Source organism: Microbispora sp. CA-135349, assembly GCF_050947365.1.
Taxonomy (GTDB): Bacteria; Actinomycetota; Actinomycetes; order Streptosporangiales; family Streptosporangiaceae; genus Microbispora.
This window is the reverse complement of sequence record NZ_CP192001.1, coordinates 1,065,615-1,175,854: the sequence shown is the minus strand read 5'-3', so window position 1 is coordinate 1,175,854 and position 110,240 is coordinate 1,065,615. Positions and strand designations below refer to the sequence as shown.

Sequence of the window (110,240 nt, the reverse complement as noted above, 5' to 3'; positions counted from 1 at the left end):
GAGGATCACGAGGTGACGGAGCCGAGGACCCGAATTGTGCGAAAAAGTCCTCCTACCTGCACAATGGGTGCCCCATGAGTGAAACCAGGATCCTCGTCGTCGAGGACGAGCCGAACATCCGGGACGTCGTGGAAGTCGCCCTCCGATTCCACGGCTTCCGGGTGACGGCCGTGGGCACGGGCGCCGCGGCGCTCGGCGAGGTCCTGAGAAACCAGCCCGATCTGGTCGTTCTCGATGTCATGCTGCCCGACATCGATGGCTTCGAGGTGTGCCGACGGATTCGCGCCGAAGGCGGGCATCCGCCCGTCATCTTCCTCACCGCCCGCGACGCGGTCGCCGACACCGTACGCGGGCTGACCCTCGGCGGGGACGACTACGTCACCAAACCCTTCTCGGTCGAGGCGCTGGTCGCGCGGATCCGCGCCGTGCTGCGCCGTACGACCGTGCCTGAGGCGGCCGAACGGGCGCACGGGCCGATCCTCCGGGTCGCCGACCTGGAGCTCGACGAGGCGCGCTGGGAAGTGCGGCGTGGCGGTGTCCCGGTAGAGCTGTCGCCGACCGAGTTCCGCCTGCTGGCCTTCCTGATGGCCAACGCCGGCCTGGTGCTCACCAAACGGCGGCTGCTCGAGGAGGTCTGGGGCTACGGCGGAAGTTCGCAGGTGCTGGAGACCTACATCTCCTACCTGCGCCGCAAGCTCGACCCGCTCGGACCGCCGCTGATCCACACGCAACGCGGCATCGGATACGCGCTGCGGCCGCCCCAGGACATGTGACGGCTTCCTGATGTCGCTCAGGACGCGTCTGCTCGCCGGGCTGCTCGGGGTGAGCGCGGTCCTGCTCGTCGTGTTCTCCCTCGTCAGCGTCGTCGTCCTGCGCGGTCACCTGCGTACGCGTCTGGAGGGGCAGGTGGTGGCGGCGACCGTCACGGCGGCACGGCGGGTGGTCGTGGGCGACCCGCTCGAGCAGGCGCTGACCGGCTCCACCTACGCGCTCGCGGTCTACAACCTCAGTGAGCAGCACGCGCATCTGGTCAGCGGCGACGCCGACGACGCCCCGGCCGTCCCCGGACTGGCCGAGGCGCTGGGCAAGGACAGGCTGCTGGCGTACGCCGCGCAGGGCCGCACCTTCGCCCTCGACCCGAGCGGCGGCCACGAACTGATCGCGGCAGCGGCGATGTCGCCGAGCGGTCTGCGGCTGATGGTCATCGCGGTGCCCCTGGACGCGGTCGACGACCCGGTGCGTCACCTGCTGATCTACGAGCTGGCGACCGGCGCGGTGCTGATGCTGGTGCTGGCCGCGGGCGGCCGGCTGCTGATCGCCGGCGGTCTGGCGCCTCTCGGCAAGATGGCGCGGACCGCGCACCTCGTGGCCGAGGGAGGCGACCTGTCGGCCCGGATGCCGGAGGGGCCGTCGGAGGTCGGCAGGCTGGGCGCAGCGGTCAACCTCATGCTCGAACGGATCGCCGACGCCTTCCGGGACCGCCAGGCGTCGGAGGACCGCGTGCGCCGGTTCGCCGCCGACGCCTCCCACGAGCTGCGCACCCCGCTGTCGACCATCTCCGGGTACGCGGAGCTGTACCGGGCCGGTGCGATCCCTCCCGAGGACCTGCCGAAGATCATGGGGAGGATCGAGGCCGAGGCCAACCGCATGGGCCGCCTGGTGGGCGAGATGCTGGAACTCGCCCGGCTCGACCGTGGCGCCGCTCTCGCGCTGAGCGAGACCGATCTGGCCGAGATGGCGCGCGAGGTGGCCGCCGACTCGGCCGCCGTCGACTCCGCGTATCCCGTGACGGTGGAGGCCCCGCCCTCCCTGGTGGCGACAGTGGACGAGGCACGTGTCCGCCAGGTGCTCGTCAACCTGCTCGGCAACGTGCGGGCGCACACTCCCGAAGGCACCAAGGCCACCGTGCGACTCCTGCCCGCTCCGGAATCGGTGACGATCGAGGTGCGCGACACCGGGCCGGGGATGAGCCCCGAGCAGGCGGAACGCGCCTTCGACCGGTTCCAGCGGGGAGAGGAGCACCTGTCCGGCGGTGCGGGGCTCGGCCTGTCGATCGTGAAGGCCATCGTGGAGGCGCACGGCGGGCGGTGCCGGATCGACTCCTCGCCCGGCGGTGGCACCGCCGTACACATCGCGCTTCCGGCGGTGCAAAAGGCTACTGGCGGGTAGTTAAGGGGCACAGCTCGTTTCACCGCCGAGGAGGTCGATGATGACGACCGATTACGCCAAGGCCAGGGAGGTGGCCGAGCAGGCACGCGAGACGGAGTGGACCCGCCCGAGCTTCGGCAGGCAGCTCTTCCTCGGGGACTTCCGGCTCGACCTCGTGCACCCCGCCCCCCGCCTGAGCGAAGAGGAGATCAAGAAGGGAGACGACTTCCTGCGTGCCCTGCGGGCGTTCCTGCAGGAGAAGGTCGATCCCGCGCTCATCGAGCGTACCGCCGTCATCCCGGACGACGTGGTCAAGGGCCTGGCGGCGATCGGCGCGTTCGGCATGACCATCGAAGAGGAGTACGGCGGGCTCGGACTGAGCCACCTGTACTACTGCCGCGCGCTGGAACTCGTGACGTCGTGTTCCCCCGCGCTCAGCGCGCTGCTGTCGGCCCATCAGTCCATCGGGGTTCCACAGCCTCTGCGGTTGTTCGGCACTCCCGAGCAGAAGCGCCGTTTCCTGCCTCGCTGCGCCCGTGGCGAGATCTCCGCGTTCCTGCTGACCGAGCCGGACGTCGGCTCCGACCCCGCACGGCTGTCGACGACCGCCGTCCGCGACGGCGACGCGTACGTGATCAATGGCGTGAAGCTGTGGACGACCAACGGAGTGGTCGCGGGCCTGCTGGTCGTGATGGCCAGGACCGGCACCAAGATCTCGGCCTTCGTGGTCGAGGCGGACTCCCCCGGCATCACGGTCGAGCACCGCAACCAGTTCATGGGCCTGCGCGGCATCGAGAACGGCGTCACCCGCTTCCACCAGGTGCGCGTGCCGGTGGAGAACCTCATCGGACGTGAGGGCCAGGGCCTGAAGATCGCGCTGACCACGCTCAACACCGGACGCCTCTCGCTGCCGGCCACCTGCGTCGGCGCGGCCAAGTGGGCGACGAAGATCGCCCGCGAGTGGGGGCGCGAGCGGGTTCAGTGGGGGCGTCCCGTCGGCCAGCACGAGGCGGTGGCCCGCAAGGTCGCATACATCGCCGCCACCACGTATGCGCTGGAGTCCGTGGTGGACCTCGCCAGCCGGATGGCCGACGACGAACGCAACGACATCCGCATCGAGGCCGCGCTGGCCAAGCTGTACGGCTCGGAGATGGCCTGGCGGGTGATGGACGAACTCGTGCAGATGAGAGGCGGGCGCGGCTACGAGACCGCCGAGTCGCTGCACGCCCGCGGCGAGCGCGGAGTGCCCGTCGAGCAGATGCTGCGCGACATGCGGATCAACCGCATCTTCGAGGGCTCGACCGAGATCATGCACCTGCTCATCGCCCGCGAAGCGGTGGACGCCCACCTGTCGGTCGCGGGCGAGCTCGTCGATCCGAAGGCCGGCCTGCGGGCCAGGGGGCGCGCGGCCACCCGGGCCGGCGCCTTCTACGCCAAGTGGCTGCCGAGCCTGGTGACCGGGCCCGGCCAGGTGCCCACGTCGTACGCCGAGTTCGGCCCGCTGGCCCAGCACCTGCGGTATGTCGAGCGGACCAGCCGCAAGCTCGCCAGGTCGACGTTCTACGGCATGTCCCGCTGGCAGGCGCGGCTGGAGCACAAGCAGGGCTTCCTGTCGCGGATCGTGGACATCGGCGCCGAACTGTTCGCCATCACCGCGGTCTGCGTGCGCGCCCAGGAGGACTCGGCCGAGTTCGGGCGCAAGCCGTACGAGCTGGCGGACACCTTCTGTCACCAGGCCCGGCAGCGGGCCGAGGCGCTGTTCGACCGGCTGTGGGACAACACCGACGCCATGGACGTACGGCTGGCCAAGCGGGTGCTCGACGGGCGGTACACGTTCCTGGAGGACGGCGTCGTCGACCCGTCGCTGGAGGGCCCGTGGATCGCCCAGCAGCGCACCGGGCCGTCGATGTTCGAGGACGTCCACCGGCGCATCGGCTGAGCGCCACACGGCCCCGTCCCCGGGCGGGGACGGGGCCGTGCCGTGAGGCCGGTCAGGCTCACACGTCGTAGCACCACATCCAGCCCTGGTCCGAGATCCAGCAGCGGTACCAGCCGTCGCCGGGCTTCTGGGCGTGCGCCGGGGCGGACAGGACGCCGAACGTGGTGACCGCGACGGCGGTGGTGGCGAGCACGGCCGCGGCGCGCTTGAGTGACTTCACTGGTATCTCCTATGCAGGGAACGTCTCTCTGACGCGTTTGAGTACACAGGAACCCACTTGTCGCAGTCTGGTGCGCCGCTTGGAAGCGGCTTGGTCGCCTCTGGCGGAGCGAAAACCCTTTGTCCCGCGATGCGGCGGCTTGTTACTGTCACCCGCATGTGGATTCTGTACGGCGACCGCTGATCAGCCTCTGAGCCGCTGATCCGCTCAGCGTTCCGGACCTGTCCATTCGACGCGGCAGCTGAGTGACGGCACCTCGGTGCCGCGTTCCCGACGTACAAGGAGATCCCATATGCCTACTCGCGCGTCCGGCAAGGGCGGCAAGCGGCAGAACCCGCGCACGCCGCAGCCCCAGCGTTCGTTCCCACCGCCGCCGCGGCAGATCCCGGCCCCGCCCATGCGGCCGGTACGGCAGCCGCGGCGGCTCCCGAGAGCCAAGTAAGCCGGCTTCGCGACAGAAAGGGCACCCCGGCACGTGCCGGGGTGCCCTTTCGGCTTCCATTCCTGCCGTCCTGTCCGTCCGGGGTGACGAGACCTGACGAGATCTCGGCTCAGACCGAAAGGAGCGCCGCCGGATCGATGGCGAGCTCGACCGGAGCGCGCACCTCCAGCAGGTTCCCGGCGAAGACACGATCGACCCGCCGGTAGACCCCGTGACCGGGCGCCAGAGTCCAGACCGTGATGTTCGGCTTGGGCTCCAGGTCCACCACCCAATATTGGGCTATCCCCGCTTTGGCGTGTTCGCTGGGCTTCTCGTACCTGCCGGTGATCGGCGACCGCGTACGGACCGTGGTGATAGGAGTGCTCTCGGTCATCATAGGCGACGCTCATCCCGCCCCCTCCACCCCGGATTTCCACGAGTCACGACTCAAGGTAACCCAGCATGCCCACAAGGGCCGGGTCTCGGGCTCGTACACAGCCGAGCAAGCAGAAGGGCACCCCGAAGCAACCGGGGTGCCCTTCACAGGAGCGTCAGAGGCGCTCGATGATCGTGACGTTGGCCTGGCCGCCGCCCTCGCACATCGTCTGCAGGCCGTACCGCCCGCCGGTGCGCTCCAGCTCGTGCAGCAGCTTGGTCATGAGGATCGCGCCGGTGCCGCCGAGCGGGTGTCCCAGCGCGATGGCGCCGCCGTTGGGGTTGGTCCGGGCCGGATCGGCCCCGATCTCCTTGAGCCAGGCGAGTGGCACCGGGGCGAAGGCCTCGTTGATCTCGACGACGTCGATGTCCTCGATCGAGAGGCCCGCTTTGTCCAGGGCCTTGCGGGTGGCCGGGATCGGCGCCGTCAGCATGTAGACGGGGTCGTCACCGACGAGCGTCAGCGTGACGATCCTGGCGCGCGGGGTCAGCCCGTGATCGCGCACCGCCTGCTCCGAGGCGATGAGCAGCGCGCCGGAGCCGTCGGAGATCTGCGAGGAGGTGGCCGCGGTGATCCGGCCGCCCTCGCGCAGGGTCTTCAGCTCGGCCATCTTCTCCAGTGTGGTGTCCGGCCGGGGACCCTCGTCGTCCTCGACGCCGTTGACCGGGGCGATCTGGTCCTTGAAGTGGCCGTTCGCGATTGCCTTGGCGGCCCGCTGGTGGCTCTCGTAGGCGAAGCGCTCCAGTTCGTCGCGCTCCAGGCCCCACTTCTCGCACATCAGCTCCGCGCCGCGGAACTGGGAGATCTCCTGCTTGCCGTACCGCTCGACCCACTTGTCGCCGAACGGGAACGGCATGCCCTTCTCCAGGGCCGCCGTGATGCTCGCCCCCATCGGGACGATGGACATCGACTCGACGCCGGCCGCCACCACCAGGTCCTGCGTGCCCGACAACACTCCCTGGGCGGCGAAGTGAATGGCCTGCTGCGACGAGCCGCACTGCCGGTCGATCGTGACTCCGGCCACGGTCTCCGGGAGGCCCGCGCTGAGCCAGGCGTTGCGCGCGATGTCCATGGACTGCGGGCCGAACTGCATGACGCAGCCCATGATCACGTCGTCCACCGCGGCGGGGTCGACGCCGGTGCGCTCCACGAGCGCGGAGAGAGTGTGGGCGGCCAGGTCGACCGGATGGACCGCGGAGAGCCCGCCCTTCTTCTTGCCGACCGGTGTGCGGACCGCCCCGACGATGTACGCCTCTGCCACAGTGCCTCCATAGAAAACCGAGCAATGTTCGGTTAGTGAGAGGTTACCTCAGAACGTTCGTCGGGGCAGGCCGCGATATGGGCGCGCTCGGGGACGCGCTTCGGGGACGTGCTTCGGGGACAGGGCTCAGGCGTAACCTCCGGGCAGCACGTCGGCGGGCTCGACGATCTGGAACCCCCGGCTGTCGGCCGCGATCCCGCGGAGCGCGTTGGCCAGCGTCACCGCGATGGCCGCCCGCCCGACGAGCTCCACCCGCGTCGCGTCCTCGGGCACCATGTCCTCGCCCGCGCCTACGCCGCCCGTGTCCCCGCCCGCGCCGACGCCGCCCATGTCCCCGCCCGCGCCGACGCCGTCCGTGACGCCGACGGCCGCGAGAAGGTCCTCCGCCGCGTGCTCGGTGCTTCCGGCGCCCTCGCCGTTCGTCTCCTCCGCATGCTCGATCGGCGAGATCCGGGCGATGGCGATCTCCGTGAGGTACGGCCAGCGGGCCTGGGCGGCGGGCGGCATGCGGTGCCCCTCCTCGACGGTGAGGACCAGCCCTTCGCCCGCGTAGACGTCGGCCACCCTGCCGCGGCGGACGGGAACGTGGACGACACCGTCGACGAGTTCCCCCTCCGGCCATCGTTCCGTGTCCACGGCCTCGACAGGACCCAGTAGTCCGCGCAGGGCCAGCAGGATCTCCTCGGGCTCCGGCACGGCCGGCAGGTAGACCAGCGGGTCTCCGCCGTCGTCCGCCGGATCGAGCGGCTCACCCTGGCAGAGCGACCAGCCGCCGAGGCGGTACGCGATGCCCTCGGCCAGGCTCTTGTCGAAGAAGTCGACCGGCAGCGGGCCCTCGGCGGCGATCCGGCAGGCCCAGAGCCTGTCCTCGCCGGGCACTCCGAGCTTGGCGAGGATGTCTCCGGTCAGTTCGATGGGCGGTTGGATGCGCGATCCGCCCGCGATGATGTCGTCGCCGTCGGTCCTCGCCTCGGGATCGGCGAGTTGTGCGACCGCCAGCAGTGTCTTCTGGTCCGGCCGGGCGGGCAGCAGCGCCGTGGGCCCTGTGCGCAGCCGACCGGGGAGCAGGACTTTCGAGAACCAGCCCACAGGCCCTCCTCATGATCGGTCGAAGAGACCATAGCCTCCACGGTCGCCGACCACGAGCCCTTCCGGCGAGGTCGCCCCGGTTCAGGACTTCGACTTCGCCAGACGCGTGCCGGTCATCGTGGCGTAGACGATGACGTTGTCGAAGTAGTGACCGGTCGAATAGTTGTATTTGCCGCCGCAGGTGATCAGCCGCAGCTCGGCGTTGTCGGCGTGCCCGTACACCCGGTTGGTGGGGAACGTCTGCTTGTCGGCCTGCTCGATCCCGCCCACGGTGAAGATGGCCACGGTCCCGTCGAGGCGGTACACCTCGATCTTGTCGCCGTACTCCAGTTCGTGCAGGCGGGCGAAGACGGCGCTGCGCGAGGTGGTGTCCTTGTGACCGAGCATGACCGCCGGGCCCGCCTCACCCGCCGTCGGGCCGCCGCGATACCAGCCGACCAGGTTCGGATTGCCGATCGGGGGCGTCTGGATCGCGCCGGCGCGGTCGAGACCGACCGACTTGATCGGGGCGTTGATGCCGAGCTTGGGAATGACCAGACGCTTGGGCGTGGACGGCTGCATCGCGGGGGCGGCCGGGATCTTCGGGACCGGCGGCGGCGCGTCGGCGACCGCCTGCGTCAGCGGCTGCCCGGCGCCACCGGGCCCCACGGTGGGGGCGAGCCCGTTCTGTGGAGCCGCGAGCTTCAGCGACTGACGGGTCGGCGCGGCGGCGTACTCGTCGGGGTTGTTCCATATGATCACGACGCCCACGACCATGATGACCAGGCCCACGACGGCGGCCGTGATCAGTAGCCGCCGGATGGCCTGCGCGCCGTCGCCGGGAGGCTTCTCCTCCGGTTCCTGCGGCGGTTGCACGGGCTGCATATGCGGCAGCATCACCGGCTGGAAGACCGGCTGGCCGTAAACCGGCTGCGGGTAGCCCTGCCCGCCGGGCCCGAGAGGCATGCCGTACGGCTGGCCCGGCGGGTACTGCCCAGGTGGCGGGGTGGTCATCGCTAGTCCTACTTACTGTCTCGCCGGGCGGCGGCGGGTCCGCAGCACGAGCCCGCCGGCCGCGGCCGCCAGCATCAGCGCGGTGCCGGTGAGGACGAAGAGGCGGGCGTCGGGGCCCGCGTCACCTCCGCCGCCGGTGGCCGCGCCACCCCCGGGGGTGTTCTCGACCTGAACGGATTTCGTCTTCTTCTTGGACGGCGTGGGCGACGCGAAGACCGTCTCGAACACCGTCCGGGTGTTGCGGGGCGTGGGCGAGACGCTCGGGGAGGCGCTGGGACTGGCACTGGGGCTGGCGCTCGGGGACGCGGACGGGGAGGCCGAGGGACTCGCCACCGGAATCGTCGCCACCGCGGGCGCCGTGTTGGCACCCGTCGTGGCGATCGCACAGGTGTACAGCGTGGTGGGCGTCGTGGTGGTGTTCGTGCCCGTGCCGGCGGGCGCGATCATGTTGATCTTGAAGTCCTTCGCCGTCAACACCACCGAGGTGGCCCCGGACGACGGTGTGACGGTCAGCGTCGCCGTGGGGAGCGGCGGCATCGTCGCTTGGGCCGCGACGGCCGAGGTCAACGCCGCGCCTCTCGGCGAGGGCGTGGAGACTCCCGCGGTCGCGGTGGCCGGCAGCACCGAGGCCGCCACGCTGGGCTGCAACTCGATCGACGCGCCGTTCGCGATCGCCACCGGAGCGGGGAACGCCGACGTGGTGACCGGCGTGAAGCTCAAGGTCGCGGTGTACACGGTGCCGGTCCCGGTCGAGGTGAGCGACACGGTGAAGTCGTGATTGACGGCGGTGCCGCCCGTCGTCGACGGTGTGCAGGTGTATGTCACGGTCTTCGTGTCGGCATGCGCGCCGAGCGCGCCCAGGCCCAGGAGAAGGCCCGCGCTGACCACTCCGGCCGCGGCGGCCCTTCCGGCGACACGGCCCCGCGCCTTTGACTTCAGCACTGACTTCTCTCCACTTCGATACTCGCAGTCAACAGGCGTACCAGCTTGCCAGCATACGGTCACGCTCAGGTAGAGATTTTATGGACAAAAACCCCAAGACCGCCTCCGCTTCTCAAAACTCTCCCACGTTTCCGCAACGTCCGCACCGCCCGGACGCTAGCGCCTGCCGTAGGAGCCGGGGTTCGGGCCGAAACGCCGCAGCAGCAGTCCGCCGGCCGCCGCCGCGGCCATCAGCGCCAGGCCGGTGAGCACGACGAGGCGGGCGTCCGGGCCCGCGTCGCCCCCGGCTCCGGTCTGCGCGCCACCGAGCGGCGTCGTCTTGACCTGCTTGGTCGCCGTACGGGAGACCGTGGTCGTCGCGGTGGTGGACACGGTGGTGGTCGCCGTGGCGGTGGCGGCGGCTGAGGCGGTGACCGTGGCCGTGGTGGTCGTCGTGACCGTGGCGGCCGGAGACGCCGTCGCGTCGGGAGTGGGCGACGGACTCGCGCCTCCGTCGTCGTCCGAGGGAGTCGTGCCCGACGAATCGGATGTGGAAACGGTGAAGGCGAGCGACGCCCGGGGCGCGGAGTCCGGCAGTGTGCACGTATAGAGCGCCTCGCCCGTACCGGTGGTGTCCCCGGCCGGCCGCAGCCTCAGCGTGAAGTTTCCGGCCGCGACCCCCACCGTGCCCTGCACCGTCGGAGTCAGCGTGACGAGCAGTTCCGGGATCGGCGACAGCGTGGCCGACGGCGAGAGGGACGACGGGACCGCCGTGGAGGCGGTTGGGCTCAGCGTGATCGCCGAAGGGGTCTCCTCCTGAGCGCCGGTCGTCGTGTCGTCCGTGGACGAGCCCGTCTCGCCGGTCGAGGGCGTCGGGCTCGGAGACGGTGACGCGCTCGGAGACGGTGACGCGCTGGGAGACGGCGAGGCGCTCGGGGACGGCGAGGGGGAGGTGTCCGCGACCGCCGGAGAATCCGTCTCTCCGGCCGATTCCCCCTCATCGGGGGACGGCGACGCCGAAGGGGAGGGCGTGGGCGAGACGGACGGCGACGCGGAGGGGGACGGCGTGGGCGAGACGGACGGCGACGCCGAGGGGGACGGCGTGGGGGTCGGCGTGGGGGTCGGCGATTCGCTGGGAGTGGCGGACTCGCTCACGACGGGAGCACCGCTCGCCTCCATCAGGCCCTCGGCGACCAGGACGTCGTTCGCCGCGATGCCCGTGGCCGGCACCACCATGGAGCTCTGGTCCGGTGACGGCGAGGCGGGGGCGAGCTGCCAGGTGACGACCGCCGGGCTGTTCACCACCGGGTTGTCCGGCGCGACCAGAGTCACGCTCACGGGGTAGGTCGCGGCGCTTCCGCCCGCCGGAACGCAGGAATACGGCACGGTCGTGGTCTGACTCGCCGCAAGCACCGGCCAGGTCATCAGGGCCAGTGCGACCGTCGCTCCCGCTGCCGACCGGGCCGCGATGCGACGCCGGGCACTTCTGCGCCGGGCGCTGGGGTCGGGCACGACGTCTCTCCTGCCACCACAGTCCGTACACGTGGACCAACAGTCTCCCAGGAGTTGACCACGGGCATAACCAGTGGGGCCTAATGTCAGGAAATTCTCAGGGAACCTTCATCGCCCTCTCACAGTGGGGAGAGCGGAGGCGGAAAAGCGACGACCGCTCGTGGCGCTCGTGGCCATGGCGGTGATGGCGGGCACGTTGCCGGTGCAGCGCGTGGCCCGGACGGCCGTACGGCGCAAGCCGCACGATCCGCCCGAGCGCGAGGCGCAGAAGGGCGAAGAGGTGATCAGCGTGAACTGACCACCTCCCGATCACTTGCCCTTGGTCTCCGTCAGGGTCGCGTAGACGATGATGTTGTCGGTGTAGTGGTGCTGCTTGGCGTTGTAGACCCCGCCGCAGGTGATCAGGCGCAGCGAGGACGTGATCGTGTTGCCGTAGACCCGCTTCGTCGGGAACGTCGACTTGCTGACCTGCTCGATTCCGTCCACCGTGAAGATCGCCATCTTGCCGTCCGCGCGCAGGACGGCGATCTTGTTGCCGCGCTTGAGCTCACGCAGCCGGCTGAAGACGGCGGCGCCCTTGCGGGTGTTCACGTGCCCGAGGATGATCGACGGCCCCTGGTCGCCGGGGGCCGGCCCGAGGCGGTACCAGCCGGTGAGGTTCGGCTTGCTCAGCGGAGGCGTCTGGATCTCGCCGGACTTCGCCACGCCGACCGAGCCCACGACGGCCTTCACGCCGATCGCCGGGATGCTGATCTTGAGGGGCCTGCCGGTGACCTTCTTGGTCGTCGTCTTCTTCGCGGCGGACGACGAGGACGACAGCGGCGTCGAGGACGACGAGGCCGCGCTCGTGAGGGTCAGCGGGGCGATCGGCTGCAGCGCGGGCAGCGGCGGCGGCGCGGTCGGGTCCGCGGCCGTGAGCGGCACGCCAGGTCCGCCCGGGCCCACGGTCGGCGGCAGGAAGGCCACGTTGCCCGCGTCCTGGACGTTCACCTGTGTGCCCGCGGCCAGCCCGGTCTCCTGCGAGTCCGAGGGGCTCAGCACGGCGAGCATCCCGGCCATGACGGCCGCGATGCCGCCGAACGACCCGGCCACGAGCAGGGTCGCGAGAACCGGCTGCGGCAGCGGCTTGCGCGTCTTCTTGGCGTCGTTCTCGACGTCGTTCGCGGTGCCGCCCTGTTCCGGAGCCCCGCCGTTGGGAGTGTCGTTCATCGTCATCCTCCTCAGCCCCGCTCGCCCGAGTGCGCCGCCCTGCGCCGGAGCAGTGCCACCCCACTGAGCATGCCGATCAACAACAGCGCACCACCCGAGCCGATCAGCAGCATGCCCGAAGAGGACATGCGCTCCGGAGCCTCACCGGTCTGCGCGCCGCCTTGCGGAGTGACCGCCACCTGGGCCACGGACGGAGTCGCGGTCAGTGTCACCGTCTTCGTCGCCGTCGGAGACGGGCTGCCCTGCGTGACCACCGCCGTCACGACGTAGTTCTGTGTCGCCGCCGCAGCCGGTGACGGGCTGGCCGAGGGAGACACCGAGGGGGAGGTCGACGGTGAAGGCGACGGCGAGGGCGACTCGTCACCCGGGTTCCCACCGGACGGACTGACCGAAGCACTGGCGGAAGGGCTGGCCGACGGGCTCACCGGAGGCGACGCGTCCGGCGAGCTGTCCGGCGACGGGCTGGTCGGCGGGGGGTTGTCGTCACCGCCGCCGATCTTCACCTGCACGGCGACCGGCGCGCTGACGATCTCGCAGGTCGCGCGGTACTCCTGCGGCGGGTTGGCCAGCTCCCGCGTGATCACACGGAAGGCGTCGAGCTGGCCCCACTTGCCGTCCTCGACATTCTTGATGGTGATCGTGTGTTCGCCGAACTTCAGGCCGCGGAACCTCCACAGGGTCTGCCCACCCTTGTTGGCGTCGTTGACCACCGTGCCGTCGTCGTTCTTCGAAGGGTCGATTCGCGGCGGAGTGCCGGGCTGACCGTCGACGGCGATGTCGATCTCTCCGGCGCGCTGGTCCTTCTGGGCGATGTAGTCGATCCCGGTGCCCGTGAAGGTCAGCGATGCCCAGGCGTCTTTGGCCGTGGTCCTGTGCAGGTCGAGGTGGTAGTCCTTGTTCTGGCTCGGCTGATCGTTGAGATCTTCCCAGCCAGGGCCATAAGTGATCGCCAAGTCGTCGTCGTTGACCATGACCTCGGAGGCGGGAGGACGGAAGTCGATGAACAACCTGCCGGGCTTGACCGTGAGAGTGCCCTCCCGGTCCGTGTAGGCGAAGTCCGCGATGCCGTCAGGCAGCTTGAGCGGAGTGCCCTTGATCATGGCGCCCGGCTGGTCCACGGATCCCTTCGGCTGCAGCTGCCCGATCCAGGCACCGCTGAGGTTGACCCGCCCGGTCACCTCGATGCGGCCGCCGTCGGGCAGCCGCGCGGGCGCTCCCAACCGCGTCGCGTCCTTGTAGTTCAGCTTCCACTCGACGTTGAGGGGATCGCCGACGTTCAACGTGGTGGGGACGGTGAGCTTCGTCCGGAGATTCACAGTCTTCGAGCCGGACTCGGCCACGCCCTGTGTACAGGCGTAATCCACGACGAGATCTGCGGTAGCGGCACTCGCCGTCGACGACGACGTGACGACCGTCGCCGTACCTGCCAGGCCGAGGGCCAGGGCGGCCATGGCCCTAGGAAGACCAGCTCTCCACCGATTCACCGCACACTCCGATCACAGGTCCGCCCCAGCGGGCCTATAGCAAACCGAAGGTAGATCTTAGGGGGTACGGAAGCGGTCAAAGGGGCCGTTATCGCAATGGTTTCGGAGTTGTGACACTCCGTACAGGTTGCAGCCGATCGACCCGAGGAGCACCAGAATCGTATTCTGGTGCCGCCAACAGACCCTGAGCCGGAAGGCGTACCCGATGCGGCGAGACCTCTTCGACGAGGAGCACGACCTCTTCCGCGAGACCGTCCGTGAGTTCATAGCCCGCGAGGTCGTCCCCCACCACGCACAGTGGGAGAAGGACGGCATCGTCCCCCGCGAGGTGTGGAAGAAGGCGGGCGAGCTGGGCATGTTCGGTTTCTCCGTACCCGAGGAGTACGGCGGCTCCGGGATCACCGACTTCCGCTACAACATGGTGATCGTCGAGGAGGTCGTCCGCGCCGGCGCGACCGGCCTGGGGTTCGGCCTGCACAACGACATCATGGCGCCCTACCTGGTCGACCTCACCGACGACGAACAGAAGCAGCGCTGGCTGCCCGGCTTCGCGTCCGGCGAGCTGATCACGGCCATCGGCATGACCGAGCCGGGGGCCGGCAGCGATCTGCAGGGCATCCGCACCATCGCCGTCCGCGAGGGCGACCACTATGTGGTGAACGGGCAGAAGACCTTCATCACCAACGGCATCAACTCCGACCTCGTCGTGGTCGTGACCAAGACCGACCCTTCCGCGGGTGCGCGCGGCACCTCGCTGCTGGTGGTGGAGCGCGGCATGGAGGGCTTCACCCGCGGCCGCAACCTGGAGAAGGTCGGCATGCACGCGCAGGACACCGCCGAGCTGTTCTTCGAGAACGTCCGGGTGCCGGTGGCCAACCTCCTGGGCGGCGAGGAAGGACAGGGCTTCTTCCAGCTCATGAACAACCTGCCGCAGGAACGGCTGTCGATCGCGGTGGCGGCCGTGGCCGCGGCGGAGACGGTGCTGGAGCAGACGATCGAGTACTGCCGCAACCGTACGGCCTTCGGCCGGAGCATCGGCAAGTTCCAGAACACCCGGTTCCTGCTGGCCGAACTGGCCACGGAGGTGGAGATCGCCCGCCACTACGTGGACAAGTGCGCACGGGCGCTCAACGCCAAGGAGCTGACGGCGGTGGACGCGGCCAAGGCCAAGTGGTGGACGACCGAGCTGCAGAACAAAGTCGTCGACCGGTGCGTCCAGCTCCACGGCGGCTACGGCTACATGCTGGAGTATCCGGTGGCCAAGGCCTGGCTCGACAGCCGCGTGCAGACGATCTACGGCGGCACCACGGAGATCATGAAGGAGATCATCGGCCGGTCCTTCGGCTTCTGATGCCTCAGTGGTGCTGCTGTCCCCAGATCAGCAGCATGGCCACCACGAACACGATCACCACGCCCCCGTAGGCCATCGGGCTCAGCCGGAAGAACCGGCGCACCTTGTTCAGCAGCCACGCGAACAGGAACGCCAGGAAGACCAGAAGGATGAGTCCGGTGTCCACACTGATCAGTATGCGTGGGTATCCCCGCCTCCGCGTGCCCGTCGGCGCAATCGGTCCCGCTGCCGGGGACTACGGGGCATCACCGCTGCGTTCGAGAATCACCCGCGCGACCAGCTCCGGGTCGTCGCTCATCGGCACGTGACCACAGCCCCGCAGCAGCAACGTCCGTTGCCCCGCCCACCGCGCCGCCCGTACGGCCTGGCGGCGCGGCAGCAGCCGGTCGCGCTCGCCCCAGGCGATCGTGACCGGCACCTTGGGCGGCGCGGGCGGCGCGACCCACGCCAGCGAGTCCAGCGTCTCCTCGAACCCCACGCAGTCACGCAGCGCCGTGACCGCCACGCGCACGGCCTCGCCGGAAAGCCGCTGCGGACGGGCCACGATCAGGCCCGCCGCCAGGGCCTTCCCCTCGTCCGTACCGGCCGCGAGCGTGGGCAGCCCGTCCGCCCGCACCGCCAGCCGCATCAGCCGCAGCACGGCCCGCGCGTACGCGTATTCCGCCCGCGACCAGAACCCGGCGGGGGACAACGCGACGGCCGTGCGGACGTCGGCGGCGGACGCGAGGTCGAGCGCGATGTATCCGCCCAGCGAGTTGCCCGCGATGTGTGGCCGGCTCAGGCCGAGCCCGGTCCAGAACTCCCGCACCGCCCGCCCCAGCGTCTCCACGTTGTACGGCGTGCCGTACGGCAGCGGCGGGGACTCTCCGAAGCCGGGCAGGTCCACCGCGATGACGTCGTGCCGCTCGGCGAGCAGGTCGAGGACCGGCAGCCAGCCGTGCCGGTGGTGACCGATGCCGTGGAGGAGGACCAGCGGCGGCCCGCTGCCGCGGCGGTCGTGGGCGAGCTCCATGTGTCCGAGTCAAGCACCGGGGACGGCCGGAAAGAAGCGCGCAGCGCGTCGCGTCCGCCCCCGTCCGTTGAGGCGGATTCGGTGCATGCTCGTCCGCGCGGGCTGCAATCATGTTCCGTCGCATTGGTTGAAGACGAAATGAACCGATAAATGACTATCGTCACGCCGGAGGAACACACCGGCCTCGCCGACCCGCCGGAGCCGGACGCGAGAGCCGGCGTCATCGACTTGCTGGAACGTAGCGGATCAGTCGTGGTGCCCATCGGCATCGCCCTCTACGCGCTGCTCTATCTCGGCATCCAGCAGGTGTACGGCATCTTCAACATCAGCCCCGAGCAGGCGGGCATCGACCAGGCCACCATGTTCGGCCGCCTGGTGGGGACGCTGATCCTGCTCATCATCGGCGGCGCGCTGCTCGCGGGCGTCGTCGTGGCGGTCGTCTGGCTGCTCGACAAGGCCACCCTCGGCCACCTGTTCCGTCTGGCCCAGGCCGTACGCGTGCGCCCGTGGGCCGCCGCGACCGCCGGCGCGCTGTGGTGCGGGGCGAGCTACTGGGGCTTCCTCGGCTATCTCGGGCTGGGCGAGGGCGCGTCGCTGGCCGGCATCGTGATCACCGCGGCGGTGATCGGCGCCCTGGCCTTCCTCGTGCCGTTCCGGCTGCTGCGGCGGCGTCCGGCCGGTCGCGCGGGCATGAAGATCGTGGTGGCCGCGTTCACCGGCATCGGGCTGGGCTTCGCACTGATGGGACAGATGGAGAGCGACGCGCTCGCCGTCGCCGAGAAGGGCAGGCCCGCCAGCATGCTCCTGTCGATGGTGGGTTTCCAGGACCAGTGGGTGGTGCTCAACGACCGCGAAAGCGGCAAGGTGCTGCGCGGCGGAGTGGAGGTGCTGCTGCTCGGCGAACGCGAGGGCGCGTACGCGGTGTACGACTGCGCGCACCAGGAGACCTTCCGCATCTCCATCGACGCGACCGTGCTGCGGCAGGTGACGCTCGAGCCCGAACGCCCGGCCGGATACAGCTGCATCAAGCAGAAGAACTGACCGTGACGCGCCCCGCATCCGGGGACGCGTCACGGCCTAACGACCGCCGGTGGGGATCTCGAACCAGACCGCTTTGCCCTCGCGGGTCGGGCGGGAGCCCCAGCGTCGCGCGAGCTGGTCGACGAGGTAGAGGCCACGGCCGCCCTCGTCGTTCTCCCCCGCACTGCGGATGCGGGGCAGGCGCAGATCCTGGTCGAAGACCTCGACCCAGACGGACTCCGCGCCCCTGCGCAGTCGCAGGGTGAACTCCTTGTCGCCCGCGATCTCCTCTTCGAAGCCCGGCACGTCCCACGACTCGTCGAACGGCAGCGGCGGCCCGTCGAGCACCAGCTCGCGACGCGGCACGCTGGCGCTGGCGGCGTGCAGGACCACGTTGGTCACGACCTCGGAGACGAGCAGGCAGGCCAGCTCCGCGCGTTCCTCGGGCACCTGCCATCCGGCGAACGCCTCGGACGCCATCCGCCGCGCCTCGCTCACCATGATCGGCTGAGCCGGGAACGTCCGTTCCTGGGACTGCAGCTCCGCACCGGCCGAGCGGACGACGAGAATGGCCATGTCGTCGTCGATCTCGCCGGGGACGGCCACCGTGGCCAGGTCGGCGATGCGCTCGACGGACTCCCCCGACGCCTTGGCCAGCTTCTCCCGCAGAATGTCCAGCGCCTCGTCGTCGTCCGGGACGCCCGTGGCGGAGTCGCGCGGCGGCCTGCGGTCGATCAGGCCGTCGGTGTAGAGAAGCAGGGTCGCGCCGGGCGGCAGCACCCTCGTCTCCTCCTTGTAGACCAGGTCGGCGTGCATGCCCTTGGCCCGCACCCCCAGCGGCTGGCCGACCTCGGTGATGTCCAGGTCCCTGGCCTCGCCGTCCACGATCATCAGCGGCGGCGCGTGCCCGGCGTTGGCGAACGACAGCTGCCTCGACCACGCGTCGTACACCATGTATTGGCAGGTGACGATCGGCGGGTTGGTGATGTCGGCGCCGAAGTCGTCGTGCTCGGGCGCGGCGACGATCCTGGTCCACTCGTCCAGGCGGGCGAGGATGTCGGCGGGCGGTTTGTCGTCCTGGGCGAAGGCCCGCAACGCGGCTCTGAGCTGCCCCATGACCGCCGCCGCCTTGGCCCCCCGGCCCTCGACGTCGCCGATCACGATGCCGACGCGCCCGGCCGACAGCGGGATCACGTCGTACCAGTCGCCGCCCACCTGGGTCTGGATGCCCTGGCCGTGGGAGGCCAGCGGGGCGGCCGGGTAGTAGCGGACGGCGATCTCCAGGCCGTCGAGCGTGGGCAGCGGCTGCCGCGGGAGCAGGTGCTTCTGGAACGACTCGGCGGTGTGCCGCTCCTCCTCGAACAGCAGCGCGTTGTCGACGGCGAGCGCGACGCGGGTCGCGATGGCGCCGACGAAGTCGCGGTCGAAGGTGTCGTAGTGGGGCGAGCGCCGGTTCGTCAGGTTCGACAGGCCGAGGTACATCAGGCCGAGCGTCTCGCCACGCACGCACAGCGGGGCGACGATGGCCGAGGTCATGCCGATCTCGCCGCACAGCCGGGCCGCGCCCTCGCTCGTCGCCGGGTAGCTGACCTGCGAGAAGTCCTCGATGAGGATCGTCTCCTGGCGGCGCAGGGCGGTCTCGGCGTAGTGCCCGAGGGGGTATCTGATCTCCGCGCCGACCGGCCGCCACGTGTCCGGCGGCGGCGTCCAGCCGTTCACGTGCGTGGAGACCTTGCGCACCAGGCGGTCGCCCTCGTTCAGTTCGATGAAGCAGTGGTCGGCGAACTGCGGTACGAGCATCTCCGCGACCCGGTTGAGCGTCTCCTCGACGTACAGGGAGCCGGCGAGCCGCTCGCCGATCCGCTCGAGCAGGCCGAAGCGGTCCTTCTCACGCTCGTTGCTGCGCATCGCCTCGCGTGCGGTGATCACGATGCCGCTCACGGAGCCGGAAGGGTGCCGCAGCGGCACGGCCTGCGCGCGCACGTAGATCGTCGTGCCGTCGCCGCGGACCACGTCGAACGTGCCCTCCCACACGCCACCGCGCAGCACGTGCTTGGCCAGCTCGGCCGTGAGCGGGTGGTCCTTCTCCGAGATCCCGAGGGTGTGCAGCGACTCCTTGCCCGGAGACGTCCCGACGCGGCCGAACAACTGCTCCGCGAAGGGGTTCCAGTACAGGACGTTGCTGAAGCGATCGGTCACGACCACGGCCATCTCCGCGTGGTCGAGCACGGAACCGGCGGAGAGATGGTCGTCGGCGTCCTGTGACAGATCTCCCCATCGCCTCATGCCACGACCGTCCCTTGACGAGGTGGGTTCGCTATGCCGGGCACGGGCGCTCCTGCGAAGGCTGGGTCGCGAGAAATGAAAGGACTCCCTAGGGGATTCAACCAGGCACAACTCATTCCGTCATCGTCTGGTGACAAAAACGTGTGAGGCGACGTCCCTCGGAAGGTCCGCGGTCGTGGTTCCCACCTCACCATCACCAGTCACCGTTACACCGTTGTCACTCGCCGCGAGCGTCACCTCGCGTCCGGGTTGTATCCCAACTTGCTTGAGTTTAAGCATCACGGCCGGGTCGCTTTGCACTTGTTCGCTGATTCGGCGCACTACAACGGGCACGGGGGCCTGTCCCGCGAGGGTCACCATGGGGGACACCGTCTCATCCCCGGCCGAACCGGACTGCGGCACCCCGAGCTCGTCGAGACCGGGGATCGGGTTGCCGTGCGGGCACACCCGTGGGTTCTTGAGGAGACTCACGAGCCGGCTCTCCACCGACTCCGACATCACGTGCTCCCAGCGGCACGCCTCGATGTGGACCTCCTCCCACGGCATGCCGATCACCTGGGTCAACAGGCACTCCGCGAGACGGTGTTTGCGCATCACGCGGATGGCCAGCGTGCGGCCCAGCTCCGTCATGCTGAGGTGCCTGTCCCCCTCGACCTTCACCAGGCCGTCGCGTTCCATGCGCGCCACTGTCTGACTGACAGTCGGACCGCTCTGCTGCAGGCGCTCGGCGATGCGGGCGCGGAGCGGCACGATGCCTTCTTCTTCGAGCTCGAAGATCGTGCGGAGGTACATCTCCGTCGTATCGATCAGGCCATGTGCGGTCAAGGCTTAGGCTCCTCCACCAGTGTTACAACGATGCTACGACCTCCCCCGCGTTCGCAGCCGACCCTATTGGGGAAGCGACCCAGGATGGGAAACATCGGGGCCCAGCGATTCCTTCCGGCGGATATCAGCCTGCCCGCGCTCAGGGATGCCGCGCGGCACTGCGAGGGCTGCGACCTCTACCGCGCCGCCACGCAGACGGTCTTCGGCGAGGGCGTCCCCGACGCGCGGTTCATGCTGGTCGGCGAGCAGCCGGGCGACCAGGAGGACCGCGAGGGCGCGCCGTTCGTCGGGCCCGCGGGGCGCCTGCTGGACAGGGCGCTCGAGGAGGCCGGCATCGAGCGCGAGGCGGTGTACGTGACCAACGCGGTCAAGCACTTCAAATACGAGCCCCGCGGCAAACGCAGGATCCACCGGAAGCCCTCAGTGGGGGAGATCAACGCCTGCCGCCCCTGGCTCGAGGCCGAGATGCGCCTGGTGGACCCGGAGGTCACCGTGGTGCTGGGGGCCACGGCCGCCCGGGCCCTGCTGGGCCCGGACTTCCGCGTGACCAGGCATCGGGGAGAGCCGGTCCCCCGGCACGAGGGGGCGTACTACGTGGCGACGATCCACCCCTCGGCGATCCTCCGTTCGCCCGACCGGGACGAGGCGTACTCCGGCTTCCTCGCCGACCTCAAGGTCGCTGCCGGGCTGCCCTGACGCCATCGGGGAGCGGGACCTCAGGGGGCGAGGCGCTCCAGCGTCCAGGCGTCGCCGGTGCGCCGGTAGCGGAGCCGGTCGTGCATGCGGTCGGTCTGGCCCTGCCAGAACTCGACCTCCGCGGGCACCACCCGGAAGCCGCCCCAGAAGTCCGGCAGCGGCGGGTCCTGCGGCCAGCGTGCGGCCAGCTCACGGAACCTGGCGTCGAGCTGCTCCCTCGACTCCACCACCGCCGACTGACGGGAGGCCCACGCGCCGACGCGCGAGCCGTACGGGCGAGAGTGGAAGTAGGCGGCGCTGTCCTCGCGCGGGAGCCGTACGACGGAGCCCTCCACGCGGACCTGCCGCCTGATGGGATGCCACGGGAACAGCAGGCAGGCCCTCGGGTTCTCGCCGAGGTCGCGGCCCTTGCGAGACTCGTAGTTGGTGAAGAAGACGAACCCGCGCTCGTCGAACCCCTTGAGGAGGACCGTTCGGGCGGAGGGACGGCCACCGGCGGAGCTGGTGGCGACGACCATGGCGTTCGGTTCGGGCAGGCCCGCGCCGACGGCGTCCGCGAACCACAGTGCGAACTGCGTCACCGGGTCGGTGGCCATGCCGGATTCGAGCAGGGGCTCACCCTCGTAGCTGTGCCGGAGGCCGGGGAGGTGCGAAGCGCTGTCCACGGAAAGGTATTCTCGCGTGTTCGGCGTACGTCTCGCTCGGTGCCCCCCACCAGGGGGAACCCCGTTCGGTAGGGCCGGGGGCGCGACAGTCGGGCGTTGAGGGTTAAATTGACCCGCCGGTATCTCGACATCAAGGCTCTGGACTTCACAAGAGAGGGAGGCGGCCGAGAATGTCCGACTTCAAACCCGGGCTCGAAGGCGTGGTGGCGTTCGAGACCGAGATCGCGGAACCGGACAAAGAAGGGGGCGCCCTGCGATACCGGGGCGTCGACATCGAAGAGCTCGTGGGCAACGTCTCCTATGGACACGTCTGGGGCCTGCTCGTCGACAACTCGTTCCAGCCGGGCCTGCCCCCGGCGGAGCCGTACCCACTTCCCGTCCATTCCGGCGACATCCGAGTAGACGTACAGAGCGCGCTGGCCATGCTGGCGCCGTCCTACGGCTTCCGGCCCCTGCTCGACATCGACGACGACCAGGCCCGCGACGATCTCGCACGCGCCTCGGTGACCGCCCTGTCGTTCGTCGCGCAGTCGGCCCGCGGCCTGGGGCTGCCGATGGTTCCGCAAAAGCGCGTCGACGAGGCCGAGAGCATCGTCGAGCGCTTCATGGTCCGCTGGCGCGGTGAGCCCGATCCCAAGCACGTGAAGGCCATCGACGCGTACTGGACGTCGGCCGCGGAGCACGGCATGAACGCCTCGACGTTCACCGCCCGTGTCATCGCCTCCACCGGCGCCGACGTGGCGGCCGCCCTGTCGGGCGCGGTCGGCGCGATGTCCGGCCCGCTGCACGGCGGCGCGCCGGCGCGGGTGCTGCACATGATCGAGGGCGTCGAGAAGATGGGTGACGCCCGCAAGTACGTCCAGAGCGAGCTGGACAAGGGCCAGCGGCTCATGGGCTTCGGCCACCGGGTCTACCGGGCCGAGGACCCGCGCGCCCGCGTGCTGCGCCGTACGGCCAAGGAACTGGGCGCGCCCCGCTACGAGGTCGCCGCCGCGCTGGAGACCGCCGCGCTGGAGGAGCTGCACGCCCGCAAGCCGGACCGGGTCCTCGCGACCAACGTGGAGTACTGGGCCGCGGTGGTCCTCGACTTCGCCGAGGTGCCGTCGAACATGTTCACCTCGATGTTCACCTGCGCCCGGACCGCCGGCTGGGCCGCCCACATCCTGGAGCAGAAGCGCACGGGCAGGCTGGTCCGCCCCAGCGCCGACTACGTGGGCCCGAAGCAGCGCTCCATCAACGAGGTGCCCGGCGCCGCCGAGGTCGTCGGCAAGGTCTGAGCGTCCGCGCCGGGATCGCGGCCCTGCGGTGTGCCACAGGCTCCGAGAGGCCGCCGGGCCCGCCCGCGCACCATGGACAGCACCGCCGGTGCGCCGTCAGCGCCCTTGACGGCCCGTCCCTTCCGGGGCGGGCCGTTTCCGCGTGAACCGGATGTTCCGCGTCACCGGCCGGGGCCGGCGGCGTCCCGGAGCGAGAGCGTGGACGGGCCCGCGGACGGGATCGCGGCCGGAGCGTTCCGGGCCGCGCGCTCCCTGTCGTCTCCGTCGAGATCCGGGCAGATCTTCTCCTCGCTGTTCTTCTCCTCGCCGCCCTCGGGCTCGGTGGTCGCCAGGCGCCCGCAGCGGTAGGCGACCTCGGACCTGCCCGAGCCGGTCACCTTCATGATCGCGATGGTCTTGTCCTCGGGCTCGTGGGCGGCGGCACCGAAGGAGATCACCCCGCTCGAGCCGTTCCACCTGTCGCGCGGTGAGACGAGGGAGATCTGGTAGAGCAGATCCCCCCTGCTGGGCGGACCGCCCCGGTAGGCCGCGTTGACGCGCTCGTAGAACAGCTTGGCGGCGTCGTAACTGAGGATGAGATTGTCGTCGGACTCCTTCGGGTGCCGGCCGCTCAGCAGGCCCTGCACGAAGCCCGTCGGCGCCACGGCGCCGTCGCGCCACAGCTCGCGGCTCGCAAGCGCCGCGTAGTAGACCTGGACACGCCGGTAGTCGCCGATCTCCGCGCCGCGGTTGGCCACCGCCTTGATGACGTCGTCGCCCGCGAGAACCCTGATCGGCTCCTTGCCGCAGTCCTTGCCCTCGACGTAGCGGAGGAAGTCGAGGAAGTCGGCCGCGCGCCCCGCGTAGAGAAGCAGGTCGGGCCCGTGGGCGCAGGCCCGGCTCACCGCCAGGTCCATGCCCGTCCCCCGGTCCTGGTACGCGACGCGGTCGCCGACCGTGATCCCCACCGCGGCGGCCTCGTCCGCGTAGTCGTCGGCGAGGTTGTTCGTGTAGTTGTCGTCGTCCGTCCGGTCCTGGACGACCACGGCGGACGGCTTGCGCACACCGCCGAGGAGCCGGTGGCGGGCGAACCTGGCGGCCAGCCGCGCCTGCCGCTGGTTCGACGGCCCGAGACGGAACACGTACGGCGAGGGGTAGCCGCCGGACCCGGCCCGGGAGGGGTCGTCCGGCAGGTATCCGAGCCGGTCGGCGGTCGCGGTGGTCACCAGCATCGGGATCTTCGCCGTGTGCAGCGTCCGCATGGCCTCCTCGACGCCGCGGACGCTGCGCTGGAAGCCGATCACCCCGAGCACCCGGGGGTCCTCGGCGGCCATCTCGCTGACCAGCTCCGCCGTACGCCGCCCCTGGCGGAAGTTCGTCCCGGCGTTGGCGACGAGCACCTGGAGGCGGGGGGCGCCGGAGACGCCGCGCTGGTACTCCTCCACGGCCGTGAGCTCCGCCCGGGCCCCGACGAACGCGCTGTCGTTCTGGTCCTGCGCCACGGAGTACTCGCCGAACAGCACCACGCTCACGAATGTCCCGGCCTCCCTGGCCAGGGCGTTGTTACGGTCGATCCGGGCCACGAGCTTCGTTATGTCGCCGGACGAGAAGATCCCGTCCGGGGCGGGCCCGTCGGCGTTGACGACGCCGACGCACTCCCTGCCGTCGCGCTCGACCCAGGACAGGCCGCCGCAGTGCGCGTTGCGGTCCTGCTGGATGCGTCCGAGCAGGACGACAGGACCGATGACCAGCAGCGCCATCAAGCACCAGTACCCCACCGCCCGCATGCGGCTGCCCAGCAGACGCGGCCGGTGGTCGTCGTCCGGAGGGACCGCGGGCGCGCTGACCATCAGCCGCAGCGGCGGCACCCGCCGCCGCGCCGCCGTACGCCACGCCGCGACCAGCGAGGGCAGCTCCGCCAGCCGGCCCCCGGTGACCGGCCGGGGGCCCGGGGCGAACGACTCGGGCACCGCCGCCAGCACCAGCAGCGGCGGCAGCAGCCCGGTCTCCTCGACCGTCTCCTCCAAGGTGCGCAGGAACCGCTCGTTGACGTCGCCGGACCACCGCGCGTCGAGGACCAGCATCGCGTACAGGCCGCGCCCCCAGCTCGGCCAGGGGATGACCCACTTCTGGTACGCCTGGCGCAGGTCCCGGCACAGCGCGTGGACGAGCAGCCTCTCGACCTCCGCCTCGCTCGCGTCGGCGATGCGCAGCGCGTACTTCGCCATGCGCTCGAATGGTTTCCTGGTCAGGTACGGCTGCTTCCTGAACCAGCCGTTGAACAGCGATCCCCGGATCGAGAGCATGGCCTGGATCAGCGTGCCGACGACGGCGACGAGCACACCGAGCGCCCACGGGATCAGGCCGACCAGGTCGGACGCGCCGCCGAGCCCCCAGGCGGCGAGCGTGCCCACCGGCACCCAGGTGGTGGCCGCGCGGCCGATGAAGTCCGCCGCGGTCCTGCGCCCCCGGTCCCCGCCGTACCTGCCCCTGCGCCAGTCCTTGAGCCGCTCCTTGAACGCCTCCTGGCCCGTACGCGACTGGGGGTCGGGCGGCCAGGTCCGGCCCGGCGCGTCGGCGGGCTCCCCGGGGGGCGGCTCCTCGCGCTGGCGCCGCGCCCACAGCACGAACTGGACGAGCGGGAATCGCGGCGGCGGCAGGAACGAGCCGCCGACGGGCTTGCCGAGCTGCCCGCGCTCCCCCGCCAGCGCCTCGACGAGGTCGCGCAGCGTGTCGAACTCCCCCGCCCTGACCGTCGCCTGCGGCAGGGAGTCCTCGAAGGGCGTGGCGAGGCGGCGGGCCGTGTCGAACGCGCCGCCGTCGCGGCCGACGACGAGGACGAGGGGCAGGGGACGGTCGGAGCGCCAGAAGAACGGCCTGCGGACCAGGGCCTCGATGACGGTGTGCGGGTCGGCCACGCGGTTGTCTCCCGGGGGCGGAGTCCATTCTTGACGTGGTGCGTGATCTTAAAACTCGACCATGATGTCTCACGATCCGGACCGTGGTCTAGAGCATCCGCAGCTCTCACTACGCTTGAACCGTGGCTGACATCGTGATTCCCGCTGACATCAAGCCCGCCGACGGCCGCTTCGGCTGCGGGCCCTCGAAGGTACGCTCCGAGCAGCTCGCCGCTCTCGCCGACGCCGGGGCGAAGGTGATGGGCACCTCCCACCGGCAGAAGCCGGTGAAGAACCTCGTCGCCCGCGTTCGCGCCGGGCTCACCGACCTGTTCTCCCTCCCCGAGGGGTACGAGGTCGTGCTGGGCAACGGCGGCACCACGGCCTTCTGGGACATCGCGTCCTTCGGGCTGATCCGGGAGAAGTCGCAGCACCTGAACTTCGGGGAGTTCTCCTCGAAGTTCGCGACGGTCGCGAAGAAGGCTCCCTGGCTCGCCGACCCGTCGGTGATCAAGTCGGAGCCGGGCAGCCACCCGCTGCCGGTCGCCGAGGAGGGCGTGGACGTCTACGCGCTCACTCACAACGAGACCTCGACCGGCGTCGCGATGCCGATCAAGCGCGTCGTGGACGACGAGTCGCTCGTGCTGGTGGACGCCACCAGCGGCGCCGGCGGCCTGCCGGTCTCCGCCGACGAGTTCGACGTCTACTACTTCGCCCCGCAGAAGAGCTTCGCCTCCGACGGCGGCCTGTGGATCGCGCTGTTCTCGCCCAAGGCGCTGGCCCGGGTGACGGAGATCGCCGAGAGCGGCCGGTTCGTCCCCGAGTTCTTCAGCCTGCCGACCGCGATCGACAACTCGGTCAAGGACCAGACGTACAACACCCCGGCGGTCGCCACGCTGTTCCTGCTGGCCGACCAGATCGACTGGATGAACGCCCAGGGCGGCCTCGCGTGGACCACCGCCCGGTCGGCCGACTCCGCCTCGCGCCTGTACACCTGGGCCGAGAAGACGTCGTACACCACGCCGTTCGTGGCCGACCCGGCGCAGCGCTCCAACGTCGTCGGGACGATCGACTTCGACGACGCGGTGGACGCCGCGGCGGTCGCGAAGGTGCTGCGGGCCAACGGCATCGTGGACACCGAGCCCTACCGCAAGCTCGGCCGCAACCAGCTGCGGATCGCGATGTTCCCGGCGATCGACCCCGCCGACGTCGAGGCGCTGACCTCCTGCGTCGACTACGTGGTCGAGCGTCTCTAGCGGTTCTCACGGCGGCCGCCTTCCGGGCGGCCGCCGATCTCGCCGACGGTCTCCGGGCCGTCGGCTTTTTCGTTTTTCCGGTCCTGTAACGGTGTGTGGCGCTCCGTCCAAGCAGAGATGTGTTTGTCACACAACCGAGGGGAGCGCCGGTGCGCCGTGAAAAGACGGGTCCGGCGGGCTTCGCCCGTGATCCCGACGCATTCGAGGCCTTCTACCGGCGGCATGTCGACGCCGTGACGCGGTTCCTGGCCAGGCGGGCGGACGATCCGCACACCGTCGCCGACCTCACGGCCGAGGTGTTCCTCGCCGTGCTGGATTCCGCGCACACCTACCGCCCGGACAGGGGCAGCGAGATCGCCTGGCTGTACGGCGTGGCCCGCAACACCGTGCTGGCGCAGCGCCGCCGTACGGCGAGGGAGTTACGCGCCACCAGCAGGATCGCCGGCCGCCGCCTGCTCGACGCCGACGACATCGCCCGGCTGGAGGAACGCGTCGACGCCGAGTCGCCGGCCCGTCTGGCGCTGGAGGCGATGGCCGATCTGCCGGACGGCGACCGCGCGCTGCTGGAACTCGTGGCCGTCGACGGGCTCAGCCCCGCCGAGGCCGCCGCCGCGCTCGGCATCAGGCAGGGCACCGCGCGGGTCAGGCTGCACCGCGCCCGGCGGCAGGTCCGGCGCTTCCCAGGAGTCATGGAACTGATCGGAGGAACGAAGTGAACGACACTTTCGAGGACAGGCTGCTCGCGGAACTCAGGACGGAGATCGCCGCACGGGAGGTCCGGGCGCACGCACCGAGGCGCCGGAGCGTCCGGACCCGCGTCCTGGCCGGCGCCGCGATCGCCGCCGCCGCGGCGGCCGTCGCCGTACCGCTCGTGATCGGGCAGCAGACCCCGGCGTACGCGCTGACGAAGAACCCGGACGGCTCGATCAATCTCAAGATCAACGAGTTCAGGGACCCGGACCAGGTCGAGCGGGACCTGGCGAAGATGGGCGTGCACGCCGACATCACCTATCTGCCGCTGGGCAAGAGGTGCGCCGACGGGCGCGCTCCTTTCGTCGCGGGTGACCGCACCTCCTTCACGAAGAAGGAGCTGGAGAGCAAGGACCCGGCCGTCCAGGCGCACATTCGGCGGGTGTCGGAGAAGCTCGCCTCAAGCAAGGCCATCCGGCCGAAGAACGGCATCACCATCGATCCCGAGTTCATCAAGCCGGGGCAGATCGTCCTGATTCAGGTCAACGAGAATCCGGTGGAGCCGGATCCCGGCCATCCGGGAGTCGCCTGGCAGTTCTCCGGCCGGCTGACCGAAGGGCCCGTGAAGCCGTGCCGGGTCGTCGACGACCCCACGGCGTTCGAGGTCGGGAACGCCACCCCGCCTCCCGGCTCCTGAGGCGTTAGCGGGTCAGGCCGTCACGGCCTTCTTGCGGCGTAGCAGCCACGCGGCGATCACGCCGCCGATGAGCCCGAACAGGTGGCCCTGCCAGGAGACGCCCGGCTGGGTGGGCAGGGCCCCCCACAGGATCGAGTAGTACAGCACAGCGACCACGACGCCGAGCACGATGTCGAGGGCCCGGCGGTCGAAGAGGCCCCGGGCCACGACATAACCGAAATATCCGAAGACGAGGCCGCTCGCGCCGATCGTCAGTGTGTCCGGCGGGCTGGTGAACCACACACCCAGCCCGCTGACCACGATGATGACCAGGCTGGCCGCGAGGAACCTGCCGATCCCCCGGATGGCGGCCAGGAACCCCAGGATCAGCAGGGGCAGCGAGTTCGCCATCAGATGGCTGAACCCGGCGTGCAGGAACGGCGCGAACAGGATCCCGGGCAGGCCGTCCGGCTCGTGGGCGACGATGCCGTACCTGTCGAGCCGGCCGTTTTCCATGTAGTCGACGATCTCGACGGCCCACATCACCGAGATGAGCACGATCATCAGGATCGCGCTGCCGAGTGCACCGGTGAGCAGCGCGGACGTCCGCTCCCGCATCGACCGGCCCGGCCGGGGCAGCCCGGGCCCGGAATCATTCATGGTTTCACCGTACGTAGTCCCGCTCACGAACGAGCGGACTGCCCTGATCCGCCGGGATCATGCCGTGTCGGGTTTGCCAGAATAGCCCGGACGGCTGTATTAATAAATGAACAGTCATTTATGAATGGGAGAGAGCCGGTGGCAGGACGTCCCCGCGGGGTGGACGATTCGGTGATTCTGCGCGCGGCGGCCGAGGTGATCGGCCGGGTGGGTCCCGCGGGGCTGACCCTCGCCGCCGTCGCCGACGAGGTGGGGCTCGTGCCCGGCACTCTCGTGCAGCGCTTCGGGTCCAAGCGCGGGCTGCTCGTGGCGCTTGCGAGGCAGTCGGCGCACGACGCCGAAGCACACCACGAGCGGCTGCGGCAGGGGTGGGCTTCCCCCCTGGCGGCGCTGGCGGCGCTCGCCGAGGAGTCGATGGCCCTCATGGACACTCCGGAGCGCTTCGCCAACCACCTGGCGTTCCTGTGCATGGACCTCACCGATCCACAGCTGCACGAGCACGCCCTGGTCGTCCACGAGGCGCAGCGAGGGGCGATCCTGGCCCTGCTCGACGAGGCGGTCGCCGAGGGGGAGCTGCGGGCCGGCACCGACACCGCCGCACTGGCCGAGTCCGTCCAGGCGCTGATCGCCGGCACCGGCCTGACGTGGGCCCTCGACCGGCGGGACACGCTGCCGGAGCGGCTCCGGAGGGCAATCACCTTTCTCCTTTCGCCCCACACCCCTTCGAAGGAGATGTCATGAACGACAGCCGGCCGCTCGCCGGGAAGGTCGCCCTGGTCGCGGGAGGCACGCGGGGCGGCGGACGCGGCATCGCCGTCGAGCTCGGGGCCGCGGGCGCCACGGTCTACGTCACCGGGCGCAGCAGCACGGCCGGCCGCTCCGACCTGAACCGCCCCGAGACCATCGAGGAGACCGCGGCGCGCGTCACCGCGGCCGGCGGCACCGGCATCGCCGTGCGCGCCGACCACGGCGATCCCGGGGAGGTGCGCGCCCTGGTCGACCGGATCGCCGCCGAGCAGGACGGGCGGCTCGACGTCCTGGTCAACTCGGTGTGGGGCGGCGACGCGCTGACCGACTGGGAGCATCCCCTGTGGGAGCAGGAACTCGACACCGGTCTGCGGCTGCTGCGCCGGGCCGTGGAGACCCACATCGTCACGAGCCGGTTCGCGCTGCCGCTCATGGTCGCCCGCCGGAGCGGCCTGGTCGTGGAGGTCACCGACGGCAACACCGCCCGCTATCGCGGCTCGTTCTTCTACGACATCGCCAAGTCCACGGTGATCCGCCTCGCCGTGGCCCAGGCGGCGGAGCTCAAGCCGTACGGCGTGGCGGCCGTCGCCGTCACGCCGGGGTTCCTGCGTTCGGAGGCCATGCTGGAGCACTTCGGCGTGACCGAGGCCAACTGGCGGGACGCGGTGGCGAAGGACCCGCACTTCGCCCACTCCGAGACCCCGGCGTATCTGGGACGGGCCGTCGCCGCCCTGGCGGCCGACCCCGGCGTCATGGCCAAGACCGGCCGCGCCCTGGCCACCTGGGGGCTCTACAAGGAGTACGGCTTCACCGAAGCGGACGGCACGCAGCCGGACTTCGCCGCCCACTGGGCCGACGTCCTGGAGGAGGAGTACGGCCCCCTCGGCGACCCGCTCTGACCCGCTGCGACCCGCTCCGGACCGGCCCGCTCCGGACGGCTCGCTCTGAACAGCTCGGGGCGCCCCTGTGAGGAGCGCCCCGAGCGGGCCCGCGGCCGAGGGTTACTCGCCTCTCCAGACGGGGGCGCGCTTCTCGGCGAAGGCCGCGGCGCCCTCCATGGCGTCCTTCGAGGTGAAGACCGGGCTCACGATCTCGCCCTGCCTGCGGAACATCTCCTCGCGCGACCAGTCGGCCGACTCCACCATGACCCGCTTGGTCGCGGCGAGCGCCAGCGGCGCGTTCGCCGCGATCGTGCGGGCCAGTTCGAGCGCGCCGTTGAGCGCCTCTCCCGGATACGTGACCCGGTTGACCAGCCCCAGCTCGTACAGCCGGGTGGCCGGGTAGTGATCGCCGGTGAGGGCGATCTCCATGGCCACGTGGTACGGGATGCGGCGCGGCAGCCGCATGACCCCGCCCGCGCCGGCGACCAGGCCGCGCTTGGGCTCCGGCAGGCCGAACTTCGCCTCCTCGGACGCGACGATGATGTCGCACGACAGCGCCAGTTCGAAGCCGCCGGCCAGCGCGTACCCCTCGACCGCGGCGAGGATCGGCTTCTTCGGCGGCGCCTCGGTGATGCCACCGAAGCCGCGGCCTTCGACCACCGGCATGTCGCCGGTGAGGAAGCCCTTCAGATCCATGCCGGCCGAGAACGTGCCGCCGGCCCCGGTGAGGACGATCGCGGACACGTCGCGGCTGTCGTCCAGCTCGTCCATGGCGGCCGCGATCCCGCGCGCCACCGCGCCGTTCACGGCGTTCCTGGCCCTGGGCCGGTTGATGGTGACGACGGCCACGCCGCCGTCGACGATCTCTACGAGCACCTCGTCCGGCTCAGCGGCCGGCCCGGAGTTGACCTCGGACACCTGACCTCACCCGGCTCACTTGGGCTGGAAGCGAATGCCGCCGTCGAAACGGATGACCTCGCCGTTCATGTAGTCGTTCTCGATCAGCGTGCGGACCAGGTGGGCGAACTCCGAGGCCTTGCCGAGCCGCTTGGGGAACGCCACCGGCCCGATGAGCTTGGCCTTGAACTCCTCGGCGTTCTTGTCGCCGATCTTCCCGTAGATCGGGGTGTCGATGATGCCCGGAGCGATGGTCAGCACGCGGACGCCGATGACCGCGAGGTCGCGGGCGGCGGGAAGGGTCATGCCGATGATGCCGCCCTTCGAGGCGGAGTAGGCCACCTGGCCCGTCTGGCCCTCGAGACCGGCGACCGACGCGGTGTTGACGACGACGCCGCGGGCGCCGTCCTCGTCCACCGGCTCGGTCTTGGCCATGGCCGCCGCGCCGATGCGCATGAGGTTGAAGGTGCCGATCAGGTTGACGTCGATCACCTTGCGGTAGGCCGCCAGGTCGTGCGGGGAGCCGTCCCGTCCGACGGTGCGCTGCGCCCAGCCGATGCCGGCACTGCTGATCACGGCGCGCAACGGCTTGCCGGTGGCGACCGCCGCCTCGACCGCGGCCTGCACCGACGCCTCGTCGGACACGTCGGTGTGGACGAACACGCCGCCGATCTCGTCGGCCAGCGCCTTGCCGCGCTCCGCGTTGAGGTCGGCCACGACCACGGTCGCCCCGACGCGGGCCAGTTCGCGGGCCGTCGCCTCGCCGAGGCCGCTGGCACCGCCCGAGATGATTGCTGCTGCTCCGTTCAGATCCATAGCCGGACCTTAACGCGCGAACCGAATGAAGTTCTACTCGGGGTAGCGCAAAATCGCGGTATCGACGTCGGGGTAGACCTTGATCCGCCGGTCCAGGCCGGTCGTACGCAGAATCCGGGCCACCGGAGGCTGCGGCGAGGCGAGACACACCCCGCCTCCCTCGCTCGTGGCCAGCCGCCAGGCCTCGATGAGCACGCTGAGCCCGCTGGAGTCCATGAACGACAGCTCACCCAGGTCCAGCACGAGCGTGGGGCCGTCGTCGCGAATGGCGTCCCGTATCTCGTCTCGCAGGAACGGCGCCGTGAACAGGTCGAGCTCCCCCTCCACGGCCACCACGACGGCGTTGGAGAGCGATTGGCGCGCGAGCCGCAGCTTCATCGTCGGGACCTCCTCAGCTCCGGCCCACTTTACTTATCCATCACCCCTACTGAGCGGGGACGGCGAAGCCGTACGGGAGTTCGAGCCGGTGGGCGGCGAGCAACCGGCCGTCGGCGAGCAGCGCGTGCGTCGGCCCGTCGGCGGCGATCACTCCCTCGGACATGATGAGCGAACGCTCGCACAGTTCCAGCGCGTACGGCAGGTCATGGGTGACCATCAGCACGGTCACGTCCAGGCTCTTGAGGATTTCGGCCAGCTCGCGACGGGACGCCGGGTCGAGGTTGGACGACGGCTCGTCGAGGACGAGGATCTCCGGCTCCATCGCCAGCACCGTGGCCACGGCCACCCGGCGGCGCTGGCCGAACGACAGGTGGTGCGGCGGCCGGTCGATCGCGTCCAGCATGCCGACCCGCTCCAGCGCGTCGTGCACACGGCGATCGAGATCCGCGCCGCGCAGCCCGAGGTTCGCCGGGCCGAACGCGACGTCCTCCCGCACGGTCGGCATGAAGAGCTGGTCGTCCGGATCCTGGAACACCAGCCCGACGCGGCGGCGGATCTCCCGCAGACTGTCCGCGCGCACGGGAAGCCCGGCCACCTCCACCGTTCCGTGCCCGGCCGTGAGGATGCCGTTGAGGTGCATGACGAGTGTCGTCTTGCCCGCGCCGTTCGGTCCGAGCAGGGCGACCCGCTCCCCCCGCTCGATCGTCAGGTCCACGCCGTACAACGCCTGGGTGCCGTCGGGGTAGGCGTACGCGAGGCTGCTCACTGTGAGAGAGGGGCTGCCGGAGGTCACGTCGTGCTCCACGCCAGTAGGGCCGTCACCGCGGCGAGGCAGGGCAGCACGGCCGCCGTCGCCCAGTCTCGTCCGGTCGCTGTTATATCCCTGATCGTCGGCATCTCGCCCGTGTAACCACGGCTCAGCATGGCGAGGTGGACCCGCTCCCCTCGCTCGTACGAGCGGATGAACAGGGCGCCCGCCGACTTGGCCAGCACGGGGGCCTGCCGGAGGTCGCGGGCGGCGAATCCCCGCGACTCCCTGGCGATCCGCATGCGCCGCATCTGGTCCATGACCACGTCCAAATAGCGCAGCATGAACGTCGCGATCTGCACGAGCAGCCGGGGCAGCCGCAGCCGTTCGGCGCCGAGCAGCATCATCCGGGGCTCGGTCGTGGACGCCAGCAGGATCGAGGCGACCACGCCCAGCGAGGCCTTGGCGAGGATGTTCCAGGCCGCCCACAGGCCGGGCTCGCTCAGCGACAGGCCGAGCACCTGGACCCGCTCGCCCGTGCCGATCACCGGAATCGCCAGCGCGAACAGCACGAACGGCACCTCGATCACCATGCGCCGCGCGATCGCGCCCGCCGGCACCCGGGCCGCGACCGCGACGGCGGCCAGCAGCAGCGCGTCGGCCGCGAACGCCCAGAAGCGCTCGCGCGGCGTGGCGACCACGACCACCGCGAACGCGACGACCGCCGCCAGCTTGCACTGCGGCGGCAGCCGGTGAACGGGCGTGTCGGCGGGCCGGTAGATCGGGTGATGGTGCCCGGCGCTCACTTCACACTCACAGGGCCATCATCGCCGACTCGCCGCGCCCGCATGCGCGCAGGGCGTGCTCACGGGCTCACCGCGCGTTCGCGGGGGTCATCCCGTCGGTCAGGCGCCGGCGCCGGCGGATGACGTAGAACACGCCGCCTCCGGCCGCGACCGTCAGCGCGACGCCCGCCACCCCGGCCAGGCCGCCGGACAGCCGCTGGTTCTCCACGCCCTTGACGGCGTAGTCGGCCAGCGGGCCGTCCTCCGCCGCGTGCGGCTTCTCCTGCGCGCTCAGGCCCTTGTCGGCCGCCACCTTCTCCAGCCCGTCGGGGTCGCCGGAGGCGTAGAACGAGACCACACCGGCCAGCAGCACCGCCACGAGCGCGCCGCCCACCAGGACCGGGCGCAGGCCGATCCCGGCCGGGGGCGTCTCCGGAGCCTCCGGCCCGACCTGGACCTCCCCCTCGGCGGTGCGCAGCGTCAGCGTCCTGGTCATTCCGCGCGCGCCGTACACGAGATCGGGGCGCACGGCCAGCACGCTGCTCACGGTGAGCGCGGTGATGAAGCCCTCGCCGAGCCCGATGAGCAGGTGCACGCCGCCCATCGCGGCGGCCACCGAGCCCAGCTCGATCGGCGCGGTGCCGCCGAGCCAGAACAGGGCCGTGAACACGAGCGCCGCCGCCGGGACGGAGACCAGCGCCGCCACGAACGACGCGGCCACCAGCGTCGCCCGGCCGCGCGGCGCGCCCCTGGCGATCAGCCGGAACACCGCCCAGCCGACGACCGCGGTCACGATCGCCATGAGTGTGATGTTGACGCCCAGCGCCGTCAGCCCGCCGTCGGCGAAGAAGAACCCTTGGACGAGCAGCACGACCGCGACGCACAACACGGCGGTGTACGGCCCGACGAGTATCGCGGCCAGCGCCCCGCCGAGCAGGTGACCGCTGGTGCCCGCCGCGACGGGGAAGTTGAGCATCTGGGCCGCGAAGATGAACGCGGCCACCAGGCCCGCCATGGGGGCGGTCCGGTCGTCGAGCTCCCGCTTGGCGCCCCGCAGGCACACGGCCACCCCCGCGGCCGCGAAGACCCCGGCGCCGACGGACACAGGGACATCAAAGAACCCATCGGGCACGTGCACGGCTATAACCCCTTCGAAACGGGCGAATCTTCCCCCACTTTAGGGCACCGAGTTGTAGTTGCAAATAATTCGCAATTAGCGATGGCGCATGCTCCGGATCATCCGCCTGACCACGGTCAGAGGGGAGGCCACCCGCACCGACACACTGAGCCGCCGGTTGACCGCCGTGGCGTACGGCCGCGCGGTCCACTGCGCCGCTCCCCAGACCCCCGCCGTCCATCCCACGGCGCCCCACTGCTTCGGGCCACACCACCATCGCAGGGGGCGGTCCAGCGCGTCCGCGTCGGCGACCTTGACCGGGAAGCGCACCGGAGGACCGCCGAGGCCGAGTTCGAGGTAGGCGTCCCAGGTGCCGGGCCCCAGGCCGGCCGTCTCGGCCGCGAACTCCCGCGGCCCGGCCGCCACGGCCCTCTCACGGTGTTCCCGGCCCGATGCCCGCTCGCGCCAGATCAGGTGCCGTACGGCCGAGGCGGCGGCCTCGTCCCCGACGCGCACCTGCCCCTCGACGTGCAGCCGCCTTCCTCGCCACCGGGCCCGCGCCAGCCGTACGACGGCGGGGACGCGGGCGACGTGCCCGCCGACATCGAGACCGAGGTGACCCTGCGACCGGGTGAGGAAGGGCACCGCGACGGCCCCGCCCACCAGATGGGAAGCGGGGGCGCGGACGCCGGCGTCGCGGCGGGAGCCGAGCCGGGCCAGCCTGCGCGCGCCCTCGCACTCGACGGCCACGTGGACGTCCCACACCCCGGGCGGCAGCTTCGCCACGTCGACCACCGCGGTGAAGGATCCGGCGGAGCCGGTCCCGCCGCTGGTCACACCGCTGGTCACACTGGGCGCCACACCGCTGGTCACGATGAGCGCGCGCTCCTCACGCGACAGGCGATCGCGCAGCACCACGCCCACGATGCCGCCCAACTCAGCGTCGCCCACCCCGGCGCCGTCCATCCCGGCGCCGTCGTCGCCGTCAGGCGCGGCAGTGCTCGGCGCGGCGGTGCTCGGCGCGGCGGTGCTCGGCGCGGCGCGGTTCGCGTCGGTGAGGGCGGCCCATCCTTCGATCAGCAGGCGGTCGCCCCGCCACTCGACGCCGGTCAGCCGGTGCCGCAGCGACGCGGCCTCCACGCGCGCGAGCCGTACGAGCCGGTCGGGGTCGTCGAGCGCGGCGACGCGGGCGGCGTCCACGCCGTCGAGACCCGCGCGCACGCCCGGCGTCAGCCACTGGCCGCAGATGTCGGCCACCTCGACGGCGATCTTCTCGCGGTGGGCCTCGCAGGCGGCCAGGAACGGCGCCCCGAGCTGGGCGAGCACGTCGCGGCGCAGGTGCCGTAGGAGCAGGCGGTCGCGCAGCGCGCCGGGCGGCACGTGCCGCGCCATGACCTCGATCGGCGTGCGGACCACGCGCAGCCAGCCGAGCGGATCCCGCACGGACGCGCCGCTGCCGCCCTCCGCGTGATAGCAGTCACGGTCCGCGACCACGGAGATCACTCGTGCGTGGCAGTACGCGTGGACGGTGAAGGTCATGTCTTCGCCGCGCCGTTGTGCCTCGTCGAAGCGGATGGCGTGCCGTTCCAGGAAGTCACGGCGGAAAAGCTTGAAGCAGGACAGATCGTCGTAGACGTCGGGTAATGAGGCCCTGTCGGCAACGCCCCGCAGGCCTTGGCGCGCGCCGGCGACCTTGCCCACGACGACGTCGGCGTGGTTGCGGTCCCCCGCGGCGACCAGACGGGCCAGCGCGTCGGGAGCGAGATGGTCGCCCGCGTCGCAGAAGAGGACGTACCTCCCGGTCGCCCGGTCCAGTCCGCGGTTGCGGGCGCCGCCGGGCGTGCCGGGCTGGGCGTCCTCGATCAAGGTGATCAGCCGGGGGTGGTGCGCGGCGTAGAGACCGAGCAACCCCAGGGTTCCGTCCCGCGAGCCGCCGTCGACCACGATGATCTCCTTGGCGACCCGCTGAACGAGCAGCGAGGTGAGGCAACGGTCGAGCGACGCCCGGCGGTTGTACGCCGGGACGACGACGCTGACGTCGATCCCCCGATCGGCGCGCTGGTCACTCCCCGTATCCATCGCCCTTCATTATGTGCCGACGACCCGCCCCGGCCCCGCCTGCGCCGCGCCGGACGTCTCACGCGTTTCCCCGCGTTTCCCCGCGTCACGCCGGGTCTCCCTACGGCTCCCGCGACCCGGCGGCCGCCTCGCCGGCCGTGTCGCCCGTGCTTCGATGCCCTGCTCCGGGACTTCGCCGCGGGCGCGGGCGACGCCCCCGGAGGCCACGACCCGCTCACTCGATGCCGCCGGGCCACGGTCGGCCGTCGTCTGAGTGGCGGGTTCCGCGCGCGACGCGGCAGACTGAGCGCTCACCGAATCACCGGGGGTTCGTGTAGATGCGCACCACGTTGTTCCCAGAGGGTTTCGTCTGGGGAGTGTCCACGTCCGCGTTCCAGATCGAGGGCGCCACCGACCGCGACGGCCGGGGCCCCTCCATCTGGGACGCCTTCGCGGGCGGGGCGTACGGCGACCCGGCCTGCGACCACTATCTGCGCCACGCCGACGACGTCCGGCTGATGCAGGACCTGGGCATCGCGGCCTACCGGTTCTCGGTCAGCTGGCCGCGGGTGCTGCCGGAGGGGCACGGCCGCGTCAACGGCCCCGGGCTCGACTTCTACGACAGGCTCGTGGACGAGTTGCTGGAGGCGGGCATCGCGCCGTACGCCACGCTGTATCACTGGGACCTGCCCCAGGCGCTGCAGGACGGCGGGGGATGGACCTCGCGGGACACCGCCCATCACTTCGCCGTCTACGCCCGAGTGGTGTACGACAGAATCGGCGACCGCGTGGACACGTGGTTCACGTTCAACGAGCCGTGGGTGGCCGCCTTCCTCGGCCACGCCTCGGGGGTGCACGCGCCCGGCCGGCGGTCGGCGTCCGACGCCTTCGTCAGCGCCCACCACATGCTGCTCGCGCACGGGCTGGGCCTGGAGGCACTGCGCGAGCGGGGCGCCGCCAGGGCCGGCGTCGTGCTGAACCTCTCCCCCGTCCTCACTCCCGCGCAGCTCGGGGACATGTCCCTCGACATCCCCGAGGAGGACGCCGAGGCGGTGGCGAGGATCGACACCCTGCACAACCGGCAGTTCCTGGAGCCGGTGCTGCGGGGCCGCTACCCCGCCGAGCTGCTGCCGCTGATCGAGAAGGCCGCCGGGCTCGGCCACATCCGCGACGGAGACCTCGACCTCATCGGCCGGCCCATCGACCTGCTGGGCGTCAACTACTACACCCCCATCGCGGTGCAGGCCCAGCCCAGCGCCCCGGCCGACCCGGCTTTCCCCGGCAGTGAGGGCGTCCTGTTCTGCAGCGTGCCCACGGCCGTCACCGCGATGGGCTGGCCCATCATGCCGAGCGGCCTGTCCCTGGTCCTGCGGCGCCTGTCCGAGGAGTATCCCGAGACCGAGCTGATGATCACCGAGAACGGCGCCGACTTCGAGGATGTCGTGACCGGCGACGGCATCCACGACGTCGACCGGATCAGCTTCGTCGAGGAGCACCTGCGCGCCCTGCGGACCTCGATCGACGAAGGCGCCCGGGTCCGCGGCTACCTGCTGTGGTCGCTGCTCGACTGCGTCGAATGGGCGGACGGTTACCGGCGCAAGTTCGGCATCGTCCACGTCGACTTCACCACCCAGCGGCGGCTGCCCAAGGACAGCGCGCTGTGGTATCGCGACGTCATCAAACGCAACGGGCTCGGGGCGGAGCGGCCCAAGCGGCCCACGCTCGAGACCGTCGCCGCCCGCGCGGGCGTCTCCCGGGCCACGGTCTCGCGGGTCGTGAACGGTGAGGCGCGGGTCAGCCCCGATGTGCGCGCCGCCGTGCTGCGCGCCGTGCAGGAGCTGGGCTACGTGCCCAACGCCGCCGCCAGGAGCCTCGTCACCCGGCGGACCGACTCGGTCGCGCTCGTCCTGTCGGTCCCCCGGCACGGCGGCGAGGCGCTGACCTCCGCCGTCGTCCAGTACGTCACCAGCGTCCTTGAAGGGGCCGGCAAGCGGATCACCCTCATGCTCGCCGACACGGCCGAGAGCCATCGGCGCATCGTGCGGCATGTGGAGGCGCGGCAGGTCGACGGGGTCGTGCTCGTTCCCCCGGACGGCCCGGACACGCTCACCGAACGGCTCACGCGCACCGGGGTGCCGGTCGTGCTGCTCGGCAAGCCGGCCATCGCCTCCCTCGTGCCGCACGTGGACGTGGACAACGCGGGTGGGGCGAGGGCGGCCACCCGGCACCTGCTCGACCGGGGGCGCCGCCGCATCGGCGTGATCTGCGGCCCCACGGACCTCGTCGCCGTTAAGGACCGCCTCGACGGGCACCTGGCCACACTCCACGAGGAGGGCCTGCGACCCATGATCGCGCTCGCCGGCCCGGACGACGGCGAGTCGGGTGCCGCCGCGGCCCGTGAGCTCCTGTCCGGCGGTCAGGCTCCGGACGCCGTGTTCGCCGTCTCCGACGAGCTGGCGATCGGCGCTCTGCGGGCGGCCCGCGAGATGGGACTGCGGGTGCCGGAGGACCTGGCGGTCGTCGGCTTCGGCGACATCCACGCCGCCTCCTGCACGACCCCGCCGCTCACCACCGTGCGGGTGCCCGCCGCGGACCAGGCCCTGGCTCTGGCGCGGCTGCTCCTGTCCCGTCTCGACGGCCGCCACACCAGCCCCGTCGTCCTTCCCACACGCCTGGTGGTCCGCGCCACCACGTGACCGTCCGGTCGATCACCCCGGCGAAGGGGGGTCCTGCCGCAGGCGGCCGGTCTCCGTCCGCGCGTCGGCCTTCCCCGTCACGCCGCGTACGGTGACGTCGCCGTGCTCACTGCGGATCGTGACGTCGATGTCCCTCGGCACCACGAACACGTAGTCGGTGTGGCTTCCGGCCGTGTCCCTGATCGAACCGCAGAACGAACCCACGTCGTCGCACACCAGTCCGACCGTCAGCGAGCCGTCGCCCCACGACTCCACCCGGGGACCCGCCCCCTGCGCGTGACGGGTCACGCTCACCTCGGTCACGTCGGCGCCCACCACCTCGACGTCGCCGTGGTCGGTGTGGACGTCGAGCGTCCGGATGCCGCCGAACGACGAGGGCGAGCCCGGCAGCGTGTCCGTCGTCGACACGACGAGCACCACGAGCAGCGCGACGAGCAGCGGTATCGCCGCCGCCCACGCCAGGGTCCGGCCCGTCCGCGGGCAGCCCGTCCACATGCCGATGTCCATGGCGCAGTCGTACGGCCTGCCGCCTGCACGGCGGTTGCGGCCCGCTTACGTGGAGTACGTCCTCGGAGCGGTCACGCGGAGCATTCAGCGGGAAGGCTCCGGTAGGACCGGGCACGCGAGGAGGGGTGTCATGAGCGAGACCATCGCCGGAGTCGCCGTTCCCGATTCGACGCTGGCCAGGGAGGCGACCGAGCTGGTGCGGGAGGCGGCGCCCCCGTTGCTCTACCACCACTCGCGCCGGGTGTTCCTGTTCGGCTCGTTGCGGGGCAGGCGGCTCGGGCTGCGGGCCGATCCCGAGCTGCTCTACATCGGGGCGATGTTCCACGATCTCGGGCTCACCGAGCGATACCGCCGTACGGACCAGCGGTTCGAGATCGACGGCGCCGACGAGGCCCGCCGGTTCCTCTCCTCCCGCGGGGTGCCTGAGGACGCCGTCCGCAGGGTGTGGGAGGGCATCGCCCTGCACACCACGCCGGAGATCCCCTACCGGCTGGAGCCCGAGGTGGCCCTGGTGACCGCCGGCGTGGAGGCCGACGTGCTCGGCGTCGGGTTCGCCGATCTGGCCCCCGAGGACGTCGAGGCGGTCGTCGCGGCCCACCCTCGTCCCGACTTCAAACGCCGGATCCTGGCGGCGTTCACCGAGGGGTTCAAGGACCGCCCCGACACCACGTTCGGCACCGTCAACGCCGACGTGCTGCAGCACTTCCTGCCCGGGTTCCGGCGCGTCGACTTCGTGGAGGTGATCCAGAGCTCCGCCTGGCCCGAGTGACCGGCCTGCTATCGATCTTTTCCCCGGTACGGCATAGGTTGTCTGTGTCGTCCCCCGGTGCGAAGGCAGGTCGTTGTGACTCAGGAGCTCAGCCACGAGCGGTTCGAGGCCCTCAAGCGCGAATTCGACGCCATCGACGGCGACGGCGACGGCTTCATCACCGAGGCGGAGCTGCTGTCCCACTTCCCCGGCTTGCCGCCGGAGGCGATCGCCGCGCTCGACCGCGACGCCGACGTGGACGCCGACGGCCGGTTCTCCCTGGAGGAGTTCGTGCGCCTGGCCGGCGCCCGCGGCTGACACGCACCGGCACACAAAAGTGCGTCTCACGCAGAATTACGTGTCACGCATTTTTGCGCCACGCGCAAATAGTTGTATGGTGGTCCCGTGAGCAGGGAAGGCGAGCGTCCGGGGCTGCGCGAGCGCAAGAAGCAGGAGACGCGCACCGCGCTGAGCTGGGCGGCGATCCGGCTGACCGTGGAGCGCGGACTGGAGAACGTACGCGTGGAGGACATCGCCGCGGAGGCGCACGTGGCTCCGCGGACCTTCAACAACTACTTCTCCAGCAAGGGCGAGGCGATCGCCGCCAGGCACCTCGACCGCGCCCGGTTGGTCGCACAGGAGCTGCGCCGCCGCCCGGCGTCGGAGTCGCTGTGGGAGGCCATCAAGATCTCCGTGCTGACCCAGCTCGCCTTCGGTGAGGATTACGGCGCCGGCCAGCCGGACCAGCAGTGGCAGACCGGCGTCCGGCTCATGATCAGTGAGCCCTCGCTGCAGGGCGAGATGCTCAAGGCCAACGCCATCGCCGAGGCCGAAATGGCCGCGGCCATCGCCGAACGGACCGGCACCGACGTCGCCCGCGACCTCTATCCGCGCCTCGTGGCGGGCGCGGCCGGGGCCGCGATCAGGGTGGCCATGGACCAGTGGTTGCGGGCCGATCCCCCGGTGCCCATCAGACCGCTCATCGAGGACGTGCTCGGCCGGCTCGCCGCCGGACTGCCCGAGCCCTGACCGTCGTACGTCCCCGCGTACGACACCACCCGCGGCGGCCCGGAGGCCGCCGAGATATCCGGCTCCGGAACCGCACCGCTCTGCCGTATCCCCTGTGACGTGCCGCGTGGGCACGCCGCCCGGTCGTTCACGCCCTGACGCCGGAAGCCCGACACGCCTGACACGCCTGACATCGGACGCAGAACGCCGCCGATCGACCGGCGCCGTCTTGCCCGTCCGCCATGCCCGGGGTTCGCCGTACCACGCATTCGCCACGCCCTGAATGCCGCGTGATTCGTCATGCCGCGAACTCGCCATGCCCGAACTGCCAAGGAGGACCACCATGACCGAAGACGTCGTGATCGCCGGCGCCGGACCGAACGGGCTGATGCTCGCCTGCGAGCTGAGCCTGGCCGGAGTGCGGCCGATCGTGCTGGAGCGCCTGCCCGGGCGCACGCAGGAGAACCGGGCCAACGGACTGGTCGGCCAGGTCGTGCGGGCCCTCGACCGCCGCGGCCTGTACGGACGCCTGAGCGGCAGCGCCGAGCCGCCCCAGCCGAGCCCGGCCTTCGTGTTCGGCGCCATGCCCCTCGACCTCAGCCGGCTCGACGACAACCCGATGTACGGCCTGCCGGTGCCGCAGCTGCGGATCGAGCAGGTGCTGGAGGAGCGCGCGCTCGAACTCGGCGTGGAGATCCGCCGGGGCCAGGAGCTGACGGGGCTCTCCCAGGACGCCGACGGCGTCACCGTGGAGATCGCCGGGCCCGAGGGCGGCTATGGGCTGCGCACCCGCTACCTCGTCGGCGCGGACGGCGGGCACAGCGTCACCCGCAAGCTGTGCGGCATCGGCTTCCCGGGGGTGACCAAGGACGACTCGACCTCGCGCGGCGGGCACGTCACCGTGCCGGCCGAGCTGATCGATCCGGTCACCGGCGGGCTGAACGTGCCCGGCTACGGGCCGATCCCGCCGTTCATGCACCACCGCACCGACCACGGCCTGTTCGTGTACGCGCCGTTCCCCACCGGGACGCTCGTCCACACCACCGAGTGGCACCAGGACGGCGACGACGAGCCGATGAGCCTGGACGAACTCCGCCGGAGCATCCGCCGCGTGCTCGGCGTCGACCTGCCGATCGGCCCGCATGACGGCGAGGGCCCGCACCAGCTGCGCCGCCGCACCGGCGGCAACACTCGCCTGGCCGAACGGTTCCGGGACGGCCGCGTGGTGCTGGTGGGCGACGCCGCGCACGTGCACAGCGCGATCGGCGGACCCGGCCTGAACCTCGGCCTGCAGGACGCGATCAACCTGGGCTGGAAGCTGGCCGCCGAGATCCACGGATGGGCCCCGCCCGGCCTGCTCGACACGTACGAGACCGAGCGGCGCCCGGCCGCCGAGCGCGTGGTCATGCACACCCAGGCGCAGTCCGCGCTGATCGCCCCCGGTCCGGAGGTGACCGCGCTGCGCACCCTCTTCGGCGAGCTGCTGCGCGACGAGCGCACCGTCAAGCACATCGCGGACATGATGTCCGGGGCGGACATCGGATATGACCTCGAAGGGACCCACCCCCTCACCGGGCGCCCGGCCCCCGACCTCGTGCTGGAGACGGAGACCGGCTCCGTACGGCTCGCCGAGCTGACCAGGACCGCACGGCCGCTGCTCATCGACCTGACGCCTGACGCCGCGCTGGCCGGGGCGCTCCGGGGCTGGCACGACCGGGTGGACCTCGTCACCGCGCCGCGCTGTGTCCCTACCGCTTTGCGCTGTGTCCCTACCGCTTTGCTCCTGCGCCCGGACTGCTACGTGGCCTGGGCGTCGGACTCCCCCAGCCCGGACGGGAAGGAGCGCGACACCCTGCGTACGGCCCTGGCCTCGACGTTCGGCGCCGCCCGCTGACAGGTCAGGCGAACGCGGCGAGGATCGCCCCGGTCGTGTCGATCTGAGCGATCCGCGGCAGGATCACCCCGAGAGAGTTCTCGTGCGCCGAGGCGACCAGGTCGGTGACCGCGTCGGAGGCGACCGCGATCTCGTAGCCCCGCTCACGGGCGCCGCGCGCGGTGGACTCCACGCCGATGCTGGTGGAGATCCCCGCCAGCACGATCCCGGTGACGTTCCGCCGCCGCAGTTGCAGGTCGAGCTCGGTGCCGTGGAAGGCGTCCCAGCCACGCTTGGTGATCGCGATGTCGGTCGGCCCGTCCGGGACGCGCTCGTCGTACTCGGCGAAGTCCGGCGCGGGCGCGATCGCGGGCCCGGGCGCGTCCGTCCGGGCCCGCAGCACGTCACCGCCGTCGGGAGAGAACGCCACCCGCACCCGCACGACCGGAAGGCCCCGCTCGCGGGCGGCCCCCGCGAGCCGGGCGGCGTTGGCGACGACCTCGGCCACCGGATGCGCGGTGGGCAGGGCGGTGATCCCCTTCTGCAGGTCGATCAGGACGACGGCCGTGCGGTCGTCGAGCAGGGTGACGGGCATGCGAGCTCCTCCAGATAGACAGCAGAACTGTACAGCTATGCTGAATATATAGCCAGCAAGGCTGTGCATCTCGGCTACGCTGAGCCCATGAGGGATGCGTCCGAGGTCGCCGCCGAGCTGCGACTCGTGGTCGGGGACCTGGTCAGGCGGGTGCGCGAGGACGACCCGATGCCTCCGGGGATCATCGCGGTGATCGGCCTGCTCGGCCGGCAGGGCCCGATGACCACCAGCGAACTGGCCGCCGCCCGGCGGGTGCGCCCCCAGTCGATGGCCCGCACCGTCGGCCAGCTGATCGACCAGGGGCTCGCCGAGCGCGGCACGCATCCCGTGGACGGCCGCAAGGCCCCCGTCTCGCTGACCGCCGCCGGACTCGACGCCCTGGAACGGGTGCGCACCAGGCGGGCCGACTGGCTCGCCCGGGCGATCGAGGACACGCTGTCTCCCGCCGAGCGGGAGACTCTGGCGGGCGCGGTGGACCTGGTCCGCCGCCTGGTCGACTGGGAGCCGCCCCAAGCGGGCCCCAGGACGTGAGTCGTCAGCCCGCGGCGCCCGACAGCTCCGGGTTCTGCTGGCGGATGGGCGTGAAGAACGCGGCGACCGCGATCAGCAGGCAGGCCGCGCCGGCCAGCATGCAGACCACCGCGACCCCGTGGTGCTGCGCGCCCCAGGTCAGCACGGCCGCCCCCGCGGGACCCAGCGAGAAGTGGATGGTCCAGAAGGCCGCGGTGACCCGGCCCAGCAGGTGGTCGGGGGTGACCTGCTGGCGCAGCGACATCGAGCAGATCCCGGCCACGCTGACGCAGGCGAGATAGACGGCGGCCGTCGCCGCGGCGGCCGGGACGACGGCGGACAGGCCGAGTCCCACGATGGCGAGCCCGGCGACCGCGATCGCCCCGATCCAGGACGCGCCGAACCCCAGCCTGCGGCGCACGGGACCGACGAGAAGCGAGCCGGTGACGGTGCCCAGCGCGCCGACCGCGAGCACCAGCCCCACGGCGCCGTCGGCCTGGCCGAGGTCGTGCTTGAGGTGGTAGATCAGCACGTCGGTCAGACCGAGGGTCAGGAAGATGAAGAACGACAGCAGGACGGTCAGGGCACGCAGCACCGGCTGCCGCCACAGGAAGCGGGCACCGGCGAGCAACTCGCGCCAGGACCCGCGCCCCTCTTCCGGCGAGGGCGACTGCTGCCGCCGGAGCCGGATCGACAGGACGCCCAGCGCGGAGACCCCGAAGCTGGCCGCGTTGATCGCGATCGCGGCCGTGGGGCCGAACCAGCCCGCGACCACGCCGGCCAGCAGCGGTCCCCCGACCCCCGCCGCCGCGGCGGTGGCGCCCAGCCGCCCGTTGGCCTCGGTGATCTGGTCCGCGTCGACCAGACCCCGCACCGCCGTGACGTACGCGACCTGGAAGACCATGCCGATCGCCTCGCTGAGCGGCAGGACCACATAGAGCAGCCAGACCTTCGGCCCGAAGGCCCAGGCGACAGGGACGATCCCGTACAGCGCCATCCGCGCCACATCGCACCAGATCAGCAGGCGCCTGCGATCGAGCCGGTCGACCAGGACCCCGGCGAAGACCCCCGCCACCACCGACGCCGCGCTCGCCAGGCCGGTCAGCAGGCCCATCTGCGCGACCGACCCGGTCACGTGCAGCACGAGCAGCGGGACGGCGATGAGGGCGAACGAGTCCCCCGCGACCGACAGCGTCTGGGACGCCCAGAAGACGGTGAAGTTCCGGTCACGCCACAACTGTGATCTTTGGGTCACCTCGCCATGCTGCCGTACGCGTGCGTCGAGGCCTAGACCCGCTCGATCACCACGACCGGGATCGTGCGGGCCGTACGGGCCTGGTAGTCGGCGTATCCGGGCGCCACCCGGACGACCCGCTCGAACAATCGCTCGCGCCGCTCGCCCCCGGCCGGCACGGCGACGGCGTCGAACACCTCCTCGCCCACTTCGACGCGTACGGCCGGGTGCGCGAGCACGTTGTGATACCAGGCAGGGTGGCGAGGAGCGCCGCCCGCGGACGCGACGACGAGCAGCGTGGCGCCGTCGCGGACGTAGCCGAGGGGAACGGTGTGCTCCCGTCCCGACCTCGCGCCGACGGTGGTCAGCAGGAGCAGGTCACCGCCCTCGAACGGGCCTCCGACCTTGCCTCCGTTGGCACGGAACTCCTCGATGACGGACTGATTGAACGACACGTTGAGACTCCAATGAATACGTACGGCACGCACCGCGGCGGCCGCGTGGTCGGGCACACAAGCGCGGAGCGCGACACGGGCGAAAAGCGCGGATCGCGAGACAAGGCGCACAAGCGCGGAGCGCGACGTCAGGTGAGAGGTGCGGAGTGGACACTCACGGCGTCGGTCCCTTCGGGAAGGTGCGGCCCAGCCACCGATCGGCCTGCCGCTGCCTCCTCGGGGCAGCCTCCGTGTGATCGGCGCCACGCGGCACGCCGATCATTAGATCCGGCCCGATCCGCCGCTGTCAACGCCGGTCGCGCCGCGGGCCCGATGCGGTAGACCCCCTGTGCCAGCGCCGAGTTCGCCTGCTGAGGAGAGGCCGCCATGACGGACCACGACACCACGATCCGGCTCGTCCGGATGGACGACGCACCCTCGTCTTGACCATTGCCTGGGACACCAGTTGCGCTTTCCTGGCGCGTCGCGTGCCGAGATACGACTGTCACTCCGACACTTACTCTCCGTAATCGTCTCGGAGAAGGAGTGGTACGTGGTCACAATCGACCGGCGGGGGTTCGCCAAACTGGCCGGATTGGGCGCGGTGGGGTCCGTCGTCAGTCCGGCCCTGGGCGCGGCCCCCGCCTCGGCCGCCCGCGGGCCGTACACGGGGGAGCGCTGGCAGACCTGCCTTCGGGTGGCGCGCGACCACCTGCTCGTCGACACGGACGGCGACGACCTCAAGCACCGCTACCTGCGGGTGCTCATCGACCAGGGCCTGCCCAAGACCCGTACGCCCAAGAAGGTCCTGGTCGTCGGGGCCGGCATCTCCGGCCTGGTGACCGCGACCCTGCTGAAGCGGGCCGGGCACCACGTCACCGTCATCGAGGCCAACGGCAACCGGATCGGCGGCCGGATCAAGACCTTCCAGACGGGGTTCCGCGACCGGCGGCAGTACGCCGAGGCGGGCGCGATGCGCATCCCGGACTTCCATCCGCTGACGCTGGCGCTCATCGACAAGCTGGGGATCACCCGCAGGCCCTTCTACAACGTCGACGTGCCGCCCGGCGCCCAGCCCCGTGGGCCCGTGCCACCGGTCGTCTACACCTCGTACAAGGGGCAGGAGTGGCGCTCCGCACCGCCCAAGGGCACCTTCACGGCGCCCGCGCGCATGAACCACACGTTCATACACGTCAACGGCATCACCCAGCGGCGCGACGAGTACGCCGACGACCCGCGCAGGATCAACGCCTCCTTCGGCCTGAAGGACGGCCGGACCGCGGCCGAGATCCTCGACACGGCCCTGGACCCGGCGAGGGACTACTTCTCGGTGAGCACGGGCGGCAAGCGGGTCGACAAGCCGCTGCCGGAGCTGATCGAGGGCTGGGCCCGGCTGCTGTACGACTTCGACGGCCTTTCCATGTACGGCTACCTGAAGGAGCACGCCAAGCTGAGCGACGAGGCGATCGACGCCATCGGCACGCTGGAGAACCTCACCTCCCGGCTGCCGCTGTCGTTCATGCACACGTTCCTCACCCGCAGCCTCGTCAACCCGGCCGTCACCTACTGGGAGATGACCGGCGGCAGCAGGGAGCTGCCGTACGCGCTGCAGCCCGGCCTGCGTGACGAGATCCGCATGGACCGCAGGGCCGTACGGATCGAGACGTCGGGACGCGGCGTCCGTGTCTCGACGGTCAGCGAGACGGGCAGCACGGAGTCGGAGTTCACGCGGCAGGCGCCGCGGGAGACGTTCGAGGCAGACGTGGCGATCATCACGATCCCGTTCTCCGCGCTGCGCCACGTCGAGATCGCGCCGGCTCTTTCCTACCGCAAGCGTCGCTCGATCATGGAACTGCACTACGACTCCGCTACGAAGGTGCTGCTGGAGTTCCGCAAACGCTGGTGGGAGTTCACCGAGGAGGACTGGAAGCGCGAGCTCGGCGGCCGCTACCGCCCCGGGCCGGTGACGCACGTGACGGGCGGCGGGTCGGTCTGCGACAACGCCAACCGGTTCATCTACTTCCCCTCGCACCCCGTGCCGGGCAGCGACGGCGGCGTCGTGCTGGCCAGCTACTCGTGGGCCGACGACGCGACCCGCTGGGACTCGATGGACGACGAGGAGCGGTACGGCTACGCGCTGCGCGGCCTTCAGGAGGTGCACGGCGACCGGGTCGCGGAGTTCTACACCGGCCACGGCCAGACCCAGAGCTGGATGCGCAACCGCTACGCCTTCGGCGAGGCCGCGGTCTTCACGCCCGGACAGATGACCGAGATCCATCCCGCCATCGCCGTCCCCGAGGGTCCGCTGCACTTCGCCGGGGAGCACACCTCGCTCAAGCACTCCTGGATCGAGGGCGCCCTGGAGTCGGCCGTACGCGTGGCCCTGGAGGTCAACGCCTGAACTCCCGCGGGGCCCCCGTGCCCGGGGGTCCCGCGGGTCCATCCGTCGCTGAGGGGCACCTGACAGGCACCGAATATCAGGACGACGACCAGGCCCGGTGTTATCTTCGCGCGGTAGCCGTTCCGCCACGGTCTGGAGCCGCATGGGAAACAAGCCCCTTTCGTACAACGACGCGGTGAAACTCCTGGGCGGGAGCAACGCGGTGATCACCGCGCTGAGCCGGCTCGCGGGGGGCGCCCTGACGGTGGCCTCCGCCGGTGGGAGCGACGTGGCGCTGAGCCTGTTCGATCTCAAGGGCGAGGTGGACCAGCTCAGCCAGAGCCTGTTCACCACTCTGCGCGACCGGGTCCGCGGGGTGAGCAGGTTCAGGCGCACGGAGCTCGTCGAGGCCGCGCACGCCGTGGTCGTGGTGGCCGCCTTCTTCGACGCGCTGGACGACCTGGACGACGAGATCCTCACCGCGCTGAACACGGCGTCCCTGGAGCTGACCCGTGACGAACAGGTGGCACTCGCCGGCGGGAGACGCCCCGAGACAGGACGCGGGGGCCTGGCGACTCTCGCCCTGAACCTGACGGCCGCGAACGGCCTGATATTCGACGAGATCATCGGGCACGTTCCGTTCCCGATTTTCTACCAGGAGCTGACAGAGCGCCTCCTCCGCTTCGCCTCCGGCACCGCGGCGTGGGACGCGAGAAATGAGACGCAGCGCGCCCGCTGGACCGACACCCTCCGCCGGAACCTGCCTTCGGCCGCACTCGCACGGTACGAGGAGCATCTGCGTACGCTCGCGAGCGAATTTCCCGAGGTGGCGTTCTGGGCCCACCGGCTGGGCGTGCGGTCCATCCTGGACGAGCTGCACAAAGCACACCAGGACAGCAGAGAGCAGGCCGCCACCCTGCACGCTCTCGCGGGCATCATCGGCAGGATCGGGCAGGGACGCGATCCCAGCCGGGTCCGGGACGACCTGGTCAGGCGGTATCGGAAGCAGTTGGACGGGCCGTTGGCGGGGGTGGACGCGGTGCCGGAGGGGGTCACCTTACCGACGCTGCGGGAGATCTACATCAACCCCTCGTATCGCAGCCTGCCCGTGAGAGGCAGGTCCGCCGACCCGGACAAGTGGATCAGCGAGGGTGCGTGGCAGGAGGAGGAGCGCCGCGACGACCTGTGGGCGTTCCTCATGGACCATCTCGTGTCCACGCAGGCCGCCGACGTGCCACTGGTCGTGCTCGGCCAGCCCGGGGCCGGGAAGTCGCTGTTCACGCAGGTGCTGGCCGCGGAACTGGACCCGGCGGACTTCCTGGTCGTGCGGGTGGAGCTCCGGGCGGTCCCCTCCGACGCCGAGATCCAGCCAGATCGAGGTGGCGCTGAACAGCCTGACGGGGACCACCTTGTCCTGGCCGGAGTTCACGGCCGAATCGGGGACAGCGCAGCCGGTGATCCTGCTCGACGGGTTCGACGAGCTCCTCCAGGCGAGTGGAGTGAGCCACTACGACTTCCTGGAGCGGGTGCAGACCTTCCAGCGGCGTGAGGCGGAGCTCGAACGCCCGGTCGCGGTGATCGTCACCAGCCGGACCGCCGTCGCCGACCAGGTGCGCTATCCCGAAGGCACCATCGTCGTCCGGCTGGAGAATTTCAACAACGACCAGGTCGGGCGCTGGCTGGCCATCTGGAACGACGCGAACCCGGCGACCCCCCTCACCCCGAAGGTGGCACTGGCTCAGGGAGAGCTGTCCCGCCAGCCTCTGCTGCTCTTCATGCTCGCGCTGTTCCACTCCGGCGGAGGCGCCCTCACTCCGGGGATCGGCCAGGCGCAACTGTACGAGCGCCTGTTCACCCGGTTCGCCGAACGGGACGTCAACAAGCTCGACGACTCTCTGCCGGACCGCGAACGACGACGAGCGGTCGCGCGTGAACTGGATCAGTTGTCGGCGGTCGCCTTCTCCATGTTCAACCGGGGCCGGCAGACCGTCACGGACAAGGAACTCATCGCGGATTTCGCCGTCCTGCCCATAGGAGGCGGATCGTCGTACGCCTCCGGGCCGATCGGCACGCCATCCGTCGAACGACGAAAGGCCGCGGCGCTGGACGCCGCGCAACGCCTCGCGGGACGCTTCTTCTTTCGCCTGTTCGTCCAGCAGGCCCAAGCGGTCTACGGGCAGCAGAGCACGCAGAAGACCTACGAGTTCCTCCACGCCTCGTTCGGTGAGTTCCTGGTCGCGCGATGGGTCGTCGGCGAGGTCCGCCGCCTCGCGCGCCGGGTCAGGGAGGCCGCCGACGATCCCTGTCCCCCTCCCCCTGACGACGCGCTGCTGAACGCGCTCCTGTCGAAGGCGGTCATCAGTACGCGCGAGCAACGGATCCTGAGTTTCGTCCACGACCTGCTCGGCGGCCTGGACGGCGAGGAACTGGCCGAGTTGCGGGCCGTTGTCCGTGTCCTGTTCCGGCAGTGCCTGCGGACGAGAGGACGGGGCGCCTACGACGAATACCGGCCCGTGGAGCTGAGCTCTCCGGCGGAATACGCGGTCTACAGCGCCAATCTGCTGCTGCTCCTCCTTCTCATCTCGGCGCAGGACGGCGCCGACGGCGCCGGCCTGACGCTGAGCGAGCTGTACGCCTCCGCCTCTCCTCGCTCGGCCCAGGATCGCCGCGCGGCATGGCGATCGACCACTCGTCTGTGGCACTCGCAGCTGACCGGCAACGAATGGGACAGCTTGGTACGGGTGATCCGCATCGACCTGCCGGATGCGGACGCCGGGGAAGTGTTGATCGGACTCTGGGACGACGAGGATGACGACGTCCACATCCACGACAAGCGCGGGTTGCTGCCCCTGACGGCGCAGAGATCCCTTTCGACGGCGGACATCAGACTTCCCAGAGGGAACGCCGTCGCGCAGGCCGCCCTGGAGGCGACCTTGCTCGATTCCCCCCGTTATCAGGACGCCTGCGCGACGCTGCTGCCGTACGCCGCACTCCTTCCCGTCAGCGACGACGACGTACTGCTGGGACGCAGGTCGGCGGCGATGATGGAACTGCTGCTCACTCCGCCCGAGAATTTGCGCGAAGAGGAATACGGCCATCTGTTCGCCGTCGTGGCGCAACAGCTCGATGTGGAACCACACCTCAGCGTCTCCATCGAGCATGCCCGCCTCATTCTCACGCTGCTACGCGTTCACGCCGACCGTATTCCTGCACGGATGCTGGGACATATATGCGGCGAGGTATCGATCTACCGGTGGGCGAACATGACCGCCTTCCTGGATGTGCACGCGAAGCTGCGGACGTTCCACTCAGGGCGCTTCGAGTCCTACGGCATGCCTTCGAGCGTCCTGCTGGAGATGCTCGGCCTCTTCGACCTCCTCGACCTGCGGGCGACCGGCCACGTCCTCGTACCTCCAAGCGGCGCCGAATTCGCCTCGGACCGCGTCAGCAACCTGCTTGACGTACTGAAGCTCGGCGGCGAGTTCGTCCAATGGAGCGGGGATGTTCCGGATGCCGGCGCTCTGTTGAGCCTGGCGATCTGGACCAACTGCGTGGAACGCGATCTACCGGGCGGGGATTTCCAGCCGATCAGCCTCAGCCCACGCCAGTTCGACATGTTGCTGACGGCCGCTCCCGGCTTCGTGACACGCACCCGATCCCTCGCGGACAGGCAGGGACTGCCCGATCCTTTCGTTGTCGACGGGATCTGAGCACGATCTCCCACGGGCGCGATCTTCGCCGTCCTTTCCCGACCGGTCCCGCCTCCGCGAACCGGCTGCCCGACGACCCGTTGCCCTAGAGGTTCTGCCCGGGATCCGGCTCGATCTCGGCTCTCATCGGCTGCCAGGGTGAGGCGTCGAACACCAGCGAGATCGAGACGATCTTGCCGTCGTCCAGGCGGAAGTGCTCGGCCGTGCGCTGCGTGCCGGCCGGCGTCGCTGTGTGCACGTCGTACACGAGCGTCGCCTCGGCCTCGCCGTACAGCTCGCTGATGAGATCCACCCCGGTCACGATCGACACGAATCCCGGCAACGTCGCCAGATGCCCGGCCCGGTCGTCGGAGGTGAAGAACGGGCTCTGGAACCGGAAGGGCTCTCCGACATGCGCGGCGGCCGCGGAGACGTCCCCGCGGAAACGAGCCTCGTGATAACCGCGTACGGCGCGGCGCGTCTGTTCCCGGGTGGTCACTGCTGCGATCCGATCTGACGGAGGTGGGCGGACAGGCGCTGCTGGTTGGCGGCCAGGCGCAGGCACAGGTCGCGCAGGACGACCAGTTCTTCGGGCGCGAATCCCTGGAACAGCGCCTTCATCGCGAGCCTCGACGGCTTGCGGAAGTTCTCGACCCACGCCCTGCCGTCCGGGGTGATCTCGGCGAGGACCGAACGCCGGTCACGCGGGTCGGGGACCCGGCGGGCCAGCCCGTCGCGTTCGAGGGTGTCCACCAGGCCGGTGACGTTGCGGGAGCTCACTCCGGCGGCCCGGGCGAGCTCGCCGATGCTGATCCCCCGCTCACTCCCGGCGAGCCGGATCAGCAGGTCGAGCGCGCCCGCGCTGACGCCTCTGCCCTCGGATCCGTGGGCGCGCAGGCGTTCGACGGCGTGACAGGCGGTGCGGACGGCCGCGCTCGCCTCGAACGCGCGCAGATCGCCGTCTTCACCGTCTTCACCGGCGAACCGTGCCATGGCCGTCCTGGCACCCGGGTCGTAGAGATAGCCGTCCGGATCACGTTCATAGTTATTTACATCGCTCATAATAAGTTTGCAGATTAGTACGTACTTCCAGACGTCGTCAACGACGCGGCGGCGCAGGGCACCTCTGAGACGGCCGGTGGGCACGAAACAGTCCGGTCAGGTGTCATCACCAGCACGCCGACGCCCGGCGGCGCGCTCAGGGTGTAGACAGTGCCGCAGTCGGCGTCCGCGCGCCCCAGGTCCCGGAAGCAGGTCACCTCGAGCCGCAGCGTCTTCCCCGACTCCCACGTCTCGCTCGTCGAGGGGGGCCCGCCGTGCCAGGTCGTCTCCCGCTTTGCGGACAGGCGTCCGGGGACGCCGGGTGCGACCCGCACGTCGACCCTGCCCCGCACATCGACGATGATCTGAGGCGTCGTGACGGCGTAGGTCACGGTCCTCGTCTCGGTCCCCCGCTGATCGAGGACCGACGAGCGGTAGGAGCCGGGGAAGGAGAAGTCGTAGCTGCGGGGAACTCGGATCTGCGACCACGCCCCCAGCGCCATCGCCACCACCACGGACCCGGTCAGCGCCGCGCCGGCGGCGATCCACCTGGTTCGCACCGCTCTTCGCATCATGTCGCCTCTCGAATCTTCAGGAATCGCAGTACGGCCAGCACTCGCCGGTGATCCTTCTCGGCACCGGAGAGCTGGAGCTTGGCGAAGATGTTGTTGATGTGCTTGCCGACCGCGCTTTCCGACACCACGAGGGCCTCGGCGATGCCGGCGTTGGACCGTCCCTCCGCGATCAGCGCGAGCACCTCGTACTCCCTGCGGGTCAGCAGGTCCAGCGGATCGCTGTGGCGGCGCAGCAGCAGCTGGGCGACCACTTCGGGATCCAGGGCCGTGCCACCCGCGGCGACCCGCCGCAGCGAGTCCAGGAAGTCGGCGACGTCGGCCACCCGGTCCTTCAGCAGATATCCGACACCGGTCGTCGCCGTGGACAGCAGCCGAGTCGCGTAGTGCTCCTCGACGTACTGCGATAGCACGAGGATGGGTAGCTTCGGCCGCCGATGCCGCAGCAGCAGCGCCGCGCGCAGTCCCTCGTCGGTGTGCGTCGGCGGCATCCGCACGTCCGTGACGACGAGATCGGGCTCGTGTTCGTCCACCGCCCGCAGCAGCCCTTCGGCGTCGGACACCGCGGCCACGACCTCGATGCCGGCTGATCCCAGGACCCAGACGAGGCCCTCCCTGAGGAGGACGGAATCCTCGGCGAGCACTACGCGCACGGCAGCTCCACCTCGATCGTCGTCGGGCCACCGCTCGGGCTGTCGATGCGCAGGACCCCGTCCACCGATCCCGCCCGCTGCGCGAGGCCGCGCAGGCCCGACCCCTTGGCGGGCTCGGCGCCCCCACAGCCGTCGTCGCGTACGACGATGCGGAGCACGTCTGCGTCGCGGCGCACGGTGACGTCGGCCCCGGAGGCCCGTGCGTGCTTGGCGACGTTGGTCAGCGCTTCGGAGACCACGAAGAACGCGACCGCCTCGATCACGGGAGCGGCCCGTTCCCGCACGTCGACGCTGAGCCGTACGGGGAAGGGGGCACGCGCCGCGATACCGGACAGCGCCGCGTCCAGCCCCTGGTCGTTGAGCACGGCCGGGTGCAGCCCCTGCACGACGTCGCGCAGTTCCTTCAACGCCTGCTTGGCTTCCTCGTGCGACCGCGCGATGGCCTGGCGGGCGGGCTCCGGCAGGTCGGTGAAGGCGGTGCGGGCCATGCCGAGGTTCAGGGCGAGCGACACCAGCCGCTGCTGCGTGCCGTCGTGCAGGTCGCGCTCGATCCGGCGACGTTCCGCGTCGGCGGCCTCGATCACCTCGGCCCGGCTCTCCCGCAGCGTCCTCACCCGCCGGGCCAGTTCGTCTTTCGCGCTGGGACCGAGCAGCGCACGCGCCGCGACCGCGTCGAGCGCGGTGACGCCCCGAAGCAGCCACGGCACCACCACGAACAGCGCCAGCGCGCTCGCCGCGGGCAGGAAGGCGGTCCAGCCGCCTCCGGCCATCAGGAGCTGCACGGCGACGATGGCCGCGACCAGGCACGCCGCCCACGCCACGGCCCCGCTCAGGAACCCCACCATGCCGATCAGGGGCCCGATCGCCAGGTGATAAGCGACCTGCCGCCACAGGCTGCCCGATCGCGCCTGCAGGAGAAGCCGTCCGATCGGTCTCCCCTCCCGGGGAGAACGCGGCACCGGGGGGATGCCGTGGTCGAGGAAGGCGGCGAACCGGGAGCGTTGCACCCAGGTGAGCAGTGGCACCACCCGGGTGAGGATCAGCAGCGCGACCAGGGGGACGACGACCGTCCACGCCAGCACTATCGACAGCACGCCCAATCCCAGAATCGCCGCCATCGACATGAGCGCGATCGGAACGCCCGCCGTCACGTGGATCGTACGGAGCCAGGTCGGCGACGCCCAGTGGCCGCGGATCCGGTTCCAGGGAGTGATCATGCGCCAACCCTAGAGAGCGGCGCGGCTCGACGAAATGACCTGGGTATCCCGGAAAAAGGTGAGGTAAACCCCACCTCTTCCCTGTTCGCGACTCCGGCGGGACTGCCGTGTCATCACTACCGAGGCGAGCAGAGGACGCCCGCGGGAGGCGGGCCCGACCTGAGTCGCCGCAGGCGGTACGGCCAGGCCAAGGATCCCAGGCAGGGCCGGCAGGGCGACCGGCACGGACCTCACTCGATGTGCGGAGCGGATCGGTGCCGGTCCGACCGGCCGGTTCGTTCGGTTTGTCCCTAGCGCCGGTTCTCGCTCCGGTGCTCCCCGATGCTCGCGTTCTCCGCGGCGGTGACGATCGTGGTCGCGTCCTCCGGAAGGAGATATCCGGCGTTCACCGACGCCTGCGCGGCCGCCCGCACCTTGCCGACGTAGTCGGCGTGCGTCGGGTAGAGCCGGGCGAGCACCGGCTCGGCCGTACGCGGCAGGAGCGGGTCGGACGGATCGCCCGCGTTGTGCCGGTCCCAGGGGTCGGCGTCGCCGTTCCACGGGTCGCGCGCCCCGTAGAGGCCGCAGAAGACGCCGCTGCCACTGGTGTCCCGCTCCCCCGTGAGTGTGCGGGTCGGCACCGCCACGTCGGGGAGCCGGATGCCGCCCGCCGCCAGGCCCGTGCCCGGGTCGCGCAGCTCGGGGTGCAGCAGCGGCCCGCTCGGAGGCCGGGGCCCGCCCCTCGCCCAGGCGGCGAGGTGCCGCAGCGCGGCGTTCATGGAGTAGTGGCCGGGGCCGTCGTTGAACGGCGCCGACCCTGCGGCGCAGTCGGCCTGCGGCGCGGCGGAGCCCGCCGACTTCCGCACCGTCGCGTCGCCGAGGTCGTACGCCCACTGGTCGCCGTGGGCCGTACCGGCCAGCTCCCAGTGCACCACGCGGCCGGTGTCCGGCTGCCGGGCCGCGAACGCTGTCGGGACGTCTGTCTCGGTGAGCACGACGAACGTCGGCACCGGCAGGTCCGTACGGATCCTGCTCGGGTTCGGCATCGCCAACAGGTCGAGCAGGCTGCCGCTGATCGGGGCGCCGACCGCGCCGTTGCTGTGGATCATGAAGCCGTCGTACACCTGCGACACGGGCTGGACCGCGTTGACGTACGTCGTCATGAAACCGGCCGACTGCGACTCGCCGTCGGCGAGCAGCGTCGTGACGTGCAGGCCGCCGAGCGGATCGGGCCCGGTCGGCGTGCGCAACGCCTGCCCGGCCTGGGAGAAGATGTCGTACGCGTAGGCGTCGCCGGGGTGGACGAGGCTGCCGTACCGCGCCGGGTCCCAGCCCTTGAGACCGCGGATCTCGCCGAGGCCGCCGTCGACGCCGACCTCCTGCGCCGAGACGCCGACCCACGCGTAGCCCTTGCGCAGCAGTTCGTCGCGTTCGAACCAGTAGTCCGGGGACAGGTCGATCTGACCGCTGACGTTGAGCCACTCGACCACGACCGTGCCGTTGAACCGCGCCGGGTCGGCGGGCCGGCGTACCAGGAGCCGGGTCTTGTACGCGGCGCGGCCGGTCGCCCGGACGTTCCACCGGCCGTCCGAGGTCCAGATGCCGGACTTGGCGTAGGACGTGGCGGTGCCCTCGATGAAGTACTCGCTCTCCGTGAAGCCGAACGAGCCGAGGTCCTCCGCCGCGGCGAGGAACGGGAAGCCGTGGTCGCCGGCGGGCGGGACACTGACGGTGGGACTCGCCGGCGCGGCCTGGGCGGCCGGCGGGGCGCCGTGAAGGGCGGCGGCGAGCGCCGCCCCCAGCGCCAGGGCGGTGATCCGCCGCCGGGGAGACCGGACGGATAGGCGCACGGGTTACCTCCGTGAGACGAATGTCGGGGAGGCACAGTGTCACCCGCCCTGCCCCGCCGGGTAATCGGCGGAATCACCTGCGTTCGCCCTAGGTGGTGCCTGGACCTGAGGCGTCCACCTGGGCCTGCCGCCGGCGGAGCCCGACGGCGGCTGATTCGAAGCGGGACGCGCTCCCTGGCGGGTCGAATGAGAACTATCGTGACCAGCATGGAAAATGCCCCCCAGCGCCGGGACTCCCCCACGTCCCACCTGCGCGCCTCGGACAGCAACAGGGACCAGGTCGCCGCCATGCTCGGTGAAGCCCTGAGCACCGGCCAGCTGAGCCACGAGGAGTACTCCGAGCGCCTCGACAACCTCTACCAGGCCAAGACCGTGGGCGAGCTCGAGGTCCTCACCCACGACCTCCAGGTCGAGCGGCACGGCCCGGCCGCGAGCCCGGCATCGCACGCGCCGAGCGCGATTTCCTACGCGTCGAGCGCGAGCACCGAGCCGGACAACATCATCGCCGTCTTCGGCGGCGCCGACCGTAAGGGCCGCTGGCGGGTGCGACGGCAGACCAAGGCGCTGGCCGTCTTCGGCGGCGTGCGGTTCGACCTGACCGAGGCCGAGTTCGAGGCGAAGGAGGTCGAGATCACGGTCAACGCCGTATTCGGCGGGGCCGAGATCATCCTGCCCGAGGGGGTCGAGGTGCGCTGCCAGGGCGTCGGCATCTTCGGCGGCTTCGACGTGAACAACAGCCCGAACGTCGACCCGTCCGCGCCGGTGATCGTGATCAAGGGCCTGGCGCTGTTCGGCGGAGTGAGCGGCAGGATCCGGCGCCGCCGCGACAGCTGAGCCCGGAGGCGACCTGCCGTGGCCGAACCGGACTTCTTGCTCTCCACCCGAGCGTCGTACGACGCGGTGGCCGCGGCGTTCGCGGGACGCTCCCACGACGAGCTGGCGACCAAGCCCGTCGATCGCGCGATGCTCGCGGCCTTCGCGGAGCTGGTGCCGCGCACCGGGCCGGTCGCCGACATCGGATGTGGCACCGGCCACGTGACGGCGCACCTGCACGGTCTGGGGCTGTCCGTGATCGGGATCGATCTTTCGCCCCGGATGGTCGCGGCGGCGCGGCGGGAACATCCGGGCCTGCGGTTCGACGAGGGGTCCATGACCGCCCTGGATCTGCCGGACCGGGCCCTCGGCGGCATCCTGGCCATGTATTCGATCATCCACATCCCGCAGGAGCGTCTGCCGCAGGTGTTCGCCGAGTTTCACCGGGTGCTGGTCCCGGGTGGCCGTGCGCTGCTCGTGTTCCAGGTGGGCGACGACCGGGAGCATCGCGCGGAGGCGTTCGGCCAGCCGATCTCACTCGACTGCTACTGGCGGCCGCTGGAGCGCGTCGCCGAGTTGCTGGGCGAGGCCGGGTTCGTAGAGGAAGCCCGGTTGCTGCGCGAGCCCGACGAGAACGAGAAGCTCCAGCGGGGCTGTCTCCTCGTCCGCCGGCCGGCGGACGTCGCCGGATAGGTCCTCCGGGAGCACATGTCGCTCACCGTGGCCGGGGTCGTAGCCCGTCGAGGATGAGCTGGGCGATGTGGGCGGAGCGCGCACGACTGGTTTCCGCGCCGGCGTGGCGGATCTCGGCGAAGGCGCCGGCGACCAGTGCCATCACCTCGTCGACGGTGAGGTCGGGGCGCACGGCGTGGGCCGCGTGCGCGCGCTCCAGCAGATTCGCGACGTGGCGCGTGAGATCCGCCGCGACATCGGGAGCGGCGGTGCGCAGGTCGAACTCGGCGGCCACCAGTGCGCTTTTCACCGCCACGTTCTCGGCGCCGCCGGCCATCATCGCGGACAGCAGCGTGAACAGAGCTTCGGGATCACCGGTCGCGGCGAGTGCTTCCGCTTCCGTCACCAGTCGCCTGAGCTGGTCGATCGCGACGGCGAGATACAACGCTTCCTTCGTCGGGAAGTGCCGGTGGACAGTGCCGCTCGGACCCGGACCGCCGGCCACGAGGAGGCCACGCCGATGACCACACGCGAGGACGCGAGCGCCCTGGTGAAGCGGATGCAGGAGTGCTTCAACAGCCGGCGATTCGACGAGGCCGCGGACCTGCACCTCCCCGGCTTCTTCAACCACCCGCTCGGCACCACGGGGTTCGAGGCGGGCAAGGAGGCCTGGCGCACACTCGTTGCCCGGTTTCCGGGCATACGTGTCGTCGCCCAGGACATCCTGGTCGACGGCGACAAGGCCGCCGTCCGCTCGACCGTCGAGGGGATCGAGGTCCCGGACGGCGACGCACAGCCCATGCTGTTCGAGATTTTCCGGATCGACGACGGCCGATTCGCGGAGATGTGGGGGGCCAGCGCGGGCTTCCCGTCCTCAGCCAGCCCCGAGGAATTGATCGGATAAGCCGGCCGGTTCCACAGAAAGTGCTCTCAACCTCGCCCTCTCGGTGATTGCGGCAGATAGGCCCATGCCTCCCCTGATGCCGGACTGGCTGAGATTCTCCTCATCGACATTCTGCCGATGTGACGGGCCGACTCAGCGAAAAGATATGCGGGAGGAAAAAGACGTCGATCACCGTTTGCGACTCCGGCGAACGGAAAGCAAGCCCCCAGACGAATGGTCCACCGAGCGCTCGATCGAGACTCACTCGATTCAGAGAATCGCCGGAATTCTGGACATCGATACATTTAATGGGGAGAAAATGCCCAAGTGTCCTAATGTTGTCGGGCTTCTTGCTATCAGCGCCTCGCTGACCGGTGGTGCCATGCCCTTGGGCGCTCCTGCCATCGCCGCATCCGCGGCGGGCACCGTCGTGGCCGGTCCCGGCGTCGATCATCCGGCCGGTCGCGGCCACGGCCGGGCGCATGAGCGCAATCGCACCAGGCAGCACGACAAGCAACGGCAGTCGGAGCACGAGCGCCAGAACCAGAACCTGCTCCGCGACGTCACGCTCGCCGTGACGCCGGCGCAGAAGAGCGCGGCGGATTCGCGGGCTCTGCCGTACAACTGGCAAAAGACGGACACGAGCGCAAACACCTACACCGATCAGGACAGCCGATCGGAGATCACAAGCCGGCCCAGCCAGAAAGCGGAATCAGCGCTCACCGACGGTGCACCCGAATCCGATTCGCCGGCCACGTCACCGGCACCGGCACCGCACGGCGATTCCGCCAGTGCGGCGATCCTGGCGTACCTGAAAGACCTGGCCGCGAAGAAGGAGTTCACCGGCTCGGCGCTGGTGGTGCGGCGCGGGCAGGTGCTGGCGCGGTTCGCCGCGGGCGAGGCGGACGAGGAGCGGCACATCCCCAACCGGCCCGACACGGTCTATCGGGTCATGTCGATCACCAAGCAGTTCACCTCGATGCTCGTGCTGAAACTGCAGGACCGCGGGCTGCTCAAGCTGGACGACCCGATCTGCCCGTATCTCGTCCCGCGATACATCAAGGCGTGCCCGGCGGCGTGGCGTCCTATCACGATCCGCGAGACGGTCACGCACACCTCGGGCATTCCGAACATCGAGAAGCTGCCCAGCTACCTCGACAACGTCACGCGGCCGACCACGCCCCGGCGACTCATCCGGCAGTTCGTGAACCTGCCGCTGCTGTTCACTCCCGGCACCAACTGGAGTTACACCAACTCCGGCTACGTCCTGGCCGGTGCGATCATCCAGGCGGTGACACACAAGCCGTACGGCGAGGTGCTGCGCAAGCTGATCACCGAGCCTTTGAACCTCCGGCACACCGGTTACAGCACGACATATCCGCCACGCGGGTTCGCGAAGGGCTACTTCAGGCTCGGGTCGCCGGCCCCGCTCCTCAACAACTCCGAGCTGTTCTCCGCGACCGGCCTCTTCACCACCGTCGACGACATCGCACGCTGGGACCGGGCGTTCGGCTCGTTCACGGTCGCGCCGCCCGCCACGGTCAAGCTGGCGTTCACGCCGCAGGCGAAGTGTCCCCCCGGCGGCTGCCTTGACCTGCCGTCGAGCGCGTACGCCTTCGGCTGGCTCGTCGACCGGCTCCAGGGGCACCGGCTCCGGTACCACCCGGGTCTTTTCATGGGCTACACGGCGAGCAACATGTATCTGCCCGATGACGACATCCAGGTGGTCCTGCTCAGCAACGTGCAGGACACCGACACCGCCGGCATCGCCCGCCGCCTCGCCACGATGGCCCTCGATCTGTGAGTGCCGGGCGGCCCGAATCCGCCGTCGGCGATCGCAGCACCGTCACCTGCCTGTGACGGTGCTGCGGCGTTCGACGAGGACGACGTCACGCCAGCGGTCGTGGTGGCGGCCGATGTGGTGCCGGGTGCCGACGACGCGAAAGCCCGCCTTCTCGTGCAGGCGCAGGCTTGCGGTGTTCTCGGGGAAGATGCCTGACTGGATCGTCCAGACGCCCTCGGTCTCGGTGGACTGGATCAGGGCGTTCAGGAGCGCCAGCCCGACTCCGCGGCCACCGTGACCGGGGTGGACGTACACGGAGTGTTCGACCACCCCGGCGTAGACACACCGGTCGGAGACGGCGCTGACCGCGATCCAGCCGATGACCTGCCCGCCGACGGCGTCGACCGCGACGTACCGGTGGCGCGGCAGCTTCGCGGCGTCGAACATCCGCCAAGCGGGGGCCTTGATCTCGAAGCTGGCGTTTCCGCCGTCGAGACCGGCTTGGTAGATGGCGAGGACCTGCGCGGCGTCGGCCTGCCGCATGGGGCGGATCGTGACACCGGGCGGGGCGTCGGGCGTGACCGCCTGCACGATCGCCGACTGGAGCCTGCCTGACGCGGCGTGGGTACGCGAGATCGTGCAGGCGGTGAATCCGGCCGCCGCCAGCAGATCGCGGTACTCGGTCTCGGTGAGCGCGCCGGCCGCGCAGCCGGCGAGGCGTTCGGTCCCGGCGTGCCGGGCGGGATCGGACACGTCGCCGACGATGACGTCGGACACGCCGAGCCTGCCGCCGGGCTTGAGCACGCGGAAGGCCTCGGCGAGCACGCGGGGCTTGTCGGCGGACAGATTGATCACGCAGTTGGAGATGACGACGTCCACGCTGCCGTCGGGCAGCGGAATGTCTTCGATGTGGCCGTGCAGGAACTCGACGTTGGTCGCTCCGGCCTCCGCGGCGTTGGCCCTGGCCAACTCGATCATCTCCGGGGTGGCGTCCAGGCCGTACACCATGCCGGTCGGGCCGACCCTGCGCGCCGACAGCAGGACGTCGAGACCTCCGCCCGATCCCAGGTCGAGAACGGTCTCTCCGGGCTGAAGACCCGCGACCGCGACCGGGTTGCCGCATCCCAGACCGGCCCGCAGGGCTCCGTCGGGCAGGCCGGTGGTGTCGTCGTAGCCGCCCGCGCCGGAGCAGCCCTCAACGAGCCCCTGTGGTTCGCAGTCGATCACCCGCTGTCCTGCCTGGGCCGCTTTGGCCAGCTCGCCGTAGCGGGTGACGACGCCGGCTCTGACTTCTTCCACGTTCTCGGACATGGACCCTCCGTTCAACAGGGCGGCGACGAGCCGGGAAGGGGGCGGCCCATCACGACGTCGGCGGCGGTGGGAAAGCACTCCACGCAGGCATCGTTGATCCGGTACAGGCTGGCCGTCCCGCGGTGCTCGACCAGGACGAACCGGACCTCGGCCAGCACCTTCAGGTGAGCCGAGACGGTCGACGGTGGGGTCAGGTCGGTGACGGCCCGGTTACGCCAACTTCGCCGTCGCCGAGCCTCCGCTGAAGCTCGTTCTCCTCGAGGGCGAGGAGGGCGAGCCGACCCGGATGGACAACCTCGGCGTCGAGGTCGACGACACCGCGCAGGTCACCGCCGCGACCGAACGCCTGAAGGAGGCCGGCCTGGCCACCTTCGAGGAGAACGACACCACCTGCTGTTACGCCCTTCAGGACAAGGTGTGGGTGCACGGCCCCGGCAACGAGCCCTGGGAGGTGTACGTGGTCAAGGCCGACGCCGACGCCCTCGTCAAGCAGGCCGACTCCGCCTGCTGCACCTCCGACGACGCCGACGAGAAGACGGCGAGCGCTGACAGGTCCTCCTGCTGAGCACGGCGAAAGACGCCCGGCGACCATCACCAGAGCGATCGCCGGGCACGGCCTATCGCCTCTGAACCCGGCACCGTTTCAGCAGCGCGCTGATTTTCTCGGGGTCCTTGTCGCCGTTCAACTCGTCAAGGAGATCGTCTGGGCAGAGTTCGTACAGGTCACCCCACCAGCGGCGGGCTTTGTTGTCCCAGATCCTGTATCCGCCGGGTACGCCTCTTGCGACGTAGCGCCTCCTGCTCACGACACAAGAATGAGCCATTTTCATCCCGATGGCGCTGGTCAGGACGGGCGTGGGAGAGCGGGGTCGGGTGTGAGGTGAGGCTCCCGGTAAGACAGCAGTCGACCAGGATCCGATGCCCCAACCGAGAGCCTCGTTGCTGTCTTACCCTGCCGCGATTCCCCTGTCGAACCGCACCCTTGCCCGTCTGGCCGAGCTCATCCGCGCCCACCGCGCCGAACGCCGCAGCCGGTGGCGGCGCCTGAACCCCGGGCAACAGGCGTTACTGGTGCTGGCCCACCTGCGCAACGGGGACACCTACACCCGCCTGGCCGCCGGCTTCTCCATCGGCACCACCACCTGGCGGTACGTGCGTGAGTCGGTCGACCTGCTCGCCGCCCTGGCCGGCGATGTCCACGCCGCCGCGACCGGGGCCTCCCGGCTGGCCTACACCATCCTCGACGGCACGCTCATCCCGATCGACCGCGTCGCCGACCAGAAGCCGTACTACTCCGGCAAGCACAAGCGCCATGGGATGAACGTCCAGGTCCTCGCCGATCCCGCCGGCCGCCTGGTCTGGTTGACCTGCCAGTCGTCATTGAGCGCCTTGCGGGACTCCGCCCGGCCGACCCGCGTGCCGCCCATCACGGCGTCTGCTGGTCGCGGCGGGTCTGCTTCTTCTCGCGGATGACCGCGTGGGCGTCGGCGACGGGGCCTAGGTGAGCGAGCTTGTCGGGATTGACGATCGAGCGGATGGTCTGGATGCGTCCGTCCAGGATGTCGAGCGTCCAGACGTTGATGATGTGGCCGTCTCGGTCGCGGATGATCGCACCCGGCTGGCCGTTCACCTCGTGCGCCTCCAGCACCGCGCCGATCTGGGCGAACGGCGGGATGGCGACGGACAGCACCCGGGCGACCTTCGCGACGCCGAAGAGGGGGATCGTACTCCCGATCTTGCCGGCGCCGTCGTTGACCAGCTGGACGTCGGCGGCCAGCAGTTCCTGCAGCCCTGTGACGTCCCCCTCCCTCATCGCACGGAAGAACCGCCCGGCGAGCTGCTCGCGGGCCCGGCGATCCGCCTCGAAGCGGGGCCGGCCCGCGTCCATGTGACGGCGTGCCTGCACCGCGAGCTGGCGGCAGGCCGCCTCCGACCGCTCCACCGCGGCGGCGATCTCCCGATAGCTGAAGGCGAACACCTCGCGGAGCACGAAGACCGCACGCTCTAGCGGGCTGAGCCGCTCCAGCAGGATCAGCGCCGCCATCGACAACGAATCGGACAGCTCCGCCGACCGCTCCGGGTCCTGGTAGGGGTCTGTCAGCAGCGGTTCGGGGAACCATGGCCCGACGTAAGCCTCGCGCCGGACGCGGGCCGAGCGCAGCACGTCGATCGAGATCCGCGTCACCGTGGCCGACAGGAAGGCCTTGGGTGACTCGGGCTGGGCCGGGGAGCCTTCGTAGCGCAGCCAGGCCTCCTGAACGGCGTCCTCGGCCTCGCTCACGCTGCCCAGGATGCGGTAGGCGATCGCGAAAAGCAGCGGCCTCAGCTCCTGGAAGTCCTCGACGCGAGTCACGCCGACCATTGATATCACCATTCAGGACAAAGGTGACATGGTGTCGCAGGTCACACTCGGGCGATCTCACATCTCTGCCGGGCTATCTCGTCCAGGGGGTTGTAACGGCTGAAAGCGGCAACAAGGAGCACACCATGCAGAAGGTTTGGTTCGTCACCGGCTCGTCCCGCGGCCTGGGCCGCAACTTCGTGGAGGCCGCCCTGGCGCGCGGCGACAAGGTCGCTGCCACCGCCCGGAACACCGCGAGCCTGCGGGCGCTGGCCGACACCTACGGAGACGCTGTGCTTCCACTGGAGATGGACGTGACCGACAGGGCCACCGTCTTCGAGAGCGTGAAGCGCGCCAAGGAGCACTTCGGCCGGCTCGACGTCATCGTGAACAACGCCGGCTACGCCCAGATCGGCGCGGTCGAAGAACTCACAGAACAGGAACTGCGCGACCAGCTCGAGACCAATCTGTTCGGCGCGGTGTGGGTGGTCCAGGCCGCGCTGCCGTACCTGCGCGAGCAGCGCTCGGGGCACATCATCCAGCTTTCCTCGGCCGCCGGGGTCATCGCGATGCCGCTCGGCGGCGCGTACCACGCATCTAAGTGGGCCCTGGAGGGCCTGAACGAGGCGCTCGCCGGCGAGGTCGCCGAGTTCGGCGTCAAGGTGACCATCATCGAGCCCGGCGGCTTCGCCACCCGGGACGGCAACAACCCCGACCCGCTCGCCAACGGCTACATGGCCAAGCCCGACCCGGCCTACGACGGTCTCCGTCAGCACCTCGGGTCGATGACAGGGAAGATGCCCGCAGGCGACCCGGCCGCCGCGGCGCAGGCACTGCTGAAGCTCGTGGACTCCGCCAACCCGCCGGTGCGGGTGCTGTTCGGCAAGGGCTTCCACCCACTGATCGAGCGGGCCTACGCCGACCGGCTCAAGACCTGGGCCGACTGGCAGGACCTCTCAATCGAGGCACACGGCAACCTCGAAGCCCGCTGACTCAGGTGAGAGGCCGCGCAACCGGCGAGCGGCGCCCAGGTCGCCCAGGCCACCTGGGCGTCCGGGCGATCCGCTCGGCCGGTGAGCCGGATTGTCCTGACGGAATTGGGGCCTGCTCCCACGTGGGCGGGATGATCGGGCTTCCACCTCAGTCGCTTACGGCCCCGACGCCCGGCACGGCGATCACCCCGGTGCTACGCATGACCTGACCGCGGTATGCGCGACCGTCCTGATCAACGCGCTGACCGCCGCAGGGGGTAAGACCCTTTGCCGGCGATCATGCAACCATCCTTGTCCTGCAGCTCATCGAAGAAGGCCGCTTGGGGTCACCTACCCAGCCCTGCGCGAGCAGGTCGTAAACGTATTGAAAGAACCTCCACCTTCTGACTGGACAAGGCCGTAGGGCTCCTCACGTCTCTACCTCGGATCGAGTACGCGTGTCATCCAGATCGTGTTGCCATGTTCGGCGTCCTCGGTGATGCGGCCGCTTGGGTGGAAAGCGAGCTTCTCGAGGACGCGGAACGAGGGTGCGTTCCACTCCCGCACGGTGGCCCAAAGTCGTCGGCGTCCTGTTCGCGTCGCGGCTTCGACGACCGCACGAGCGGCCTCTGTCGCGTAACCATGGCCGTGAGCGCGTCGTGCCAGCTCGTACGCGATTTCAGGTTCATCGGAAGATGCCTGGCCGACAGTCAGTCCGCAGTACCCGATGAACTCACCGGTGTCTCTCAGCTCAATCGGCAACAACCCGAGCCCCGGATCCGCCATCAGCGGATTGCCGAGGAGCCGGCCGCGCATGTCCTCGACCGTCGGGCGTCCCTCGGCGTCGATCCGCCGTGCCGGAGGCACTCGTGGATCCCGCTCAAGCCATAACCCGCGGTACTCCTCGGCATCCGACGGCACCCACCGCCGCAACCGCAGCCGCTCGGTCACCAGCTCCGCCGGTAGATCCTCATAGGTCCCCATCCACCCAAACCTAACCCCGTGCCGGCCAAGACCGGAGCTGACAACAAGAGGTGGACATCGAGCTGCTCAACGGGGGGTGGCTGGACGTTGCCGTCAAGGTCGCCGTCACGGAGTTGCCGGCGCACTGGACCGTCAGGCTTCGCGGCGGACTTCCCATAGCTGGTTCATGCTCCCTCTCAAAGGGGAGTAGTCGACTTTGGCGAGAACGGGGTGCTTCAGGCGCTTGAGAACCGCGGTCATCTGACGGGCGTTGCAGGCAATTGAGCCCACGCCCTCCTCGTCGGCGATGCGCGGATCACTGCGGGTGAGCCAGTCGGCGTTACATGCCTCAGTGACTCGATTGAAGCCGGCCATCCAGTCGTACCCGAGTTTCATCGGCCGGCCACCCTCCGGGGTGAAGATCACGACGCCGCTGATGCTGGAGTCCGGAGTTCTGTCTCCGAGGTATCGAAGGGTGCCGAAGGCGGCCTTGGGTCTCTCGGTCGCGATGCCGGGCCAGAGCTGATGGATCGTGGTGGCCTTGGTGCCCGCATAGACGATGCGGACAAGCGTGGGTCCGAGAGTGAAAACGAAGGCGAGGTCGGCGGAAGCACACGCGGTCTTGCCGAGGCCCTTGGCGCTTATAGCGTATTTGCCGCCGTTATCCTTGGCGCCGCATGTGACCGTTGTCCGGTAGAAGGAGGCCGATGAGTAGTCGAGCCGGATCTCTTTGGCTCCGGCCAAAGGATTCAAACGGTAGGTCTTGAGCCCGTTGTACGCAGTAATCGGCTTGGCTGCGCGCGGCACGAAACGGAGCTTTCCCTTCCCGTCCGGCCAGGCCCAGCCGTACGCGACCTTGGGAGAGGAGGCCTGGGCCGGCACGGCGGTCAGGCCGGTCGAGATGAGGACGAGACCAGCAATGGAGGCCAACAGTCGCACGAGGTTCTCCTGGAAACACGGCACGGCGCTACAGGGAACGCACAGCCTACTCACCCGATACGACATTCCGCTGGGATCCAACCTGCCACTCCGGCCCGACCAGGAACGGCGAAGAGGCCCTCTCCGCGGCGGTGACGGCCTCTTCGCCGGCAAGGACAACGACTCGTCGCGACATCGCACAGGCGCGCAGTGATACAACTGCTTCAGCCAGACCATCGCCACCCGGAGGGCAACCCCTTGGCCATCCCCGACTACGAGACACTCATGCGTCCGATCCTCCAGTTACATGCGGACAACCAGGAGCACGCGAGAAGTGTCATCGTCACCAAGGTCGCCGAAATATTCCAGCTCACCGAGGCAGAGCTGGCCGAGACTCTCCCCAAGAGCAAGCGGCGGCTGATCGATGACAGGGTGCATTGGGCAATCCTCTACATGGTCAAGGCCGTCCTCCTGGTGCGCACCGGCAGAGGCATCACGCAGATCACTGACCGCGGTCATACCGTTTTGGCCCAATACCCGTCTGCATTGAACGACAGCATTCTTCTGCAATTCCCGGAGTTCAAGGAATTCAAGCAGAGGAATCGCGGGTCTCTTGAGAACACAGTTCCGGACCCCACGGCCGAAGTCGACAACCACGCCCCGGCGGCGTTGCAGACCTTCCGCGAGAATCTGGAGCGCACTCGCGCATTCGTTTACGGCGGTAACAGGCTGAAAGAGCTGGGGGTAACCGCGTTCGACGTGGACGAGCTCTTCCGTGGCGCCTGGATCCAGGCCGTCGCCTATCACGAGCAGTGGGTCAAACAGGAGATCGTCGATCGAGCCGTCGCGATCGCGGAGGACAGCACAAGACCGAGGCCGGCGAAGTTCCAGAAGCTCAAGATTTCCGTCGCGCAGTTCGAGAAGATCCATCACGACCGGCAGTCGATCGCCAAGATTTTTCGCGCGCATCTGGAGGACCATTTCGGCCGGGAGTCCTTCCTCCGGCCCAGCCAGATCAAGGAGGGCTTCGCGCACGTCAGCTCCATTGATCTGTGGCAGGAGGTGGCAAGCATCCGTTCCGCGGGAGTCGCCGGCGATGCGGCCGTCAAGGTCCCTGAGCTCCATGCTCGCTTGAATGAGATCGCCGAAAGACGAAACCAGATCGCCCACGCAGCCGACCATGATCCACAGAGCGCAGGCAGATTGCTCCCCATCTCCGGTGAGGACGTGCTCGACGTCATCGACTGGCTGGATGCGAACGCCGTGGCGATCGTCCAGGCGATCGACGGTCACCACGCGTAGCCCGCTGGGCGGCAGACAACCGGCGCTGACGCGGGTGACACAACCAGGACGATCGCGGAGCAGGTCTTCCACGATCCCGCGGTCACGGCCAGTGCCACGTGGACCAGGACGGCTGACCCGGCGATGAGGGAGCTTCCGGCTCCCAAGGTGGCTCCCAGGAGCCCGGCGGATCACGTGAGCCCTCGGTTCACTGGCGGAAGGAAGTTATTCCGAGCGTGTCCGGGTCTCTCGTGCGACGTCGGTGAGTAGTGCGGCAGCCCAGAGAAACACCTTGGGGTCACCGAGATTCGAGTCGGTGAGCCATTGAGCGGCCCGGCGCGCGTCCTGCTCATCCTGGATCAACCCCCAGATCCCCGGCTGTACGCCGGTGGCTCGGTAGACGTTGGAGACGAGACCGCCCAGGCAGGTCCAGGTGTGCCGGCACCCGCTGTCGAAGCCGACCAGTTCGAACCCCAACCGCCGGCCGCCGGGGTTGGGAAACCTCTCGCGCCAGGCCAGCCGTTCCGGGAGGCTTCCGGCCGATGCGTCCCAGCCTCCATCGGCGATATCGGCCAGCAGCCCGGGAACGTCGGCAGTGGCGAAGCCGACCCCGAGCACATGCAAGCCCGGCTTACCAGCGCGCTCGCGCGCGATCTCGGCCTCCTGGGGGCCGTCGAACCAGTCGTCCCAGCCAATGGGATCGGATGACACCAGGTCCACCACGCAGTCGCTCAGCGACACCAGACCAGCGGGAAGGCCCGCGTCCTGCCAATCGTGCCGATTCGCGCGTGCAGCGACCCGATAGCCGGCGAGAACGTAGTCGGGTTCCATGGCGCTCTCTCCTCTTGCGGTCGGTATCGCGATTTTCCAGGCGTCGCCCTCGGCCTACAGTGCGCGGCTCGTGGTGCGACAACGCCCAGCCTTGTGGGGTTCGGCTCGTGCTTCGGCTTCCGTGAGCCGGAATCGCGGCTCGGGAAGGGTCGGACGGTCGGGTCGTCTCGGCCTGGCAAGCCTGTTACAGGTCAGCCCCAAGGTCACGAAACCATGCTGGCCTGATGGACCTGACCGACGCTGTTGAGGCGCTCACCACGACCGTGACCCCGGGCCGCCGCATGCCGGGAAAGATCGGCATGGGCATCCTCCTGATCTGCTGGCTCGCGCTCGGCGTGCTGCCGTTCGTGACCGCGGTGCCGGACTTCCGGCTCGCGACCGGGAAGATCGGCACTTCTGGCGCCCTCACCGTCGTCTCCTGCGTCCCCCTCGGCCAGGGACGGTATGACTGCAGGGGCAGGTTCGTCCCCGACGGCGGTGGAGACGCGGTCATGGTGGCCGCATCCCCCGACTCAGAGGTGGGGGACGTGATGCGGGCTCAGCTCACCCCTGAGGGGGAGCAGGCGCTGCCGTCCGGCACGAAGGGCGTCCTGCGGGCCATGACGCTCCCTGCCACCGGCCTCGGCGCGCTGGCCTTCCTGCCCTACGTCGTGCTGTACGTCTTCAGAGCCAGGCGGGGGCGCAAGACCGCCGTGATCGCGGGATCGGCGGTCACCGCCCTGTCCCTGGTGCTGATCGTGATCGGCATGGTCGCCGCCTACTCCTGACCGGCCTGGCCGGCGACGAGGTCCGGGCGAGGATGTCCTTGCAAGGGGTCCCTCTACCCCGCCTTCGCTCCCCGTTGGACGCTCAGCCGATCAATCGCGGCCCTGGCACAGGGCCAACTCGCCCAAGATTGTCCGGACAAGCACAAGGCCCCTGACCGCGAGAGCGCTGATCAGGGGCCTGTCGTACGAGAGCCGCCTTGGGGAATCGAACCCCAGACCTTCTGTTTACAAGACAGATGCTCTGCCGATTGAGCTAAGGCGGCCTGTTACCAGACGAGTTTAGTGGGCCGAGGGCCTCACCGTCACGGCGAAATCACCGGCGACGGTGACGGGCGACCTCGTAGAGGGCGATCCCGGCGGCCACACCGGCGTTCAGCGACTCGGCCGCGGCGTTCATGGGGATGCGGGCGATCTGGTCGCACGACTCCCTCACCAGGCGGGACAGGCCCTTGCCCTCCGAACCGACGACCACGACGAGCGGTTCGGTCGCGAGCTCGACGGCGGCGATGTCCACTGTGGCGGTGCCGTCGAGGCCGACCACGAACAGGCCCTCCTCCCGGTACGTCTGGAGGGTCTGCGTCAGGTTCGACGCACGGGCGACGGGGAGGGTCGCGAGGGTGCCCGCCGAGGTCTTCCAGGCGCCGGCCGTGACGCCCGCGGAACGGCGCGACGGAACGAGCAGGCCGTGCGCGCCGAAGGCGGTCGCCGAGCGCGCGATGGCGCCGAGGTTGCGCGGGTCGGTGACGCCGTCGAGGGCGACTATCAACGGCACTTCGGCGGCGTCCCTGGCCCGCTCCACGAGCTGCTCGGGGTGCGCGTAGTCGTACGGCGGGACCTGCAGGCCGATGCCCTGGTGCACCGTGCTCTCGGTCAGCCGGTCGAGCTTGTCCCTGCTGACCTCGAGCAGCGCGATGCCGCGATCAGCCGCGATCTTGATGGCCTCGCGGACCCGGTCGTCGTTGTCGACCCGCTGCGCCACGTACAACGCGCTCGCGGGGACGCCGGCACGCAGCGCCTCGACCACGGGGTTGCGCCCGCCGATGACCTCAGGGGCGTCGTCCCTGCGCGTACGGCTCGGCGTACGGGAGGCCGAACTTCCGCCGCCCCGCGCCTCGCGCTCGATCCGCTCGGCGCGCGCCTTGTCCTTGTACCAGTGCCGCATGTGCGCGGGCGGCGTCGCTCCCTTGCCTTCCAGGGAGCGCCTGACCTTGCCGCCCGTGCCCTTGGTCGGCCCCTGCTTCTTCGACGGCTTCCCTGAAGCCCTTCCCGCCATGGTCTCTAGCGTAGGGCCACGCCTACTGTGCCAGCTCCCACCGCGGACCCTGCGGGGTGTCCTCGACCACGATCCCGGCCGCCGCGAGCTGGTCGCGGATCGCGTCGGCCGCCGCGTAGTCCTTGCGCGCACGCGCGGCCTGCCGCTGCTCCAGCGCGACGGCCACCAGCGCGTCCACGACCTCCCGGAGCCCCGAGTCGCCGGTCGACCGCCACTGCTCCGACCTGGGGTCGAGGCCGAGCACGTCGAGCATGTTCTGCGTCTCGGCGAGCAGCCGGGCGACCTGCTCCTTGTTGCCCTGGGCCAGCGCGACGTTGCCCTCGCGGACGACCTCGTGGATCACGGCGAGCGCCTGCGAGACGTTCAGGTCGTCGTCCATGGCGTCCACGAACGCCTGAGGCAGCGGCGCGGCGGCGTCCACGTCGTGGATCACCTCGGCGGCGCGGGTGACGAAGCCCTCGATCCGGCGGTATCCGGCCGCCGACTCCTGCAGCGCCTCGTCGGAGTAGTCGATGGCCGAGCGGTAGTGCGCCGCGACCAGGTAGTAGCGGAGCTCCACCGCACGCACCTTGCGGAGCATGTCGGGGATCAGCAGCGAGTTGCCGAGCGACTTGCTCATCTTCTCGCCGCCGAGCTTGAGCATGCCGTTGTGCAGCCAGTAGCGCGCGAAGCCGTCGCCCGCCGCCTGTGACTGGGCGATCTCGTTCTCGTGGTGCGGGAAGATCAGGTCGACACCACCGCCGTGGATGTCGAAGGTGCCGCCGAGATATTTGGTCGCCATGGCCGAGCACTCCAGGTGCCAGCCGGGACGGCCCTTGCCCCATGGCGTAGGCCACGTGGGCTCGCCGGGTTTGGCGCCCTTCCACAGCGCGAAGTCGCGCGGGTCGCGTTTGAGCGAGTCGGTGTCGGTGTCGGCGGCCGCCCGCATGTTCTCCAGCTTCTGGTTGGAGAGCTTGCCGTACCGGTCGGCGTAGGAGACCACGTCGAAGTAGACGTCGCCGCCCGACGCGTACGCGTGCCCCTTGTCGATCAGCCGCCGCATCAGCTCGACCATCTCGGGCACGTGGCCCATGGCCCGGGGCTCGACGGTCGGCGGCAGGCACCCGAGCTGGTCGTACGCCCAGCCGAAGGCGCGCTGGTTTCGTTCGGAGACGACGAACCAGGGCACGCCTTCCTCGGCGGCGACCCTGATGATCTTGTCGTCGAGATCGGTGACGTTGCGGCAGAAGGTCACGTCGTAGCCCTGCCGCAGCAACCACCGGCGGAGAACGTCGAAGTTCACGCCGGACCTGATGTGCCCGATGTGCGGCGGAGCCTGGACGGTCGCACCACACAGATACATCGAGACCCGGCCGGGCTCGACCGGTACGAATTCACGGACCGTACGCGTGCTGGTGTCGTAGAGGTGCAGGCTCACGAAGGCAAGGCTAACGCCTGACGGCGCAGCACAGGGCTACTTGGGCCCCATGAACGGCTTGGCGTGGCCGATCATTGAACCTTCCGACACATAAGTCGGGATATAACCTGAAACACAAGCCGTAATGATCTTTTTGGCGATCCCCCGACGCGGTCCGCATGGGCGCCGGCCGGCAAAGCTTCAGTCCGCACGGCTCAGTCCGCACGGCTCGATTCGCACGGCCTTCGCGCGCATCCCGCGAGGGCCGCCGGCCCGGCGCACACCGTCGCCGGGCGGGGTCGTGTTTCCCGGCGCAGGCCCCGGTTCGACACGAAGTGGGTGATCACGGGGGTGCGATCAATCGTCACCGCGATTCTGTAGGCTCGAAACGCCATGGACGTGACTCCCCCCGGCGCGGCAGGCACGGCCTCCCGCCCGTCCCGAAACACCCCCTCCGGAATCCCACTGGTGCTGCGCCGCCTGGCCATCGGCCTCGCGGGCGCCGCCCTCGCGGTGCTCGCCGGGGTGGCCTGTGCGCTGTCCTTCGACGACCTGCGGGCCCTGGCCGTCTCCGGCCGTGCCGAGCCCCGGCTCGCCTACCTGTATCCCACGGCGTTCGACGTCCTGCTGGTCGTCGCCCTGGTCAGCGTGCCGTTGCTGCGGGGCGCGCGTTTCCTGGTCCGGTTACAGGCGGGCTTCGTCCTGCTTCTGCTCCTGGTGGCGGCCGCCGCCGCGAACGCCGCGACCGCGGTCGGCGTCTCCTTCGACCCTGACGCCAGCGCTCTCGTCGTCGCCCTGCTGCCCTGGGTGATGCTCGCCATCGGCCTGTGGCTGCTGCTGCTCCTGCTGAAGCACATGCGCACGAACCGGGCCGACCTGGACGGCGACGACGACTCCGACGACGACCTCGTGCCCTTCGACGCCGAGCGCGAACGACGGGCCGTCGTCACCGCCCCCTATCCGGTGGCCGAGCGGGACCGTCCCGCGCCCGCGCATGTCGTCGCCGAGGAGCACGGCGCACCGCCCCTGCAGCCGGTTCCCGAGGCCGTGGCTCCCCCCGGTTACGTTCCCCCGCTGCCGGTCAGCCCGGTCTCCGAGACCGTCGCGCCACCCGAGTACGCCCCGCCGCTGCCCGCCACTCCTCCGCAGGCCGAGAACGAGCCCGGGTCCCACACCCACACCCCCGGCCTCCCCGGCACCCCCGACACCCCCGACACCGACGAGGACGGCCTACGGCTGCCGCCCGAAGCGCTCTCTGGAACCGCCGCCGAGGACGGAGCCGCGACCCCGCAGGACCAGGTGCCGGACCAGGAGCCGGATCGGGCTCCTGACGAGGTGCCGGACCACACCCCGGACCACATCCCGGACCAGGTGCCGGATCAGGAGCCGGGTGACCCCGAGGCCCTGCCGGTCGTGCCTCCGACGGCGGCGCCTCGTACACCGCCCATAACGGAGCCGGCCGAGCCGGCCCCCGCACCGCCGATGACCCAGCCGGCCGTGACCGAGCCGCCCGTGGACGAACCGGCGGTGACCGAACCGGCCGTGGACGAGCACGCCCGCGACGCGGAGTCGGCCGCGGAGTCGGCCGCGGTGTCCGCCGCGGCCGCACCGGAAGCCGAGGCGGATGACCGCCCGGCACCGCCCCGGCGGAACCGCCCGGTGCGCTGGGGTGACCTCGTACGGCCGCACACCGGCGACGTCCTCGTGCACCCCCGCCCGAAGCCGGGAGAGCCCTCCGACGCCGAGCCGGAACAGCCCGAGGACGAGGCGGGTGTCGACACGCAGCCCCTCCGTCAGATCAGGGACGTGCCGGATCCCGCGCACGCGTCCGACAGCGCCGACCCGGACGAGCAGCACGCAAGGCGCGGGCCGTACGCCGCGGAGGGCGGCGATCAGGGCACGCCTGAACCCGAAGAGGCTGAGGAGGCCGCCGAGGGCACGCAGACAGGCACGCAGACAGGCACCGTGCCGATGGCGCCCCCGTCGGGCCGGATGCGCAGCACGCCCCGCCCGCCCGCCTGACAGCCCCGGCGGGAGTGTGCTCCGCGCCCGCCCGGCGGGCGCGCGGCGGGCGCGCGGCCCTCACGCGTTGAGTGCTCGGCCGCCGGTCCCGGCGCCACGTGTCGGCTCGCGTCATGCACCCCCCGACACCTCCGCCACGTGGCGGCTCGCCTCATGCGCACGCTTCGGCACCGCCGCCACGTGGCGGCTCGCCTCATGGGCACGCCCCGACACCGGCGCCAACCCGGCCGCTGACACCGGCACCGCGCATCAGCCGGCCTCGGCCGCCGCCTGGATGTCCGTGTGCCGGCGGCACACGGAGCGCGGTCAGCTTCCCGGCTGCTCGTGCTCGCCCGCCCAAAGACCTACTCGTGCTCGCCGGCCCAAGGCCCGCTCGTGGCTCGCCCGCCCAAGGGCGCGGCCCGGCGCGGGCAGGATCCGGGGCGCACAGCGCGCAGGCCCGCCCGGCTGGGGAGCCGGACGGGCCTGCGCGCGCTACGGGGTGAGGGCGGGGGCCGCCCTACCCGGCGAGTGCCTTACACCCGCGACCCTCGCTTGAGGCCGGCGACGATGCCGACACCGACGACAGCCAGGACGACCTGCATGACCAGTTCGATCCAGTCGATGCCATCCGTCGTGGCCACGCCCATGACCTGGGCGATCGCGGTACCGATGAGCGCCGCGACGATACCGACGACGATCGTCAGCAGCCAGCCGATCGGCTGCCGCCCGGGCAGGAACAGGCGGCCCAGAGCGCCGATGACCGCACCGATGACGATGGCGCCGAGAATGGACTCGATTGTCATATCGACCTCCCGTTGAGGGTGACCCTTTCATCCTCGAACTGTGGGCTACCCCACGGAACGGAAATATGCGCCCCATGAAAGAAAAAAGAGGGCGGCGGCTCGATTCCGCGCCTTGGTCCGAGCCGCCGCCCACGCGTTAGTGAGACGCTCCGGGCCTCATTCGGGTTGACATGTCCGATTGGAACGGAACATTCACGCCGGGAGGATCAGGGCGGTCGCGATGGCCGCCACGCCCTCGCCGCGGCCGGTGAGCCCGAGTCCGTCGGTCGTGGTCGCGCTGACGCTCACCGGCGCCCCTGCCGCGGCCCCGAGGGCCTTCTCCGCCTCCGCGCGGCGAGGCGCGACCTTCGGACGGTTCCCGATGATCTGGACGGCCACATTGCCGATCTCGAAGCCGGCCGCCCGCACCTGGCGGGCCGCCTCCTCGAGGAGGGTCACGCCCGCGGCGCCCGCCCAGCGGGGGTCGGAGGTGCCGAAGAGCGCGCCCACGTCTCCCAGCCCCGCGGCCGACAGCAAAGCGTCGCAGCAGGCGTGCGCCGCCGCGTCGCCGTCCGAATGGCCGGCCAGCCCGGTCTCACCCGGCCAGAACAGTCCGGCGAGGTGGAGCTCCCTGCCGGACGCGAAAGGGTGGACATCGACCCCGATGCCCACCCTTGGCGATGTGATGTTCAGGAGTTCAGCACCTCGTCGAGCAGGGCCTCCGCCTTGTCCTCGTTGGTCTTCTCGGCCAGCGCGAGCTCGCTGACGAGGATCTGGCGCGCCTTGGCGAGCATGCGCTTCTCACCGGCGGACAGGCCGCGCTCCTTGTCGCGCCGCCACAGGTCGCGCACAACCTCGGCCACCTTGTTGACGTCTCCGGACGCCAGCTTCTCAAGGTTGGCCTTGTAGCGGCGGGACCAGTTGGTGGGCTCCTCCGTGTGCGGCATGCGCAGCACGTCGAACACCCGCTCGAGTCCTTCTTGGCCGACGACGTCGCGCACACCGACGAGTTCGGCATTTTCCGCTGGCACCTGTACGGTCAGGTCGCCCTTGTCGACCTTCAGCACCAAGTAGGTCTTTTCCTCACCCTTGATGGTTCGGGTCGTGATGGCCTCGATCCGCGCAGCCCCATGGTGGGGGTAGACGACAGTGTCGCCGACCTGGAAAGTCATGTGACGAGTACCCCTTCCGCTGTACTCCAGGGTACCACGCGGTTACCGCCTCCCGGAACAGTGAAAGGAACATAACTGCAGGTCAAAGCCTCGTTTTGGGGCTTGACAAGCCATCCACTCTGTGAATCGGCATATAGGACATACCGGGTGACCTGCAGTGCTGGCGCGTACGGACCGGGAGCCGACGCCGGACCGGTGACCGGCGCGGATAAGGTGATTGCTGCCCATACACGTGCGTACCAAGGAGATCTCGAACCGTGACCAGCACTAGCCGTCGCAGGGCGATCGCCGTTGCCGCGCTCCTCGCCGCCGCCATCCCTGCACTGGCCGCGTGTGGCGCCGGTTTCGACGCCAACACCAATGTGCCGTACGCCCCGAACGAGGCGGGCGTCCTCTACGACGGCGACGGCCCCGGCAAGGCCTACGGCAAGAACGGCGTCATGATCCCGCAGGCGTTCATCCTCGGGCCGGACTCCGGCCAGCAGCTCGCCGCCGGCGGGTCGGCGCCGCTCTACCTGACTCTCCTGAACAGCACGGGGACCGCCGACCAGCTCACCGGCATCGTTCCGGAGGAGCAGAAGGCCACCTCGGTCAAGGTGGCCAGCCCCATCGACCTGCAGCCGGGCACGCTCGCCAAGACCCCCGACGTCACGATCGAGGGTCTGAAGACGGCGCTGCGCGGCGGAGAGAGCATCCAGCTCACGCTCCAGTTCAAGAACGCCGGCGACGTCGCGCTCACCGTTCCGGTCGTCGCCCGCAGCCGCGAGTTCGCGACGCTGCCGCCCGCGCCGACGGCCACGCCCGCGGCCTCGCCGACGGCCACGGGAAGCCCGGCGCCGTCGGACACCGCGAGCCCGGCGACCACCGGCGCCGCCCCCTCCGGGTCGCCCGCCCCGGACGCCCAGTAGCGGGTCGCGTAGACGTGCGGGAGCCCCTGTCCGGCCGGACAGGGGCTCCTTTACCGCTGGACGTGCCGCACGAGCCGTACAGGCCCGTACGGACTCACTCGTCGGCCGGGTCGAACTTGTAGCCCAGGCCGCGCACGGTGAGGATGCAGCGGGGGTTGGACGGATCGGCCTCGACCTTGGCCCGCAGCCGTTTCACGTGCACGTCGAGCGTCTTGGTGTCGCCCACGTAATCGGCGCCCCACACCCGGTCGATGAGCTGACCACGGGTGAGCACCCGCCCGGCGTTGCGCAGCAGCACTTCGAGCAGCTCGAACTCCTTCAGCGGAAGCTGGACCTGCCGTCCGCGCACGGCCACGATGTGCCGGTCGACGTCCATACGGACCGGTCCCCCGGCCAGGACCGCCGACTCCACCTCCTCGACGTCGCCCTGCCTGCGCAGCACCGCGCGGATGCGCGCCACCAGCTCGCGGGACGAGAACGGCTTTGTCACGTAGTCGTCGGCCCCCAGCTCGAGGCCGACGACCTTGTCGATCTCGCTGTCCTTGGCGGTCAGCATTATCACGGGGACCTTGGAACGCTGCCGGAGCGAGCGGCACACCTCGGTTCCGGGCAGGCCAGGGAGCATCAGGTCGAGCAGGACGAGATCGGCACCGTTGCGGTCGAACGCGTCCAGGGCCTCGGGGCCGGTGGCCGCCACCGCGACCTCGTACCCCTCTTTCCTGAGCATGTACGACAAGGCGTCCGAGAACGACTCCTCGTCCTCGACGACGAGTACCCGAGTCACTTAGCGGCCTCCTGGGGGATGGTCGTGCTTGGTACGGGGACCGCCTGACCGCCGAACGCGGGAAGGCGAAGAGTGAAGGTCGAGCCGGATCCTTCCTTGCTCCACACCGTGACCTCGCCGCCGTGCGCGACCGCCACGTGCTTGACGATCGCGAGGCCGAGGCCGGTGCCGCCGGTGGCCCGTGACCGGGCGGCGTCGACACGGAAGAACCGTTCGAAGATGCGTTCCTGCGCACCTTCGGGGATGCCGATGCCCTGGTCGCTGACGCTGACCTCGACGGCGTTCCCGGCCGGTCTGGCGCTGATCACGACGCGGGTGTGCTCGGGGCTGTAGGCGACGGCGTTGTCGATGAGGTTGCGCAGCGCGGTGACGAGAAGCTCCTCGTCGCCCCAGACCTTCAGGCCCTCGGCGCCGCCCGCGACGAGCGTGATGTCCTTCGCCGAGGCCTTCGTGTTGCACCGGTCGATCGCCTCGTGGACGGTCTCGTCGACCGGCACCTGCTCGGGTGCGGGGATGGGCTCGCCGCCCTGGATCCGCGACAGCGTGATCAGGTCCTGCACCAGGTATGTCAGGCGGGCGGCCTCGTGCTGCATCCGGCCGGCGAACCGCCGCACGGCCTCGGGGTCGTCGGCCGCGTCCTGCACGGTCTCTGCGAGCAGGCTCAGCGCGCCGACCGGCGTCTTGAGCTCGTGGCTGACGTTGGCGACGAAGTCCCTGCGCACCGCCTCGACCCGTTGCCGCTCGGTCTGGTCCTCGGCGAGCACGAGCACCTGCCCGTGAGAGCCCAGCGGAGCCACCCGCACCGCGAACGACGTGGACTCCTGCCCGAACTTGCGTCCGGCCGTCTCTATCTCGCTCTCGCGGATCTCGCCGTCCCTGCGGACCTTCCTGGCCAGCGCGAGCAGTTCCGCGGCCATGAGGGACTCCCCGCGTACGAGGCCGAAGGCGCGCGCGGCCGAGCTGGCACGCAGCACCCGGTCCTCGCGGTCGAGGACGACCGCCGAGGAGGGCAGCACGGCGAGCACCGACGCCACCCCCGGAGGCAGGCCGTCGTCCACCGGTTCGGGTGTGCGGGGCTTGTCCGCCTGCCGTCGGATCGCGAGCATGACGAAGGAGCCGAGGACGAATCCGCCCATCGCCGCCAGGCTCGCCAGCAACTCGTTCACATTCAGCAGCCTAGGCGGCATTTCTGGTTCTTCCACCTGCCCGACCTGGCACGACGGCCCTGTTTCCGGAAAAGTTCATCCGGCGGTCGAAATTCGTTCATCGACCCGCGCGTAGCGTGGCGGCCATGCGCGACGCCTATCACGAAGAGCTTGCGGCCCTGACCGACCGCCTGGTGGAGATGACCCGCCTGGTGCGGTCGGCCATGTCGAGGGGAACGACCGCCCTGCTCGACGCCGACCTGCAGCTGGCGGAGAGCGTCATCTCCCAGGACGCCGAGGTCGACCGGCTGCACCAGGAGCTCGAGGCCTCAATCTACGAGCTGATGGCCACGCAGCAGCCGGTGGCGGTCGACCTGCGTACGGTCATCACGGCCCTGCGGATGGCCGCCGACCTGGAGCGCATGGGCGACCTGGCCGAGCACATCGCCAAGCTCGCCCGGATGCGCCACCCCGAGTCCGCCATCCCGGCCGAGCTGCGTGACACGTTCGTCGAGATGGGCGCCATCGCCGAGAACCTGATCACCAAGGCGGGCAGCTGCATCGCCTCCCGCGACATCGATCTCGCCAAGGAGCTGGAAGAGGACGACGACGCGATGGACCGCCGCCACCGCCGGCTGTTCCGCGTCCTGCTGTCGAAGGACTGGGAGCACGGGATCGAGGCCGCCATCGACATCACACTGGCGGGCCGCTACTACGAGCGGTACGCCGACCACGCCGTACGCGTCGCCCGCGACGTCGTGTACCTCGTCACGGGTACGCGCGACGCGGACGCCCTCGCCGGCTGACGCGACGGCGTACGGGGGGCGGAAGCCCCGGTCCTCGGGGGGCCGGGGCTTTCGCGCGCCCCTCACATCGCTGGACCGTAGGTCGTTTGTCGCACGCGCCGAATAGTCTTCGCTCTCGTGCCGAGACGATCATGGGTGCACCGCGTCTCCAAGGTCTGGGCGGCGGCGACGCTGACCGCGGTGGCTCCCACCCTCTACTTCTGGGTCACGTCGATCCTGGCCGGCGACGACACCGTCGAGGGCTACGTATCGGTGGTGGTTTCGTTCCCGGCTTCCTGCCCGGGCTGGAACATATATGAACTGGTCTATCCCAGGGCATACACGATCACCGACTTCCCCCTCTTCTCGTACCACGGGGCACCGCTGATCGTCCTGGGCTTCGCGGGCTGGTGTCTGAGCCTGCGGAGCGGGCGGCCCGGACTGGCCAGGATCATCGGCCGTTGCGTGGCCGTCGTCCTGCTCGTCCTCGCCCTCCCCGGCTTCCCGCTCCCGATCCTCGACGCGGCGCTCGGCGGCTCCGCCTGCCTGGCGGTGTGGGGGCCGCCCGAGGTGTACTCCACGCACATCTGGTGGGGGCTCTACGACTGCGTTCCGCCGGTCCTCGTCCTGCTCGCCGTACGCGCTCCCCGGCGCCCGTTCGTGCGCCGGGGCCCGGTCGTCCGCACGACGGCGGCCGTCCTGGCGGTGACCGCGGTCGTCCTGCTGCCGGCGGCGTCGGCCTCGCCCGGCAGGGTGAGCACCGAGCAGGAACTCGACTGCCACGGATTCGGCGACGGCACGGTCAAGGGGATGACCGAGGCGGACAAACGCTTCCTTTGCGCGGTTCGCGGCTACGACCGGCCGTACGACTCCGGCGTCGAGGGGTGGGACGAGGTCTCCGACCAGGGCGTCCTCGCACAAGGGCGCCACCTGTGCACGTTGGCGACCCGGCACGGGGGCGACACCGGCGCGCGGGCCGTCCAAGAGGCCCCGCAGGCGTCCCTGGCGATCGTGCTGCCGAGCCTGTGCCCGGCCGTGGCCCGGGCGCAGCAGGCGGAGGAAGACCGCCGGCAGGCGGAGTCGGACGCGTACGTCGCCCAGAAGGAGCGGGCCTGCGCGGCGCATCCCCGGCACCGGCCGAAGATTCGGCCCGTACGCCAGCGCCGGGCCACGTTGTGGACGGAGTTCTGGACCATCGACGGCTGGGAAGAAGGCTACGAGGGCAATCCCCCCGAGCTGGTGAAGAACCTGGTGGGAAGCGGCCTGGGCACGCTGGCCATCTGGGCGGCCGACGAGATCGGCCATGCCTGTGTGACGGTCGAGTCCTACATGCGCCGCCCGCCGCTCGAGACCAGAGCCTGGGACGAGGTGGTCGAGGTCGGGTACAAGAGCCCGTCCGGGTCTCTGGAGCTCGTGGACGGCGACGGAACGAGCGTGAAGGGGCTCATCACACGCGGCCCGGGCTCGTATCGCGTCAGGGTCCATCTGCGCGGCCGCAAGCTCGTGACCCAGGTGCCCGATCCCCCGGACGGCGCGGTGGAACTCCTGGTCCAGGTGTTCCCCGGCAAGGCGAGGAAGCCCGTCGTCTACAAATGACCGAAAGCCGCGCCTCCGGTGGGAGGCGCGGCCTTCGTGAGAGACGTGAGGGTTACTTCTTGCCCTGGTTGGCGACGGCCTCGATGGCGGCCGCGGCGGCCGTGGGGTCGAGGTACTCGCCCTTGCCCACCGGGCGGAAGTCGGCGTCCAGCTCGTAGCGCAGCGGGATGCCGGTCGGGATGTTCAGGCCGGCGATGTCGGCGTCACTGATGCCCTCCAGGTGCTTGACCAGCGCGCGCAGGGAGTTGCCGTGCGCCACCACCAGCACGTCGCGACCGGCCGCCAGGTCGGGGACGATCTCGTCGTACCAGTACGGCAACATGCGCCCGACGACGTCCTTCAGGCACTCGGTGCGCGGCAGCAGCTCCGGCGGCAGCACCGAGTAGCGGCCGTCGCCGACCTGGGAGTACTCGTCGTCGTCGGCGAGCGGCGGCGGCGGCACGTCGTACGAACGGCGCCACAGCATGAACTGCTCGTCGCCGAACTCGGCGCGGGTCTGCGCCTTGTCCTTGCCCTGGAGCGCGCCGTAGTGGCGCTCGTTCAGCCGCCAGGAGCGCTTGACCGGGAGCCACAGCAGGTCGGCCGCCTCAAGCGCGAGGTTGGCGGTCTTGATGGCCCGGGTGAGCACCGAGGTGTGCACCACGTCGGGCCGGATCCCGGCCTCCAGGAGCAGCTGCCCGCCGCGCCGCGCCTCCTCCTCGCCGGTCGGCGAAAGTGTGACGTCCACCCAGCCGGTGAACAGGCCTTTGACATTCCATTCGCTCTCGCCGTGCCGCAGCAGCACCAAAGTCGCCATGCGGCCAATCCTATCGGCGTGCGGCGGACGTCCCGTTGGTCAGGACTCGACCACGCGGGCGAAGGCGCGCAGGTTGGCCAGCGACTCGCCGCGCTTGACCCGCCACTCCCACTCGCGCCTGATGGAGGTCGCGAAGCCCAGCTCGAGTGCGCGGTCGAACGACTCGTCGGAGTAGGTGAGCACGCAGCCGAGGACCCGGTCGATCTCCTCCTCGGTCACCGCGTCCAGCGGCAGCCGGCCCACCAGGTGCACGTCGCCCGTGGCGTCGACGGCGAAGTGGACGCCGTACATCGAGCCGTTCTTGTGCAGCAGCCAGCGGTAGAACTCGGCGTGGTTCTCGTCGGGCTGCCGGCAGAAGAACGCCTCGATGTTCAACGCCTGGTCGCCGAGCACGAGCCAGGTCAGGGTGGCGAGCTTGTGCTGGCCCGGCAGCCTGACCAGGAACGCACCCGGCTTCGGCCGCTCGTAGGACAGCTCGGCGGACTCCAGCGCCGACGCGATGACGGCTTCCAGATCCGGTCTCATGTCCCCACCCTATGAGTTGACCGCGATGGGGGTCCGGTGGAGCTGGGCCATGGCGCCGGCGTACACGTCGGCCAGCCGGGCGGCGGTCGCCGACCAGCCGAAGCCCGTGGCGTGCTGCACGGCGCCCGCGGCCAGTTCGGCGAGGCGGTCCGGATGCCGGGCCAGCTGGGCGAGCTCGCGCGCCCAGTCGTGCGGGTCGTGTCCCGCCACCAGCACGCCGGACACGCCGTCCTTGACGGCCGTCCGCAGGCCGCCCACCGCCGCGGCGACGACCGGGGTGCCGCACGCCTGCGACTCCAGCGCGACCAGGCCGAACGACTCGTTGTAGGAGGGCACCACGGTCACGTCGGCCGCCCGGTACCAATCGGCCAGCTCCGGCTGCGGCGCGGGCGGCGCGAGCCGTACGACGTCGGGGATGCCCAGCTCGGCGGCGAGGTCCCCGAGCAGGGAGGGATTCGCGAGGCCGTTGCCGCTGGGCCCGCCCACGCAGGCCACGACGAGCCGCGACCGCAGCGAGGGGTCCTCCACCAGCATCCGGGCGGCGGCCTTGAGCAGCACGTCGGGGGCCTTGAGCGGCTGGATCCGGCCAACGAACAACAGCACGAAGGCGTCCTGCGGCAGATCGAGGCGGCGGCGCGCGGCGCCCTTGGACGCCGGCTGGAAGACGGCGAGGTTGACGCCGGGGTTGACGACCGCCACCCGTTCGCGCGGCGCCCCGTAGAGGCTGATCAGCTCGTCGGCCTCGGCGGCGGTGTTGGCGATCAGGCGGTCGGCGACCTCCACGACCTGCTCCTCGCCGAGCACGCGCATCGCCGGCTCGGGCTTGTCGCCCTCGGCGAGCAGCGCGTTCTTCACCTTGGCCATGGTGTGCATGGTGTGCACGAGCGGCACGCCCCAGCGTTCCTTGGCCAGCCAGCCCACCTGGCCCGACAGCCAGTAGTGCGAGTGGATCACGTCGTACCGGCCGGGGTCGTACATCGCCTCGGTGCGCAGGACGCCGGACAGGAAGCCGCACAGCTGCCCCGGGAGATCGGCGCGGTCGAGCTCCTCGTACGGCCCGGCGGTGACGTGGCGGACGAGCACCCCCGGACTCAGCTCGGCGACCGGAGGCAGGTCACGGGCGGTCCGCCTGGTGAAGATCTCCACCTCGATGCCCAGCGCCGCGAGACGCTTGGCGACCTCGACAATGTAGACGTTCATGCCGCCCGCGTCGCCGGTCCCCGGCTGGTCAAGCGGGGACGTGTGCACACTGATGGTCGCGACGCGGTTGACCCGACGTCGTAACACCGACACCCGAACCACCTCCGAAAGGCTTATAACCACCAAAATCATCACCGGATTCCCCGACATTGGTGAGCACCGGAGATCCTGAGAGGATGGCGCCTGCCCACCCGGAGCAGCGTGGAAGGACGATGGCGGTGACGATGATCAATCCCCCGGGGACCGATCCCGCAGGGACCGATGTCGCAGGACCCGATGTCACGGGGACCAGGACAGCGGTGGTGACCGGCGCGAGCAGCGGCATCGGCGAGGCGACCGCCCGCCGCCTCGCGGCGGAGGGGTACCGGGTCGTGGCGGCGGCGCGGCGGCGGGACCGGCTCGACAAGCTGGCGGCCGACGTGCCGGGCATCCGTCCGGTGACGCTGGACGTGACCGACCAGGCGTCGGTGGACGCGCTGGCCGCCTCTCTGGAGCGCTGCGACGTCCTGGTGAACAACGCGGGCGGCGCGTTCGGGCTCGAACCGGTGGCCGGGGGCCGGGTGGACGACTGGCAGCGGATGTACGACGTGAACGTGCTCGGCTCCCTGCGCATGACGAGGGCACTGCTGCCGAAGCTCATCGAGTCGGGGGACGGCGTGCTGGTGATGCTCACCTCGACGGCCGGCCTGGTGTCGTACGAGGGAGGCGGCGGCTACTGCGCGGCCAAGCACGCGCAGACCTCGATGACCGAGACCCTCCGCCTGGAGCTGTGCGGCGACCCCGTGCGGGTCGTCGAGATCGCTCCGGGCATGGTCATGACCGAGGAGTTCGCCCTGACCCGCTTCCGCGGCGACTCCGAGCGTGCCGCCAAGGTGTACGAGGGCGTTCCCGGCCCGCTGAGCGCGGACGACGTCGCCGACGTGATCGCCTTCGCCGTGACCCGCCCGTCGCACGTGAACATCGACAGGCTGGTCGTCCGGCCGCGCGCGCAGGCCGCGCAGCACAAGGTGCACCGGGTAGCGCCGGGGGTATGAGGCCGGTCAGACCGGGCCGCCCGGTGGGGACCGTCACACGCGGCACCACCGGGCACAACCGGCTGCGCCGGTGCGACCGCTGGATCGCCGCCGTCTACGGCCCGCTGTTGCGTTCGGCCCGCGCGGGGGCGGCGCCGTTGGTGGTGGACCTCGGCTACGGCGCGTCCCACACCACGACGACCGAGCTGTTCACCCGGCTGCGCCGGGTCTGCCCCACGGCCGAGGTGGTGGGCGTGGAGATCGCCCCCGAACGGGTCGCGGCGGCCAAGCCGTACGAACGTGAGGGGCTGTCCTTCGTCAGGGGCGGCTTCGAGCTGCCGGTCCCCCGTCCGCCGATGATCGTGCGCGCGTTCAACGTGCTGCGGCAGTACGGCGAGGCGGAGGCGTGGGAGCACTGGGACCGGCTGCGAACCCGCCTGCACCCTTCGGGCGTGCTCGTCGAGGGAACCTGCTCGGAGGTCGGCCACCGGGCGACCTGGGTGGCGCTCGGCGCCGAGGGACCGCGCACGCTCACCTTCGCGGCCCGGTTCACCGGCTTCGAACGCCCCTCGGACCTGGCCGAACGCCTGCCGAAGACGTTGATCCACCGCAACGCTTCCGGCGAGCGGATCCACGCGTTCCTGACCGACTGGGACCGTGCCTGGGCCGCCTGCGCCCCCTTCGGCGCGTACGGCACGCGGCAGCGCTGGATCAGGACGGCCGAGCTGCTGGCGCGGGACTGGCCGGTGGAGACGGTCCCGCCGACCGGCGGCCCCGGCCGTTGGCGGCTCGGCGAGCTCACCCTGCCCTGGAGCAGCGTCTCCCCCGGCGGTTGACGCCGTCCGGCGGTTGATAACGTCCCGGCCATGCGCTTCGTCCTCGACCCGGAGATGACCCCCGAGCTCTTCGAGGAGCTACTGAGCTGCTGGACGGAGGTGACCGACGCGGGCGGCGCGGTGGGTTTCGTGCCTCCGGTGACGCCGGAGGACATCCGGCCGACGGCGGACAGGACGTTCGCCCGCACCCGCGCGGCCGCGGGGCCGGGGGCCCCCGACAGCCTCCTGGTGGGGTTCGGCGACGACGGCGCCCCGGGCGCCTGGCTCATCCTGGGCGACAACGGCTCGGGCCTGCGGGCGCACTGGCGGTGGCTGCTGCGGGTCATGGTCCACCCCAAGCACCAGGGCAAGGGATATGGCAGGGAGCTGCTGCTCGCCGCCGACGACGCCGCCAGGTCGCTCGGCCTGGAGGCGCTGCAGCTCACCTGCCGTGGCGGCACCGGGGTCGACCGCTTCTACGCGAGCGTCGGCTACCGGGAGGTCGGCAGGGTGCCCCGCTCGATCCGGGTGGCCCCCGGCGACGACCGCGACGAGATCTACATGCTCAAGTGGCTCTGACCCTCGCGCTCCGGATTGTCCCCTGACCGCTTCGGGCAGGATCCGCAGGTTTCGGATGAGATTTTGGCCGAATGCTTATCCGATGTCCTGTAGGGCCGACTCGAACACCGCATAGGCTGCGGTACTGAACAACACGAAGCGCACCTCTTCCACCACGGTGGGGGCAGCCTGCCGCACCGCGGTGATCGCGATGCGGGCGGCGTCCTCGACCGGCCAGCGGTAGATCCCCGTGGAGATCGCGGGGAACGCCACCGTGCCGGCGCCCAGCGCGTCGGCGACGACGAGCGACTCCCGATAGCAGGAGGCGAGCAGATGGGATCGGTCCTCGCTCCGCGAGTACACGGGACCGACCGTGTGGATCACCCATCGCGCGGGCAGGCGCCCGGCGGTGGTCGCGACGGCCTGGCCGGTCGGCAGTCCCTTGCCGTACCGGGAGGCGCGCAGCGCCCGGCACCCCTCCAGGATCTCGGGGCCGCCGCGCCGGTGAATGGCTCCGTCCACCCCTCCGCCGCCCATGAGCGACGAGTTGGCCGCGTTGACGATCGCGTCCACCCGCTGCTCGGTGATGTCTCCCTCGACCAGAACGATCTCCATGTCTCCCACCTCTCTACAGGACGTAGTACTACCCCAGGTAGGCTGAAGAACGTGAAGGGATTGGGAGAGCTCGAACGCAGCATCATGGACATCCTCTGGGCGGAGAACACCCCGCTGACGGCCCGTGAGGTGGGACGCCTCATCGAGGACCGCGATCTGGCGCCGACGACCGTGATGACCGTGCTCGACCGGCTGGTCCGCAAGGGCTTCCTCACCCGCACCCGGGACGGCCGTGCATGGCGCTACCAGCCCGCCGCGAGCCGTGACGCGTACGTCGCCGAGCTGATGCTCGAAGCCCTGGACATGACCGGCGACCGCGACGCGGCGCTGACCCGTTTCGCCCGCGCCGTTTCCGGCACGGAGGCGGAGATCCTGCGGAAAGCCCTCACGGAGCTGGAGGAAGAGTGATCGCGGCGGCGGTCTTAGCGGCGCTCGCCACGATCTGCGCGATGGCCGCGTGGCGGCTGACGTTCGCGCGCTGGACCTGGCGCGCCCCGCGCACGGCGATCCTGCTGTGGCAGTCACTCGGGCTGACCTGGGGGCTCGCCTCCACCGGCGCCCTGCTCGCCTTCGCGCTCGACCCCTACCGCAAGGGCGTCGTCCACGGGCTCGGGGAGTTCCTGCTGAGCGTGGAGTTCGGCGTGCGCGAGCCGTACGACTACCTGCGGCTGGCCGCGCTGGTCGCCGGGCTGTCGCTGCTCGCGGTGCTGGTCGCCCTGCCTCTCGCGGCCGGGGCGCAGACGCTGCGCGCCCGCCGGCGGCACCGGCTCCTGCTCGCGCTGGTCGCCCGCGACGAACCGGCCGTGCCCGGCGTGCGGGTGGTCGACTTCCCCGGGGCCGCCGCCTACTGCCTGCCGGGACTCAAGTCGCAGGTCGTCATCAGCGACGGGACGCTGCACCTGCTGTCGTCCGCGGAGCTGGAGGCCGTGCTGGCGCACGAGGCCGCCCACGTGCGTGAGCGCCACGATCTGGTGCTGCTGCCGTTCGCCGCGCTGCGCCGCGCGCTGCCGTGGTCGAAGCTGGTCCGCGACGCGCAGTCGTCGGTCGAGCTGCTGGTCGAGATGGCCGCCGACGACCGCGCCCGGCAGCGGTGCTGCCCGCGCAGGCTGGCCACCGCGCTGCTGCGTTTCGGCACCTCGGCGGCGCTGCCGACGCCGCAGGGCGCGCTCGGCGCGTCCGCGCCGTCGAGCGTGATGGCCCGGGTCGACCGGCTCGTACGGCCCGAGGTCGCGCTCCCGGTCGCCCACCGCTTCCTGATCCTGGCCGGATCGGTGATGCTCGCCACCAGCGCCCCGCTGCTTTGGCTGCTTCCTGGCTGAACCTTTGGTGCTAGCTGGAATTAGCCACTGAGTTTGCAATTGCAAGCAGTGCGAGGCAGACTGGGGGCATGGAACTGCCCAAGGTCGCCTCGCTCGGTGAGTACATCCGCCAGCAGCGGCAGCAGGCGAAGATCTCGCTTCGCCAGCTCGCCGCGCAGGCGGGGGTGTCCAACCCTTACCTGAGCCAGGTGGAACGGGGCCTGCGCAAGCCGAGCGCGGAGATCCTGAACCAGATCGCGAAGGGTCTGCACATCTCCGCTCAGGCGCTCTACGTCCAGGCCGGCCTCATCGAGGACCGCGAACCGCACAGTGACGTGCTGGCCGCGATCCGGGCCGACGTCACGCTCACCGGGCGGCAACGCCAGGTGCTGATCGACATCTACGAGTCGTTCCGCAAGGAGAACCGGGCCGACACCGCCCAGCCGCCGCAATCGGCTGAGCATCTCGGGGACGACCCGGCCCTCTCATGCGACGGCATTACACCGGATTCGAAGGAAGGATAACCCATGACCATCACGACCCAGGCCAAGAAGATCACGGAGTCCAAGCCGTTCTACGCGCTCACCGGCGCGGGCGACTACGCCGTGGAGAAGGCCCGCGCCTACGCCGGCACGGTGCAGGACAAGGCCGAGTCCGTCGCCAAGGACCTCCCGGAGAAGGCCAAGGGATACGCCGACGCCGCCGCCGCCCGTTTCACCCGGCTGTACGACGACCTGGCCACGCGTGGCCGCAAGGTCGTCAGCCGGGTGAGCGGCGAGGCCGCGCTGGAGCTGACGGAGGTCTCGGAGACCGCCGAGCCGGCGATCGCCGCCGAGACCACCGCCAAGCGGACCGGCCGCGCGCGCACCGCGGCCCAGGGCTGATCTCCGGCCCACGCGACACCACGGCGGCCCGCCTTCCCTCCGGGGGAGGCGGGCCGCCGCCTTTCCGGCCCGGCTCCGCGGTGAGCGCGAGCATCCTCATGCGCCTGCCACGAGGGGAATGCCACCGCCAAGTCTGACCCGGACGGGAATCGGACGGGCGAACCTCACCTTCTTGACGGGGAACCCCCGCACGGTCCAGGTGATGCTCGCCGTGAAGTCGCCCGCCCGCAGGTGTTCCAGGCGGCCGTCGGCCACGTAGGCGTCGAGGGACGCGACCACGAACTCCAGCGTGACGCCGAAGTCGACCCGGAAGACCTGCTCCTCGTTCACGAGGACCGCCACCCACGGCTTGTGCTCGGAGGTGATCGTGTGCTCGTACAGGCGGACCGGTTCCCCGCCGGCCCCGGGCTTCATCGTCCTGCGGCCGGCGTCGACCAGCGCGCGGTACTTCGTCCAGCCGCTGAGCAGGACCACACCGAGATCCAGCTCGCTCAGCAGGCGGCCACCGGACTCGGCGACTCTCCGGACGACATCACTCATGAATCCGGCGTCGCCCGGGCGGAAACGGTCGCCGACCTCCTCAAGCATGCGCCGTTCCTTGAGCACCCTGCCCAGTTCCTCCACAACGTGGCGTCGGTCGGCGAACATCAACAGGTCGGCCGTGCTCGGCTCGGTCTCGATGGACATCGTCACCGTGGAGCCTCCCTGAGTCGCTGACGGCCGGGGTCGGGATGGGACTCGACCCGGATATCCGGCCAGGACGGCTGGGCCGCCTGGGCCGTCCGTGCCGTCGGGCGGATCAGCACCTGCGGCGCGGGGTCGGAATGGGGGACGCAGCGGACCGACACAGATCCCGGGTGATGCCCGGGAGACCGATCGGCCGCTGGGCGCCACCCGGGAGGCGGGTCGGGCGCGGGGCGCCGCCCCCTCACCCACCATGCGATGAGCGCGATCAACAGGGCGACGACGACCGCTCCCGCCGCCACCGTAGAGGACGGCTCTTCGTCGCCGGACGCCACGGCGCCGCCTTTCTCCTCTCGCGTCTCCTCTCGCGCGAGCCGTACGGTCACCGTCGTCTTCGTGGCGACCCTGCTTCCCCCGACGGGGGTTTGACCGGTGACGGTGCCCGAGTGTGGGGAGTCCGGGTCCAGCCGCAGGCGCAGACCGGCGCCCGCGAGCTTCTTGCGCGCGTGCGCGAGGTCCAGGCCCTTCAGCGCCGGCACGATCACCGTGGCCGGGGGCTTCGGCGGAACGACCTCCGGGGAGGGCGACGGCGCCACCACCTCGACGTCGGCACCGGTGTCATAGGAGATGAGCTCCCCGGCGCCCGGATTCTGTGTCACGACCTTCCACTCGGATCCCGCCTCCTCTGGCAGGAAGCCGATCCCCACCCTCATCGCGGCGAGCGTTTCTGTGGCCTCGCGCAGGGTGGAGCCACGAAGGTCGGGCAGCAGGGTGCCCAGCCTCAGCGTGACCACGTACGGGTTGCAGCTTTCCGCCGAGGCGCGGGTGACGTAGGACGCGAACGACTCGGGGATGTCGGCGGGCACCAGATGGACGACCGTGTCGGGGCCGAGCTTTTCCCGCGCCTGCGGGAGCGGAAGCCCGCCCAGCGCCGGATCCCCGCAACCGTCACGGGTGCCTCCGCCGTCACCGCCATCGGTGATTCCACCGCTACCGTCGCGGGTGATTCCGCCGGTGTCGGGCGACGGGCCGGTGGGGTCCATGAGAGAGGTGGAACCAAGGAATGCGGCCATGGACACGATGAGAATCGCAAAGGCACGAATCATGGCCCACCCCTAGATCCGAATTGATGTTAACAGCCGGCCATGGAATCCGAAAGGGAATTTCCGCCGATGCATATCGCGGCCCGATAAAGATCGGTTCGCCCTTCCCGCCTCGGATGAATTACGGGTCTCTGACCATGGTGTTCGCCGTCGCGCGGAACCGCCGAGCCTTCGGCGCCACCTCGGCGTGCCTGCGCCTTCACCTTCGTCCCGGATTCGTTCTCCACCCGACGTGAAATCGCACACCGGGGGTCGCGTCTACCGTAAATAACTGAAAAGGGTGACCGCGGCACGACCGGCGACGGCGATCGCGAATGGGCCGCCGCGTTTCGGGCCCGCTGTCCGTGCGGACGGGATGTCCCGGGAACCGGCCCTTCGCGCCCGCGCCACGTGTCGGCGCCGCCCACTAGTCTGGGGGCGTCAGTGACTGTGACCGTGTGGGAGAGCCATGTTCGGGCTGTACGGCATCCTCGACATCATCTTCTGGCTGCTTTCCGTCGCGGCCTTCGTGTTGTCCGGCTGGGCGCTGGTGCACGCCCTGCGGATCCCCGCAAGCGCCTTCCCCGCGGCCGGCAAGCAGACCAAGCCGCTCTGGCTGGTCATCCTCGGCCTCGCGACGCTGTTCACCTTCGCCGCCGCGATCAACTACCTGGGCATGGGCATGGGGCTGCCCAACATCTTCACGATCGCCGCCGTCATCGCGGCGGGCATCTACCTCGCCGACGTGAAGCCCGCGGTCAACGGCTACCGGGGCGGCGGCAACCAGGGGCCGTACGGCCCGTGGTGAAAGGGCCGGTGGTGAAAGAGCCGTGGTGAAAGGCCCGGTGAACCGCGCTCAGAGCCAGTCGCGGGCCCGGAACACCCGGTAGAGCGCGGCCGAGGCGACCACGATCAGCACGCTGGACGTCCAGAAGCCCCACGAGTGCCCGAACCCGGGAAAGGGGATGTTCTGGCCGTAGAAGCCGGTGATCATGGTGGGCACCGCGATGATCGCCGCCCAGCTCGTCACCCGCTTCATGATGAGGTTCATCCGGTTGCTCTGCATGGTCAGGTGCGTCTCGCGGATGTTGCTGACCAGGTCGCGCAGCGACTCCGTCCATTCCGTGGCCCGCAGCACCTGGTCGTACACGTCCTGGAAGTAGGGCGTCATCTCACCGTCGCCGACCTGGCCGTTGCGGCGCAGGAGGGAGTTCACGGCCTCCCGCATGGGCATCACGACGCGGCGCAGCGTGACCAGGCTCTTGCGCAGCTCGAACGTGCGCCGCTGGTCCTCCGGGCCGACCGGCCGGTCGCCGAACACCGTTCCCTCAAGGTCCTCGACCTGCTCGTCCATGGCCTCGACGGTCTCGAAATGGCTGTCCACCACGTAGTCGAGCAGGCCGTGCAGCAGGAACGCGACGCCGTGCCGGGCCAGGTCCGCCGCCTCGTCCCAGCGCCGGATCACCTCCTCGATCCGGAAGTCGTCCGACTGACGTACGGTGACCAGCGCGTTCTTCGTGATGAAGGCGGCGGCGGGAACGACCCGCACCCGCCCGGACTCGGCGTCGAAACCGGCCGCGTAGACGCTGAGGAACATGTGGCTGTCGTAGACGTCGAGCTTGGGCCGCTGCCGGCGCTGCAGCGCGTCCTCGACCGCCAGGGCGTGCAGTCCCAGCTCTTCGCTGATGGCCCGCAGGTCCTCCTCGGTGGGGGCGCACATGTCGAACCACACCACCGCCGACGGGTCCTTGACGTGCTCGGAGACCTCCGCGACCGGAAAGCCCTCGGCCTCGAGGGTTCCGTTCCGGTACAGCCGGGTGTGTCCCATGGACGGTTACCCTACCCGTGCCGAGGGGGGCACCCTCCTGGGGTCACGCAGGAGGAGGCCCCCGTCCCGGACGGCTCGGCGCCACCGGTGGCGCCGCGTCAGCCCGTCTTCAGCTGCTGGAAGCGGATCATGTTGCCCGCCGGGTCGCGGAAGGCGCAGTCGCGGACGCCGTACGGCTGGTCGACCGGCTCCTGGATGACCTCGGCGCCGGACGCGAGGATCCGCTCGAAGGTGGCGTCGCAGTCCGGGGTGGCGAAGACGACGGCGCGCAGCATGCCCTTCGCGAGCAGCGCGCTCAGCGCCTCGCGGTCCTCCGGGGAGGCGCTCGGGTCGGCGTTGAGGGTCTCGACGACGACGTTGACGTCCGGCTGCGACGGCGGGCCCATGGTCAGCCAGCGCGCGTCCCCGTACTTGACGTCGTTGCGCACCTCGAGACCGAGCACGTCCCGGTAGAAGGTGAGCGCCTTGTCGCCGTCGTCGACCGTTATGTAGCAGTAGTGAAGGGTGAGTTCCATGCCGACGACGCTACGGGCGGCCCCGTCCGCCTCGCTTCTCGATTCCTGACCGGTTCGGGCGGCCGGCATCCGATCACCGCTTCGGGTAACGGGACCGATAGGGTTGCGGCCCATGGTGGATCTCGCGCGCCGGCTCGGACTGGCGGCACTGCTCGCCGTCCTCGCCGCCTCCCCCGCGCACGCCGCTGCCTCCGTCGCCAAGGCTCCCGTCGCCAAGGACGAGGTGACGATGGAGCTCCGCGAGAACGGCGTGCTCCACGTGAAGGAGACGGTCGCTCCCGCCGGCGAGACGGTGCGGCGCACGCCGCTCACCCGGACCCGCTTCGACGACGGCCACGACCGCGTCTACCGCATCTCGAACGTCAAGGGCGGCTCGTACGACGGGGAGACCCTGACGTTCAAGGGCACGGTGGAGTACGACGTGACCGGCGCCGTGACACCAACGGCATCGGGCGAGGAACTGCGCTGGTTCGCGGTGTCCGGCCCCGTGCAGGACGCGGTCGTCACCGTGACCGGCCCCGGCCGGGTGCAGAACCTGTCGTGCTTCGCGGGTGAGCTCAGCGCGGCCATCGCCTGCACCGGCGCCTCGGTCGAGGAGACCGGCGCCACCTCCACCTTCGAACAGCAGGGCCTCGGGGAGGGCCAGACGCTCACGGTCGTCGTCGGCTATCCGAAGGGGGCGACGGGGGCGCGGCCGATCCTGGAGCGCAGGTTCGAGCTGTCCACCGCGTTCACGGTGAACGCGGTGACCGGCGGCTCTCTGGCGGCGCTGCTGGTGCTGCTGCTGGGCGGTGTGGCGCTGCTGTACTGGACGCGGGGCCGTGACGCCCGCGTGGTCGGCGCCGAGTCCGGCCCGGTCAGCGGCCACCGCGACGGTCGCTTCAGCCCGCCGGACGGCGTGCGTCCCGGGCAGATCGGCACGTTGTTCGACGAGCAGGCCGACGTGGTCGACGTGACCGCGACCATCGTGGACCTCGCCGTGCGCAACTATCTGCGGATCGACGAGCGGCCGCGCCAGACCTACGAGGCCGCGGACTGGTGCCTGGTCAGGCTGCCCGGCGCCCCGATCGGCGAGCTGCTGCCCTACGAGCGCGCCCTCTACGACGCGATCTTCGACGGCCGCGACCGGGTGCTGCTGTCGGAGCTGCACGGGTCGTTCGCCGCCCGCCTGGCCACGGTGCGCGACGCCCTGTATCAGGACGTCGTGGCGCAGGGCTGGTTCGCCCGGCGGCCCGACTCCGTGCGGTCCCGCTGGACCACGATCGGTCTGGTCGCCGTCGCGCTCGGCGTGGTCGCCACCGTCCTGCTCGCCTGGTTCACGACCTACGGCCTGCTGGGGCTCGCCCTGATCATCGCCGGAGCGGCGCTGGCCTTCGGCGCCCAGTACATGCCGGCCAAGACGGCCAAGGGCGCCGCGGCCCTGGCGCACACACTGGGCTTCCGCGAGTATCTCGGCCGGGCGAGCGTCGACGACGTCCCCGCCGGCCACCGCGTGGAGCTGTTCTCCCGCTACCTGCCGTACGCGGTGATCTTCGACAGCGTGGACCGGTGGGCGCGGGTGGTCAGCGCGTTCAACGGCAACGGGCGGCAGACCGACCACCTGTACTGGTATCAGGGTCCGGCCGAGTGGGACCTGTCCAGGTTCGCCGACTCGATGCGGACGTTCGTCATGACCACCTCGGGGGCCATCTCGACCTCCCGCCAGTTCCGTTCCCTATAGGTCATAGGTCCGACTCGGCGGCCTGCGAGTCGAGGGTGCGGCGACGCCGGTAGTGCCGGGCGACGCGGGCCCGGTTGCCGCACCTCGCCGCCGAGCACCAGCGCCTGCGTGGGTGCGCGGGCAGGAACAGCATCACGCAGTCATCGGCCGCGCACTCCCGCACGGTCGTGACCGCCGGGTCGGTCAGCAGTTCGGCGACCGCCTCGGCGAGCACCGCCGCCAGCCGGGCGCCCGGCGGGCCGTCCCTGCGCGCCACGGCGGTCACGGCCGTGCCGTCCCAGGTCAGCGCGCGGACGGCGGGCGCCGCGCGCTGCGCCCGGTTGAGGCCGCGCAGCGCGTCCTCCGGCGGCCGCAGGCCCCGGCGGGCCCGATCGATCGCGGCCGCCGCGTGATCACGCACCTCGTGCACCGCCCGCACCGCCGCCGCGAGGTCGCCGTCCGTGAGCGGCGCATCCCCGCCCTCCGGCAGCGCGCCGGCGAGCCGGCTCTCCTGCAGGGTCAGCCACGCCCGAAGCCCCTCGGCGGTGGCGAGCAGGTCGGCCGGGCCGTCCTGGGTGCGGGGCCGCGTGTTGATCAGGTCGAGGGCGAGCGGCTCCCCGGTCAGCGGAGCGAGATCCGTCATGTGGCTAATGCTATCTCGCGTCGTTGACACATTAGTTGGAGAGACGCTACAACTAATGCATCTTAAGCATTAGGAGGCATTAGTCATGATGTCGATCACCGTTCCGCGCACGCTCCACCGGCACGTCGACGTCGGGGGCGTGCGGGTCTTCTACCGCGAGTCGGTGCCGGACGAGGGCGGCGACGACGCCCCCGTGATGCTGCTGTTGCACGGGTTCCCGTCCGCCTCGCACCAGTTCCGGCGGCTCATCGACGTGCTCGGGGCCCGCTACCGGCTGATCGCGCCCGACTACCCCGGCTTCGGGCACACCGAGGCGCCCGCGGGCTTCGCCTACAGCTTCGACAAGCTGGCCGAGGTGATGGAAGGCTTCGTCGAGCGGCTCGGGCTGACCCGGTTCGTCATGTACGTCTTCGACTTCGGCGCTCCGGTGGGCTTCCGGCTCGCGACGCGGCACCCCGAGTGGATCACCGGTCTGGTCGTGCAGAACGGCAACGCGTACGAGGAGGGGCTGTCGGACGGCGCCCGCGCCTTCATCTCCCTGCGCCCGGACGCCGAGGGCGACGAGGACACGGTGCGCGCCCTGCTGACGCTGGAGTCGACCCGCGGCCAGTACGAGGGCGGCACGGCCGATCCCCGGCTGGTCGCCCCGGACGGCTGGACCCTCGACCAGCACTTCCTCGACCTGCCGGGGCGCAAGGAGGCCCAGGTGGCCCTGGCTTTCGACTACCACACCAACGTTGAGCGGTATCCGCTCTGGCAGTCCTGGCTGCGCGAGCACCGGCCGCCGACGCTGATCACGTGGGGCCGCGACGATCCGTTCTTCCCCGAGCCCGGGGCCCACGCCTACCTGCGTGACCTGCCCGACGCCGAACTACATGTCTTGGGCACCGGCCACTTCGCGCTGGAGGACCGGCTCCCCGAGATCGCCCCGCTGATCGCCGACTTCCTCGACCGCGTCTGGAAGTGATCGGCCGGAGGTGGCCGGCCCGGCGGTCAGGCGGGGCGGACGCGGACCTCGCCGACCGGGACACCGCCGCCGAACAGCGGGGCGGTCGCCAGCCCGGCCAGTTCGGGGGCGTCGATTCCGGCGGCGCGCAGGGCGGCCACGGTGACCGGCACGCGGGCCCGGCCGCCGCCGTCCACGATCTTCACGGCCCCGGCCCTGCCCTCGGCGTCGGCGAAGGCGTCGAACGCCTCCGCGCCCGACTTCACCAGCAGCCCGGGCACGGCCCGCATCAGCACGTTCTCGGCCCGGGTCGTGCCGCTCGTCCACTCGGGGTGCGCGCGCATCGCGTCGGCGACGCGCCGCTCCGGGGTGCCGATCGGGGCGAGCGTGAGACCGCGGAACGCCCGCGCCACCCCCGCCATCGAGACGAAGAACAGCGGCGCGCCGCAGCCGTCCACGCCGGTCGCCGCGACCCGCTCCCCGGTGCGCTCCTCCACCGTGGCCCGGATCGCCCGCTGCAGCGGGTGGCCGGGGTGCCGGTAGTCGTCGACCGGCCAGCCGTTGACCACGCAGGTGGCGAGCATCGCGGCGTGCTTGCCCGAGCAGTTCATGAGGATCCTGCGGGCGTCGCCGTGCTCCCGCAGGACCTGGCGGCGGGCCTGCTCGTCGAGGGGCAGGTCCTCCGGGCAGCGCAGGAAGGTCTCGTCCAGCCCCGCGCCCGCCAGGATCTTCCGCACGCCGTCGATGTGGAAGGGCTCGCCGCTGTGGCTCGCGGCGGCGAGCGCGAGCAGTTCGTTCTCCAGCGGCAGGCCCGCCCGGACCATCGCGAGCGCCTGCAGGGGCTTCATGGCCGAGCGCGGCGACGCGAGACTCGCCGTGTCGCCGCGCACCAGAGCCGGAGCGCCGTCCGCCCCGATCACATGGACGCGTGCCCGGTGCACCGACTCGACGAACCCCGACCGGACCACCTCGACGACCATCTCCGACATAGCGGGCAGTCTATGAAGCGCGCGGACGTGGCAGAATTCGGGGCCATGCGTGCGGTCGTACAGCGGGTCACTTCCGCGTCCGTTGTGGTGGAGGGTCAGGTCGTCGGCGCCGTCGACGAGCCCGGCCTGCTCGTGCTCGTGGGCGTCACCCACACCGACGGGCGGGCCGAGGCCGCCAGGCTCGCCGCCAAGCTGTGGGGACTGCGGATCCTGCACGGCGAGAAGTCGTGCTCCGACATCGGCGCGCCGTTGCTCGTGATCAGTCAGTTCACGTTGTACGGCGACGCCCGCAGGGGCCGCAGGCCCACCTGGCAGGCCGCCGCGCCCGGCCCGGTGGCCGAGCCCCTGGTGGAGGCCGTGGTGGCCGAGCTCAGGGCGCTCGGCGCGCGGGTGGAGACGGGCGTCTTCGGTGCCGACATGAAGGTCACCCTCACCAACGACGGCCCGATCACGCTGGTTCTGGACGTCTGATCCCCGGCGGCGCACCGCCGCCGGGGCTCTCCCTAACGGATGCGGCGGCGCAGGGCGGGGTCGATCTTCACGTTGCGCCCGGCGTCCGGCGGCACCACGACCTCCTGGCTCGCCGCGACGCCGCCCGCCAGCAGGTCGATGTCCACCGGCACCGTACGCTTCACGACCGCGAGGGCGATCGGGCCGAGCTCGTAGTGGCGCGCCGACGAACCCACGAACCCGAGCTGGCCGGGCTCGGCGGAGCCCTCCACGGCGGCCTCCGGCTCGGCCTCGACCGGCGTGCCGACGCCGAGGGTCACCGGGGCGCCGTGCGGCGGCAGCCGGTCCACGCTGCCGTCGAGGTGCAGGAAGACCAGACGGCGGGGCGGGTGACCGAGGTTGTGCACGCGGGCGACCGTCTCCTGCCCCCGGTAGCAGCCCTTGCTCAGATGGACGGCCGCGTCGATCCACCCCACCTCGTGGGGAATCGTCTTGTGGTCGGTCTCGAACCCGAGCCGGGGAACGAAAGCGGCGATGCGCAGCGCCTCGTAGGCCCACAGGCCGGCGGGGCGCAGGCCCAGAGCGTCCGGGAGGCCACCGAGCCGCTCGCGCGGCACGAGCAGGTCGCCGCCCATCGCGACGGCGCCCTCGGGCGACGCCGGCGACCCCGTGCCCGGCCCGGCCGCGTCGGCGCCGGGCACCGGTGCGGGCGGGGCGAGGGAGACCACCGCGTAGTCCGAGGTGACGTCGGCGACCTCGACACGCAGCATGAAACGCATCTTCTCCAGGAAGGCGACCAGCTCGGCGGAGGTGCCCGGCTCCACGTGGGCCCACACGGCCTCGCCGTCGTCGACGAGCGTGAGGTGGTGCTCGACGCGGCCCTGCGGGTCGAGCAGCAAAGTCTGGGTGGGGGCGCCCGGCTGGAGGGTGTCGAGCTTCTGCGAACTCAGGTTGTTGAGCCAGCTCAGCCGGTCGGGCCCGCTGATCCGCACGACTTCGCGGTTGCTCCGGTCGACCAGCGCCCGCCCGCCGGCCAGCGCGCGTTGCTCGGCGTAGGGATCGCCGTAGTGGGCCGCGACCGTCTCGTCCGGTGCCTGCGCGGCCACCGCGCCAGGTGTGTCAAGCAAAGGGCTCCGCATGGTTCCAAGGCTATTCGGTCTCCCGCCGTCGGCATGGCCGCGGCCCGCTCCCTGTGGACAGTCACCCGTATGGCGGCGGCACGCGGCGGAGGGCGACCAGCGCCACGTCGTCCTCGCGGGCGCCGAAGGTGGCGATCAGCCGGTCGCAGAAGCCCTGCAGATCGTCGCCCACGTCCTCGGCCTGCTGACGGGCGATCTCCAGGCTCTCGTCCAGCAGCTTGTCGCGGTCCTCGATCAGGCCGTCGGTGAACAGCAGCACCGTGGCGTCGCCGGGCAGGCGGACGCGGTCCACGCGGTACTGCTCGTCGGCCACGCCGAGCAGCAGATTGCCGAACCCGTGGTATGCCGCGTCCTTCCCCGCCATGAGCGGCGGGATGTGGCCGGCGTTGACGATCTCGGTCTCCCCCGTCGCCGGGTCGATCAGCATCAGGCAGACGGTCGCCGTCATGCCCGGGTGGTAGCGCCGCAGGACCGCGTTGAGCAGGCCCATCGACCGGGCGGGATCGACCTCGTCGATCACCGACGCCCGCAGCGCGTTGCGCAACTCCGCCATCACCGTCGCGGCGTGCAGCGAGTGGCCCTGCACGTCGCCGAGCGCGACCAGCACCCGCTCGCCGAGGGGCAGGACCTCGTAGAAGTCGCCGCCGACCTCGACGTTGTCCACAGCCGGCTGGTAGCGCACGACGATCCGCAGGCCGGGGATCTGGGGGATCCGCTCCGGCAGCAGGCTGCGCTGCAGGGTCAGCGCGATCGTGTGCTCCTCGGCGTACGCGCGGGCCGAGTCGACGGCCAGAGCCAGGGCCTGCCCGAACTGCCGCAGCAGGCTCAGCTCGTCGCCGTCGAGCGAGGCCTCGGTCTCCACGCCCAGGTAGGCGGGCGGCCTGCCGTGTTTCGTACGGCACAGCACGCCCGCCAACCGGTTCCGCACGTCGCTGTCGGGGACGACCGTCTCCCAGGTGTGCCTGTCCACCTCGAAGGTCTGCACGCCGGCCGCGTCCCCGAGAGACAGATCACTCAGCCGCAGCAGGGTGTCGGGGTGGACGGGCCGGGCCACCGCCTTCTCGCCGGGCCGGGCGGCGTACCGCCGCAGCTTTCCGTCCGGAGTAATCGCCAGCGCCCGCGCGTACCGACCCAGCAGGCGCGAACCCCCCTCCGCCGCGACGGACAGCAGCCGGTCGAAGTCCTCCGCCTCGTTCATCCCGAGGGTGATCTCGGCGAGGAGGCCGAGCCGCTCGGCCATCCGCTCGGCCCGCTGACGGGCCCGGTAGTACCGCAGCATCGCCTGCACGGTCGCGGCGAACTCGTCGGGCTGGATCGGCTCGGACAGGTACGCGTCGGCGCCCCGCTCCAGGCCCTCGGCGCGGTCGGCCGCGGAGACCGCGTTGCCGGACACCTGGATGACCGGGATCGACGCGCTCGCCGGATTCGCCTTGATCGTCTCGCAGACCTGGATGCCGTCCAGGTCCGGCATGCGTACGTCGAGGACGACCAGATCGGGCCGCAGCCGGGCGACGAGGGCCAGCGCCTCCTCGCCGCCGCCCGCCTCGACCACCCGATGGCCGGCCCGGCGCAGCCAGCTGGCCAGGATGTAGCGCTTGGTGGGCACGTCGTCCACCACCAGCACGGTCGCCACGGCGTCGCTCATCCGGCCTCACCACCGCCCTCGGCCACGACCGCCTCCCTGATGGTCTCCACCAGCTGGTCACGGCGCAGCCCCTGCTTGCACAGCACCCGGTGCCGATGGTCCTCCGGCTGCATGGGGGCGACCGACACGACGACGAGCGGAACCCTGCGCAGCCGCTCGTCCTCGGCCATCCGCTGCATGAGGAGGTTGCCGTCCAGCCGGGGCATGAACAGGTCGACCAGGACCACGTCCGGCACCCGTTCCCGCATGCGGTCGAGGGCCTCCGCACCGTCGGCGGCCTCGTCCACCTCGGCGGCGTAGCCGAAAAGCATCTGCCTGGCCAGCGTGCGGAAGTCCGCGTCGTCGTCGGCCACCAGCACGCGGCCGACCTCCGGCGCGCCCACGCGGTGCGGCAGGCGGAGCGTGACGGTCGTGCCCTCGCCCACCGCGCTGGCCAGCTCGATCGTGCCGCCGAGCGCCTCGGCCAGCCTCCTGGCGTACGGCAGGCCGAGCCCGGTGCCCTTCGACCTGAGCTGGAGCGGCCCGGGCACCTGGAAGAACTCCTCGAAGACGCGCTGCCGGTGCTCCTCGGGAATGCCGACGCCGGTGTCGGAGACGGTGAAGGCGACCTCGGCCGTGGCGGGCTCGACCGCGACCGTCAGCCGCACCTCGCCCCGCTCGGTGAACTTCAGCGCGTTGGACAGCAGGTTGCGCAGAATCCGGGTCAGCATGATCTCGTCGACGAACACCTCGCCGACATCGTCGGCCACCTCGACGACCAGCGCGACCTCGTCGGCCCGGTCCGCGCTGGCCAGCATCAGGCGCAGCCGCTCGGCCAGATCGGCCACGTCCACCAGCGACGGCTGGGGATCGAGCCGGCCGGACTCGGCCTTGGCCAGGTCGAGCAGCTCTCCCACGAGGGCCAGCAGTGTCTCGGCGCTGCCGCCGATCAGCTCGACCTGGTGCTTCTGTTCCCCGGTGAGCGGCTCGCCTCCCGGCCCGAGCAGCAGCCGCACCAGCCCGATGATCGAGGTCAGCGGCAGCCGCAGCTCGTGGCTCACGCTGGCCCAGAACCGCTGCCGGGCCTCGGCCGCCTGGCGGAGCTGCGACGACTTCTCGTCCAGCTCGGCGTACAACGCGACGACGCCGCGGTTGGTCTCCTCGAGCTCGGCGGACAGCTGGTTGTACAGCGCCATGACGCCCTGGTTGGTCTCGGCCAGCTCGGCGTTGAGCCGCAGCACCTCCTCCAGCGTCGTGGCGAGCTCCTGGTTCTGCTCGCGCAGCTCCTCCATCGCCGTGCTGGGCGCGAGCCGGGCCACCCCGTCGCGTACGGTCTCCGGCGACCGGCGGTGCCGATGCCCGGGTATCCGCTTCACCAGCGTCACCCGTCCCTCGCCCTCGGCGAGGGCCACCTCGTCCACCAGTCGTCCGGCGAGCATGAGCCCCTCGCTCGGCCGCAGGTCGCCGCCGTCCGGGTAGTCCACGGTGACGATCAGCCGATCGTTGCCGAGGGTGAAGGAGACGCGGCCCTCGGCGCCGAGGGCCAGCACCTCCCGGCCGATCTCGCTGAGCGCCGTCGCCACCCTGACCTGGTCCTGCGCCTCCAGGCCGACCAGCTCGGCGATCTGCCGGCCAAGCCGCCGTACCGCGAAGACGTCCTGGTCCCTGCGGAGGTCGGCGCGCGCGAGCGGGTCACCGGTCATGGTCTCTGCCTCACCGCCACCACGCACGCGTCGTCTCTGCGGCTGCCGGCCTCGCGCAGCAGGGTCGCGCCGACGACGGCCGGGGAGTGCGCGAACAGGCCGGGGAAGGCGGCGGGGTCCCACCGGTCGGTGAGACCGTCAGAATGCAACACCACGGTGGCGTGCCGCGGCAGCGGATATTCGTACTGCCGCGGGTGCCTGCCCTGGTGTCCGGCGATGCCGGGCTGCGAGATCATCCCCTGTCTGCCCTCGGCGTGCGCGATCCAGCCCGAGACGTTCCCCAGGCCGGCGAACCACACGGTCTCCCGCTCGACCCTGGCCACCGCGGCCGCGCCGCCCCTGGTGTGGCTCAGCCCCCGGTGCACGCGTTCGAGCACGGCGGCGGGCGGGGCGTCGGGATCGTCCAGGAAGATCCGTACGGCTTCGCGGGACGCGTGCGCGGCGGCGCCGCCGTGGCCGAGCCCGTCGCAGAGCAGAACGGTGATCGCGGTGCCGGTGTCGACGAAGGCGAAGGAGTCGCCGCAGACGCTCTCCTCGCCGATCGGCCGGCGCATCCCGCTGACCCGCAGCGGCGGGCCGGGCGCCCCGTCGGCGGTGAAGTGCATGACCAGCACGGTGCCGCGGCCGGGCATGCTGTGCACGTCCCATCCGGAGGCCATCCTGGCGATGGCGCCCATGCCGATGCCGAGCGTTCCGGCGGTCGAGTAGCCGTCTCGCAGCGCGCGGGCGAGGTCGGCGATCCCGGGTCCCCTGTCGACGGCCACGAGTTCGACGGTGCCCGCCCGCTCCACGTGGGGGCGCAGCAGGACGACGCCGTCGACGGCGTGCTTGACCAGGTTCGAGACGGCCTCCGTGACCGCGACCGCCACCTGGCCCGTACGGTTCTCCCCGAACCCGGCGGCCGCCGCGAGGGCCACGGCGGACCTGCGCACCGCGCCGATCACGCTCGGATCCGCCGTACGAATCCAGACGTCCTCATGCCGGCTCCTCACCGCGATGTCACCGCACTCATCTGGTCACCGTGCTCATCTGGTCACCGTGCCCACTTGGTCACCGTCACCGTCGTGCCCTCGCCGGGTGCGGAGACCAGGTCGAACTCGTCCATGAGCCGGCGCGACCCGCTCAGCCCGAGGCCGAGACCGCCGCCGGTGCTCCAGCCCTCGGTCAGCGCCTGTTCGACGTCGGGGATACCCGGGCCGTTGTCGGTGAAGACCAGCCGCAGGCCGGATCGCGGGCCGTTGGTGACCACCTCGATCCGGACCCGGCCGCCGCCCGCGTGGACGAGGGCGTTCCTGGCGAGCTCGCTGGCCGCTGTCACGATCTTCGTCTGGTCGACCAGGGACAGGCCGATCTCGGCCGCGGCGGTCCTGACCTGCTGGCGCACCAGCACGACGTCACCGTTGGTGGTGATGGGCAGCTCCGGCGGCCCGCTCACCCCGCGGCGCCCCTGACATGCTCCAGCATGGCGACGCCCTTCTCCAGGTTGAGTGCGGTGCGCACCCCGCCGAGCGACAGTCCCAGCTCCACCAGCGTGATCGCCACGGCGGGACGCATGCCGACCACCACGGTCTCGGCGTCGAGCATGCGCGTCATGGCGGCGATGGTGGACAGCATCCGGCCGATGAAGGAGTCGACGATCTCCACGGCGGTGATGTCGATGATGACCCCGCGCGCCCCGGTGGCCACGACCCGGTCCGCCAGGTCCTCCTGCAGGGCCAGGACGCTCTGGTCGTCGAGGTCGATCTGGATCGAGACGATCAGGATGTCGCCGAGCTTGAGGACCGGCACGCGCTCCATCAGACGCGCTCCGCCCGGACCGCGATCCGCGTCCCCGTCGTGTTCTCGATCTCGACGCCGCTGCGTCTGAGCGCGTACGCCAGCGCGTCGGCGAGCGACGCCTTGGTGACGATGTCGCCGAACTCGATGCCGAGCGTGACGATCGTGTGCGCGATCTGCGGGCGGATGCCGGAGATCACGCATTCCGCGCCCATCAGCCGGGCGGCGACGACGGTCTTGAGCAGGTGCTGGGCGACCTGCGTGTCGACCGCGGGGACGCCGGTGATGTCGATCACGGCGTGCTCGGAGCCGGTGTCCACCAGGGTTTCCAGCAGCTTCTCCATGACCACCTGCGTGCGGGCCGAGTCGAGGGTGCCGACGAGCGGCACCGCGACGATGCCCTCCCACAGCTTCACCACCGGCGTCGACAGCTCGAGCAGTTGCTCGGCCTGGTCCAGGATGATCTTCTCGCGGGCGGCGGTGTAGGTCTCGAAGGTGTACAGGCCGAGGTCGTCGATGAGACGGGAGAACCACACGAAGCCGCGCAGCGCCTCTGCCTGCCCGTCGGCCTCGATCAGCTCGTACACCGCCTCCTTGAGCGAGAACACGGCCCGCGCGGTCTCGGAGGGCGTGTAGCCCTGTCTGGCCCGTGCGCGGGACACCTCGGCGAGCAGGCCGCGCACGTCCGTGAGGTCGCGCTGCTCGCTCCCGAGCGCGGCGCGCAGCGCCTGGTGCAGGTCCCGGAGCTCGTCCCCGGGCATCCCGGAGAGCCGGGCCCACCGCTCGAGCAGCGATTTCTCCTGCGACATGAAGAGGTCGATTATCCGCCGCCTGGCGGCGTCCGTGTCTACGGTCACGGCTACTCCTGACAGACAGCGACGCCGAGACTCAATGCAAAACTACCCGTACGTCGCATCCCGCCCCAAACGGGGGCAGGTCTAGATCATCTGCCGGGAGCTCAGCGGCAGTTCCGGCACTGACCGAAGACCGTGAGATGACGCACGTCGGTGGCGAAGCCCAGCTCGGTGTCGAGGGCGGAGACCAGACCGTCGACCAGCGCGGGGGCCACCTCGGTCACCTCTCCGCATCCCCGGCAGACGAGGTGGACGTGATCCGCCTCAGAGGCGAGATGGTACGTCGGAGCGCCGTGCCCGAGATGGGTGTGCGTGACGAGGCCGAGCTCCTCCAGCAGTTCGAGGGTCCGGTAGACGGTCGAGATGTTGATTCCCCGAGCCGTCTCCTGCACACGGGAACAGATGTCTTCGGGAGTGGCGTGCCCGAGCTGGCTGACCGCCTCGAGCACCAGCTGCCGCTGGGGGGTGATCCGGTAACCGCGGGCGCGCAGCTCCTCGTGCCAAGTCTCGGCCATGCCCAGAGTTTAGGTCGTGCGCGACTGATCGCGCCCTTCTCCGCGTGGCCGGGCGAGGCATCGCCGCGGCCGTCGCAGGAGCGGTGGGAAGTTCGCCGGATTAATCGTTTGCCCGCGCTCGTGCCGCTCGCATAGCGTGAAGGCACGCAGAAGGGAGGTGGTCCAAACAATGGTTGATCATTCTTGGGCTAGCGAGGTGGCTGTCCGCTAGGACTCGTCCATCTGGACCCTCCGTCTGGATGTCGTACGACGTCCCGGCGAATCCTCGACAGACACCGGAACCCCGGGCAGCCGGCGGCCGCGGACGATTCCGTCCCGGCCATGGTCCAGCCGGCCCGCCTCTTCAGGAGGCGGAGCGCGCCCGGGGTTCTTTCTTTTTCCGCACTGTTCCTCGACGTCGCCGACGTCTCTATTCCTCGAAGTCGCCGACCCGCTTGAGCTCCGCCGAGGCGTGCGACTGCAGCGGGTGCCCCATCGCCGACATGTCGTAGGCGTACATGAGATTGCCGTTGACCAGGCCGTAGAGCCGGTGGCCCGCGTTGTACTCCTTGGCCGTCGTGGTCCGCGCGACCACGTCCGTTCGCAGCTCGATCTTGTGGAAGACGACCTCCCCCACGTAGATCTCCACGATGCCGGTGGGATGCGCGAGGCACACCTCGATCTGGCGCTCGGGCTGGATCCGCCAGAACCCCGTCTCCGTGGACAGAGGCCGGACCTTGGCGCCCTCGGCGTCGAGCAGCCATGTGCGGCTCTGATAGGTCAGGAACGGCTTCCCGTTGTGTCCGAAGACGATTTCCTGGCCGAAGTTGGCGCTCTCCATGGTGGGATAGCCGATCACCCCGGCGCCCTCCCAGCGGCCCAGGAGGAAGGCGATCGGCTCGAGGTCGGGATGTACGTCCATGATGACGAGCTTAGAGGCGCGCGAGCGGCCCCTCGGACGACAACGGCTCACGCCGACTGCCCGACGCGTACGGCTGTGGGCGGGGCGGGAACGCGGCGAGGCGCCGGCTGGGCGACCGCAGTAGGCTTGGAAAGATCACGGGACGCTGCCAGTGCCGCGATCGCCCGGATTCGCCGGGCGGAGCGGCACGCGACGGGGCGGGAACCGGCGGAAGGGGCATCGGCATGGCACGATCACTGGTCATCAAGGTGACGGCCGGGGCGGACGCCCCGGAACGCTGCAACCAGGCGTTCACGGTCGCGGCGGCCGCGCTGGCGAGCGGTGTCCCGGTTTCGCTGTGGCTGACGGGCGAGTCCTCGTGGTTCGCGCTGCCGGGGCGGGCCAAGGAGTTCACCCTGGCCGAGGCCGCGCCGCTGGAGGACATGCTCGACGCCGTGCTCGCCGCGGGCAGGGTCACCCTGTGCACGCAGTGCGCCGCCCGCAGGAACATCACCGTGGACGACGTGATCGACGGCGTGCGCATCGCCGGGGCCCCCACCTTCGTGGAGGAGGTCCTGGGCGAGGGCGTGCAGGCGCTCGTCTACTGACCTCCGCGCACGGTCGCGCCCGCCCGCCGGGGCCGGGCGCGACCGGGAACCGCGTCAGCCGGGCGCGACCGGAACCGCGTCAGCCGGGCAGCACGGCGCGCAGGCGTTCGTCGCGCAGCGCCTGATACCAGCTGTCGTCGATCGGCGGCAGCGGCCCGGTCACCCAGCTCAGCAGGAGGTCGGCCAGCGCGGGGTTGCGGGCGAGCGCGGGCCCGTGCAGGTAGGTGCCGATGACACGTCCCGCGTAGCAGCCCTCCGTGCCGTCACCGTTGCCGGTGCCGACGACGGTCCGCGACAGCGGGCGCACCCCCGGCCCCAGCCTGGTCACGCCCATGTGGTTCTCGAATCCCGTCAGCATGGGCAGCCCCAGCGCGGGGTCGACCTCGCCGGCCAGCTCGCCGACGGCGCGCCGCTCACCCCGCCCCGAGCTGATGTCCAGCAGGCCGATGCCGGGCACCGGCTGCCCCTCATCGCCGCCGAACACCGTGCCCATGATCTGATAGCCGGCGCAGACCGCCAGCAGGGCCGCGCCGCGCTGGATCGCGGCGTGCAGGCCGCCGTCGCGGCGCAGCCGCTCGGCCCCGAGGATCTGCGGCCGGTCCTCGCCGCCGCCGATCAGGTAGACGTCGCCCTGCTGCGGCACGGGATCGGACGAGCGCACGTGAACGGTGCGGGTCGGGATGCCCCGGGCACGCGCCCGCTGCTCCAGCACCAGGACGTTCCCCTGGTCGCCGTACGTGCTGAGAAGGTCGGGATAAATCCAGACAATGGACAATTCAGACTGCACGGCCGAACTCCGCTCGGATCTGCTGGAACGCGGTGTAGTTGGCGATCACGTCGATCTTGCCGGGCGCCAGCGCCGTCACCGCCTGCTCGAACGACTCGC

At 70.6% G+C, this 110,240-nt stretch carries 113 protein-coding genes, 1 tRNA gene and 3 pseudogenes (1 of these 117 only partly in view); 48 read left to right on the top strand and 69 right to left on the bottom strand.

Going from position 1 to position 110,240, the window contains the following annotated elements:
• Window positions 1–74: 74 nt before the first annotated feature.
• The 3 genes from ACQPZZ_RS05895 to ACQPZZ_RS05885 are packed head-to-tail and all read left to right on the top strand — an operon-like array spanning window position 75 to window position 4,087.
• Complete coding sequence (locus ACQPZZ_RS05895; RefSeq protein ID WP_363641489.1) at window positions 75–773, top strand: response regulator transcription factor; 699 nt, start codon at window positions 75–77, stop codon at window positions 771–773.
• Between the two features lie 10 nt (window positions 774–783).
• Window positions 784–2,169, top strand: coding sequence for a sensor histidine kinase (locus ACQPZZ_RS05890; RefSeq protein WP_432929675.1), 1,386 nt, complete (start codon window positions 784–786; stop codon window positions 2,167–2,169).
• A 40-nt stretch (window positions 2,170–2,209) separates the two neighbouring features.
• Window positions 2,210–4,087, top strand: coding sequence for an acyl-CoA dehydrogenase family protein (locus ACQPZZ_RS05885; protein WP_432929673.1), 1,878 nt, complete (start codon window positions 2,210–2,212; stop codon window positions 4,085–4,087).
• A gap of 58 nt (window positions 4,088–4,145) precedes the next feature.
• On the opposite strand, the gene ACQPZZ_RS05880 is transcribed toward ACQPZZ_RS05885, so the two are convergent.
• The 6 genes from ACQPZZ_RS05880 to ACQPZZ_RS05855 all read right to left on the bottom strand — a co-directional run bounded on the left by ACQPZZ_RS05880 (window position 4,146) and on the right by ACQPZZ_RS05855 (window position 8,735).
• Complete coding sequence (locus tag ACQPZZ_RS05880) at window positions 4,146–4,307, bottom strand: hypothetical protein (protein ID WP_363641492.1); 162 nt, start codon at window positions 4,305–4,307, stop codon at window positions 4,146–4,148.
• Window positions 4,308–4,858: 551 nt separating this feature from the next.
• Complete coding sequence (locus ACQPZZ_RS05875; RefSeq protein ID WP_432929670.1) at window positions 4,859–5,125, bottom strand: hypothetical protein; 267 nt, start codon at window positions 5,123–5,125, stop codon at window positions 4,859–4,861.
• 154 nt (window positions 5,126–5,279) lie between these two features.
• Window positions 5,280–6,425, bottom strand: a complete 1,146-nt coding sequence (locus ACQPZZ_RS05870) for an acetyl-CoA C-acetyltransferase (protein WP_432929668.1) — start codon at window positions 6,423–6,425, stop codon at window positions 5,280–5,282.
• A 126-nt stretch (window positions 6,426–6,551) separates the two neighbouring features.
• Entirely contained in the window at window positions 6,552–7,514 is a 963-nt protein-coding gene (locus tag ACQPZZ_RS05865; protein WP_432929666.1) for a hypothetical protein, read from the bottom strand.
• 81 nt (window positions 7,515–7,595) lie between these two features.
• On the bottom strand, window positions 7,596–8,507 hold the full coding sequence (locus tag ACQPZZ_RS05860) for a class F sortase (protein ID WP_432929664.1): 912 nt from the start codon (window positions 8,505–8,507) through the stop codon (window positions 7,596–7,598).
• A gap of 12 nt (window positions 8,508–8,519) precedes the next feature.
• Window positions 8,520–8,735, bottom strand: coding sequence for a hypothetical protein (locus ACQPZZ_RS05855; protein ID WP_363641502.1), 216 nt, complete (start codon window positions 8,733–8,735; stop codon window positions 8,520–8,522).
• Here ACQPZZ_RS05855 and ACQPZZ_RS05850 point away from each other — a divergent pair.
• Window positions 8,707–9,285, top strand: coding sequence for a hypothetical protein (locus tag ACQPZZ_RS05850; RefSeq protein ID WP_432929662.1), 579 nt, complete (start codon window positions 8,707–8,709; stop codon window positions 9,283–9,285). The genes ACQPZZ_RS05855 and ACQPZZ_RS05850 overlap by 29 nt on opposite strands.
• A 320-nt stretch (window positions 9,286–9,605) precedes the next feature.
• On the opposite strand, the gene ACQPZZ_RS05845 is transcribed toward ACQPZZ_RS05850, so the two are convergent.
• Window positions 9,606–10,124 carry a hypothetical protein gene (locus tag ACQPZZ_RS05845; RefSeq protein WP_432929660.1) on the bottom strand — a complete coding sequence of 173 codons (519 nt, stop codon included), beginning with the start codon at window positions 10,122–10,124 and terminating at the stop codon, window positions 9,606–9,608.
• Window positions 10,125–10,269: 145 nt separating this feature from the next.
• Between ACQPZZ_RS05845 and ACQPZZ_RS05840 the strand changes: the two genes are divergently transcribed.
• Both ACQPZZ_RS05840 and ACQPZZ_RS05835 read left to right on the top strand, forming a co-directional pair.
• A complete protein-coding gene (locus tag ACQPZZ_RS05840) occupies window positions 10,270–10,773 on the top strand; it encodes a hypothetical protein (protein ID WP_432929658.1) in 504 nt (167 codons plus the stop codon).
• Window positions 10,774–11,100: 327 nt separating this feature from the next.
• Entirely contained in the window at window positions 11,101–11,238 is a 138-nt protein-coding gene (locus ACQPZZ_RS05835) for a hypothetical protein (RefSeq protein WP_432929656.1), read from the top strand.
• Window positions 11,239–11,249: 11 nt separating this feature from the next.
• Here the strand turns inward: ACQPZZ_RS05835 and ACQPZZ_RS05830 are convergent, their stop codons facing one another.
• Together ACQPZZ_RS05830 and ACQPZZ_RS05825 are read right to left on the bottom strand one after the other, a co-directional pair.
• Complete coding sequence (locus ACQPZZ_RS05830; protein WP_432929654.1) at window positions 11,250–12,149, bottom strand: class F sortase; 900 nt, start codon at window positions 12,147–12,149, stop codon at window positions 11,250–11,252.
• An 11-nt stretch (window positions 12,150–12,160) separates the two neighbouring features.
• Window positions 12,161–13,600 (bottom strand): hypothetical protein, encoded by a 1,440-nt coding sequence (locus tag ACQPZZ_RS05825; RefSeq protein ID WP_432929651.1) that lies wholly within the window; start codon window positions 13,598–13,600, stop codon window positions 12,161–12,163.
• 238 nt (window positions 13,601–13,838) lie between these two features.
• On the opposite strand from ACQPZZ_RS05825, the gene ACQPZZ_RS05820 reads away from it, so the two are divergent.
• Window positions 13,839–14,984, top strand: coding sequence for an acyl-CoA dehydrogenase family protein (locus ACQPZZ_RS05820; protein ID WP_432929649.1), 1,146 nt, complete (start codon window positions 13,839–13,841; stop codon window positions 14,982–14,984).
• Between the two features lie 4 nt (window positions 14,985–14,988).
• Here ACQPZZ_RS05820 and ACQPZZ_RS05815 read toward each other — a convergent pair whose 3' ends face one another.
• Entirely contained in the window at window positions 14,989–15,150 is a 162-nt protein-coding gene (locus tag ACQPZZ_RS05815) for a hypothetical protein (RefSeq protein WP_363641517.1), read from the bottom strand.
• Window positions 15,151–15,219: 69 nt separating this feature from the next.
• Window positions 15,220–15,996 carry an alpha/beta fold hydrolase gene (locus ACQPZZ_RS05810; protein WP_432929647.1) on the bottom strand — a complete coding sequence of 259 codons (777 nt, stop codon included), beginning with the start codon at window positions 15,994–15,996 and terminating at the stop codon, window positions 15,220–15,222.
• 150 nt (window positions 15,997–16,146) lie between these two features.
• Between ACQPZZ_RS05810 and ACQPZZ_RS05805 the strand changes: the two genes are divergently transcribed.
• Window positions 16,147–17,037 (top strand): hypothetical protein, encoded by an 891-nt coding sequence (locus tag ACQPZZ_RS05805; RefSeq protein ID WP_432929645.1) that lies wholly within the window; start codon window positions 16,147–16,149, stop codon window positions 17,035–17,037.
• Between the two features lie 36 nt (window positions 17,038–17,073).
• On the opposite strand, the gene ACQPZZ_RS05800 is transcribed toward ACQPZZ_RS05805, so the two are convergent.
• Together ACQPZZ_RS05800 and ACQPZZ_RS05795 are read right to left on the bottom strand one after the other, a co-directional pair.
• On the bottom strand, window positions 17,074–19,302 hold the full coding sequence (locus ACQPZZ_RS05800) for a SpoIIE family protein phosphatase (protein WP_432929643.1): 2,229 nt from the start codon (window positions 19,300–19,302) through the stop codon (window positions 17,074–17,076).
• 120 nt (window positions 19,303–19,422) lie between these two features.
• Entirely contained in the window at window positions 19,423–20,127 is a 705-nt protein-coding gene (locus ACQPZZ_RS05795) for a metal-dependent transcriptional regulator (RefSeq protein ID WP_432929641.1), read from the bottom strand.
• An 84-nt stretch (window positions 20,128–20,211) separates the two neighbouring features.
• Here ACQPZZ_RS05795 and ACQPZZ_RS05790 point away from each other — a divergent pair, with 84 nt between their 5' ends.
• Window positions 20,212–20,823, top strand: coding sequence for a UdgX family uracil-DNA binding protein (locus ACQPZZ_RS05790; RefSeq protein WP_432929639.1), 612 nt, complete (start codon window positions 20,212–20,214; stop codon window positions 20,821–20,823).
• Window positions 20,824–20,843: 20 nt separating this feature from the next.
• Here ACQPZZ_RS05790 and pdxH read toward each other — a convergent pair whose 3' ends face one another.
• Window positions 20,844–21,488, bottom strand: coding sequence for a pyridoxamine 5'-phosphate oxidase (pdxH, locus tag ACQPZZ_RS05785; RefSeq protein WP_363641529.1), 645 nt, complete (start codon window positions 21,486–21,488; stop codon window positions 20,844–20,846).
• A 170-nt stretch (window positions 21,489–21,658) separates the two neighbouring features.
• Here pdxH and ACQPZZ_RS05780 point away from each other — a divergent pair, with 170 nt between their 5' ends.
• Window positions 21,659–22,765 (top strand): citrate synthase 2, encoded by a 1,107-nt coding sequence (locus tag ACQPZZ_RS05780; RefSeq protein ID WP_363641531.1) that lies wholly within the window; start codon window positions 21,659–21,661, stop codon window positions 22,763–22,765.
• Window positions 22,766–22,926: 161 nt separating this feature from the next.
• Here the strand turns inward: ACQPZZ_RS05780 and ACQPZZ_RS05775 are convergent, their stop codons facing one another.
• Window positions 22,927–25,662: an ABC transporter substrate-binding protein gene (locus ACQPZZ_RS05775; protein WP_432929636.1), complete on the bottom strand. Its 2,736-nt coding sequence runs from the start codon at window positions 25,660–25,662 to the stop codon at window positions 22,927–22,929.
• A gap of 122 nt (window positions 25,663–25,784) precedes the next feature.
• On the opposite strand from ACQPZZ_RS05775, the gene serC reads away from it, so the two are divergent.
• The 3 genes from serC to ACQPZZ_RS05760 all read left to right on the top strand — a co-directional run bounded on the left by serC (window position 25,785) and on the right by ACQPZZ_RS05760 (window position 28,284).
• The gene (gene serC, locus ACQPZZ_RS05770) at window positions 25,785–26,897 is read left to right on the top strand and encodes a phosphoserine transaminase (protein ID WP_432929634.1); all 1,113 of its coding nucleotides are present in this window, start codon (window positions 25,785–25,787) and stop codon (window positions 26,895–26,897) included.
• Between the two features lie 149 nt (window positions 26,898–27,046).
• On the top strand, window positions 27,047–27,613 hold the full coding sequence (locus tag ACQPZZ_RS05765) for an RNA polymerase sigma factor (protein ID WP_363641537.1): 567 nt from the start codon (window positions 27,047–27,049) through the stop codon (window positions 27,611–27,613).
• On the top strand, window positions 27,610–28,284 hold the full coding sequence (locus ACQPZZ_RS05760) for a hypothetical protein (protein WP_432929632.1): 675 nt from the start codon (window positions 27,610–27,612) through the stop codon (window positions 28,282–28,284). The genes ACQPZZ_RS05765 and ACQPZZ_RS05760 overlap by 4 nt, the downstream gene beginning before the upstream one ends.
• A gap of 12 nt (window positions 28,285–28,296) precedes the next feature.
• Here ACQPZZ_RS05760 and ACQPZZ_RS05755 read toward each other — a convergent pair whose 3' ends face one another.
• Complete coding sequence (locus ACQPZZ_RS05755; RefSeq protein ID WP_432929630.1) at window positions 28,297–28,923, bottom strand: rhomboid family intramembrane serine protease; 627 nt, start codon at window positions 28,921–28,923, stop codon at window positions 28,297–28,299.
• 138 nt (window positions 28,924–29,061) lie between these two features.
• On the opposite strand from ACQPZZ_RS05755, the gene ACQPZZ_RS05750 reads away from it, so the two are divergent.
• Both ACQPZZ_RS05750 and ACQPZZ_RS05745 read left to right on the top strand, forming a co-directional pair.
• On the top strand, window positions 29,062–29,664 hold the full coding sequence (locus tag ACQPZZ_RS05750) for a TetR/AcrR family transcriptional regulator (RefSeq protein WP_432929629.1): 603 nt from the start codon (window positions 29,062–29,064) through the stop codon (window positions 29,662–29,664).
• A complete protein-coding gene (locus ACQPZZ_RS05745; RefSeq protein WP_432929627.1) occupies window positions 29,661–30,569 on the top strand; it encodes an SDR family oxidoreductase in 909 nt (302 codons plus the stop codon). The genes ACQPZZ_RS05750 and ACQPZZ_RS05745 overlap by 4 nt, the downstream gene beginning before the upstream one ends.
• 102 nt (window positions 30,570–30,671) lie before the next feature.
• Here the strand turns inward: ACQPZZ_RS05745 and ACQPZZ_RS05740 are convergent, their stop codons facing one another.
• The 7 genes from ACQPZZ_RS05740 to ACQPZZ_RS05710 all read right to left on the bottom strand — a co-directional run bounded on the left by ACQPZZ_RS05740 (window position 30,672) and on the right by ACQPZZ_RS05710 (window position 37,371).
• Window positions 30,672–31,469, bottom strand: coding sequence for a crotonase/enoyl-CoA hydratase family protein (locus ACQPZZ_RS05740; protein ID WP_432929625.1), 798 nt, complete (start codon window positions 31,467–31,469; stop codon window positions 30,672–30,674).
• Between the two features lie 15 nt (window positions 31,470–31,484).
• Window positions 31,485–32,264 (bottom strand): SDR family NAD(P)-dependent oxidoreductase, encoded by a 780-nt coding sequence (locus ACQPZZ_RS05735; protein WP_363641547.1) that lies wholly within the window; start codon window positions 32,262–32,264, stop codon window positions 31,485–31,487.
• A gap of 33 nt (window positions 32,265–32,297) precedes the next feature.
• Window positions 32,298–32,642: an STAS domain-containing protein gene (locus ACQPZZ_RS05730; RefSeq protein WP_363641549.1), complete on the bottom strand. Its 345-nt coding sequence runs from the start codon at window positions 32,640–32,642 to the stop codon at window positions 32,298–32,300.
• A gap of 46 nt (window positions 32,643–32,688) precedes the next feature.
• Window positions 32,689–33,435 carry an energy-coupling factor ABC transporter ATP-binding protein gene (locus ACQPZZ_RS05725; protein ID WP_432929622.1) on the bottom strand — a complete coding sequence of 249 codons (747 nt, stop codon included), beginning with the start codon at window positions 33,433–33,435 and terminating at the stop codon, window positions 32,689–32,691.
• Window positions 33,432–34,196 carry a cobalt ECF transporter T component CbiQ gene (gene cbiQ, locus ACQPZZ_RS05720; RefSeq protein ID WP_432929620.1) on the bottom strand — a complete coding sequence of 255 codons (765 nt, stop codon included), beginning with the start codon at window positions 34,194–34,196 and terminating at the stop codon, window positions 33,432–33,434. The genes ACQPZZ_RS05725 and cbiQ overlap by 4 nt, the downstream gene beginning before the upstream one ends.
• A gap of 67 nt (window positions 34,197–34,263) precedes the next feature.
• Window positions 34,264–35,307 (bottom strand): energy-coupling factor ABC transporter permease, encoded by a 1,044-nt coding sequence (locus ACQPZZ_RS05715; RefSeq protein ID WP_432929618.1) that lies wholly within the window; start codon window positions 35,305–35,307, stop codon window positions 34,264–34,266.
• An 81-nt stretch (window positions 35,308–35,388) separates the two neighbouring features.
• Window positions 35,389–37,371 (bottom strand): glycosyltransferase family 2 protein, encoded by a 1,983-nt coding sequence (locus ACQPZZ_RS05710; RefSeq protein WP_432929616.1) that lies wholly within the window; start codon window positions 37,369–37,371, stop codon window positions 35,389–35,391.
• Window positions 37,372–37,688: 317 nt separating this feature from the next.
• Here ACQPZZ_RS05710 and ACQPZZ_RS05705 point away from each other — a divergent pair, with 317 nt between their 5' ends.
• Window positions 37,689–40,046 (top strand): GH1 family beta-glucosidase, encoded by a 2,358-nt coding sequence (locus tag ACQPZZ_RS05705; RefSeq protein ID WP_432929614.1) that lies wholly within the window; start codon window positions 37,689–37,691, stop codon window positions 40,044–40,046.
• Between the two features lie 12 nt (window positions 40,047–40,058).
• Here the strand turns inward: ACQPZZ_RS05705 and ACQPZZ_RS05700 are convergent, their stop codons facing one another.
• Window positions 40,059–40,553: a hypothetical protein gene (locus ACQPZZ_RS05700; RefSeq protein WP_432929612.1), complete on the bottom strand. Its 495-nt coding sequence runs from the start codon at window positions 40,551–40,553 to the stop codon at window positions 40,059–40,061.
• Window positions 40,554–40,683: 130 nt separating this feature from the next.
• On the opposite strand from ACQPZZ_RS05700, the gene ACQPZZ_RS05695 reads away from it, so the two are divergent.
• The 4 genes from ACQPZZ_RS05695 (at window position 40,684) to ACQPZZ_RS05680 (ending at window position 44,203) form a co-directional block, all read left to right on the top strand.
• Window positions 40,684–41,322, top strand: coding sequence for an HD domain-containing protein (locus ACQPZZ_RS05695; RefSeq protein ID WP_432929610.1), 639 nt, complete (start codon window positions 40,684–40,686; stop codon window positions 41,320–41,322).
• A gap of 75 nt (window positions 41,323–41,397) precedes the next feature.
• A complete protein-coding gene (locus ACQPZZ_RS05690; protein WP_363641565.1) occupies window positions 41,398–41,619 on the top strand; it encodes an EF-hand domain-containing protein in 222 nt (73 codons plus the stop codon).
• A gap of 87 nt (window positions 41,620–41,706) precedes the next feature.
• Window positions 41,707–42,330, top strand: a complete 624-nt coding sequence (locus ACQPZZ_RS05685) for a TetR family transcriptional regulator (protein ID WP_432929608.1) — start codon at window positions 41,707–41,709, stop codon at window positions 42,328–42,330.
• A 322-nt stretch (window positions 42,331–42,652) separates the two neighbouring features.
• On the top strand, window positions 42,653–44,203 hold the full coding sequence (locus tag ACQPZZ_RS05680) for an FAD-dependent monooxygenase (protein ID WP_432929606.1): 1,551 nt from the start codon (window positions 42,653–42,655) through the stop codon (window positions 44,201–44,203).
• 4 nt (window positions 44,204–44,207) lie between these two features.
• Here the strand turns inward: ACQPZZ_RS05680 and ACQPZZ_RS05675 are convergent, their stop codons facing one another.
• Window positions 44,208–44,777: an isochorismatase family protein gene (locus ACQPZZ_RS05675; protein WP_432929604.1), complete on the bottom strand. Its 570-nt coding sequence runs from the start codon at window positions 44,775–44,777 to the stop codon at window positions 44,208–44,210.
• 87 nt (window positions 44,778–44,864) lie between these two features.
• On the opposite strand from ACQPZZ_RS05675, the gene ACQPZZ_RS05670 reads away from it, so the two are divergent.
• Window positions 44,865–45,308: a MarR family winged helix-turn-helix transcriptional regulator gene (locus ACQPZZ_RS05670; RefSeq protein ID WP_363641573.1), complete on the top strand. Its 444-nt coding sequence runs from the start codon at window positions 44,865–44,867 to the stop codon at window positions 45,306–45,308.
• 4 nt (window positions 45,309–45,312) lie between these two features.
• On the opposite strand, the gene ACQPZZ_RS05665 is transcribed toward ACQPZZ_RS05670, so the two are convergent.
• Together ACQPZZ_RS05665 and ACQPZZ_RS05660 are read right to left on the bottom strand one after the other, a co-directional pair.
• On the bottom strand, window positions 45,313–46,542 hold the full coding sequence (locus ACQPZZ_RS05665; protein ID WP_432929602.1) for an MFS transporter: 1,230 nt from the start codon (window positions 46,540–46,542) through the stop codon (window positions 45,313–45,315).
• Window positions 46,543–46,580: 38 nt separating this feature from the next.
• Window positions 46,581–47,009, bottom strand: a pseudogene (locus tag ACQPZZ_RS05660) (nitroreductase family deazaflavin-dependent oxidoreductase); the annotation flags it as partial.
• 499 nt (window positions 47,010–47,508) lie between these two features.
• On the opposite strand from ACQPZZ_RS05660, the gene ACQPZZ_RS05655 reads away from it, so the two are divergent.
• Together ACQPZZ_RS05655 and ACQPZZ_RS05650 are read left to right on the top strand one after the other, a co-directional pair.
• The gene (locus ACQPZZ_RS05655) at window positions 47,509–49,356 is read left to right on the top strand and encodes an FAD-dependent oxidoreductase (protein ID WP_432929600.1); all 1,848 of its coding nucleotides are present in this window, start codon (window positions 47,509–47,511) and stop codon (window positions 49,354–49,356) included.
• A gap of 142 nt (window positions 49,357–49,498) precedes the next feature.
• The gene (locus ACQPZZ_RS05650) at window positions 49,499–50,884 is read left to right on the top strand and encodes a hypothetical protein (RefSeq protein WP_432929598.1); all 1,386 of its coding nucleotides are present in this window, start codon (window positions 49,499–49,501) and stop codon (window positions 50,882–50,884) included.
• Between the two features lie 2,246 nt (window positions 50,885–53,130).
• Here the strand turns inward: ACQPZZ_RS05650 and ACQPZZ_RS05645 are convergent.
• The 6 genes from ACQPZZ_RS05645 to ACQPZZ_RS05620 all read right to left on the bottom strand — a co-directional run bounded on the left by ACQPZZ_RS05645 (window position 53,131) and on the right by ACQPZZ_RS05620 (window position 58,336).
• On the bottom strand, window positions 53,131–53,523 hold the full coding sequence (locus ACQPZZ_RS05645) for a hypothetical protein (RefSeq protein ID WP_432929596.1): 393 nt from the start codon (window positions 53,521–53,523) through the stop codon (window positions 53,131–53,133).
• Window positions 53,520–54,086 (bottom strand): MarR family winged helix-turn-helix transcriptional regulator, encoded by a 567-nt coding sequence (locus ACQPZZ_RS05640; protein ID WP_432929594.1) that lies wholly within the window; start codon window positions 54,084–54,086, stop codon window positions 53,520–53,522. Before ACQPZZ_RS05640 ends, ACQPZZ_RS05645 begins: the two co-directional genes overlap by 4 nt.
• A gap of 14 nt (window positions 54,087–54,100) precedes the next feature.
• Complete coding sequence (locus tag ACQPZZ_RS05635) at window positions 54,101–54,625, bottom strand: hypothetical protein (RefSeq protein WP_432929592.1); 525 nt, start codon at window positions 54,623–54,625, stop codon at window positions 54,101–54,103.
• Window positions 54,626–54,636: 11 nt separating this feature from the next.
• On the bottom strand, window positions 54,637–55,290 hold the full coding sequence (locus tag ACQPZZ_RS05630) for a response regulator (RefSeq protein WP_432929590.1): 654 nt from the start codon (window positions 55,288–55,290) through the stop codon (window positions 54,637–54,639).
• Window positions 55,281–56,507: a sensor histidine kinase gene (locus ACQPZZ_RS05625; RefSeq protein ID WP_432929588.1), complete on the bottom strand. Its 1,227-nt coding sequence runs from the start codon at window positions 56,505–56,507 to the stop codon at window positions 55,281–55,283. Before ACQPZZ_RS05625 ends, ACQPZZ_RS05630 begins: the two co-directional genes overlap by 10 nt.
• Window positions 56,508–56,797: 290 nt before the next feature.
• Entirely contained in the window at window positions 56,798–58,336 is a 1,539-nt protein-coding gene (locus tag ACQPZZ_RS05620) for an alpha/beta hydrolase domain-containing protein (protein ID WP_432929587.1), read from the bottom strand.
• A 207-nt stretch (window positions 58,337–58,543) separates the two neighbouring features.
• Between ACQPZZ_RS05620 and ACQPZZ_RS05615 the strand changes: the two genes are divergently transcribed.
• Together ACQPZZ_RS05615 and ACQPZZ_RS05610 are read left to right on the top strand one after the other, a co-directional pair.
• Window positions 58,544–59,170 (top strand): DUF1707 SHOCT-like domain-containing protein, encoded by a 627-nt coding sequence (locus tag ACQPZZ_RS05615; protein WP_432929585.1) that lies wholly within the window; start codon window positions 58,544–58,546, stop codon window positions 59,168–59,170.
• A gap of 18 nt (window positions 59,171–59,188) precedes the next feature.
• A complete protein-coding gene (locus ACQPZZ_RS05610; protein WP_432929583.1) occupies window positions 59,189–59,842 on the top strand; it encodes a class I SAM-dependent DNA methyltransferase in 654 nt (217 codons plus the stop codon).
• 22 nt (window positions 59,843–59,864) lie between these two features.
• Here ACQPZZ_RS05610 and ACQPZZ_RS05605 read toward each other — a convergent pair whose 3' ends face one another.
• The gene (locus ACQPZZ_RS05605; RefSeq protein WP_432929581.1) at window positions 59,865–60,266 is read right to left on the bottom strand and encodes a hypothetical protein; all 402 of its coding nucleotides are present in this window, start codon (window positions 60,264–60,266) and stop codon (window positions 59,865–59,867) included.
• Window positions 60,267–60,341: 75 nt separating this feature from the next.
• Between ACQPZZ_RS05605 and ACQPZZ_RS05600 the strand changes: the two genes are divergently transcribed.
• Together ACQPZZ_RS05600 and ACQPZZ_RS05595 are read left to right on the top strand one after the other, a co-directional pair.
• Window positions 60,342–60,725, top strand: coding sequence for an ester cyclase (locus tag ACQPZZ_RS05600; RefSeq protein ID WP_432929579.1), 384 nt, complete (start codon window positions 60,342–60,344; stop codon window positions 60,723–60,725).
• Between the two features lie 76 nt (window positions 60,726–60,801).
• Complete coding sequence (locus tag ACQPZZ_RS05595) at window positions 60,802–62,508, top strand: serine hydrolase domain-containing protein (RefSeq protein ID WP_432929577.1); 1,707 nt, start codon at window positions 60,802–60,804, stop codon at window positions 62,506–62,508.
• Window positions 62,509–62,550: 42 nt separating this feature from the next.
• Here the strand turns inward: ACQPZZ_RS05595 and arsM are convergent, their stop codons facing one another.
• Together arsM and ACQPZZ_RS05585 are read right to left on the bottom strand one after the other, a co-directional pair.
• Entirely contained in the window at window positions 62,551–63,798 is a 1,248-nt protein-coding gene (gene arsM, locus ACQPZZ_RS05590) for an arsenite methyltransferase (RefSeq protein ID WP_432929575.1), read from the bottom strand.
• An 11-nt stretch (window positions 63,799–63,809) separates the two neighbouring features.
• Window positions 63,810–63,956, bottom strand: a complete 147-nt coding sequence (locus ACQPZZ_RS05585) for a hypothetical protein (RefSeq protein WP_432929573.1) — start codon at window positions 63,954–63,956, stop codon at window positions 63,810–63,812.
• 44 nt (window positions 63,957–64,000) lie between these two features.
• Here ACQPZZ_RS05585 and ACQPZZ_RS05580 point away from each other — a divergent pair.
• Window positions 64,001–64,363 (top strand): annotated as a pseudogene (locus tag ACQPZZ_RS05580) (ArsI/CadI family heavy metal resistance metalloenzyme); the annotation flags it as partial.
• A 374-nt stretch (window positions 64,364–64,737) separates the two neighbouring features.
• Window positions 64,738–65,160 (top strand): annotated as a pseudogene (locus ACQPZZ_RS05575) (transposase family protein); the annotation flags it as partial.
• Between the two features lie 64 nt (window positions 65,161–65,224).
• Here the strand turns inward: ACQPZZ_RS05575 and ACQPZZ_RS05570 are convergent.
• Window positions 65,225–66,160 carry an RNA polymerase sigma-70 factor gene (locus tag ACQPZZ_RS05570; protein WP_432929571.1) on the bottom strand — a complete coding sequence of 312 codons (936 nt, stop codon included), beginning with the start codon at window positions 66,158–66,160 and terminating at the stop codon, window positions 65,225–65,227.
• 125 nt (window positions 66,161–66,285) lie between these two features.
• Here ACQPZZ_RS05570 and ACQPZZ_RS05565 point away from each other — a divergent pair, with 125 nt between their 5' ends.
• Window positions 66,286–67,131 (top strand): SDR family NAD(P)-dependent oxidoreductase, encoded by an 846-nt coding sequence (locus tag ACQPZZ_RS05565; protein ID WP_432929569.1) that lies wholly within the window; start codon window positions 66,286–66,288, stop codon window positions 67,129–67,131.
• Window positions 67,132–67,548: 417 nt separating this feature from the next.
• Here the strand turns inward: ACQPZZ_RS05565 and ACQPZZ_RS05560 are convergent, their stop codons facing one another.
• Window positions 67,549–68,094 (bottom strand): GNAT family N-acetyltransferase, encoded by a 546-nt coding sequence (locus tag ACQPZZ_RS05560; protein ID WP_432929567.1) that lies wholly within the window; start codon window positions 68,092–68,094, stop codon window positions 67,549–67,551.
• Between the two features lie 132 nt (window positions 68,095–68,226).
• Window positions 68,227–69,012, bottom strand: a complete 786-nt coding sequence (locus ACQPZZ_RS05555) for a hypothetical protein (RefSeq protein WP_432929565.1) — start codon at window positions 69,010–69,012, stop codon at window positions 68,227–68,229.
• Window positions 69,013–69,249: 237 nt separating this feature from the next.
• On the opposite strand from ACQPZZ_RS05555, the gene ACQPZZ_RS05550 reads away from it, so the two are divergent.
• On the top strand, window positions 69,250–70,293 hold the full coding sequence (locus tag ACQPZZ_RS05550) for a winged helix-turn-helix domain-containing protein (protein WP_432929563.1): 1,044 nt from the start codon (window positions 69,250–69,252) through the stop codon (window positions 70,291–70,293).
• 204 nt (window positions 70,294–70,497) lie between these two features.
• Here ACQPZZ_RS05550 and ACQPZZ_RS05545 read toward each other — a convergent pair whose 3' ends face one another.
• Window positions 70,498–71,103 (bottom strand): hypothetical protein, encoded by a 606-nt coding sequence (locus tag ACQPZZ_RS05545; protein WP_432929561.1) that lies wholly within the window; start codon window positions 71,101–71,103, stop codon window positions 70,498–70,500.
• Window positions 71,104–71,327: 224 nt separating this feature from the next.
• Between ACQPZZ_RS05545 and ACQPZZ_RS05540 the strand changes: the two genes are divergently transcribed.
• Window positions 71,328–71,870, top strand: coding sequence for a hypothetical protein (locus ACQPZZ_RS05540; RefSeq protein ID WP_432929559.1), 543 nt, complete (start codon window positions 71,328–71,330; stop codon window positions 71,868–71,870).
• A 190-nt stretch (window positions 71,871–72,060) separates the two neighbouring features.
• Here ACQPZZ_RS05540 and ACQPZZ_RS05535 read toward each other — a convergent pair.
• The 3 genes from ACQPZZ_RS05535 to cysS form a co-directional block, all read right to left on the bottom strand.
• Window positions 72,061–72,133, bottom strand: a tRNA-Thr gene (locus ACQPZZ_RS05535).
• A gap of 50 nt (window positions 72,134–72,183) precedes the next feature.
• Window positions 72,184–73,143, bottom strand: coding sequence for a 23S rRNA (guanosine(2251)-2'-O)-methyltransferase RlmB (gene rlmB / locus ACQPZZ_RS05530; protein WP_432929557.1), 960 nt, complete (start codon window positions 73,141–73,143; stop codon window positions 72,184–72,186).
• 22 nt (window positions 73,144–73,165) lie between these two features.
• Window positions 73,166–74,560, bottom strand: coding sequence for a cysteine--tRNA ligase (cysS, locus tag ACQPZZ_RS05525; protein WP_432929555.1), 1,395 nt, complete (start codon window positions 74,558–74,560; stop codon window positions 73,166–73,168).
• A gap of 372 nt (window positions 74,561–74,932) precedes the next feature.
• Between cysS and ACQPZZ_RS05520 the strand changes: the two genes are divergently transcribed.
• The gene (locus ACQPZZ_RS05520) at window positions 74,933–76,561 is read left to right on the top strand and encodes a DUF2637 domain-containing protein (RefSeq protein WP_432929554.1); all 1,629 of its coding nucleotides are present in this window, start codon (window positions 74,933–74,935) and stop codon (window positions 76,559–76,561) included.
• Window positions 76,562–77,076: 515 nt separating this feature from the next.
• On the opposite strand, the gene ACQPZZ_RS05515 is transcribed toward ACQPZZ_RS05520, so the two are convergent.
• The 3 genes from ACQPZZ_RS05515 to ACQPZZ_RS05505 form a co-directional block, all read right to left on the bottom strand.
• Window positions 77,077–77,346: a GlsB/YeaQ/YmgE family stress response membrane protein gene (locus ACQPZZ_RS05515; protein WP_139580418.1), complete on the bottom strand. Its 270-nt coding sequence runs from the start codon at window positions 77,344–77,346 to the stop codon at window positions 77,077–77,079.
• A gap of 192 nt (window positions 77,347–77,538) precedes the next feature.
• On the bottom strand, window positions 77,539–77,997 hold the full coding sequence (gene ispF / locus ACQPZZ_RS05510; RefSeq protein ID WP_363641894.1) for a 2-C-methyl-D-erythritol 2,4-cyclodiphosphate synthase: 459 nt from the start codon (window positions 77,995–77,997) through the stop codon (window positions 77,539–77,541).
• Between the two features lie 17 nt (window positions 77,998–78,014).
• The gene (locus ACQPZZ_RS05505; RefSeq protein WP_030510364.1) at window positions 78,015–78,497 is read right to left on the bottom strand and encodes a CarD family transcriptional regulator; all 483 of its coding nucleotides are present in this window, start codon (window positions 78,495–78,497) and stop codon (window positions 78,015–78,017) included.
• A gap of 257 nt (window positions 78,498–78,754) precedes the next feature.
• Here ACQPZZ_RS05505 and ACQPZZ_RS05500 point away from each other — a divergent pair, with 257 nt between their 5' ends.
• A complete protein-coding gene (locus tag ACQPZZ_RS05500; RefSeq protein WP_432929549.1) occupies window positions 78,755–79,405 on the top strand; it encodes a copper chaperone PCu(A)C in 651 nt (216 codons plus the stop codon).
• A 94-nt stretch (window positions 79,406–79,499) separates the two neighbouring features.
• Here ACQPZZ_RS05500 and ACQPZZ_RS05495 read toward each other — a convergent pair whose 3' ends face one another.
• Both ACQPZZ_RS05495 and ACQPZZ_RS05490 read right to left on the bottom strand, forming a co-directional pair.
• Complete coding sequence (locus tag ACQPZZ_RS05495; RefSeq protein WP_363641898.1) at window positions 79,500–80,189, bottom strand: response regulator transcription factor; 690 nt, start codon at window positions 80,187–80,189, stop codon at window positions 79,500–79,502.
• The gene (locus ACQPZZ_RS05490) at window positions 80,186–81,376 is read right to left on the bottom strand and encodes a sensor histidine kinase (RefSeq protein ID WP_432929547.1); all 1,191 of its coding nucleotides are present in this window, start codon (window positions 81,374–81,376) and stop codon (window positions 80,186–80,188) included. Before ACQPZZ_RS05490 ends, ACQPZZ_RS05495 begins: the two co-directional genes overlap by 4 nt.
• A 104-nt stretch (window positions 81,377–81,480) precedes the next feature.
• Between ACQPZZ_RS05490 and phoU the strand changes: the two genes are divergently transcribed.
• Complete coding sequence (gene phoU, locus ACQPZZ_RS05485) at window positions 81,481–82,140, top strand: phosphate signaling complex protein PhoU (protein WP_363641900.1); 660 nt, start codon at window positions 81,481–81,483, stop codon at window positions 82,138–82,140.
• 117 nt (window positions 82,141–82,257) lie between these two features.
• On the top strand, window positions 82,258–83,715 hold the full coding sequence (locus tag ACQPZZ_RS05480) for a hypothetical protein (protein ID WP_432929545.1): 1,458 nt from the start codon (window positions 82,258–82,260) through the stop codon (window positions 83,713–83,715).
• Window positions 83,716–83,767: 52 nt separating this feature from the next.
• On the opposite strand, the gene ACQPZZ_RS05475 is transcribed toward ACQPZZ_RS05480, so the two are convergent.
• From ACQPZZ_RS05475 to mshA, 3 genes are read right to left on the bottom strand one after another with little or no spacing between them, the layout of a single operon-like run.
• Window positions 83,768–84,511 (bottom strand): phosphoglyceromutase, encoded by a 744-nt coding sequence (locus tag ACQPZZ_RS05475; RefSeq protein ID WP_432929543.1) that lies wholly within the window; start codon window positions 84,509–84,511, stop codon window positions 83,768–83,770.
• Window positions 84,512–84,550: 39 nt separating this feature from the next.
• Window positions 84,551–85,036 (bottom strand): YbjN domain-containing protein, encoded by a 486-nt coding sequence (locus ACQPZZ_RS05470; protein ID WP_432929541.1) that lies wholly within the window; start codon window positions 85,034–85,036, stop codon window positions 84,551–84,553.
• A gap of 9 nt (window positions 85,037–85,045) precedes the next feature.
• Window positions 85,046–86,329, bottom strand: a complete 1,284-nt coding sequence (mshA, locus tag ACQPZZ_RS05465) for a D-inositol-3-phosphate glycosyltransferase (RefSeq protein WP_432929539.1) — start codon at window positions 86,327–86,329, stop codon at window positions 85,046–85,048.
• A gap of 119 nt (window positions 86,330–86,448) precedes the next feature.
• On the opposite strand from mshA, the gene ACQPZZ_RS05460 reads away from it, so the two are divergent.
• The 3 genes from ACQPZZ_RS05460 to ACQPZZ_RS05450 are packed head-to-tail and all read left to right on the top strand — an operon-like array spanning window position 86,449 to window position 88,643.
• Window positions 86,449–87,270, top strand: a complete 822-nt coding sequence (locus ACQPZZ_RS05460; RefSeq protein WP_432929537.1) for an SDR family oxidoreductase — start codon at window positions 86,449–86,451, stop codon at window positions 87,268–87,270.
• On the top strand, window positions 87,267–88,085 hold the full coding sequence (locus ACQPZZ_RS05455; protein WP_432929535.1) for a class I SAM-dependent methyltransferase: 819 nt from the start codon (window positions 87,267–87,269) through the stop codon (window positions 88,083–88,085). The genes ACQPZZ_RS05460 and ACQPZZ_RS05455 overlap by 4 nt, the downstream gene beginning before the upstream one ends.
• Before the next feature lie 30 nt (window positions 88,086–88,115).
• Window positions 88,116–88,643, top strand: coding sequence for an N-acetyltransferase family protein (locus tag ACQPZZ_RS05450; protein ID WP_432929533.1), 528 nt, complete (start codon window positions 88,116–88,118; stop codon window positions 88,641–88,643).
• A 75-nt stretch (window positions 88,644–88,718) separates the two neighbouring features.
• On the opposite strand, the gene ACQPZZ_RS05445 is transcribed toward ACQPZZ_RS05450, so the two are convergent.
• A complete protein-coding gene (locus ACQPZZ_RS05445) occupies window positions 88,719–89,237 on the bottom strand; it encodes an O-acetyl-ADP-ribose deacetylase (RefSeq protein ID WP_363641915.1) in 519 nt (172 codons plus the stop codon).
• 51 nt (window positions 89,238–89,288) lie between these two features.
• Here ACQPZZ_RS05445 and ACQPZZ_RS05440 point away from each other — a divergent pair, with 51 nt between their 5' ends.
• From ACQPZZ_RS05440 to ACQPZZ_RS05425, 4 genes are all read left to right on the top strand, one after another.
• Window positions 89,289–89,645: a BlaI/MecI/CopY family transcriptional regulator gene (locus ACQPZZ_RS05440; protein ID WP_432929530.1), complete on the top strand. Its 357-nt coding sequence runs from the start codon at window positions 89,289–89,291 to the stop codon at window positions 89,643–89,645.
• Window positions 89,642–90,556: a M56 family metallopeptidase gene (locus ACQPZZ_RS05435; RefSeq protein ID WP_432929528.1), complete on the top strand. Its 915-nt coding sequence runs from the start codon at window positions 89,642–89,644 to the stop codon at window positions 90,554–90,556. Before ACQPZZ_RS05440 ends, ACQPZZ_RS05435 begins: the two co-directional genes overlap by 4 nt.
• A gap of 68 nt (window positions 90,557–90,624) precedes the next feature.
• A complete protein-coding gene (locus ACQPZZ_RS05430; RefSeq protein WP_363641921.1) occupies window positions 90,625–91,059 on the top strand; it encodes a helix-turn-helix domain-containing protein in 435 nt (144 codons plus the stop codon).
• Between the two features lie 3 nt (window positions 91,060–91,062).
• Window positions 91,063–91,419 (top strand): hypothetical protein, encoded by a 357-nt coding sequence (locus ACQPZZ_RS05425; protein ID WP_432929526.1) that lies wholly within the window; start codon window positions 91,063–91,065, stop codon window positions 91,417–91,419.
• 96 nt (window positions 91,420–91,515) lie between these two features.
• Here the strand turns inward: ACQPZZ_RS05425 and ACQPZZ_RS05420 are convergent, their stop codons facing one another.
• Window positions 91,516–92,112, bottom strand: a complete 597-nt coding sequence (locus ACQPZZ_RS05420; RefSeq protein ID WP_432929524.1) for a hypothetical protein — start codon at window positions 92,110–92,112, stop codon at window positions 91,516–91,518.
• Entirely contained in the window at window positions 92,109–93,176 is a 1,068-nt protein-coding gene (locus tag ACQPZZ_RS05415) for a PASTA domain-containing protein (protein WP_432929522.1), read from the bottom strand. The genes ACQPZZ_RS05420 and ACQPZZ_RS05415 overlap by 4 nt, the downstream gene beginning before the upstream one ends.
• Window positions 93,177–93,654: 478 nt before the next feature.
• On the opposite strand from ACQPZZ_RS05415, the gene ACQPZZ_RS05410 reads away from it, so the two are divergent.
• Complete coding sequence (locus ACQPZZ_RS05410) at window positions 93,655–93,993, top strand: DUF2516 family protein (RefSeq protein WP_432929520.1); 339 nt, start codon at window positions 93,655–93,657, stop codon at window positions 93,991–93,993.
• A gap of 48 nt (window positions 93,994–94,041) precedes the next feature.
• Here ACQPZZ_RS05410 and ACQPZZ_RS05405 read toward each other — a convergent pair whose 3' ends face one another.
• Together ACQPZZ_RS05405 and ACQPZZ_RS05400 are read right to left on the bottom strand one after the other, a co-directional pair.
• Window positions 94,042–95,013, bottom strand: coding sequence for a magnesium transporter CorA family protein (locus ACQPZZ_RS05405; protein WP_432929518.1), 972 nt, complete (start codon window positions 95,011–95,013; stop codon window positions 94,042–94,044).
• 98 nt (window positions 95,014–95,111) lie between these two features.
• Window positions 95,112–95,528 (bottom strand): VOC family protein, encoded by a 417-nt coding sequence (locus tag ACQPZZ_RS05400; RefSeq protein WP_363641929.1) that lies wholly within the window; start codon window positions 95,526–95,528, stop codon window positions 95,112–95,114.
• 112 nt (window positions 95,529–95,640) lie between these two features.
• Between ACQPZZ_RS05400 and ACQPZZ_RS05395 the strand changes: the two genes are divergently transcribed.
• Window positions 95,641–97,248 carry a DUF2207 domain-containing protein gene (locus ACQPZZ_RS05395; protein ID WP_432929516.1) on the top strand — a complete coding sequence of 536 codons (1,608 nt, stop codon included), beginning with the start codon at window positions 95,641–95,643 and terminating at the stop codon, window positions 97,246–97,248.
• 1 nt (window position 97,249) lies between these two features.
• Here ACQPZZ_RS05395 and ACQPZZ_RS05390 read toward each other — a convergent pair whose 3' ends face one another.
• The gene (locus ACQPZZ_RS05390) at window positions 97,250–97,870 is read right to left on the bottom strand and encodes a CGNR zinc finger domain-containing protein (RefSeq protein ID WP_432929514.1); all 621 of its coding nucleotides are present in this window, start codon (window positions 97,868–97,870) and stop codon (window positions 97,250–97,252) included.
• 85 nt (window positions 97,871–97,955) lie between these two features.
• Between ACQPZZ_RS05390 and ACQPZZ_RS05385 the strand changes: the two genes are divergently transcribed.
• On the top strand, window positions 97,956–98,837 hold the full coding sequence (locus tag ACQPZZ_RS05385) for an alpha/beta fold hydrolase (RefSeq protein WP_432929512.1): 882 nt from the start codon (window positions 97,956–97,958) through the stop codon (window positions 98,835–98,837).
• A gap of 26 nt (window positions 98,838–98,863) precedes the next feature.
• Here the strand turns inward: ACQPZZ_RS05385 and ACQPZZ_RS05380 are convergent, their stop codons facing one another.
• On the bottom strand, window positions 98,864–99,805 hold the full coding sequence (locus ACQPZZ_RS05380) for an asparaginase (protein WP_432929511.1): 942 nt from the start codon (window positions 99,803–99,805) through the stop codon (window positions 98,864–98,866).
• Window positions 99,806–99,850: 45 nt separating this feature from the next.
• On the opposite strand from ACQPZZ_RS05380, the gene dtd reads away from it, so the two are divergent.
• On the top strand, window positions 99,851–100,276 hold the full coding sequence (dtd, locus tag ACQPZZ_RS05375) for a D-aminoacyl-tRNA deacylase (RefSeq protein ID WP_363641939.1): 426 nt from the start codon (window positions 99,851–99,853) through the stop codon (window positions 100,274–100,276).
• A 32-nt stretch (window positions 100,277–100,308) separates the two neighbouring features.
• Here the strand turns inward: dtd and ACQPZZ_RS05370 are convergent, their stop codons facing one another.
• The 9 genes from ACQPZZ_RS05370 to ACQPZZ_RS05330 all read right to left on the bottom strand — a co-directional run bounded on the left by ACQPZZ_RS05370 (window position 100,309) and on the right by ACQPZZ_RS05330 (window position 108,767).
• Complete coding sequence (locus tag ACQPZZ_RS05370; protein ID WP_432929509.1) at window positions 100,309–101,394, bottom strand: YgfZ/GcvT domain-containing protein; 1,086 nt, start codon at window positions 101,392–101,394, stop codon at window positions 100,309–100,311.
• Window positions 101,395–101,455: 61 nt separating this feature from the next.
• Window positions 101,456–103,039 carry a SpoIIE family protein phosphatase gene (locus tag ACQPZZ_RS05365; RefSeq protein ID WP_432929507.1) on the bottom strand — a complete coding sequence of 528 codons (1,584 nt, stop codon included), beginning with the start codon at window positions 103,037–103,039 and terminating at the stop codon, window positions 101,456–101,458.
• Window positions 103,036–104,721, bottom strand: coding sequence for an ATP-binding protein (locus ACQPZZ_RS05360; RefSeq protein WP_432929506.1), 1,686 nt, complete (start codon window positions 104,719–104,721; stop codon window positions 103,036–103,038). Before ACQPZZ_RS05360 ends, ACQPZZ_RS05365 begins: the two co-directional genes overlap by 4 nt.
• Window positions 104,718–105,713, bottom strand: a complete 996-nt coding sequence (locus tag ACQPZZ_RS05355) for an ATP-binding protein (protein ID WP_432929504.1) — start codon at window positions 105,711–105,713, stop codon at window positions 104,718–104,720. Before ACQPZZ_RS05355 ends, ACQPZZ_RS05360 begins: the two co-directional genes overlap by 4 nt.
• A gap of 41 nt (window positions 105,714–105,754) precedes the next feature.
• Window positions 105,755–106,156: an anti-sigma regulatory factor gene (locus tag ACQPZZ_RS05350; protein ID WP_432929502.1), complete on the bottom strand. Its 402-nt coding sequence runs from the start codon at window positions 106,154–106,156 to the stop codon at window positions 105,755–105,757.
• Entirely contained in the window at window positions 106,153–106,518 is a 366-nt protein-coding gene (locus ACQPZZ_RS05345; RefSeq protein WP_363641951.1) for an STAS domain-containing protein, read from the bottom strand. The genes ACQPZZ_RS05350 and ACQPZZ_RS05345 overlap by 4 nt, the downstream gene beginning before the upstream one ends.
• A complete protein-coding gene (locus ACQPZZ_RS05340; RefSeq protein WP_432929500.1) occupies window positions 106,518–107,354 on the bottom strand; it encodes an STAS domain-containing protein in 837 nt (278 codons plus the stop codon). The genes ACQPZZ_RS05345 and ACQPZZ_RS05340 overlap by 1 nt, the downstream gene beginning before the upstream one ends.
• 101 nt (window positions 107,355–107,455) lie before the next feature.
• Window positions 107,456–107,866 (bottom strand): Fur family transcriptional regulator, encoded by a 411-nt coding sequence (locus ACQPZZ_RS05335; RefSeq protein ID WP_363641955.1) that lies wholly within the window; start codon window positions 107,864–107,866, stop codon window positions 107,456–107,458.
• Window positions 107,867–108,275: 409 nt separating this feature from the next.
• On the bottom strand, window positions 108,276–108,767 hold the full coding sequence (locus tag ACQPZZ_RS05330) for an FABP family protein (protein ID WP_346227433.1): 492 nt from the start codon (window positions 108,765–108,767) through the stop codon (window positions 108,276–108,278).
• 224 nt (window positions 108,768–108,991) lie between these two features.
• On the opposite strand from ACQPZZ_RS05330, the gene ACQPZZ_RS05325 reads away from it, so the two are divergent.
• Window positions 108,992–109,354, top strand: a complete 363-nt coding sequence (locus tag ACQPZZ_RS05325; protein WP_363641959.1) for a DsrE family protein — start codon at window positions 108,992–108,994, stop codon at window positions 109,352–109,354.
• A gap of 79 nt (window positions 109,355–109,433) precedes the next feature.
• Here ACQPZZ_RS05325 and ACQPZZ_RS05320 read toward each other — a convergent pair whose 3' ends face one another.
• Both ACQPZZ_RS05320 and ACQPZZ_RS05315 read right to left on the bottom strand, forming a co-directional pair.
• Entirely contained in the window at window positions 109,434–110,141 is a 708-nt protein-coding gene (locus tag ACQPZZ_RS05320; protein ID WP_432929497.1) for a type 1 glutamine amidotransferase, read from the bottom strand.
• Window positions 110,131–110,240 carry the 3' end of a MurT ligase domain-containing protein gene (locus ACQPZZ_RS05315; protein WP_432929496.1) on the bottom strand. 1,165 nt of this gene lie beyond the right edge of the window, so the window shows 110 of its 1,275 coding nt (coding positions 1,166–1,275); its start codon lies off the right edge, out of view; it ends in the stop codon at window positions 110,131–110,133. The genes ACQPZZ_RS05320 and ACQPZZ_RS05315 overlap by 11 nt, the downstream gene beginning before the upstream one ends.

Coding starts and splice junctions, on each gene's coding strand:
- ACQPZZ_RS05895 (WP_363641489.1), top strand. CDS start 75: ATGAGTGAAACCAGGATCCTCGTCGTCGAGGACGAGCCGAACATCCGG.
- ACQPZZ_RS05540 (WP_432929559.1), top strand. CDS start 71,328: ATGGACCTGACCGACGCTGTTGAGGCGCTCACCACGACCGTGACCCCG.
- ACQPZZ_RS05670 (WP_363641573.1), top strand. CDS start 44,865: ATGAGGGATGCGTCCGAGGTCGCCGCCGAGCTGCGACTCGTGGTCGGG.
- ACQPZZ_RS05890 (WP_432929675.1), top strand. CDS start 784: ATGTCGCTCAGGACGCGTCTGCTCGCCGGGCTGCTCGGGGTGAGCGCG.
- phoU (WP_363641900.1), top strand. CDS start 81,481: ATGCGCGACGCCTATCACGAAGAGCTTGCGGCCCTGACCGACCGCCTG.
- ACQPZZ_RS05755 (WP_432929630.1), bottom strand. CDS start 28,923: ATGAATGATTCCGGGCCCGGGCTGCCCCGGCCGGGCCGGTCGATGCGG.
- ACQPZZ_RS05415 (WP_432929522.1), bottom strand. CDS start 93,176: ATGGCCGCATTCCTTGGTTCCACCTCTCTCATGGACCCCACCGGCCCG.
- ACQPZZ_RS05360 (WP_432929506.1), bottom strand. CDS start 104,721: ATGACCGGTGACCCGCTCGCGCGCGCCGACCTCCGCAGGGACCAGGAC.
- ACQPZZ_RS05650 (WP_432929598.1), top strand. CDS start 49,499: ATGGGAAACAAGCCCCTTTCGTACAACGACGCGGTGAAACTCCTGGGC.
- ACQPZZ_RS05705 (WP_432929614.1), top strand. CDS start 37,689: ATGCGCACCACGTTGTTCCCAGAGGGTTTCGTCTGGGGAGTGTCCACG.
- ACQPZZ_RS05830 (WP_432929654.1), bottom strand. CDS start 12,149: ATGAACGACACTCCCAACGGCGGGGCTCCGGAACAGGGCGGCACCGCG.
- ACQPZZ_RS05810 (WP_432929647.1), bottom strand. CDS start 15,996: ATGGAGCTCGCCCACGACCGCCGCGGCAGCGGGCCGCCGCTGGTCCTC.
- ACQPZZ_RS05545 (WP_432929561.1), bottom strand. CDS start 71,103: ATGGAACCCGACTACGTTCTCGCCGGCTATCGGGTCGCTGCACGCGCG.
- ACQPZZ_RS05735 (WP_363641547.1), bottom strand. CDS start 32,264: ATGGATCTGAACGGAGCAGCAGCAATCATCTCGGGCGGTGCCAGCGGC.
- ACQPZZ_RS05780 (WP_363641531.1), top strand. CDS start 21,659: ATGTCCGACTTCAAACCCGGGCTCGAAGGCGTGGTGGCGTTCGAGACC.
- ACQPZZ_RS05615 (WP_432929585.1), top strand. CDS start 58,544: ATGGAAAATGCCCCCCAGCGCCGGGACTCCCCCACGTCCCACCTGCGC.
- ACQPZZ_RS05675 (WP_432929604.1), bottom strand. CDS start 44,777: ATGCCCGTCACCCTGCTCGACGACCGCACGGCCGTCGTCCTGATCGAC.
- ACQPZZ_RS05390 (WP_432929514.1), bottom strand. CDS start 97,870: ATGACGGATCTCGCTCCGCTGACCGGGGAGCCGCTCGCCCTCGACCTG.
- ACQPZZ_RS05335 (WP_363641955.1), bottom strand. CDS start 107,866: ATGGCCGAGACTTGGCACGAGGAGCTGCGCGCCCGCGGTTACCGGATC.
- ACQPZZ_RS05710 (WP_432929616.1), bottom strand. CDS start 37,371: ATGGATACGGGGAGTGACCAGCGCGCCGATCGGGGGATCGACGTCAGC.
- ACQPZZ_RS05405 (WP_432929518.1), bottom strand. CDS start 95,013: ATGGGACACACCCGGCTGTACCGGAACGGAACCCTCGAGGCCGAGGGC.
- ACQPZZ_RS05400 (WP_363641929.1), bottom strand. CDS start 95,528: ATGGAACTCACCCTTCACTACTGCTACATAACGGTCGACGACGGCGAC.
- ACQPZZ_RS05875 (WP_432929670.1), bottom strand. CDS start 5,125: ATGATGACCGAGAGCACTCCTATCACCACGGTCCGTACGCGGTCGCCG.
- ACQPZZ_RS05565 (WP_432929569.1), top strand. CDS start 66,286: ATGCAGAAGGTTTGGTTCGTCACCGGCTCGTCCCGCGGCCTGGGCCGC.
- ACQPZZ_RS05860 (WP_432929664.1), bottom strand. CDS start 8,507: ATGACCACCCCGCCACCTGGGCAGTACCCGCCGGGCCAGCCGTACGGC.
- ACQPZZ_RS05640 (WP_432929594.1), bottom strand. CDS start 54,086: ATGAGCGATGTAAATAACTATGAACGTGATCCGGACGGCTATCTCTAC.
- ACQPZZ_RS05515 (WP_139580418.1), bottom strand. CDS start 77,346: ATGACAATCGAGTCCATTCTCGGCGCCATCGTCATCGGTGCGGTCATC.
- ACQPZZ_RS05695 (WP_432929610.1), top strand. CDS start 40,684: ATGAGCGAGACCATCGCCGGAGTCGCCGTTCCCGATTCGACGCTGGCC.
- ACQPZZ_RS05330 (WP_346227433.1), bottom strand. CDS start 108,767: ATGGACGTACATCCCGACCTCGAGCCGATCGCCTTCCTCCTGGGCCGC.
- ACQPZZ_RS05805 (WP_432929645.1), top strand. CDS start 16,147: ATGACTATCGTCACGCCGGAGGAACACACCGGCCTCGCCGACCCGCCG.
- ACQPZZ_RS05700 (WP_432929612.1), bottom strand. CDS start 40,553: ATGGACATCGGCATGTGGACGGGCTGCCCGCGGACGGGCCGGACCCTG.
- ACQPZZ_RS05820 (WP_432929649.1), top strand. CDS start 13,839: ATGCGGCGAGACCTCTTCGACGAGGAGCACGACCTCTTCCGCGAGACC.
- ACQPZZ_RS05450 (WP_432929533.1), top strand. CDS start 88,116: ATGCGCTTCGTCCTCGACCCGGAGATGACCCCCGAGCTCTTCGAGGAG.
- ACQPZZ_RS05380 (WP_432929511.1), bottom strand. CDS start 99,805: ATGTCGGAGATGGTCGTCGAGGTGGTCCGGTCGGGGTTCGTCGAGTCG.
- ACQPZZ_RS05825 (WP_432929651.1), bottom strand. CDS start 13,600: ATGGCCGCCCTGGCCCTCGGCCTGGCAGGTACGGCGACGGTCGTCACG.
- ACQPZZ_RS05560 (WP_432929567.1), bottom strand. CDS start 68,094: ATGGGGACCTATGAGGATCTACCGGCGGAGCTGGTGACCGAGCGGCTG.
- ACQPZZ_RS05680 (WP_432929606.1), top strand. CDS start 42,653: ATGACCGAAGACGTCGTGATCGCCGGCGCCGGACCGAACGGGCTGATG.
- ACQPZZ_RS05790 (WP_432929639.1), top strand. CDS start 20,212: ATGGGAAACATCGGGGCCCAGCGATTCCTTCCGGCGGATATCAGCCTG.
- ACQPZZ_RS05600 (WP_432929579.1), top strand. CDS start 60,342: ATGACCACACGCGAGGACGCGAGCGCCCTGGTGAAGCGGATGCAGGAG.
- ACQPZZ_RS05370 (WP_432929509.1), bottom strand. CDS start 101,394: ATGCGGAGCCCTTTGCTTGACACACCTGGCGCGGTGGCCGCGCAGGCA.
- ACQPZZ_RS05885 (WP_432929673.1), top strand. CDS start 2,210: ATGACGACCGATTACGCCAAGGCCAGGGAGGTGGCCGAGCAGGCACGC.
- dtd (WP_363641939.1), top strand. CDS start 99,851: ATGCGTGCGGTCGTACAGCGGGTCACTTCCGCGTCCGTTGTGGTGGAG.
- ACQPZZ_RS05470 (WP_432929541.1), bottom strand. CDS start 85,036: ATGAGACCGGATCTGGAAGCCGTCATCGCGTCGGCGCTGGAGTCCGCC.
- ACQPZZ_RS05490 (WP_432929547.1), bottom strand. CDS start 81,376: ATGCCGCCTAGGCTGCTGAATGTGAACGAGTTGCTGGCGAGCCTGGCG.
- rlmB (WP_432929557.1), bottom strand. CDS start 73,143: ATGGCGGGAAGGGCTTCAGGGAAGCCGTCGAAGAAGCAGGGGCCGACC.
- ACQPZZ_RS05800 (WP_432929643.1), bottom strand. CDS start 19,302: ATGAGGCGATGGGGAGATCTGTCACAGGACGCCGACGACCATCTCTCC.
- ACQPZZ_RS05385 (WP_432929512.1), top strand. CDS start 97,956: ATGATGTCGATCACCGTTCCGCGCACGCTCCACCGGCACGTCGACGTC.
- ACQPZZ_RS05425 (WP_432929526.1), top strand. CDS start 91,063: ATGACCATCACGACCCAGGCCAAGAAGATCACGGAGTCCAAGCCGTTC.
- ACQPZZ_RS05520 (WP_432929554.1), top strand. CDS start 74,933: ATGGACGTGACTCCCCCCGGCGCGGCAGGCACGGCCTCCCGCCCGTCC.
- ACQPZZ_RS05395 (WP_432929516.1), top strand. CDS start 95,641: ATGGTGGATCTCGCGCGCCGGCTCGGACTGGCGGCACTGCTCGCCGTC.
- ACQPZZ_RS05625 (WP_432929588.1), bottom strand. CDS start 56,507: ATGATCACTCCCTGGAACCGGATCCGCGGCCACTGGGCGTCGCCGACC.
- ACQPZZ_RS05430 (WP_363641921.1), top strand. CDS start 90,625: ATGGAACTGCCCAAGGTCGCCTCGCTCGGTGAGTACATCCGCCAGCAG.
- ACQPZZ_RS05325 (WP_363641959.1), top strand. CDS start 108,992: ATGGCACGATCACTGGTCATCAAGGTGACGGCCGGGGCGGACGCCCCG.
- ACQPZZ_RS05730 (WP_363641549.1), bottom strand. CDS start 32,642: ATGAAGCTGCGGCTCGCGCGCCAATCGCTCTCCAACGCCGTCGTGGTG.
- ACQPZZ_RS05460 (WP_432929537.1), top strand. CDS start 86,449: ATGGCGGTGACGATGATCAATCCCCCGGGGACCGATCCCGCAGGGACC.
- ACQPZZ_RS05570 (WP_432929571.1), bottom strand. CDS start 66,160: ATGGTCGGCGTGACTCGCGTCGAGGACTTCCAGGAGCTGAGGCCGCTG.
- ACQPZZ_RS05745 (WP_432929627.1), top strand. CDS start 29,661: ATGAACGACAGCCGGCCGCTCGCCGGGAAGGTCGCCCTGGTCGCGGGA.
- ACQPZZ_RS05505 (WP_030510364.1), bottom strand. CDS start 78,497: ATGACTTTCCAGGTCGGCGACACTGTCGTCTACCCCCACCATGGGGCT.
- ACQPZZ_RS05410 (WP_432929520.1), top strand. CDS start 93,655: ATGTTCGGGCTGTACGGCATCCTCGACATCATCTTCTGGCTGCTTTCC.
- arsM (WP_432929575.1), bottom strand. CDS start 63,798: ATGTCCGAGAACGTGGAAGAAGTCAGAGCCGGCGTCGTCACCCGCTAC.
- ACQPZZ_RS05365 (WP_432929507.1), bottom strand. CDS start 103,039: ATGAGCGACGCCGTGGCGACCGTGCTGGTGGTGGACGACGTGCCCACC.
- ACQPZZ_RS05445 (WP_363641915.1), bottom strand. CDS start 89,237: ATGGAGATCGTTCTGGTCGAGGGAGACATCACCGAGCAGCGGGTGGAC.
- ACQPZZ_RS05455 (WP_432929535.1), top strand. CDS start 87,267: ATGAGGCCGGTCAGACCGGGCCGCCCGGTGGGGACCGTCACACGCGGC.
- ACQPZZ_RS05475 (WP_432929543.1), bottom strand. CDS start 84,511: ATGGCGACTTTGGTGCTGCTGCGGCACGGCGAGAGCGAATGGAATGTC.
- ACQPZZ_RS05595 (WP_432929577.1), top strand. CDS start 60,802: ATGCCGGACTGGCTGAGATTCTCCTCATCGACATTCTGCCGATGTGAC.
- ACQPZZ_RS05345 (WP_363641951.1), bottom strand. CDS start 106,518: ATGGAGCGCGTGCCGGTCCTCAAGCTCGGCGACATCCTGATCGTCTCG.